General features: G+C 53.8%; 85 protein-coding genes and 12 pseudogenes (1 of these 97 only partly in view). 49 read left to right on the top strand and 48 right to left on the bottom strand.

The features are described from left to right. From RHM59_RS04885 to RHM59_RS04865, 5 genes and pseudogenes are all read right to left on the bottom strand, one after another. Positions 1–856, bottom strand: partial view of an FAD/NAD(P)-binding oxidoreductase gene (locus RHM59_RS04885; protein ID WP_322286666.1) — the 5' portion only. Its footprint begins 416 nt before the window's first position; the window shows 856 of its 1,272 coding nt (coding positions 1–856); its start codon is at positions 854–856; the stop codon falls past the left edge of the window. Between the two features lie 336 nt (positions 857–1,192). Next, a pseudogene (locus tag RHM59_RS04880) lies at positions 1,193–1,774 on the bottom strand (MBL fold metallo-hydrolase); the annotation flags it as partial. Between the two features lie 419 nt (positions 1,775–2,193). Beyond that, positions 2,194–3,177 carry an aldo/keto reductase gene (locus RHM59_RS04875; protein WP_322170141.1) on the bottom strand — a complete coding sequence of 328 codons (984 nt, stop codon included), beginning with the start codon at positions 3,175–3,177 and terminating at the stop codon, positions 2,194–2,196. 154 nt (positions 3,178–3,331) lie between these two features. Then, a complete protein-coding gene (locus RHM59_RS04870; RefSeq protein ID WP_416195053.1) occupies positions 3,332–4,015 on the bottom strand; it encodes an RES family NAD+ phosphorylase in 684 nt (227 codons plus the stop codon). Beyond that, entirely contained in the window at positions 4,012–4,419 is a 408-nt protein-coding gene (locus RHM59_RS04865) for an MbcA/ParS/Xre antitoxin family protein (protein WP_322170142.1), read from the bottom strand. The genes RHM59_RS04870 and RHM59_RS04865 overlap by 4 nt, the downstream gene beginning before the upstream one ends. A gap of 552 nt (positions 4,420–4,971) precedes the next feature. Here RHM59_RS04865 and RHM59_RS04860 point away from each other — a divergent pair. Both RHM59_RS04860 and RHM59_RS04855 read left to right on the top strand, forming a co-directional pair. After that, positions 4,972–7,380, top strand: coding sequence for an autotransporter outer membrane beta-barrel domain-containing protein (locus RHM59_RS04860; protein ID WP_322286073.1), 2,409 nt, complete (start codon positions 4,972–4,974; stop codon positions 7,378–7,380). Positions 7,381–7,502: 122 nt separating this feature from the next. Then, positions 7,503–8,069, top strand: a complete 567-nt coding sequence (locus RHM59_RS04855) for a TetR/AcrR family transcriptional regulator (protein WP_322286072.1) — start codon at positions 7,503–7,505, stop codon at positions 8,067–8,069. Here RHM59_RS04855 and RHM59_RS04850 read toward each other — a convergent pair. Continuing rightward, positions 8,070–8,907 (bottom strand): annotated as a pseudogene (locus RHM59_RS04850) (MFS transporter). A gap of 295 nt (positions 8,908–9,202) precedes the next feature. Between RHM59_RS04850 and RHM59_RS04845 the strand changes: the two are divergent. From RHM59_RS04845 to RHM59_RS04840, 3 genes and pseudogenes are all read left to right on the top strand, one after another. Beyond that, complete coding sequence (locus RHM59_RS04845) at positions 9,203–9,601, top strand: hypothetical protein (protein WP_322170149.1); 399 nt, start codon at positions 9,203–9,205, stop codon at positions 9,599–9,601. Positions 9,602–9,726: 125 nt separating this feature from the next. Continuing rightward, positions 9,727–10,218: pseudogene (locus tag RHM59_RS25365) on the top strand (MCP four helix bundle domain-containing protein); the annotation flags it as partial. Beyond that, the gene (locus RHM59_RS04840; protein ID WP_416195079.1) at positions 10,198–11,349 is read left to right on the top strand and encodes a methyl-accepting chemotaxis protein; all 1,152 of its coding nucleotides are present in this window, start codon (positions 10,198–10,200) and stop codon (positions 11,347–11,349) included. The pseudogene RHM59_RS25365 and the gene RHM59_RS04840, both read left to right, overlap by 21 nt. Before the next feature lie 15 nt (positions 11,350–11,364). Here the strand turns inward: RHM59_RS04840 and RHM59_RS04835 are convergent, their stop codons facing one another. Further along, positions 11,365–11,970, bottom strand: coding sequence for an FMN-dependent NADH-azoreductase (locus RHM59_RS04835; RefSeq protein ID WP_416194798.1), 606 nt, complete (start codon positions 11,968–11,970; stop codon positions 11,365–11,367). A gap of 301 nt (positions 11,971–12,271) precedes the next feature. On the opposite strand from RHM59_RS04835, the gene RHM59_RS04830 reads away from it, so the two are divergent. The 9 genes and pseudogenes from RHM59_RS04830 to RHM59_RS04790 all read left to right on the top strand — a co-directional run bounded on the left by RHM59_RS04830 (position 12,272) and on the right by RHM59_RS04790 (position 23,123). Next, positions 12,272–13,630, top strand: a complete 1,359-nt coding sequence (locus RHM59_RS04830) for a carbohydrate porin (protein ID WP_416195052.1) — start codon at positions 12,272–12,274, stop codon at positions 13,628–13,630. Positions 13,631–14,262: 632 nt separating this feature from the next. Further along, the gene (locus RHM59_RS04825) at positions 14,263–15,804 is read left to right on the top strand and encodes a sugar ABC transporter ATP-binding protein (protein ID WP_322170154.1); all 1,542 of its coding nucleotides are present in this window, start codon (positions 14,263–14,265) and stop codon (positions 15,802–15,804) included. A 70-nt stretch (positions 15,805–15,874) separates the two neighbouring features. Next, positions 15,875–16,867 carry an ABC transporter permease subunit gene (locus RHM59_RS04820; protein ID WP_322286663.1) on the top strand — a complete coding sequence of 331 codons (993 nt, stop codon included), beginning with the start codon at positions 15,875–15,877 and terminating at the stop codon, positions 16,865–16,867. Positions 16,868–16,912: 45 nt separating this feature from the next. Next, on the top strand, positions 16,913–17,854 hold the full coding sequence (locus RHM59_RS04815) for an ABC transporter substrate-binding protein (RefSeq protein WP_322170157.1): 942 nt from the start codon (positions 16,913–16,915) through the stop codon (positions 17,852–17,854). Positions 17,855–17,913: 59 nt separating this feature from the next. Then, positions 17,914–18,915, top strand: coding sequence for a LacI family DNA-binding transcriptional regulator (locus RHM59_RS04810; RefSeq protein WP_322286071.1), 1,002 nt, complete (start codon positions 17,914–17,916; stop codon positions 18,913–18,915). Between the two features lie 7 nt (positions 18,916–18,922). Continuing rightward, positions 18,923–20,407, top strand: a complete 1,485-nt coding sequence (xylB, locus tag RHM59_RS04805) for a xylulokinase (RefSeq protein ID WP_322286070.1) — start codon at positions 18,923–18,925, stop codon at positions 20,405–20,407. A 126-nt stretch (positions 20,408–20,533) separates the two neighbouring features. Continuing rightward, a pseudogene (locus RHM59_RS04800) lies at positions 20,534–21,508 on the top strand (TolC family protein); the annotation flags it as partial. Positions 21,509–21,625: 117 nt separating this feature from the next. Beyond that, a complete protein-coding gene (locus RHM59_RS04795; protein WP_322170179.1) occupies positions 21,626–21,922 on the top strand; it encodes a LysR family transcriptional regulator in 297 nt (98 codons plus the stop codon). A 136-nt stretch (positions 21,923–22,058) separates the two neighbouring features. Continuing rightward, positions 22,059–23,123 (top strand): phytoene/squalene synthase family protein, encoded by a 1,065-nt coding sequence (locus RHM59_RS04790; protein WP_322286069.1) that lies wholly within the window; start codon positions 22,059–22,061, stop codon positions 23,121–23,123. A gap of 164 nt (positions 23,124–23,287) precedes the next feature. On the opposite strand, the gene RHM59_RS04785 is transcribed toward RHM59_RS04790, so the two are convergent. Then, positions 23,288–24,772 (bottom strand): helicase HerA-like domain-containing protein, encoded by a 1,485-nt coding sequence (locus RHM59_RS04785; RefSeq protein WP_322286068.1) that lies wholly within the window; start codon positions 24,770–24,772, stop codon positions 23,288–23,290. A 164-nt stretch (positions 24,773–24,936) separates the two neighbouring features. Here RHM59_RS04785 and RHM59_RS04780 point away from each other — a divergent pair, with 164 nt between their 5' ends. After that, positions 24,937–25,866 (top strand): AEC family transporter, encoded by a 930-nt coding sequence (locus tag RHM59_RS04780; protein WP_322170189.1) that lies wholly within the window; start codon positions 24,937–24,939, stop codon positions 25,864–25,866. Between the two features lie 28 nt (positions 25,867–25,894). Here the strand turns inward: RHM59_RS04780 and RHM59_RS04775 are convergent, their stop codons facing one another. The 4 genes from RHM59_RS04775 to RHM59_RS04760 all read right to left on the bottom strand — a co-directional run bounded on the left by RHM59_RS04775 (position 25,895) and on the right by RHM59_RS04760 (position 28,488). Next, positions 25,895–26,068 (bottom strand): hypothetical protein, encoded by a 174-nt coding sequence (locus RHM59_RS04775; RefSeq protein WP_322286067.1) that lies wholly within the window; start codon positions 26,066–26,068, stop codon positions 25,895–25,897. A 188-nt stretch (positions 26,069–26,256) separates the two neighbouring features. After that, the gene (locus RHM59_RS04770) at positions 26,257–27,381 is read right to left on the bottom strand and encodes a CaiB/BaiF CoA-transferase family protein (protein WP_322286066.1); all 1,125 of its coding nucleotides are present in this window, start codon (positions 27,379–27,381) and stop codon (positions 26,257–26,259) included. Positions 27,382–27,471: 90 nt separating this feature from the next. Next, positions 27,472–27,867 (bottom strand): hypothetical protein, encoded by a 396-nt coding sequence (locus RHM59_RS04765; protein WP_322286065.1) that lies wholly within the window; start codon positions 27,865–27,867, stop codon positions 27,472–27,474. A 60-nt stretch (positions 27,868–27,927) separates the two neighbouring features. Next, on the bottom strand, positions 27,928–28,488 hold the full coding sequence (locus tag RHM59_RS04760) for an Rrf2 family transcriptional regulator (RefSeq protein ID WP_322286064.1): 561 nt from the start codon (positions 28,486–28,488) through the stop codon (positions 27,928–27,930). A gap of 294 nt (positions 28,489–28,782) precedes the next feature. On the opposite strand from RHM59_RS04760, the gene RHM59_RS04755 reads away from it, so the two are divergent. After that, positions 28,783–29,985, top strand: coding sequence for an NAD(P)/FAD-dependent oxidoreductase (locus RHM59_RS04755; RefSeq protein ID WP_322286063.1), 1,203 nt, complete (start codon positions 28,783–28,785; stop codon positions 29,983–29,985). Positions 29,986–30,007: 22 nt separating this feature from the next. Continuing rightward, a pseudogene (locus tag RHM59_RS04750) lies at positions 30,008–30,142 on the top strand (acyl-CoA dehydrogenase family protein); the annotation flags it as partial. A gap of 36 nt (positions 30,143–30,178) precedes the next feature. Here the strand turns inward: RHM59_RS04750 and RHM59_RS04745 are convergent. Next, positions 30,179–31,135 carry a GlxA family transcriptional regulator gene (locus RHM59_RS04745; protein ID WP_322170206.1) on the bottom strand — a complete coding sequence of 319 codons (957 nt, stop codon included), beginning with the start codon at positions 31,133–31,135 and terminating at the stop codon, positions 30,179–30,181. A 230-nt stretch (positions 31,136–31,365) separates the two neighbouring features. On the opposite strand from RHM59_RS04745, the gene RHM59_RS04740 reads away from it, so the two are divergent. From RHM59_RS04740 to RHM59_RS04730, 3 genes are all read left to right on the top strand, one after another. Next, the gene (locus tag RHM59_RS04740) at positions 31,366–31,968 is read left to right on the top strand and encodes a TetR/AcrR family transcriptional regulator (protein ID WP_322170209.1); all 603 of its coding nucleotides are present in this window, start codon (positions 31,366–31,368) and stop codon (positions 31,966–31,968) included. A 26-nt stretch (positions 31,969–31,994) separates the two neighbouring features. After that, positions 31,995–32,672, top strand: coding sequence for a type 1 glutamine amidotransferase domain-containing protein (locus RHM59_RS04735; protein ID WP_322286062.1), 678 nt, complete (start codon positions 31,995–31,997; stop codon positions 32,670–32,672). Between the two features lie 184 nt (positions 32,673–32,856). Further along, on the top strand, positions 32,857–33,981 hold the full coding sequence (locus tag RHM59_RS04730) for an alkene reductase (RefSeq protein ID WP_322286061.1): 1,125 nt from the start codon (positions 32,857–32,859) through the stop codon (positions 33,979–33,981). A gap of 17 nt (positions 33,982–33,998) precedes the next feature. Here RHM59_RS04730 and RHM59_RS04725 read toward each other — a convergent pair whose 3' ends face one another. Next, positions 33,999–34,769, bottom strand: a complete 771-nt coding sequence (locus RHM59_RS04725) for a class I SAM-dependent methyltransferase (RefSeq protein WP_322286060.1) — start codon at positions 34,767–34,769, stop codon at positions 33,999–34,001. Between the two features lie 391 nt (positions 34,770–35,160). On the opposite strand from RHM59_RS04725, the gene RHM59_RS04720 reads away from it, so the two are divergent. Beyond that, positions 35,161–36,135, top strand: a complete 975-nt coding sequence (locus RHM59_RS04720) for a quinone oxidoreductase (RefSeq protein ID WP_322286059.1) — start codon at positions 35,161–35,163, stop codon at positions 36,133–36,135. A 72-nt stretch (positions 36,136–36,207) separates the two neighbouring features. Here the strand turns inward: RHM59_RS04720 and RHM59_RS04715 are convergent, their stop codons facing one another. After that, complete coding sequence (locus tag RHM59_RS04715; protein ID WP_322286058.1) at positions 36,208–37,830, bottom strand: MFS transporter; 1,623 nt, start codon at positions 37,828–37,830, stop codon at positions 36,208–36,210. 1,380 nt (positions 37,831–39,210) lie between these two features. Between RHM59_RS04715 and RHM59_RS04710 the strand changes: the two genes are divergently transcribed. Then, positions 39,211–40,572 (top strand): hypothetical protein, encoded by a 1,362-nt coding sequence (locus RHM59_RS04710; RefSeq protein ID WP_322170221.1) that lies wholly within the window; start codon positions 39,211–39,213, stop codon positions 40,570–40,572. 379 nt (positions 40,573–40,951) lie between these two features. Here the strand turns inward: RHM59_RS04710 and RHM59_RS04705 are convergent, their stop codons facing one another. Beyond that, complete coding sequence (locus RHM59_RS04705; protein ID WP_322170222.1) at positions 40,952–41,446, bottom strand: hypothetical protein; 495 nt, start codon at positions 41,444–41,446, stop codon at positions 40,952–40,954. 118 nt (positions 41,447–41,564) lie between these two features. On the opposite strand from RHM59_RS04705, the gene RHM59_RS04700 reads away from it, so the two are divergent. The 5 genes from RHM59_RS04700 to RHM59_RS04680 all read left to right on the top strand — a co-directional run bounded on the left by RHM59_RS04700 (position 41,565) and on the right by RHM59_RS04680 (position 47,586). Next, positions 41,565–42,650, top strand: coding sequence for a hypothetical protein (locus tag RHM59_RS04700; protein WP_322183888.1), 1,086 nt, complete (start codon positions 41,565–41,567; stop codon positions 42,648–42,650). Between the two features lie 594 nt (positions 42,651–43,244). Then, entirely contained in the window at positions 43,245–44,441 is a 1,197-nt protein-coding gene (locus tag RHM59_RS04695) for a hypothetical protein (RefSeq protein ID WP_322183886.1), read from the top strand. A gap of 167 nt (positions 44,442–44,608) precedes the next feature. Next, positions 44,609–45,874 carry an ImmA/IrrE family metallo-endopeptidase gene (locus tag RHM59_RS04690; protein ID WP_322170228.1) on the top strand — a complete coding sequence of 422 codons (1,266 nt, stop codon included), beginning with the start codon at positions 44,609–44,611 and terminating at the stop codon, positions 45,872–45,874. Positions 45,875–46,114: 240 nt separating this feature from the next. Then, entirely contained in the window at positions 46,115–46,861 is a 747-nt protein-coding gene (locus RHM59_RS04685) for a hypothetical protein (RefSeq protein ID WP_322203570.1), read from the top strand. Further along, positions 46,861–47,586, top strand: coding sequence for a DUF2971 domain-containing protein (locus tag RHM59_RS04680; protein ID WP_322183884.1), 726 nt, complete (start codon positions 46,861–46,863; stop codon positions 47,584–47,586). The genes RHM59_RS04685 and RHM59_RS04680 overlap by 1 nt, the downstream gene beginning before the upstream one ends. Positions 47,587–47,655: 69 nt before the next feature. On the opposite strand, the pseudogene RHM59_RS04675 reads toward RHM59_RS04680, so the two are convergent. Next, positions 47,656–48,167 (bottom strand): annotated as a pseudogene (locus RHM59_RS04675) (AAA family ATPase). 390 nt (positions 48,168–48,557) lie between these two features. Here RHM59_RS04675 and RHM59_RS04670 point away from each other — a divergent pair. Together RHM59_RS04670 and tnpC are read left to right on the top strand one after the other, a co-directional pair. Beyond that, positions 48,558–51,575: a Tn3 family transposase gene (locus RHM59_RS04670; RefSeq protein WP_322183882.1), complete on the top strand. Its 3,018-nt coding sequence runs from the start codon at positions 48,558–48,560 to the stop codon at positions 51,573–51,575. After that, a complete protein-coding gene (gene tnpC / locus RHM59_RS04665) occupies positions 51,575–51,931 on the top strand; it encodes a Tn3 family transposase post-transcriptional regulator TnpC (RefSeq protein WP_407074095.1) in 357 nt (118 codons plus the stop codon). The genes RHM59_RS04670 and tnpC overlap by 1 nt, the downstream gene beginning before the upstream one ends. A gap of 34 nt (positions 51,932–51,965) precedes the next feature. On the opposite strand, the gene RHM59_RS04660 is transcribed toward tnpC, so the two are convergent. From RHM59_RS04660 to RHM59_RS04635, 6 genes and pseudogenes are all read right to left on the bottom strand, one after another. Continuing rightward, positions 51,966–52,160, bottom strand: coding sequence for a hypothetical protein (locus tag RHM59_RS04660; RefSeq protein WP_322170234.1), 195 nt, complete (start codon positions 52,158–52,160; stop codon positions 51,966–51,968). 102 nt (positions 52,161–52,262) lie between these two features. Continuing rightward, the gene (locus RHM59_RS25360; RefSeq protein ID WP_416195078.1) at positions 52,263–52,406 is read right to left on the bottom strand and encodes a YkvA family protein; all 144 of its coding nucleotides are present in this window, start codon (positions 52,404–52,406) and stop codon (positions 52,263–52,265) included. A 170-nt stretch (positions 52,407–52,576) separates the two neighbouring features. Continuing rightward, complete coding sequence (locus RHM59_RS04650; protein ID WP_322170236.1) at positions 52,577–53,266, bottom strand: SOS response-associated peptidase family protein; 690 nt, start codon at positions 53,264–53,266, stop codon at positions 52,577–52,579. A 291-nt stretch (positions 53,267–53,557) separates the two neighbouring features. Further along, positions 53,558–55,198 (bottom strand): Nramp family divalent metal transporter, encoded by a 1,641-nt coding sequence (locus tag RHM59_RS04645; RefSeq protein WP_322170239.1) that lies wholly within the window; start codon positions 55,196–55,198, stop codon positions 53,558–53,560. A 789-nt stretch (positions 55,199–55,987) separates the two neighbouring features. Then, positions 55,988–56,645, bottom strand: a pseudogene (locus RHM59_RS04640) (HAD-IB family phosphatase). A 256-nt stretch (positions 56,646–56,901) separates the two neighbouring features. After that, entirely contained in the window at positions 56,902–57,954 is a 1,053-nt protein-coding gene (locus RHM59_RS04635; RefSeq protein ID WP_322170242.1) for a DNA-binding protein, read from the bottom strand. A 190-nt stretch (positions 57,955–58,144) separates the two neighbouring features. Between RHM59_RS04635 and RHM59_RS04630 the strand changes: the two genes are divergently transcribed. The 6 genes from RHM59_RS04630 (at position 58,145) to RHM59_RS04605 (ending at position 70,510) form a co-directional block, all read left to right on the top strand. After that, positions 58,145–59,155, top strand: a complete 1,011-nt coding sequence (locus RHM59_RS04630; protein ID WP_322170245.1) for a site-specific integrase — start codon at positions 58,145–58,147, stop codon at positions 59,153–59,155. A 159-nt stretch (positions 59,156–59,314) separates the two neighbouring features. Beyond that, positions 59,315–62,104, top strand: a complete 2,790-nt coding sequence (locus RHM59_RS04625; protein ID WP_322286057.1) for a hypothetical protein — start codon at positions 59,315–59,317, stop codon at positions 62,102–62,104. A gap of 2 nt (positions 62,105–62,106) precedes the next feature. Then, a complete protein-coding gene (locus RHM59_RS04620) occupies positions 62,107–63,642 on the top strand; it encodes a hypothetical protein (RefSeq protein WP_322286056.1) in 1,536 nt (511 codons plus the stop codon). An 87-nt stretch (positions 63,643–63,729) separates the two neighbouring features. Next, on the top strand, positions 63,730–64,890 hold the full coding sequence (locus tag RHM59_RS04615) for a hypothetical protein (protein WP_322203560.1): 1,161 nt from the start codon (positions 63,730–63,732) through the stop codon (positions 64,888–64,890). Between the two features lie 9 nt (positions 64,891–64,899). Next, the gene (locus tag RHM59_RS04610) at positions 64,900–68,460 is read left to right on the top strand and encodes a DEAD/DEAH box helicase family protein (RefSeq protein WP_322203558.1); all 3,561 of its coding nucleotides are present in this window, start codon (positions 64,900–64,902) and stop codon (positions 68,458–68,460) included. Positions 68,461–68,470: 10 nt separating this feature from the next. Next, on the top strand, positions 68,471–70,510 hold the full coding sequence (locus RHM59_RS04605; RefSeq protein WP_322170259.1) for a hypothetical protein: 2,040 nt from the start codon (positions 68,471–68,473) through the stop codon (positions 70,508–70,510). Between the two features lie 591 nt (positions 70,511–71,101). Here the strand turns inward: RHM59_RS04605 and RHM59_RS04600 are convergent. Further along, positions 71,102–71,311, bottom strand: a pseudogene (locus RHM59_RS04600) (IS66 family transposase); the annotation flags it as partial. Positions 71,312–71,686: 375 nt separating this feature from the next. Further along, on the bottom strand, positions 71,687–72,262 hold the full coding sequence (locus RHM59_RS04595) for a hypothetical protein (RefSeq protein ID WP_322170262.1): 576 nt from the start codon (positions 72,260–72,262) through the stop codon (positions 71,687–71,689). A 407-nt stretch (positions 72,263–72,669) separates the two neighbouring features. Between RHM59_RS04595 and RHM59_RS25355 the strand changes: the two genes are divergently transcribed. The 5 genes and pseudogenes from RHM59_RS25355 (at position 72,670) to RHM59_RS04575 (ending at position 78,696) form a co-directional block, all read left to right on the top strand. Further along, positions 72,670–72,792, top strand: coding sequence for an antitoxin Xre/MbcA/ParS toxin-binding domain-containing protein (locus tag RHM59_RS25355; RefSeq protein WP_322170265.1), 123 nt, complete (start codon positions 72,670–72,672; stop codon positions 72,790–72,792). 456 nt (positions 72,793–73,248) lie between these two features. Next, a pseudogene (locus RHM59_RS25350) lies at positions 73,249–73,941 on the top strand (hypothetical protein); the annotation flags it as partial. A gap of 201 nt (positions 73,942–74,142) precedes the next feature. Then, entirely contained in the window at positions 74,143–74,847 is a 705-nt protein-coding gene (locus tag RHM59_RS25345; protein WP_416194845.1) for a methyl-accepting chemotaxis protein, read from the top strand. Positions 74,848–74,967: 120 nt separating this feature from the next. Continuing rightward, positions 74,968–75,747, top strand: a complete 780-nt coding sequence (locus RHM59_RS04580; RefSeq protein WP_322170271.1) for an EAL domain-containing protein — start codon at positions 74,968–74,970, stop codon at positions 75,745–75,747. A 375-nt stretch (positions 75,748–76,122) separates the two neighbouring features. Next, positions 76,123–78,696, top strand: coding sequence for an EAL domain-containing protein (locus tag RHM59_RS04575; protein ID WP_322203555.1), 2,574 nt, complete (start codon positions 76,123–76,125; stop codon positions 78,694–78,696). Positions 78,697–79,017: 321 nt separating this feature from the next. Here the strand turns inward: RHM59_RS04575 and RHM59_RS04570 are convergent. The 9 genes and pseudogenes from RHM59_RS04570 to pyp form a co-directional block, all read right to left on the bottom strand. Further along, positions 79,018–79,452 (bottom strand): annotated as a pseudogene (locus tag RHM59_RS04570) (ATP-binding protein); the annotation flags it as partial. Positions 79,453–79,467: 15 nt separating this feature from the next. Next, a pseudogene (locus RHM59_RS04565) lies at positions 79,468–79,757 on the bottom strand (IS21 family transposase); the annotation flags it as partial. Between the two features lie 341 nt (positions 79,758–80,098). Further along, positions 80,099–81,157 (bottom strand): HD domain-containing phosphohydrolase, encoded by a 1,059-nt coding sequence (locus tag RHM59_RS04560; RefSeq protein WP_322183874.1) that lies wholly within the window; start codon positions 81,155–81,157, stop codon positions 80,099–80,101. Next, positions 81,154–84,621, bottom strand: coding sequence for a PAS domain S-box protein (locus RHM59_RS04555; protein WP_322183872.1), 3,468 nt, complete (start codon positions 84,619–84,621; stop codon positions 81,154–81,156). The genes RHM59_RS04560 and RHM59_RS04555 overlap by 4 nt, the downstream gene beginning before the upstream one ends. A gap of 213 nt (positions 84,622–84,834) precedes the next feature. Beyond that, positions 84,835–86,382, bottom strand: a complete 1,548-nt coding sequence (locus RHM59_RS04550) for a methyl-accepting chemotaxis protein (RefSeq protein ID WP_416195077.1) — start codon at positions 86,380–86,382, stop codon at positions 84,835–84,837. A 227-nt stretch (positions 86,383–86,609) separates the two neighbouring features. Then, positions 86,610–87,323, bottom strand: coding sequence for a methyl-accepting chemotaxis protein (locus RHM59_RS25340; RefSeq protein ID WP_407074082.1), 714 nt, complete (start codon positions 87,321–87,323; stop codon positions 86,610–86,612). Between the two features lie 147 nt (positions 87,324–87,470). After that, a complete protein-coding gene (locus RHM59_RS25335) occupies positions 87,471–88,070 on the bottom strand; it encodes a PAS domain-containing protein (protein ID WP_416195076.1) in 600 nt (199 codons plus the stop codon). Between the two features lie 690 nt (positions 88,071–88,760). Beyond that, on the bottom strand, positions 88,761–90,053 hold the full coding sequence (locus tag RHM59_RS04540) for an AMP-binding protein (protein WP_322286055.1): 1,293 nt from the start codon (positions 90,051–90,053) through the stop codon (positions 88,761–88,763). A gap of 36 nt (positions 90,054–90,089) precedes the next feature. Then, positions 90,090–90,467, bottom strand: coding sequence for a photoactive yellow protein (gene pyp, locus RHM59_RS04535; RefSeq protein ID WP_322170296.1), 378 nt, complete (start codon positions 90,465–90,467; stop codon positions 90,090–90,092). Between the two features lie 355 nt (positions 90,468–90,822). Between pyp and RHM59_RS04525 the strand changes: the two genes are divergently transcribed. Continuing rightward, on the top strand, positions 90,823–91,455 hold the full coding sequence (locus RHM59_RS04525) for a hypothetical protein (RefSeq protein ID WP_322183866.1): 633 nt from the start codon (positions 90,823–90,825) through the stop codon (positions 91,453–91,455). Positions 91,456–91,739: 284 nt separating this feature from the next. Here RHM59_RS04525 and RHM59_RS04520 read toward each other — a convergent pair whose 3' ends face one another. The 4 genes from RHM59_RS04520 to RHM59_RS04505 all read right to left on the bottom strand — a co-directional run bounded on the left by RHM59_RS04520 (position 91,740) and on the right by RHM59_RS04505 (position 94,723). Next, the gene (locus tag RHM59_RS04520) at positions 91,740–92,144 is read right to left on the bottom strand and encodes a hypothetical protein (protein WP_322170299.1); all 405 of its coding nucleotides are present in this window, start codon (positions 92,142–92,144) and stop codon (positions 91,740–91,742) included. After that, a complete protein-coding gene (locus tag RHM59_RS04515) occupies positions 92,137–92,616 on the bottom strand; it encodes a DUF6957 family protein (protein ID WP_322170301.1) in 480 nt (159 codons plus the stop codon). Before RHM59_RS04515 ends, RHM59_RS04520 begins: the two co-directional genes overlap by 8 nt. Next, complete coding sequence (locus RHM59_RS04510) at positions 92,613–93,017, bottom strand: DUF6957 family protein (RefSeq protein WP_322170304.1); 405 nt, start codon at positions 93,015–93,017, stop codon at positions 92,613–92,615. Before RHM59_RS04510 ends, RHM59_RS04515 begins: the two co-directional genes overlap by 4 nt. Before the next feature lie 974 nt (positions 93,018–93,991). After that, positions 93,992–94,723 (bottom strand): metallophosphoesterase, encoded by a 732-nt coding sequence (locus tag RHM59_RS04505; protein ID WP_322170306.1) that lies wholly within the window; start codon positions 94,721–94,723, stop codon positions 93,992–93,994. Positions 94,724–95,022: 299 nt separating this feature from the next. Here RHM59_RS04505 and RHM59_RS04500 point away from each other — a divergent pair, with 299 nt between their 5' ends. Further along, positions 95,023–95,484: a helix-turn-helix domain-containing protein gene (locus tag RHM59_RS04500; RefSeq protein WP_322170308.1), complete on the top strand. Its 462-nt coding sequence runs from the start codon at positions 95,023–95,025 to the stop codon at positions 95,482–95,484. A gap of 320 nt (positions 95,485–95,804) precedes the next feature. On the opposite strand, the gene RHM59_RS04495 is transcribed toward RHM59_RS04500, so the two are convergent. Beyond that, a complete protein-coding gene (locus RHM59_RS04495) occupies positions 95,805–96,293 on the bottom strand; it encodes a hypothetical protein (RefSeq protein WP_322170311.1) in 489 nt (162 codons plus the stop codon). 122 nt (positions 96,294–96,415) lie between these two features. Here RHM59_RS04495 and RHM59_RS04490 point away from each other — a divergent pair, with 122 nt between their 5' ends. Then, a complete protein-coding gene (locus tag RHM59_RS04490; protein WP_322170314.1) occupies positions 96,416–96,721 on the top strand; it encodes a helix-turn-helix transcriptional regulator in 306 nt (101 codons plus the stop codon). A 130-nt stretch (positions 96,722–96,851) separates the two neighbouring features. Here RHM59_RS04490 and RHM59_RS04485 read toward each other — a convergent pair whose 3' ends face one another. Continuing rightward, positions 96,852–97,127 (bottom strand): hypothetical protein, encoded by a 276-nt coding sequence (locus RHM59_RS04485; RefSeq protein ID WP_322170316.1) that lies wholly within the window; start codon positions 97,125–97,127, stop codon positions 96,852–96,854. 754 nt (positions 97,128–97,881) lie between these two features. Here RHM59_RS04485 and RHM59_RS04480 point away from each other — a divergent pair. Further along, entirely contained in the window at positions 97,882–98,085 is a 204-nt protein-coding gene (locus RHM59_RS04480) for a transposase (protein WP_322170943.1), read from the top strand. Between the two features lie 85 nt (positions 98,086–98,170). After that, a complete protein-coding gene (locus RHM59_RS04475) occupies positions 98,171–99,160 on the top strand; it encodes a hypothetical protein (protein ID WP_322170318.1) in 990 nt (329 codons plus the stop codon). Positions 99,161–100,049: 889 nt separating this feature from the next. On the opposite strand, the gene RHM59_RS04470 is transcribed toward RHM59_RS04475, so the two are convergent. Both RHM59_RS04470 and RHM59_RS04465 read right to left on the bottom strand, forming a co-directional pair. Further along, positions 100,050–100,469, bottom strand: coding sequence for a hypothetical protein (locus RHM59_RS04470; protein ID WP_322170321.1), 420 nt, complete (start codon positions 100,467–100,469; stop codon positions 100,050–100,052). Positions 100,470–100,740: 271 nt separating this feature from the next. Then, a complete protein-coding gene (locus tag RHM59_RS04465) occupies positions 100,741–101,115 on the bottom strand; it encodes a hypothetical protein (protein WP_322170324.1) in 375 nt (124 codons plus the stop codon). A gap of 834 nt (positions 101,116–101,949) precedes the next feature. On the opposite strand from RHM59_RS04465, the gene RHM59_RS04460 reads away from it, so the two are divergent. Further along, positions 101,950–102,213: a type B 50S ribosomal protein L31 gene (locus tag RHM59_RS04460; RefSeq protein ID WP_322170327.1), complete on the top strand. Its 264-nt coding sequence runs from the start codon at positions 101,950–101,952 to the stop codon at positions 102,211–102,213. Between the two features lie 893 nt (positions 102,214–103,106). On the opposite strand, the gene RHM59_RS04455 is transcribed toward RHM59_RS04460, so the two are convergent. The 4 genes from RHM59_RS04455 to RHM59_RS04440 all read right to left on the bottom strand — a co-directional run bounded on the left by RHM59_RS04455 (position 103,107) and on the right by RHM59_RS04440 (position 110,171). Then, positions 103,107–103,490, bottom strand: coding sequence for a histone-like nucleoid-structuring protein, MvaT/MvaU family (locus tag RHM59_RS04455; protein WP_322170330.1), 384 nt, complete (start codon positions 103,488–103,490; stop codon positions 103,107–103,109). 1,316 nt (positions 103,491–104,806) lie between these two features. After that, entirely contained in the window at positions 104,807–107,470 is a 2,664-nt protein-coding gene (locus tag RHM59_RS04450) for a TniQ family protein (protein ID WP_322170335.1), read from the bottom strand. An 8-nt stretch (positions 107,471–107,478) separates the two neighbouring features. After that, the gene (locus RHM59_RS04445) at positions 107,479–108,342 is read right to left on the bottom strand and encodes an ATP-binding protein (RefSeq protein ID WP_322170338.1); all 864 of its coding nucleotides are present in this window, start codon (positions 108,340–108,342) and stop codon (positions 107,479–107,481) included. Between the two features lie 2 nt (positions 108,343–108,344). After that, positions 108,345–110,171, bottom strand: coding sequence for a Mu transposase C-terminal domain-containing protein (locus tag RHM59_RS04440; RefSeq protein WP_322170341.1), 1,827 nt, complete (start codon positions 110,169–110,171; stop codon positions 108,345–108,347). A 1,236-nt stretch (positions 110,172–111,407) separates the two neighbouring features. Between RHM59_RS04440 and RHM59_RS04435 the strand changes: the two genes are divergently transcribed. The 3 genes from RHM59_RS04435 to RHM59_RS04425 are packed head-to-tail and all read left to right on the top strand — an operon-like array spanning position 111,408 to position 113,748. Then, positions 111,408–112,217, top strand: coding sequence for a hypothetical protein (locus RHM59_RS04435; RefSeq protein ID WP_322286054.1), 810 nt, complete (start codon positions 111,408–111,410; stop codon positions 112,215–112,217). Positions 112,218–112,228: 11 nt separating this feature from the next. Next, positions 112,229–113,170 carry a hypothetical protein gene (locus tag RHM59_RS04430; RefSeq protein ID WP_322286053.1) on the top strand — a complete coding sequence of 314 codons (942 nt, stop codon included), beginning with the start codon at positions 112,229–112,231 and terminating at the stop codon, positions 113,168–113,170. After that, entirely contained in the window at positions 113,119–113,748 is a 630-nt protein-coding gene (locus RHM59_RS04425; protein WP_322286052.1) for a hypothetical protein, read from the top strand. Before RHM59_RS04430 ends, RHM59_RS04425 begins: the two co-directional genes overlap by 52 nt. Positions 113,749–113,798: 50 nt before the next feature. On the opposite strand, the pseudogene RHM59_RS04420 reads toward RHM59_RS04425, so the two are convergent. Continuing rightward, a pseudogene (locus tag RHM59_RS04420) lies at positions 113,799–114,248 on the bottom strand (IS21 family transposase); the annotation flags it as partial. A 92-nt stretch (positions 114,249–114,340) separates the two neighbouring features. Further along, complete coding sequence (locus RHM59_RS04415) at positions 114,341–115,090, bottom strand: pentapeptide repeat-containing protein (RefSeq protein ID WP_322286051.1); 750 nt, start codon at positions 115,088–115,090, stop codon at positions 114,341–114,343. Positions 115,091–115,343 lie beyond the last annotated feature (253 nt).

The raw sequence follows: 115,343 nt of genomic DNA, 5'->3' as shown, positions 1-115,343 counted from the left end.
AGCCAGCCTTATCGGCGAGTGGGCTGTTACGAATGAAGTCCGGCGCGATTTGGGGTGGAACAACATGCAGCAGGTCAAACGGCTCAACCACCGTGTCCGTGACGCCATCTGAAGAGGTGCGTTTAAACGTCGCCAGCTTGCCTGGCCCGTCCACCGCGACCAGGGTGTGCGTGAACTTCAGATCTACGGCGTATTTCTGGATGTACGCCATGAGCGCGGGTACATAATCTGCGACCCCGAAGAGGGTCGCGCCGGCCGAATAAAACTGGGTCTTGATCTGTGATTGACGGTCGTTTTTTTGCCAGTAATCGCAGGATAAGTACAAGGCTTTTTGCGGCGCGCCAGCACACTTGATCGGCATCGGCGGCTGGGTAAACAGTGCCCGGCCATGTTTGAGTGCCTTCACCAACTGCCAAGTGTACGACGCTAAATCGTAGCGGTAATTGGAGGTTACGCCGTTCGAGCCCAAGGTTTCGGTCAATCCCCGTATCGCCTCCCAATCGAGCTTCAACCCAGGGCAGACGATCAGTTGTTCGTAGCCGATGATCTGACCGTTTCCCAGGACGACGGTATTGGTTTGCGGTTCAAAGGCGACCACTGCCGCTTTGATCCACTGCACGTTGTCGGGGATCACCGAGGCCATGGCCCGAACGGTGGATTTTCCAGCAAAAACGCCACCGCCCACCAGTGTCCAGCCTGGCTGGTAATAATGGACCTCGGCAGGGTCGATGATCGCGATGTCGAGGGTCCGGTCCCTCGCTTTCAAGCTTGACGCCGTGGCGATACCTGCCGAGCCCGCGCCGATGATAAGGATTTGGTGATGCGCATCGGCGTGGCGAGAGGGCGATTGGGTCACGGTGTCGCTGGCGGTAATTGCCGGTTTTCCAAGGGTGTTGATCGGGATTTTCAAGTACTGAATGCCGTTCGCTTCTGGCTCAGGCAGATGGCCGCTGCGCATGTTGACCTGCACCGACGGCAGGATCAAAACCGGCATCTCCAGCGTGGCATCTCGCGCTTCGCGCATGTTCACGAAGTCGTCTTCAGTGATGCCTTCCCGGACATGGATATTGCTTGAGCGCTGATCCGCCACGGTGGTCATGAAAGCGATGGGCCGGCCGTTCGGGCAATAGTCGTGGCACATGAAAATTCGGGTGTCGGCGGGAAGTTGGAGAATTTTTTTAATCGAGCGAAACAGCGTTCTAGCGTCGCCGTCGGGAAAATCGCAGCGAGCGGTGCCGTAGTCGGGCATGAACAAGGTGTCACCGACAAACGCGAGGGAGTCGCCTTCGTTTCGGACCACATAGGTCATGCAGGCGGGCGTATGGCCGGGGGTGTGCATTGCTGTCGCGTCTAGCGTGCCAATCCTGAAGGTGTCGCCGTCATTGAGCAGTACATCAAATTGGCTGCCGTCGTGGCTGAAAGTGGCACCGCAATTGAACAGCTCGCCAAATACCTGCTGAACCCGTTTGATATGACTGCCAATGGAGATTTTTCCACCGAGCTTCTCTTTCAGGTAGGTCGCAGCAGACAGGTGGTCCGCGTGCACATGGGTCTCGAGAATCCATTCCACTGAAGCCCCCAACTCAAGCACCCGTGCTATCAGGCGATCAGCCGCGTGGGTATCGGTATGGCCGGATTTTGGGTCGTAGCCCAGAACGCTGTCGATCAGCGCGCAATGTTGGGTAGACCGATCAAGCAGCAGGTAGCTCAAAGTTGAGGTTGTTTCGTCCAAAAAAGCTTCGACATGGATCTTCTCACCAATAATCACGTGCATCTCCGAAGGCGTAATGCCAGCCGCAAGGCTGACAGTCTGGATGTTGCTTTGATGACTGCATTGGGTTTTGCCATTGCGCCGCTACGTTATCTGACAGCTCATACCCTGCGGCGTCTGGACGACGGGCTTCCTCTTATCACACTACTTTTAAGCTTTTACAAACGAAGGTTGGCGCTGATCCTGGCAGGTATATCCCGCCTTTATGGGGTTGCGGGCGGGCAGCCCTCCGCAGGAGCCAACTTGTTGGCGAAGGCCCTTCGGACTTATCGTAGCCTTTGGCTCTTACAGAAAATGTGCACATCACCAGAGTCTGTGGGACCGAATTTATTCGGGAAGGCTTCAGTCCTGACACTCTGCACCTTCAAGCCACACAATGCGCAACACGTTTACTGCGCAACAGCGCGGCGTCAACGACGGGGCTATTCAAACCCCGACACGGCGTGGGGTATGTACGGGGCTTCCAGACGGTGGATCTCATTCGGGTCGAGCTTCAAGGTCAACGCAGCCATGGCATCGTCGAGGTGCTGAGGTTTGCTGGCGCCCACCAGTGGCGCTGTTACCCCCGCTGACTGTACGACCCACGCCAAGGCAACTTGCGCACGGGGTACGCCACGCTCGGCGGCGATGGTGGCCACGGCTTCCACCACCTTTCTATCCGCATCGGCAGTCTGCTCGGTGTACAGGCTTTTGCCGAAGTCATCGGAATCGGCGCGGGTACTGCTTTGATTCCAGTCGCGGGTCAGGCGGCCACGGGCCAGTGGGCTCCAGGGCAATACAGCAATTGCGTGATCACGGCACAATGGCAGCATCTCACGCTCTTCCTCCCGGTTGAGCAAATTAAGGTGGTCTTGCATCGACACAAAGGGCGTCCAGCCATTGCGTTGCGAGGTATGCAACGCTTTTGCGAACTGCCAGGCGTACATCGACGAAGCGCCGATGTGCAGGGCTTTACCGGCCTTGACTACATCGTGCAGCGCTTCGAGGGTTTCTTCGATGGGCGTGTTGTAGTCCCAGCGGTGGATTTGATACAGGTCGACGTAGTCAGTACCCAGTCGGCGCAGGCTGTTGTCGATTTCATTGAAGATCGCCTTGCGCGACAGGCCGCCAACGTTTGGCGCTTCCCGCGAAGAGAAAAACACTTTGGTAGCAATAACAATCTCATCGCGCCGGGCAAAATCGCGCAGGGCTCGACCGACGATCTCTTCAGAGGTGCCGTCCGAGTAGCTGTTAGCGGTGTCGAAGAAATTGATCCCCAGCTCCAGGGCCTTTTGGATCAACGGGCGACTGCTCTGCTCGTCAAGCGTCCAAGGGTGTTTGCCGCGCTCAGGTATGCCGTAGGTCATGCAGCCTAACGCGATGGGCGAAACCTTCAGGCCGGTATTGCCCAATGAGACGTAATTCATGGGTGTTCTCCACGTTCAATGAGTGTGCGAACGGCGCAACGTTATTCGAGCATTGCGCAGGTTGGGCCCTCGCTTGGGCTGATCGTTCAACTCTGCAGACGTGGGCGACCCTACCTACACCCTTCACCGTCCTGACCCTCGGGGCGCAGACGCCTTAAATCACCGGAGTGATTTCAAAGAAACAGCCGATCTTTTGGCTCTTGGCGTCCCACACGTAACGCATATGTTTGCCTTGCACCGGAATTGACACCGCTGTCGGGCGAAACGCTGCAATGCATTCATGGCCCGTGGCGCGGACGCTGTTGTACAAAATCCCCCAGGATTTTGCCGCGCGAAGCTTTTTCGCGAACGCCTGTGCAACCCCATAGTGGGCGGGGTCGGGGTCATGCAAATGGCCGAAATCAGCACGAATGTCGTGCATCGGCTTCACCACTTTATTGACGTAGGTGCGCATGGTCAGCTCAACGTCAGGCTCTTGGGTGGCGGCAAGAAATCGTTCCTGATGAAAGCTTGTTTCTGCGATGGCGGCGGTCTGGCTGTTGGCGGCGTAATAAATGCCAAACGTCCCATCGGTAAACCGGCTGACCCTGCCAATGTGAGTAAAAGCTGCCATCACCGGTGTAGAACCGGGGCCTGACACACAATCTTCCGGGCTAACCCGACTGATGACACCTGCTTGTTCAGCCAATCGATCATTGGTCAGCGATTCCAGGGCGTAGGCCACCTGCAATTCTGACGGGTCCAGAATGTCTTCGAACAGGGTGATCGGCGGGAACGAGCTGCTGATGATTCGATAGGCGTTGTCCCACGCGGGTATCTCCTGTTTCGGCAGCATCATCCGCGTACCCCATCCAGATAACGGCGCACATCGGCAATATCAACAACGCGACCGGCCAGCATGTACTTAAGCGCCGTTTGACCATTAAACGGCGCGGCAGTGTTGGGGCTGCTGACCCAGGCGTACACCCGATCATGGTTGTTGCTGAAAATAATGCTCAGTGCCTTGTGAATACCCATCAGGTACGAGATCCGCTCCAAGGTGTCATGGGGCAGTCGAACACTGGGCAGCCGTTTGTATTTATAAAAAGTGGTGGTGCTGATCGAACCCAAGAGCGCTCGCTGCTGATCCGCCGAACAGCCCCATTGCTCCATCAGACCGAAGAAGAATTTCAACGCCACCCGACCCGCCTCCGGGGTGTCTACGCTGTGAACGGCGGGGTGGACGGTGCTTGCGTTTGCCATGGCCAACGCTCCTTGACGGTGGGTAACGGATTGTCAGTCTAGTACGCATGCGTAATAAATCAATGAATAAATGCGGATGCGCATGCTTTTTGCTCGGGTATTAACCGGAAGTGGCGATATTTCAAGGGTGCGACTAGGGTCAATAGTGAACCCAAGGATCGGGTTGGCTTAGAACAAGCCTCTCCCGCTTAACCCTTGAAATAAAGGAGGGTACTTACCGCGACGTTTAGGTGTAAGTGCCCAGTTAGGAGAACAGGGATGTTTACCGTTAACCAAGCCATGCGATTTGTTAAATACAATACCGTGTCGAAGCATGGACCTGCTCGGGCAGTAGGGTCCGTAACCTTAGTGCGCGCGATCAGTCTAACGGGGGTGGCAAAGGCGGACTGTACGTTAATTGCATCGGCAGGCAACGACGTCTATAGCTGCAGCAGTGGTAGCAGCACGGGGTTGACCGATTTGTCGGGTGCTAACAGTCTGGTATTTCCCGCCGGCGGTACCGGCACGGTTAATGGGAACATTGTTTTTGGCCCTCAGAATGATGTCATTCAAATGGATTCGGGAAAAATCCTCGGGTTAGTTGATCAAGGCGATGGCGCCAACGTATTTAAAATAAGCGCCGGAACCGTGAGTGGTGACGTTTCACAGGGCAGCGGTGTTGATAATTTTCAAATGACCGGGGGCACTATTGCATCGCTGACCCAGGGGGACAGTCGCGATGTTTTTGTCATGACGGGAGGTACCATCGTCGGCGGTTTTGATGATGGTGATATCGCCAAGATGACCGGTGGCACTATCGGCCGCGTCAACATGAAGCTGGACGACAACCTCTTTGATATGTCGGGCGGCACTATCTTGGGTAACCTGGTGACGGGCTTTGGTGACGACACGATTATTGTGTCCGGGGGCACTATAGGCGGCAATATCAGCGTCAGTGGCGGCGACGACCGTATTACCGTTACCGGCGGTGTTATAAACGGTGAAATACGCGCCAGTAGCGGTAATGACAGGTTTATTTGGAACGCCGGAGGTTTGATCAAGTCGTCTATTTTGATGGGGGACGGTAATGACACGGCGCTTATTAGTCATTTGACCGAAGACACGCTGTCTCTAACCCCCTCGGTGGACGGCGGACTGGGTAATGACACCTTGACCTTTGACAACAGCTCATCTGCTGGTGCCGCCCGGTACATCGGATGGGAGTCAGTCAACCTCACCAATAACAGCCGGTTTAACTTGGCCGGAGATTTCTTTCTGGGTGACAGTTCCAGTGGCACCGGCAGTTTCACTATCGACAGCACCAGCGCATTGCAGGTGACCCATGGAGCGGTCAGGCCCTACACCTCTGGGCAACTCACGACCCTGACCAACGCTGGCGTTATAGACATGACCAGCGCAAGTTCGAGTGCTGCGGATACGCTGTCGGTGTACGGCAACTATGTCGGCCGTGGCGGGCAGTTGCTACTTCAAACAGTGTTAGGCGACGACAGCTCTGCCAGCGACAAGTTAATCGTCTCCCAAGGTGCAATCAGTGGAAATACCCAAGTAGGGATTTCTAACCTCGGCGGTCAAGGTGCCTTGACCCTTCAAAACGGTATCGAGGTCGTGCAGGCACAAAACGGTGCAACCAGCAGCGCCGATGCGTTTGCACTGAAGAACTCGGTGTCAGCCGGTGCTTATCAATATTATTTGTTTAAAGGCGGCGTTACTGCGGGCTCCGAGAACAACTGGTACTTGCGCTCTTCTGTTATCGCAATCGCCCCTCGGGCTGCGCCGCCAGCCGCGCCGCCGCTGATTATCCGGCCGCCATCTGCACCGCCCGTAGCACCCGCAGCGCCTATCGTTGCGGCGGACGAGCCGCCAGTAGAACCACCGACTGCCGCACCCGTGGCGCCCGCTGATCCGCCATCGACAGTTCCTGCTGACTCCCCAGCCGACGCTTCACCGACACCGGCAGCCACCACGCCAGCGCTGCCTGCTGCCGTTGCGGGGGCGGCGCCGATTCCGCTGTTCAGGTTGGAAGTCCCGGTCTATTCGGTGGTTGTCCCGGCCGCGCAAACCCTGATGCTCAACGCTCTGGGTACATTTCACGATCGTCAGGGTGATCAAAGCCTGCTGACCGAAACCGGTCTCGCGTCTGCAGGATGGGGGCGCTTCTATAACAACGACTTCAAGAAAAGCTGGTCTGGAACCGTATCACCCAGCCTTGATGGCTCGCTGGAGGGCTTCCAGATCGGGAATGACCTTTACTCATCCGAAATAAGTGAAGGACGCTATCAACGCTTTGGTTTTTTTGTGGGGCAAACCCACCTCCGCGGCAGCGTAAAAGGATTTGCCGAAGGCTTTCAGGGGCGCCAGGCGGGTCAGACCAAGCTCGATGGCGATAATGTCGGGCTTTATTGGACCCTGTCGGACCGATCAGGCTGGTATGTGGACGCGGTGGCCATGGCCACTCGTTTAGATGGAAACAGTCAGTCGGACAGAGGGGTGAAGCTGGAGACCCACGGCCACGGGCTGACGCTTTCTCTGGAAGGTGGCTACCCGGTTGCGCTGTCCGATCACTGGAGTGTTGAGCCGCAAGCGCAGTTGATCAGTCAGCACATTAGCCTCGACGATCAAAACGACGGAATTTCCGAGGTTTCATTTGATTCCCAGAACTACACCACCGGGCGTTTGGGCGCGCGTTTGAATGGGCGCTATCGGGTCAGCAATACGCCGGTCGAACCTTATCTGCGTGCCAACGTATGGCGGACATTTGGCGGCTCGGACACGGTGACCTACGACGACGTGGACCGGATAAAAACTCAGCATAAAGCCTCGTCCGCCGATGTCGGCATGGGAGTTGTGGCGCAGCTATCGCCGACGGTCGCGGTTTACCTCGGGGCTGACTACGACGCCAACCTGGACAGCAACGACCTGAAAGGCATCAGTGGCAACGTTGGGATTCGTATGAGCTGGTGAAGGGTTTGCCAACGACTCTCGGCAGGATAATTTTTACGGCGGCACTGTTCTACCTTTCACTAGATAGGTAGAATGCCGAGCAACGTATTCTTATCAGGTCTTTGTCAGTAGGGAGTTTCTTAATGACAACCTCAAGTACCAAAGAAACCATCCTGGGCATTGCCCGCGCCAGGGTGCAAGCCCTCGGCTATAACGCGCTGAGCTTTCGCGAGATCGCCAAGGAAGTCGGAATCAAAAGCGCCAGCATTCACCATCACTTCCCCACCAAGGGCGATTTGGGGGCTGCGCTCGCACGGCGGTATACGGAGGACGGGGTCAAATACCTGACAGGTTTGTCTGAGCAGTCCCAAGATCCGCGCTTCTTGATAAACGGCTACACCGCTATTTTTCGCTCGGCACTGGTCAACGACAATCGCATGTGCCTGTGCGGGATAATGGCCGCCGAGTATCAGGACCTGCCCCTTGAAGTCCGAACCGAAGTGGATGCGTTCACTGAAGCGAACGTTAACTGGCTGGTAACCGTGCTGTGCCTGCAACAGGGTGATGCCCCGTTAAAAACGTTGCAGCAAAAGGCACTGGCTATCTATTCGGCCGTTGAAGGCGCTCAACTGGTGTCGCGAGGCCGCAATGACATCGCGGCGTTCGACGAGACAGTCGAAGTTTACCGAGCGGCGGGGCTGTTGCCCTAGTCATCGGGCGACCCCGGAAGCGCTCAGGTCGACAGTACTGGACCGATCTGACTGGCGAAGGGTTTCCGGCATCGCCCACCACAATAAAACAAACGCGACGCTGGCTATTGCGGCCAGCGTCAGAAACGCCGCGCTGTAGCCCGCCTGTTGAACCACAAGCCCAGCGAGGCTGTTACTCAGCGCTGCGCCGAAACCGAACACCGTAGACAGCGCGCCGAGGCTTACATTGAATCGGCCAGTGCCGTGGGTCAGGTCCTTCACCACCAACGGAAACAGCGCACCAAATAACCCGGCACCAACCCCGTCCAGCATTTGGATGGCGACCAGCCAATAGGGGTCATCGGACAGGGTGTAAAGCACTCCACGCAAGGGCAGGATCAAGAATCCGGCGAGCAACAGCGGCTTGCGTCCCCATTGATCGGCCTTGGTCCCGACAATCCAGGCGGCAGGCACCATGACCAGTTGCGCGGCGATGGCGGCAATGCCAGGCGCGAACACCGACGCGGCAGCGGCGCTGATCGATTGCGTCAGCGCCACCAGACTGAATGAAGTAATGAACGGCAAACAGCAGACAACTCATCGTCACCACCAATGCGCCGACGGCAATCACCGCGCGTTTACTGCGCATGCCGTCGATCATCGCACCCGCCGGCGCTTGTGTGATCAACGCAGCAATTCCCGCCACGGTCATGACCACGCCGATGCTGGCCGGGTCCCAGTGATGAACCGCTAGCAGATAAATGGCCAGATAAGGTCCAAGCCCATCGCGGACATCAGCCAGAAAAAAAATGAGCGCGTCCAGTGAAAGGGTATTGCGTCGATCGGATGCTTTGTCCAAAGACAAACTCCCTTGGGCGGCGATGGAAACAGGAGCGCAGTGTGGCTGACAGACGACGGGGAAGTCAGGTTTTCGATTGATCATGGCAGCGGTTAAGCGATCAATTTGAGCTTCGTGCCACTATTCGCAGCGTTTTTGTCGGGGTTGTCCGTTGGGGAGAGATTTTAATTGTAGTTCTGAGTTGTACTATATTGAACGTTTGAACGTATTTCAAAGCTCCGGAATTTTGCAGTTCCTTCGTTATAGGTGCGTGCATTACGCCCGCACCAAACCCATCACTCAAGGATGAGGACGTATGAAATCCATGTTGTTGTCAGGACGGTCCATGTTGGCGTTGTTTGTGACCGTAAGTGCTATTGGCGCTTTGATCAGCTTCGCCTTTGTCGCCTGCTGGATTAAATTTTTACTGGGCACTGAGCCTGTAACGCTTCGTATCGAGAGCGAAGGCGTAGCGCCGGTAGCGTTACGCGTCGAGGACAAAATAGGTGAGTTCGCACGCCTCGAAAGTTTGACCAGCGTTCAGCGCTTGGCGGACGCTAGCCGCCAAACTCGCGTCACCCTTTTTGATGTGAACAACCTACCAAGCAAGTTCAGCGGGAGTGTGCAACCGATTCGTGAAATAGCCCTTCAAACTAACCTGCTTGCGCTAACGGCTGCCATTGACACCGCCAGGGCCAGGGCCATGACCCGCTGAGTGAGTCAGGAGGTCACGCTGGCTTTTGCGCTTGCCGAAATGTTCACACCGTCCATGCCCTCGGTGGCACTATGCAAAACAGCACACCGTCGCCCGACCGTGAACAATAATAAAGGCAGTAGCTCATGACGATTCGAGGTTTAAAGATTGGGACTCGTGCGGGGCTTTTTTTTCTGGTCGTTATTGTATTGATGACGGTTTCCAGCGGCATATCGATGTGGAATATGCGGGAAATGCAGGCGTTAACCGTCGATATCCAGGAAAACTCAATGCCCAGTGTCAGGCAAGCCGGAATTATTGCAACCTCGCTGTTAAGAATGCGCCTGGAAACGTTCAAGCTGATCACCGCCAGCGATTCGGAAAAGAAAGGCTCCGCCATCAGCCTCGGAAAGTATCAAGACATCATGAAGGCCGACATCGGGAACTACGAAAAACTGGTTTCCGGTGAAAGCGAACGCAAGGTTTATCAATTGCTGGTCAACGACGTCGCCCCTTATAACGAGCAACTCAAAACTGTCATCAATGCGGGGGATGCGCTTTCGTTGACCGAAACCCTTAACTATATAAACCTCCACATCGTCCCGCTTTCCAAGGAAATGCAGGCATACGCCGATGAGCTGATCAAGATCAACGAGCAGCAGGCGGCTCAATCGAGCATTAAATCCAAAGCCGCCTACGACAATGGAGTGACCTATGCGTTGCTGCTGTTGGTGTGCTCGATTTTGGCCACCATCGTGCTTGCGATCGTCTTCACAAAAAGTATTTCGGTTCCCTTGATGGCCTTGGTCGGCGCCAGTAAGGAGATGTCCAACAATGATCTGCGTCGAGACATCCGAATCGATGGGAGCGACGAAATTACTGAATTGCAGACGGCCACTGCGTTGATGCTGGGGAATTTGCGAAACACTGTCAGGCTGATTGGCAGTTCCTCTACGCAATTGGCGAGCGCAGCGCAGCAGATGAATCAAGTGACGCAGGCGTCCAACCAAGGTCTGCAGCGGCAAAGTCTGGAAACTGACCAGGCCGCCACAGCGGTCAATCAGATGACTGCGGCGGTTGAAGAAGTGGCCAGAAACGCCTCGGCAGCATCGGTCTCCACCCAGGATTCGGAGCGTTCTACCAAACGCGGTAGCGAGCGGGTGGCAAAAACCATTACCTCCATTGAAGGCTTGAACGCGACGGTCAACGCCACCAGTCAGCAAGTCGAGAAGCTGGCGCAGTCGGCCCAAAGCATCAGCAAGGTGTTGGAGGTTATTCGGTCAATCGCCGAGCAAACCAATTTGCTGGCGCTGAACGCGGCTATCGAGGCCGCGAGGGCGGGTGATCAGGGCAGGGGCTTCGCGGTCGTCGCCGATGAAGTGCGTGCCTTGGCCCACCGCACCCAGCAATCAACCCTGGAAATAGAACAGATCATCCGGGGCGTTCAGGAAGGCTCGGAGCACGCCGTTTCATCGATGATACTGACCAGCACCGAGGCTGAGAAAACATTGTTGATCGCCCACGAGGCCGGCGCCGCCCTGGTGGAAATCGCCGCCGCCATCGTGAACATCACTGAGCGCAATATGCTGATTGCCACCGCCTCGGAACAGCAAGCTCAAGTGGCCAGGTCCGTGGACCAAAACCTCATCAGTATTCGAGACCTTTCTGTTGAGTCCTCAACCGCGGCCGAGCAAACGTCAACAGCGAGCCATGAACTGTCACGGCTCGCCACTGAGTTGAACGGCCTGGTGATGAAATTTACCGTTTGAGTTGAGCGTCTGGTATCAAATCGTTGAAGCCAGTGCCACGGCTTCTGCTTTGGCGGCGTTCCGGCCCTGGGTATCAACCTCTGGGCCATACAGGGTTTTTTCGACAATGACCGTGTGTTGTTCGTCGATGCCGACCATCTCTGACCAACTGGCCATATAGGACACTTGGTGCTCCGTACGGTCCAGTTGTGCGCCGCGTGCCGCGATAACCACCACCTTGCGACCGTTTAGCAAACCATTCAGGCCTCGGTCATCAAATGTGAACAACAGGTCTTTCTGACTGACCACATCGATCAGGTGCTTGAGCCGGTAGGGAATGCCGAAGTTCCACATGGGCACGCTGAATACAATCACGTCCGCACGCTTGAAACGTTCCGCCAGCGCTTCTATTTCCGTCCAGACCTGCCGCTCGGCCGGGGTCCGTTCGCGACCCTCAATGCCAGCGTACTTGGCGCCCAACGCCTCGCCATCAAATTCCGGTAACGCGGTATTCCACACGTCGAGAGTGTCAACTGTGGCCCCCGAGTGCTTACTTTTCCAGGCGTCGATAAATGCATGGGCGATTTCAATCGACGCTGAACGTTGCTTGCGTGGCGAACTTTCAACATGCAGTAAATGCAGCATGGGTGGATTCCTCGATGGTGGGTTATTCGAGCTTAGAGGGCAGCGGCAGCGAAAAGGTGCTGATTGCACTGGGTGTTTTAGCGGTAAAAACGCCTGATCAGACGGCATGTTTGATAACAGCGGATACGACGTTAGTACAAACAAGAAATATTCTTATTTGAAATATTTGGACTTGTCTATACCATGGCGCGTGTCGGCGCTGCCCCGTTTCAATAAATCGGTAACGCAACCCCATGGAAAACAACGACTGCAAAGACCTTTCTGTCGTCGTTGTGTCATAGAGAACAGGAAAAAACAGATGCCTCGTTTGACTCCCCGCCACCTGCGCTTGACGCAGGTTCTTGGCTTGCTAATGTCGGTCTGCGCCGCCTTCAGTTGGGCCGTCAGCGCTCAAGCGCAGGATGCTTTCTCAGCGGATTCACAGTGGATGACCGGCGACTGGGGCGGACTGCGCACCGAATGGCTGGAAAAGGGCATCGACGTTCAGATGGGCTACACCGGCGAATCGGCCTCAAACCTGCGCGGCGGTTACGACAAGCATCACACTACACGCTATGCCGACCAGTTCACCTTGGGCGCGGCCATCGACTTGCAAAAGTTGATGGGTTGGGATGACACGCAGTTCATGGTTCAGCTCACCAATCGCAATGGCGACAACCTGAACACCGACAACCTCAATGACCCCCGCGCCAGCAGTTTTTCTGCCACCCAAGAAGTGCAGGGGACCGGCAGCGTTACCCGCCTTAGCGAATTGTGGCTGAGCAAAGGCTTTTTCGATGGCGCATTGAATATCAAAGCCGGTCGTTTTGCGTTCAGTGATGATTTTGGGGTTGAAGACTGCCTGTTCCAGAACCTGGCGTTCTGTGGTTCGCAGCCCGGCAACTATGTCGACAGCATCTACAACAATCCAATCAGCCAATGGGCCGCACGGATCAAATACAGACTGACTGATTCGGTCTACGCCCAAGTCGGCGTGTTCGACGTCAATCCGTCTAACCTCGAAAACGACAGCGGCTTCAAACTCAATGGCGCGGGTACCACCGGTGCACTGATTCCCGTCGAACTGGTGTGGGCGCCCACGCTTAACAGCCTGCCGGGCGAATACCACGTTGGTTATTACTACAGCTCCGCCAACGCCAGCGATGTTTATAAAGACGCCAACAACCAACCGGCCGCTTTATCGGGTGAAGACTATCGCAGCGATAGCAGTCGCCATGGCTGGTGGTTGACCGGCAAGCAACAACTCACCACGGTGAACGGCGACGCTTCACGCGGTTTGACCCTCTCGGCCAACGCCAGCTTCTACGACCGCGCCACCACCCCGATCGACAGCTATCAGAAGGTCACGCTGGTGTACAAAGGGCCGTTTGACGCGCGTCCGTCCGACACGCTGGGCCTGGGCATCGCTCGCCTGTATGCCAGTAACTTGTACCTGCGCAACGCCAAAACCGCCAACGATGTTAGCGGCCTTAGTTATGCCGACGCGGACTACGTGCCAGAGCAACACACGGAGTACAACGTCGAACTCAACTACGGCGTACAAGTCACCCAGTGGCTAAACGTCCGGCCCAACCTGCAATACATCGCCCACCCAGGCGGCGTACGCGAAGTGCAAAACGGCGTAGTGGCGGGCTTGCAGGTTCAGTCCACCTTCTGATGGGCACAAGCCACCCCAAACCTGTAGGAGACAACTTGTTGGCGAGAGGCCTGACGCGCGGTATCAGATCCAACGCTTCGCCAACAAGTTGGCTCCTACAGAGGTCGCGATTTTGGGTTTTCTGTGGGACCGAATTCATTCGGGAAGGCATCGTGTCAGACGCGGACGAGGTCGGATTTGAAATCCATTCCCGAATAAATTCGGTCCCACCGTGCGCGGGTAAACGACACCAAACCTGTAGGCGCCAACGGTTTCATTGATACGGTTGTAGCAAGCAGCCACAACTCCTGTGGGAGTAGGCTTGCCTGCGAAGAGGCCGATAATCGCGCCGCTGATATCGACTTGAAACCTGGGTCGCTTGCAATGACGCTTTCGTTGGCAAGCCACACAGAGACATCAGCAGACACGGAATAGTAGGCACTGAACATCTGATCGCAGCCTTCGGCAGCTCCTACAAAAATCTATGCATCACAAAAATCTGTGGGGCGGAATTCATGCAAGCACCACGCAAGTGCTTGCGCAAGCGCTTGCGTAACTGGATTTATCGACTAGAGTCGTTCTCAAACAGGTCGCAACAGGTTGTAAAACCTATGCAGGCCCACGTACAAAAATAAAAAATTTGAGGGCGCGTCATGAGTCTCTCTTTACCTTTACCCCTGCTCGAAATGCGCGGCATCTCCAAGACCTTTAACGGCCTGCGGGTGCTGAAAAGCGTGGATCTGAAAGTCTACCCCGGCGAAGTTCACGCATTAATGGGCGAGAACGGCGCGGGCAAGTCCACGTTGATGAAAATCCTGTCCGGCGCCTATCAGGCTGACGCAGGCGGCGAGATTCGAATCGATGGCCAACCGGTTGCCACCTATAACCCACGTACGGCCAAAGCCCATGGCATTGCGGTCATTTACCAAGAGTTGAGCCTCTGTCCGAACCTGAGCGTGGCCGAGAATATCTACCTCGGGCGCGAGTTGCGTTCCGGCTTGACGGTCAACCGCAAGGCGATGCAAGCCGGCTGTGTCGAAGTGCTGAATCGACTCGGCGCTGACTTCACGCCGCTGACCAAAGTCAGCACGCTGTCGATTGCCGAGCGGCAATTGGTGGAAATCGCCCGCGCGCTGCACGCCGATGCAAAAATCCTGGTGATGGATGAACCCACCACGCCGCTGTCTTCCCGTGAGACCGACCGTTTATTTGCGCTGATCAAGCAATTGCGCAGTCAAGGGCTGGCAATCATCTACATCAGCCACCGTATGGCTGAAATCTACGAGTTATCTGACCGGGTTTCAGTGCTTCGCGATGGCGAACACGTCGGCATGCTGGAGCGCGAAGCCCTGTCAGCTGAGGTGTTGGTGAAAATGATGGTGGGGCGCGACCTGTCTGGTTTCTATAAAAAGGAACATGCGCCGTACGATCCCGGCGCGGTGGTCATGCGTGTGCGGGACATGGCCGATGGCGCACGGGTACGCGGTTGCAGTTTTGACGTGCACGCTGGCGAAGTACTGGGCATCGCCGGTTTGGTGGGCGCGGGCCGAACTGAATTGGCCCGCTTGATTTTCGCCGCCAACCCACGCACTTCCGGCACGCTAGAGGTCGCAGGCCAAGCCATCACTCAGCTGCGTGACCCCGCCGATGCGATTCGCGCCGGAGTGGTGTACCTCACCGAGGACCGAAAAGCCCAAGGGTTGTTTCTCGACATGAGCGTTCGCGACAACATCAACGTCTGTGCATGTGTGCCCGATGCCCATTACGGTGTGCTTGACCTTGGCCATGGCGCCCAACGCGCCAGCGCTGCCATTCGCTCGCTGTCGATCCGGGTCGGCTCGGGCAAAGTCAACGTCGGCGCCTTGTCCGGGGGGAATCAGCAGAAGGTCTTGCTGGCACGCTTGCTCGAAGTCAAACCCCATGTGCTGATCCTGGATGAACCTACCCGTGGCGTGGACATTGGCTCGAAATCGGAAATCTATCGGATCATCAACGAGCTGGCCAAAGCCGGGGTCGGGATCGTGCTGATTTCCAGTGAGCTGCCGGAAATCATCGGCACGTCCGATCGGGTCTTGATCATGCGCGAGGGCCAATTGGTGGCTGAGTTGGGTGGCACTTCCGGGCAGGACATCACCCAGGAAACCATCATCGATTTGGCCACTGGCGCGGCGCAAGTCGCGGTCCACGCAGCCTGACCACTACAACAAAAATAAAGCCGCCGAAGGTGGAACCGTCATGAATCAAAACACCGAAAAAACCAACGCCATGGGCGTGCCTGTGAACGAAAACCGTGGCGCAGTCGCCGTTAGCACGGGCGAGAAAATTCGAGGCTTGCTGCGTACGGTAGGCATGCTGCCGGTGCTGATCCTGCTGCTGGTGGGTTTCGCGCTGATGAGCGAAAACTTCTTTACCGTGCAGAACCTGTCGATCATCAGCCAACAGGCGTCGGTCAATGTGGTGCTGGCCGCCGGCATGACCTTTGTGATCCTTACCGCCGGGATTGACCTGTCAGTCGGGGCGATTCTGGCGGCCTCGGCAGTGGTCGCAATGCTGGTCTCGACGTCCCCTCAATTTGGCATGTTGGGCATCGTCGCGGGGATCGGCTTCGGGTTGCTGTTGGGGTTGGTGAACGGAGGGCTGATTGCGTTCATGCGGCTGCCGCCGTTTATCGTGACCCTCGGCGCCCTGACCGCGATGCGCGGTTTGGCGCGGTTGATGGCTGACGATAAAACCGTGTTCAACCCGGACTTGCCGTTCGCCTTTATTGGTAACGATTCGGTATTGGGGGTGCCGTGGTTGGTGATCATTGCGCTGTGTGTGGTGGTGCTGTCGTGGTTCATTTTGCGGCGCACGGTCATGGGCGTGCACATTTACTCCGTGGGCGGCAACCCGGAAGCGGCGCGCTTGTCAGGGATTAAAGTCTGGAAAGTGCTGTTGTTTGTGTATGCGGTGTCCGGGGCGTTGGCCGGGCTGGGGGCGGTGATGACTGCCTCGCGGTTGTCGGCGGCCAACGGGTTACAGCTGGGTCAATCCTATGAACTCGATGCGATTGCGGCGGTGATTCTCGGCGGCACCAGCTTTACCGGCGGTGTCGGTACCATTGGTGGCACGCTGATCGGGGCCTTGATTATCGCGGTATTGACCAATGGACTGGTGCTGATGGGCGTGTCCGACATCTGGCAATACATCATCAAAGGCATCGTTATCATCGGCGCAGTGGCACTCGACCGTTATCGCCAGTCCGGCGCGCGAACCTGATTTTTACACCTCTAGCGTTATCACAATAATCACAAGAGATAAGCCATGAACTTCAAACTCACGTTTCCTGCCGTTGCTTCTTTATTGCTGGCCGCGACCTTGTCCGCAGGCGTCCAGGCCCGGGATTTGAATGCGGTTGGCATCACCGTTGGCTCGTTGGGTAATCCTTATTTTGTCGCGCTGGTCGAGGGTGCCAAGGCCAAGGCCATGGAGATCAACCCCAAAGCCAAAGTCACAGCAGTGTCGGCGGATTACGACCTCAGCAAACAGTTCACCCAAATTGATAACTTCATTTCGGCGGGGGTTGATCTGATCCTGTTGAACGCAACGGATCCGGCGGCCATCGAGCCTGCCATCCGCAAAGCCCGTAAGGCCGGAATCGTGGTCGTCGCCGTAGACGTAGACGCCAAGGGCGTTGATGCCACGGTGCAGACCGATAACGATTTGGCCGGTCGTCTGGCGTGCCAGTACATCGTCGACAAACTGTCCGGCAAGGGCAACGTGATCATCCAGAATGGGCCGCAAGTGACTGCGGTCACCGACCGAGTTCATGGCTGTAAAACCGTGTTCGCGGCAGCACCGGGGATCAAGGTCTTGTCTGACGATCAAGACGGCAAAGGCTCGCGGGAAGGTGGGTTGAATGCCATGCAGGGTTATCTGGTGCGCTTCCCTAAAATCGATGGGCTGTTCACCATCAATGACCCACAGGCCATCGGCAGCGACCTGGCCGCCAAACAGCTGAAACGCAGCGGCATCATCATCACCTCGGTGGATGGCGCACCGGATATCGAAGGGGCACTGAAGTCCAGCGATTCGTCGATCCAGGCCTCCGCCAGCCAGGATCCGTGGGCCCAGGCCCAGGACGCGGTGACCATCGGTTACGACCTGCTCAATGGCAAGCCACCGGCGGACAAGATCAAACTGCTAGCGCCGACCCTGATTACCCGGGACAACATTGCCTCGTATACCGGTTGGTCCAAGCACTAACAGCTGGGCCTTCCCACAGAAGGCCCATTTAATGTGATGGAAAGGGCGGAGTAATCGCTGTGGTAACGATGGATGATGTAGCGAAACTTGCCAAGGTATCGACATCAACGGTGTCGCACGTGCTCAACGGCACGCGCAAGGTTAGCCCGATCACCGCGCGTGCGGTGGAGTCGGCCGTTCAGTACCTTGATTACATTCCCAATACCCTGGCGCGCTCGTTGGCCCGTTCGACCACCAACACCATTGGTGTGGCGATCTCCGCGCTGTCTAACCACTATTTCAGCGAGACGGTGCACGCCATCGAAACCGAATCGGCCAAGCACGGAATCATGATGTTATTTGTGGACACCCACGATGATCCCGAACAGGAGTTGCGGGTGGTGAAAGCGCTGCACCATCGACGTGTCGACGGGATCTTGCTGGCGCCGTCCATGGACACTAAAGACCACCGGACGTTGGCGTATTTGCAAGCCAACGAGATTCCCACGGTGCTGGTGGACCGGCTCGCTGCGAAAGGCTTCGATCAAGTGGGCGTGGAGAACAAGCGCTCGTCTCAGGCCTTGGTCGCGCATCTGATTGAACACGGTCATCGACGCATTGCCTGTGTCGCCGGCCGTCGCGGGTTTAGTACCACCGAGGAACGCATCGACGGCTACCGGGCAGCGTTGAGCGCGGCAGGTTTGCCGTTTGATCCGGCGTTACTGGTCAATGGCGAGTCCAGCAGTGAGCCCGCGCGGCTGGCCACGGGGCATCTACTTGCGCTGGCTTCGCCGCCCACGGCAATCATGGCCGCCAACAACATGATGACCATCGGCGCCATGCATGCCCTGCGGGACGCTGGCATCGCCGTGCCCGAGCAGATGGCGCTGGTGGGGTTCGATGATTTCGACTGGGCTGATTTTTTTGTCCCGCGCCTGACGGTGGTCGCGCAACCCGTTGAGACGCTGGGGGCACGGGCGGTGAAGCTGCTGCTGAAACGAATCGAATCACCCGAAGGCAGGCGACAAACCGTTCGGCTCCCGCCCACATTGCGGATTCGAAATTCATGTGGATGCCGTTGAAATGGTGATGAACAATCCTGTTTCGCTCGGGATCGATCTCGGTACGTCCGAACTCAAGGCGGTGCTGCTGGACGAGGGCGGAATCGTGCTGGGCCATGCCAGCGCCAAACTGACGATTTCCCGCCCACATCCGGGAAGGTCAGAACAGCGTCCAGAAGACTGGTGGCAAGCGTGTCTCAGTGCTCTGGACCAATTGCGCCAGGATCAACCGCAGGCCTATGCGCGCATTGCCTGCATTGGCTTGTCGGGGCAAATGCACGGCGCAGTGCTATTGGGCGATGACAACCGCGTGGTGTCCCCTGCCATCCTGTGGGATGACTCACGGGCTACCGGCCAAGCGGAACAACTGGCCCGGGATTACCCTGAGTTTGCCGAGATCACTGGCAGCCTGCCCATGGCCGGACTGACTGCACCCAAACTGCTGTGGCTGAAGCACCATGAACCGCAGGTATTTAACGAGATTGACTGTGTGCTGTCGCCCAAGGATTACCTGCGCTTACGGCTGAGCGGCGAGCGGGTCACCGACGTTTCGGACGCTGCCGGCACCCTGTGGCTGGACGTGGTCAAGCGTGATTGGTTTGAACCGATCGTTCGCGCGACCGGGCTGGAACTTCGCCAACTGCCTCGGCTGGTGGAAGGGCGCGCAGCGTCCACCGTGCTCAACACCTCAGCGGCGCAACGCTTGGGTTTGCCGGTTGGAGTGGTCATCGCCGGGGGCGGCGGGGACAACCCGGTCTCTGCAGTGGGTATCGGCGCCATCCATGCCGGGGACGCGTTTATCACCTTGGGCACCAGCGCTGCGATTGTTGCGATCACCGATCACATGGCCGGCCATCCAGCCCACGCGGTGCACAGCTTTTGTCACGCCATACCGCAGCGCTGGTACACCATGGGCGCCCTGTTGGCGGGCGCCAGTTGCTTGCGCTGGGTGACGCAATTATTGGGCTTTCCCGACGAGCAAACACTGTTGGAGCGGGTGCAGACGGCATTGCCCATTGATCAACCGGTGGCGGTTTCCAATCCGCTTTTTCTGCCTTACCTCGCAGGCGAACGTACGCCGCATAACGACCCGTTATTGCGCGGTGGATTCATGAGCCTGGGCTACGACTGTTCACCTGCGATGCTGGGTTACGCGGTGCTGGAGGGGGTGGGGTTTGGCTTGTTAGACGCGATGAACGCGGTTCAATCGGCAGGTGCCGCCGTGCATGCCTGTGCACTGGTGGGCGGCGGGGCACGCAGTGAATATTGGGCGCAGTTGTTGGCGAATATCCTCGACCGGGAAATCTACACGCTATACGGCAGTGAACTCAGCGCCTGCATCGGCGCGGCCACGCTGGGCTTTTTAGCGAACGGGCAGGGCGACGCACTGCTACAGGCGGGGATGCCGGTCAAAGCGCGGTATTTCCCACGGGTTGAGCAACAGCCTGCCTTGAATCAGCGCTATGAGAAATTTCGCGGATTATTGTCGGCGGCGAAGGCATTGCATGGTTGATTGGATTCTTATTTTGCTCGCGTCAACGCGGTTTTCGACCACCTACGGGTCCGCAACAATGTCTGATGCACCGCAGATCATCTGTAGATAGCCAACGTGTTGGCGAAGGTTCTCTCTCCTACAACGGCCAATGCCGATCAGCAAGCCAGCGAAGCCGATCTGTTCCAGTTGCAGATCAGCATCACCGCCGAACTGGTGGATGCCTACGGCCAGCTGCGCGGCGCGCAACTGCGTGAGCGAATTGCTCGGGACAACCTGAAAAACCAGCAGGAATCGCGCACTGTCACCGTCAGCATGCGTGACGCCGGGGTCGGTAACGAACTCGACGTGGTGCGTGCTGATGCCCGTCTGGCGGCGGTTGAAGCCACCGTGCCGCAGTTGCAAGCTGAACAGGTGCGGGAAAAAAACCGCATCGCGACCTTGATGGGTGAGCGTCCGGAATCGATGAAAGTCGACCTGAGCCCAGCGCAGTTGCCAGCGATTGCCAAGGCCTTGCCGATTGGCGATCCCACCGAACTGCTGCGTCACCGTCCTGATGTGCGTGCCGCTGAGCGCCAATTGGCCTCGGCCACCGCGCAAATCGGGGTGAACACGGCGGACCTGTTCCCACGGGTCAGCCTCACCGGTTTTCTCGGTTACACCGCCGCCCGTGGTTCGCAGATCGGTTCTTCGGCTGCTGCTGCCTGGTCGCTTGGCCCAAGCATCACTTGGCCGGCGCTGGATTTACGCAGCGTGCGAGCGCGGATTCGCGGGGCCAATGCCGATGCTGACGGTGCGCTGGCCAACTACGAGCAGCACGTGTTGCTGGCGTTGGAGGAGTCGGAAAACGCCTTCAGCGATTACAACAAGCGTCAGGAACGTTTGATCTCGTTGATCCGTCAAAGTGAATCGAGCCGTAAAGCGGCAGATTTGGCCTCGATTCAGTACCGCGAAGGCACCGCTGACTTCCTGGTGTTGCTGGATGCCGAACGTGAACGCCTGGCAGCCGAAGATTCTCAGGCCCTGGGTGAGATCGACACCTACCGTGGGATTGTTGCCATTTACAAGGCATTGGGTGGCGGCTGGAATAACAAGGTTGAGGGCGTGGTCATAAATAACTGAGCCGGTCATGGGCTGCTCTGTGTAATATGCATAGCAGCCTATCGATTTGCGCAGGTCCAGTTAGTGGCGATTACCAACAATCATTCTTCATTTTTTTAAACATTCCGGGGTTCCGTAATGAATATCGACGAACATAAATTTGCAGGTATTGATCTAAATTTATTAGTGGTTTTCATGGTGATGTTCCGCGAACAAAGCGTCTCAAAATCGGCTGAATATCTGCATGTCCAACAACCGGCGGTGAGCGGGTCACTGGTCAGATTGCGTCATTGCTTCGATGACCCGTTGTTTTTACGCGCGGGAAGAGGGATGCGGCCTACCAGCCGGGCGATTGAGATTGCCACGGCGCTACTGCCGGCGATGAGCATCATAGGCGCGGTCATCAGCGGCGACATGCCCAACGGATTTTCCTGACAGGTTGTGAAAACTTTACGCTGAGGGCCGTGTGGCGAATCCACGCCAAGCCCCCCATTAGCGATTACACTGCCGCACTCGGAGCCTGTATGCACCGGTATGCATGACCCTATGGTGAGGTAGAAATCGCTTGTCCATGTTCGAGTCACCCTCAGCTTTTGACCTCGGCGCACGCGAAGCTGAGGCCTATCAAAATCTGATCCTGCCCCATGTATCCAGAACCTTTGCGCTCACTATTCCGCAGTTGCCGCCGCCCCTGCGGCTGGCGGTAACCAACGCTTATTTGCTCTGTCGCATCGCCGATACCATTGAAGACGAACCGACCTTTAGCCTGGAGCAGAAGCGTCGTTATGGGGCGGCGTTCATTGCCGCCGTCACGGGTCATATCGATTCGAAACAGTTCTCGGTCGAGTTGGCTCCGCTGTTTTCACAGGCAACCTTGCCCGCCGAGCGCGAACTGGTCAGCCAGTTAGTGCTGGTTTTACAGATCACCCGCAGCCTGATGCCCTCCCAACGAACGGCAATCATTAACTGCCTGACGGTGATGTCCAAAGGGATGTTTGATTTTCAGCGCACCGTCAGTCGACATGGACTGGAAACGTTGCGCGACATGGATCGCTACTGTTACTGCGTAGCGGGGGTGGTGGGCGAAATGCTGACCGAGCTGCTCATCGATTTTGACCCTGCGTTGGCCAGCCAGCGCGGGCTGCTCTTGCCGCTGGCCGTGTCCTTCGGCCAAGGCCTGCAGATGACCAATGTGCTGAAAGACCAGTGGGAGGATTACAGCCACGGCGTTTGCTGGTTGCCGCAAGACCTGTTCGCCCGCCACGGCGTTGACCTCTCGGGATTACAAGCCGGTGGGCAAAGCGCGAATCATGGCCGTGCACTGACCGAGATGATCGGCATCGCCCACGCGCACTTGAAACTGGCGTTGGAATACACACTGACGATTCCGCTCAAGCACTCTGGGTTTCGACGTTTCTGCATGATGAATATCGCCTTCGCGGTCCTGACACTCCGTAAATTACAGCGACACCTGGACTTCTGCTCCGGTGATCAAGTCAAAATCACTCACCGGGCCGTGGCCTACGCGATGGCGCTTACCCGGCTCAGTGCACACTCCAACAGCGGATTACGCTGGCTGTTCAAAATAGCCACCCGCAGGCTGCCGTTGAGACCGCTTTCGGCAGAGTGGGATTAAAATCAATCCCCCGCAGACCTGTAGGAGGGTCCGCCACGTCTTCGACGCCGCGCTGTCGCGCAGCAAACTGTGGGGCACTTCGTTGAGCTTGAGGTTGCAGCGTGTCAGGAGAAAAGCCTTCCCGAATAATTCGGTCCCACGGTGGTTTGAATCGTTAAACCGAATTACTTCTTTTTATTGCTCCCACCCAACAATGAGCCCATCAAACCGCGCACCAACTCTCGCCCGATTTGATTCGCGGCGGTGCGCATCGCGTTTTTCATTGCCTGGCCCGCGAGACCGCTAAAAAAACCTCCTGCCCTCTCGGCCAATCCGCCGGGTATGTCCTTCGCCGGCTGTACGCCTACGTCAGGCGGGGCGATCTTGCGCGCCATTAACATTTCATACGCAGACTCACGGTCCACCGGTTTGTCGTAACGTCCAGCCAAAGGCGACTGAGCAATCAACACCGCGCGCTCGGTTTCACTCAATGGCCCGATTCGCGATTGCGGGGGCGCGATCAGTACACGCTGGACCAATTCGGGGGTGCCTTTTTCCTGCAACGTACCGACCAGCGCTTCACCAATGCCCAGCTCAGTGAGTACCGCGAGGGTATCGAACGCCGGATTAGGACGAAAACCATCGGCCACGGCGCGCAAGGACCTTTGTTCTTTGCTGGTGAATGCCCGCAGCCCATGCTGAATCCGCAAACCCAGCTGCGCGAGGATGGTATCGGGCAAGTCGCTGGGCGATTGGGTGACGAAATACACACCAACGCCCTTGGAGCGGATCAACCGAACCACCTGCTCAAGACGTTCTTGCAACGCCTTTGGGGTGTTAGCGAACAACAAATGCGCCTCATCGAAAAATAGCGCCAGCAGCGGTTTGTCAGCGTCGCCACGTTCAGGCAATTGCTCAAACAGTTCAGCCAGCAACCACAGCAGGAACGTCGCGTAGACCTTGGGCGCTTCATGCACCAAACGGCGGGCATCCAACACGTGGATGCGTCCCCGGCCATCACTGGCGGGTTGCAAAATATCTTCGAGCTGCAAGGCCGGTTCGCCGAACAACGCTTCGGCGCCTTGTTGCTCCAGCACCGCCAAACGACGGAGCAATGCCTGACTGGACCCGGTGGTCATCAAGGCGCTGTCTTCACCCAGCAGTTCTGGATGGTCGCGAAGGTGATTGAGCAGGGCTTTGAGGTCTTTAATGTCCAGCAGCAACAATCCTTCACGGTCCGCAACCTTGAACGCTGCGTACAACGTCGATTGTTGGCTGTCGGTCAACTCCAGCAAACTTCCCAACAGCAGTGGGCCCATTTCCAACAACGTGGTGCGCAAGGGATGACCCGATTGGCCGTGCACATCCCAAAGGATGACCGGATTAGCCTGGGGGCGATAATTCAGCCACGGCATACCGGCGATTCGTTCAGCGACTTTGCCTTGGGGGTTACCTGCCGCGCCCAGCCCGCACAGGTCACCCTTGATATCCGCCGCGAAAACTGCGACGCCAGCGTCGCTGAATACTTCAGCCAGACGCTGGAGTGTCACGGTCTTGCCGGTACCGGTCGCTCCCGCAATCAGGCCATGACGATTCGCCAACCGCAGCGCTTGCCCAACCGGCTGCCCGTCAAGGCTTGCGCCAAATAGAATTGAGTCAGAGTCAGACATGTAAAATCCGTCCAATAAAGGTGTTAATCCATAAATGTCCGCGCCAATACTGCTTTTAAAAGAGCTAAAAGCAATCGCTTTATATTTACCTTAGTCGAGCCCTAGACAGCAGGGAGTGGCAACTTTAGGCTCATCGCCTTTGTCCGGTTCTGGCGTCACTCTTCATGAACTCAGTTGTTACCGTCGTTTTGCCGATTTTTGCGCTGATCCTGGTCGGGTTTATCTGTCGAAAAGCCAATTGTCTCGGACCCACTGCGGCTTCAGAAATCAATCGCCTAGTGGTATGGCTGTGCTTGCCAGCGCTGTTATTTAAAACCACAGCGACCGCCACCTGGGCGGAGATTTGGCAGCCGGGCTTCGTTCTCGCCTTTAGCGGTGGAGCGTTGTTGGTGTTTTTCGCGACCCTGATCTGGCGCATGGCCAACAAACACTCGTTGGTCGAGGCGAGCATCGACGGGCTAAGCGCTTCGTATGCCAATACCGGTTACATCGGTATTCCACTGTGCCTGTTGGTTCTCGGCCCCGCAGGTCTTCAACCGGCGTTGATATCCTCGCTGATCGTCGTCTGCGTGCTGTTCTCTATTTCAGTGGTCTGCATTGAGATCGGGCTTCAACAGGAAAAACACCTAGGCCGGGCCATTGCGACCGTATTACGTGCGCTGGCAAAAAACCCACTGGTCGTCTCGCCAATAGCCGGGGGGTTGTGGGCTGCGACGGGGTTGGGACTCACTGTGCCGGTTCTCCACTTCCTGGACATGCTCGCGAGTGCGACGACCCCGTGTGCGCTGATCTCCTTGGGTTTGTTTCTCGCACACAAGCAGGAAGGACGAGTGACCGGTGCCTGGCCGCTGGTGCTTATAAAGCTGATCGTCCAGCCGTTAATAACGGCGTATTTGGCGTTCAAGGTGTTTCATCTTCCGCCGTTATGGGCGCAGGCGGCGCTGCTGTTAAGCGCGCTGCCTACCGGCACTGGGCCTTTCATGCTTGCGGAATACTATCGCCGTGAAGCAGGGGTGATCTCTCGCACTATCTTGCTTTCGACGCTGGGGTCGTTAGCATCCATATCCATTATTCTTTGGTTGTTTTCGGTCTGAAAAATCGATCCAAGCGTAACGCTGCTGTCTAGTGACCATCAGCCACTTTACGTTCTATCTCTGCTGTTTTCCGGCTGAGCTCATCGGCAGCGCTTTCTTCATCGGTGTCGGTGGTTGATGTTTCATCGGCACCTTCTAGGTCCTCATTGTCGTCCTCGATATTCTGCTCAACGACGTTAATGGGTTTTTCCGAGTTGCTCATGTTGTTGTCTCCTGCGGTGGAGATTTTAGCGTAGACCAACCCACGAGGCCCTCTGTCGTCAAACCCCGATTTTGAATGCCGTTTATCATCTGGCAATGGTGGGAGCGGGCTTGCTCGGGGTGGATCGGGGTCGCGCTCAATCGCGCTCCTACACACTCATTTCTTCATTAGGTTATGAAAGTGCTGCGCTAAATCAACCGGTTAATCTCGTCCGTACTCAAACCTGCGGCCCTGAGAATTGCGACGCTGTGTTCGCCACGGCTGGGCACGCTGCCAATGTCACACGAGGGCGTCGCGCAGAAGCGGGGCGCCGGTGCAGCTTGCAGCACGCCGTCATGAATGGCATACACCCCGCGAGCGGCCATGTGCGGGTGGGCCAAAGCTTCAACTGGGGTCAAGACCGGCGCGAAACAGGCATCGCTGCCTTCTAGCAGGTCGATCCAGTATTGGCGTGGTTCACTGGCGAACAGCCCGGTCAAGCGTTCGCGCAACGGGCCCCAGAAGCTAGGGTCGTAGGGATTCTTGAATTCCGGGTCGTCGCCCAGCCCGAGTGTGTTGAACAGTTGGGCATTGAATTGCGGCTCTAGCGCTTGAATGCTGATGAAGTGGCCATCGGCGCATGCATAAGTACGCGCCCAGTGCGGACCGTCGAGTAACCCCGTACCACGCGCCATAGGCTGGTGGCCGGCGGCGTGCGCGGACAGCATCAGGTTCATCAGGTTGGCGCTGCCATCGACGATCGCAGCGTCCACCACTTGCCCCACGCCACGGGTGCTGGCATTGAGGATGCCGGCCAGAATTCCCATTGCCAAATACAGCGCACCGCCGCCCAGATCACCCACTAAGGTCGGTGGCGACAGCGGTGGTGAGCCAGGTTCCCCGGAAAACCACAAGGCGCCGGAAAGGGCGATGTAATTAAGGTCATGGCCGGCGAACTGAGCCAGCGGCCCGTGTTGACCCCAGCCAGTCATGCGTCCGTAGATTAGGCGCGGATTGCGCGCCAGGCACACGTCCGGTCCCAGCCCCAGGCGTTCCATGACGCCTGGGCGCATGCCTTCGATGAGGGCGTCCGAGCCTTCGATCAGGCGCAGCACGGCTTCGATGGCGGCAGGGTCTTTGAGGTCCAGCGCGACCGAGCGTTTTCCGCGATTAACGATGGCGTGCTTGCCCAGGTCGAATGTGTCGCCGCCTTTGGCACTGCTGCGCTCAACCAGAATGACCTCGGCGCCCATGTCAGCCAACAACATGCCGCAAAACGGTCCCGGCCCGATGCCAGCGATCTCGACAATCCGTACGCCGTCCAATACTCCCATGGGAGATGCTCCTTTGAATGAGGGTGGTCGGGACATTGGTATTGATTCCGGCGCTGTCGCATTTCCTCTTCAAAAACCCTCGATAACGCACTACTGGCCCATGCGCGACAACGTGTCGCGCATGGGTGCCACTGACACGCCGACCCATCCGTCCAGTGGCCGGCTCAGTTCTTCAATCAGATAGATCGCCCCGGAGGTGGAGAGGGCGCACATCAGCAGCGCCACGATAATCGTGCCGTTGCGCGGTGCGAACAAGCCGAACGTGCCAAAGATGATGGACAGCCAGGTAACGAGAACGAGCAATAGGGCCAGCGGTACCGAGCCGTTCGCTAACTTGACCACGCCAATGGACTCATCACTCAGGTGGTGAGCGGGCAGACGCTCTCGCACGTATAACCCCAACAAGGCGCTGCCGAATACGCAGACAAATACACCCAGTGCGAGCAAAAGATGATTCAAGCTATCGGCCTCGGTTTTGGTATTCATCGGGTCTGAGCATAGCTGTGATGGTGGTAACCGCTTTAAGTGACGGCTACCGCCAATAATTCAGTCGGAAATATCCACCACTGAAAGGGTGTCGTCCCGAGTAGGCGTAGCCCTTTTTTTCTCGCGCCGATCATTGATCCATTGATCCACTTGCACGGGAAAATTCGCGGGCGCTTTTCGTCCCAGTTTTCGTGCGAGGTCAAGAATGGTCTGCTGCGCAAGGGCTTCTTCCATACGGTTCTGTGCCACCGACATCGCGGCATGAACGGCGCAACTGCCTTCCAGTGCCCACGAGGGCGGGGACCCTTCGAACAGCGCACATCGACCCCGAATTTCGCGGCAGTCGAAAATCAGCTTGCGGCCGTCGATGGCGTTGACGATGTCGAGAATACTGATCTCGTCCGAGGGTTTGGCCAGCTTGAAACCACCCCGCACGCCTTCAGTGGCCACGACCAAATTCGCCTTGGCCAGCTTGGTGAAGATTTTGGCCAGATAGTCCAGAGGCACACCTTGCAGCTCGGCCAGCTCGCGGACGCTGGCTTCCCGGCTCTCGCCACGCTCACCCACCAAAAAAATCAGGCAATGAATGCCGTACTCAACGCCTGCGCTGTAAAGAGACATAGGTATCTCCGACTAATATGGTCGCCATATTATCAGTGAGCCGCAATGCCGGCAACGCGGCTGACGCAGTGAAGGTATTTCTGTTTCAAACCCAGGTGCACCGGTTCTCAAGCAGTTAGTGGTTTGCAGGAATCTGGTGAAGGGTCCAAAAAAAACAGCTGGAGCTAATCCTAAATAACGGTTGTATTTTTTAATGGCGACCAATAGAGTCGTAGTTAATGGCGTTCAGGCGCTACCGATGAGCGCAACATCCACCGTGTTCCGCGCTCCCGGTTTACCCTTTTGGAGTTAACAATGAAACAGCATATCTTGGTCATCGGCGCAGGGTTTGGTGGTATGTGGACCGCATTGAGCGCCACCCGGCTGCTCAACATACATGACCGCCACAACGTTGAAGTTACGGTGTTGGCCCCACAGGCCGAGCTGCGCGTACGTCCGCGCCTCTACGAGCCTGACGCCCATCACTTGTTCGCGCCGATTGGCGAGCTGTTCGATGCGGTAGGTGTGAAGTTCATCAAGGGTGCAGCGCAGACCATCGATGTGCACTTAAAGCAGGTTGGCTACAGCGATGCGTCAGGTGCCAAACACGTGCTCAGCTACGACAAACTCGTTCTGGCTAGCGGCAGCCGGCTCGCCGCCTCCAACACTCAAGGCGTGGCCGAATACGCCTTTGACGTCGACCAGATCGAAACTGCGGTGCGCCTTGAAGACCATCTCAAATCTTTGGCTAACGTGCCAGAAAGCAAAGCACGCAACACCGTAGTGGTGGCCGGCGGTGGCTTTACCGGGATTGAAACTGCGACTGAAATGCCAGCGCGTCTGCGGGCCATCTTGGGTGAGGGCGCAGACATCGAAGTGATCATCGTCGATCGAGGAGAAAAAATCGGCACGTCCATGGGCGTTGAAATCAGCGAGTCGATTGCCGAAGCCAGCGCTGAACTGGGCGTGAAATGGAGCTTGAAATCGTCGGTAGTTGTTGTCGATGAAAACGGCGTGACCCTGTCTGATGGTCGGCACATCGACGCCAAGACCGTGGTCTGGACCACCGGCGTTCGCGCCAGCTCACTGACAGAACAGATCCCCGGCGAACGTGATGCCCTTGGCCGCTTGCACGTGGATGGCCAGCTCAAGGTCATTGGCCAAGAAGACATTTTTGCCACCGGCGATGTGGCCTACGCTGCCACCGATGACATTGGCAATCATGCACTGATGACCTGCCAGCACGCCATCGTATTAGGTCGCCATGCGGGCAATAACGTTGCTGCGCAGATACTCGGCGTGACGCCGACCCCGTACAGCCAACCTAAATACGTCACCTGCCTGGATTTGGGTGCCTGGGGTGCGGTGTATACCGAAGGTTGGGATCGTCAGGTCAAACTGATCAAACAGGAAGGCAAGTCACTCAAGACCCAGATCAATACCGTGTGGATTTACCCCCCGGCGGCTAACCGCGAAACCGCATGGGCCGCCGCGGACCCTTTGATTCCGATTGCCTGATTCGTCCTGGCGGTGATCGCCTGTGCCCACGCCAGACATCGCCGCCATAGCCAAACTGCTGGGCTCAGAGATGCAAGGCATGCTGCTGGATGAGTTCCTGCAACTGCATGGCGGTTATGGGTTCATGAGCGAATATAAGATCAGCCGGGCATGGGCGCACGTTGTAGGGCTTGTGAGCAGCGCGAAGGCGTCTTCAGCTCATGGTTACGCCGGCCGCTGCGTTGAACAGTGGCTTGTGCATGGCTTGCGGCGGTTGACCGAACGCACGCAGGAACGCTTGGCGCATCCGTTCCCGATCACCGAACCCGGTCTCAGTGGCGACCACTTCTATCGGATGGCGGCTGGTCTCCATCATCGTCCTCGCCGCTTCGACACGCAGGCGCTCAATGGCCTTGGCCGGGGTTTGCCCGGTTTCCTCGCGAAACACTCGGCTGAATTGACGCGGACTTAGCCTTGCAACCGCCGCGAGCGCTTCGACCGATAGGTCGTAGGTCAAATTCTCTCGCGCATAGGCTAACGCCAACTGCACACGATCAGATTTAGGGTCCAGTTCCAGCAGCGCCGACAACTGCGATTGTTCGCTGCCGCGCCGTTGGTAGATGACCAGTTTTCGGGCGATTCTGCGGGCCAAGTCGCTGCCCAAATCGTTTTCGACCATTGCCAGTGCAAGGTCAACGCCGGCGCTCATCCCTGCGCCGGTCCAGACGTGGCCGTCGACCACGAACAATCGATCTTCCTCAAGGCGAATGCCCGGATAGCGCTTTTTAAACGCCGGTGCGTGAAGCCAATGCGTGGTTGCGCGCTTGCCCTCGAGCAAACCGGCCTCGGCGAGGACAAACACGCCCATGCACAACGAAACGATCCGCCGCGACTGCGCAGACGCGGCCCTGACGAAATCGAGCAGGTTTTTTTCCGGCAAGCGGAATTCCAGGTAACCGCTAACGATCAGCGTGTCATAGCCCTCTGCGCGCATGGGCTCGCTGTTCACCGAGTAGCCTGCTGAGGTCATGACGGCGCCGCCGGTTTCTGACACCAGGTGAAACTCATAGGCCTGCTCGCCACGGAGCAAGTTCGCACACTCGAACACCGAGCCCAACGAGAGACTAAGCGATTGAAAATTGGGGTAAATAATCAGCGCGACGCTATGCATTCAACCGCTCCGGGGAATTTGTCATAGGGCGTGATTGTCAGTGCCTGCCGTGCAACTGGCAACTTACTTCTGATCATTGAAACGTTATTCCCATCAGCACCTCGCTGACCTTCAATCACGTCAGCCCGATGTCCGGAATCCTTGCGGATACGACATTGCGCAGGTTTTTGTCGGCCTCTAACATTCACCTCAACGGCGTAGACGACTGGTCTACTTAGCGGCGGTGATTGATGACGACGAGCGCAAGCAAACCGGTGAAACAGAGCATCCTTGATGCCGCGCAGTTGATTGTGAGCAAGAAAGGCTTTTCAGCAGTAGGCCTGAACGAGGTGCTTAAAGCCGCTAACGTTCCGAAAGGCTCGTTTTACCATTACTTTGGTTCCAAGGACGTGTTCGGTGTTGCGCTGTTGGATGACTATTTCGAGACTTATTTGAAAGGGGTCGAAGCGCTTTTCCAGCGGTCCGATGTACCTGAAGGTCACAAGTTAATGCTGTATTGGCAACGATGGATTGAAAACCAAACCAAGGGGACTGATTCAGGCAAGTGCCTGGCAGTCAAGTTGGGCGCTGAGGTCGCCGATCTTTCCGAACCCATGAGGTCGGCACTTGATCGGGGCACTTCGCGGATCATCAAGTGCCTGGAGGGCGCCGTGTCTCGTGGCGTTGAACAAGGCTCACTGACGATTGATCAAGCACCCGCAGCGCTGGCATCACGCTTGTATTCGTTATGGCTGGGGGCGAGCGTGATGGCCAAGATCACCCGTACCTCCGATCCATTTGACCAAGCGCTGTTGATGACTCGACAGCTTTTGGGCTGCACCGAACCCTATTGAAATCTATCCACCCCGAGGAAGCAGACATGAAAATATTGATGGTATTGACCTCGCACGACACGTTGGGCAGCACCGGGAAAAAAACCGGATTCTGGCTCGAAGAGTTCGCCTCGCCTTATTACACCTTCAAGGACGCTGGGGCCCAAGTGCTGCTGGCATCGCCAGCCGGCGGCCAACCACCGCTAGACCCGAAGAGTGATGACGCCGACGCTCAGACTGAAATGACCGAACGTTTCAAGGCGGACCCCGCAGCGCAACAGGCCTTGGCCAGCACCGTGAAGTTGGAAACAGTCAACGCCGCAGATTTTGATACGGTGTTTTACCCAGGTGGTCACGGGCCTTTGTGGGACTTGGCAGAGTCGAGCACCTCAATCGCCTTGATCGAAGCGTTCGAGCGCGCCGGTAAGCCTATCGGCTTTGTCTGCCATGCTCCCGGCGCTTTGCGTCACGTCAAGGCGGCTAATGGTCAACCCTTGGTGAAAGGCCGTCGGGTTACCGGCTTTACCAACGCGGAAGAAGCGGCGGTCGGGCTCACTGAGGTGGTGCCGTTCCTGATTGAGGACGAATTCCAGGCACTGGGTGCTGATTACCAGAAAGGCGCCGATTGGCAGCCGTTTATCATCGAAGACGGCCAATTGATAACCGGGCAGAACCCTGCAAGTTCCGAGGGTGTTGCCAAAGCACTGTTAAATCGGTTGGCTTGAACCCGCTGATTTAAACCCAGTGGCTTAGTTGTACCGCATGAGTGTGTGCAAACACATGACCTCAACCCAGTAGATGCGCAGTTTCCACTGCGCATCGAAGCGTGTCACAGGATTAGACGCACGGCCGACTTGATTTCAACCTAATAAGGCCAGGTGTTTAATTTCTTAATCCGGAATACCCAGCATGAACAATGACGCTCTATTTACCCACGTTAAGTTGGGTCGCCTTACCCTGAAAAACCGTATCGTTTTCCCGCCACTGACCCGCCAGAGAAGCGCCCAGCCCGGTGACATCGCCACCGACTTGATGTCGCTGTACTACCGGCAGCGTGCAACGGCAGGCTTTATGGTTAGCGAAGGCACCCAGATCGAGCCGCGCGGGCAAGGTTATGCCTGGACACCCGGCATCTACACCCAGGCGCAAATCGATGGCTGGAAGAAAGTGACCGAGGCGGTGCATGCCGACGGCGGCGTGATCTTCGCGCAACTCTGGCACGTTGGGCGGGTTTCGCATAATGCCTTGCAGCCCGACGGTGAATCTCCGGTGGCGCCGTCGGCTATTCAGGCGCAGAAAGTCAAGGCGTTCATCGAAACCGCTCCAGGCACTGGCGACCTGGTAGAGCCGTCCATGCCGCGTGCATTAAGCACGGGTGAGGTTAAAGCGCTGGTGGGTCTCTACGCACAAGCGGCAAGCAATGCCTTGGCGGCAGGTTTCGACGGTGTCGAAATCCATTCGGCAAACGGCTATTTGGTCAACCAGTTCATCTCTGAGCACGCCAACCAGCGTGATGATGAATACGGCGGCTCACTGGAGAATCGGCTACGTTTCCTGCGGGAGATTGTCCAGGCCGTGGTCGAGGTGGTTGGTCCTGACCGTCTGGGCGTGCGTTTCTCCCCGTTGTTCACCAGTACCGACGAGGACCGTGTGTATATCGGGCTCGTCGAAGAGGACCCGCATCACACCTACATTGAAGCGATCAAGGTGCTGGAGAACGCGGGTATTGCCTACGTCTCCATCGCCGAAGCTGACTGGGACAACGCACCCGATTTGCCCGAGCAATTCCGCCGCGATGTTCGCCGTGCATTCAGCGGCCGTATCATCTATGCCGGGCGTTATACCGCCGAACGCGGCGCGCGGCTCATTGACGCGGGTCTGGCTGATCTCATCGCTTTTGGCCGGCCCTACATTGCCAACCCCGACTTGCCAGAACGGATGATCAACGGCTGGCCTCTCAACCCACTGAATCACAGTGGTCTCTACGGCGGAACCGAGGTCGGTTTCACCGATTATCCGGTGTACCCTGGGTAGACGCCTGGCTGTTTTTTTCAATCCAGTCGCTGGCAGCGATAGGCCTGGGTTTGATAGGGGAACTCAATGGTGTCGCGTCCGCGCAGCGCCGGATGGGTTGCAATCAAGCTTCGCAATTGCTCTGCCACCCGTGCTTTCTCTTGGGAAGGTAGGGCCGCGATGAAACTCACTGACAGGAAGCGGTCCATGATTACCGTCTCAGCGGTGCCCGTGTGGGAGTAGTTTAGGCAGGTCACTTCAGGCACCGAAAAATAGCGGCCGTTGAACGGTAGTCGCCAATTCCCCATGTGAAAGCGCGGTGTATCAGATTCGTAGGGCGTAATGATGTCGGTGATGGCCGCCACCCAGTCCACCGACTCGTCGCGCACATTCCAGACTAGCCCAAGTCGACCGTTCGGCTTAAGCACTCGGTGAATCTCGGCCAGCGCTGTTTCGTTTGCAAACCAGTGGAAAGCTTGGGCGCAGACTAAAGCGTCGGCCGCTCCACCAACCAAGGGCAGAGATTCTGCAGTTCCTTCCAAAATTTTTACTTCTGGTAGCTGCTTTGCAAATTCGAGTCGCATGGCCTCGACCGGTTCGATGGCGATAACATTTTTTGCTATGGGCGTTAGTAATCGAGTGAATTTACCGGTACCGGCCCCTAAATCAATGACCATCGATTCAGCATTGATTTCCAGCGCGTCGGTGAGCCACGGCTGTATTGCGCTTGGATAGCCCGGACGTCCGAGGGCGTAAGTACCCGCTTCCTTGGAAAAACCTAACTGAGCAGCTTTGTGAACGACCGTCATTTTCAGCAAGCCTCGATAGGGATGGCGGTTAATACCGGGTAACGATCTCAGAGCTGAACGCATCGTCCGTTTGACATCGTTATTCGTGGATGGCTGCTCAGTCGGCGCCCTCGATAATCATCCGCGAGCATGCGCTTTGCATCCATATTTTTGAAGCTTTCGGTTGCCCCGAGGGCGTAGATTGCACAGGGATCAGGAGTTCTCACTTCAACATGGGTACCCGATAAGCTTCAGGCATGAGAGATGTTTGCGCAATCGTTCGCCAAGCCAGATTTCCAAGCATCCACTGCACCTGAAAACCCTTGATAGTCATGTCATTTCTCGTCTCGCCAGTTAAACACTGGATACCGCCCGCAGTTTGCTGCGCGCAGTGCACAACAAGGAGCACTTTATGGTTTCTGTCGTCAAGTTCACTCATGCAGGTGCACCCGAAGTCTTGCAGGTCGAAGAGGTCGGTCAGTCCGCTCCTGGTGCAGGCGAGGTATGGTTGGAACAGGAGGCGATTGGCGTCAACTTCCTCGATATCACCCAACGCAATGGCGCGGTGCCGGTGACATTACCCAGCGGCTTAGGTCTGGAGGGTGCGGGCCGTGTAGCAGCAGTGGGTGAGGGCGTAAACAACGTCAATGTGGGTGACCGCGTGGCGTACGCGACTGGGCCACTGGGAAGTTATGCGAGTGGGCGCCTATATCCCGCAAATAAACTGGTAAGAATTCCGGACTCGATGACGTTCGAAGAAGCGGCCGCCGTTCTATTTAAGGGCATCACCGCACAGTACCTCCTCAAGTCGACCTATCCCGTCGGGCCTGGCACTGTCATGGTGCTCTACGGCGTTGCAGGCGGTCTCGGCGAGATCATGGCACCTTGGGCCAAACACCTTGGCGCATTCGTGATAGGCATCGTTTCTCGTGAGCAGAGCGTTGATAAGGCTAAAGCACTGGGGTGCGACGCGGTACTGGTTTTCAACCCGCAGACACTTGCAGCCGATGTTGCGCGAATCACTGATGGCAAGAAAGCGGACGTCGTCTACGATCCAATCGGACGCGTGTCATTCGAAGCCTCGCTGAACTCCCTAAAACCTCGAGGTTTGATGGTTTCGTTCGGTGCATCATCCGGTGCGCCTGCGCCTTTGGAAATAAGCACGTTGAACGCGAAAGGGTCGCTGTTTCTGACTCGACCCTCCATCGTCGCGCACACCACCGATATCGCCGAATATCAACACCGCGCTAAAGATGTACTGGCCGCGGTCGAGGCCAGCATCATCAAACCCATGATCCGAGGCCGCTACGCCTTGTCCGATGTGGCCCAGGCCCATGCCGCCCTTGAAAGCGGCACGTCGTCGGGTACCCTCGTTCTCATACCGTGACTTCACCTTGGAACGTGCTGGGTAGCTAGGCGCGGGCCAGCACTACGATTCGTTGCTCAAAACGGGTGTTATTTAAACGTGGTCCAAGTCAACGTCTTTGGTTTCCTTGAGGCAGAAGATACCGACCACCAAGCTAACTCCCGTCACTAGCACCGGATACCACAGGCCGTAAAAAATATCCCCGGTGTACACCACCAAGGCAAACGATACCGTTGGAAGAAACCCGCCAAACCAACCATTACCAATGTGGTAGGGCAGGGACATGGAGGTATAGCGAATGCGGGTCGGGAACAACTCGACCATGACGGCCGCCAACGGGCCATACGTCATGCAGGCGATGAGAATCAGGGCAACAATTATCACCACCACCATGGGTTGATTGACCTTGCTGCTATCAGCCTTGGCGGGGTAACCGGCGTCCATGACGGCTTTGTGAACGACTGCTTCATCGAAGCCCTGGATATGCTGTTCACCAATACTGATCACCACCGGGCTGCCAGTCGGGGCGTTTTGCGAGCTGTAAGGCAAGCCCAACTTTGCAAGATAGGTTTTGGTTTTGTCGCACGGACTGTCAAATTTGGCCTTTCCCACCGGATCGAATTGGAAAGTACAGGATGCAGGATCCGCCAAGACGGTGATCGGCGCCTGATGGCTGGCCCGGTCAATTTCAGGGTTGCCGTAATGACTCAGTGCTTTGAACAGCGGGAAGTACAGCACCGTGGCCAGCAGCAGGCCGGCCATAATGATGGGTTTGCGCCCGATCTTGTCCGACAGTGCGCCAAAGATCACGAAAAATGGCGCGCCAATTACCACGCTGATGATGAGCAGCATGTTGGCCTGCGAAGGGTCCATCTTCAAGAATTGAGTCATGAAAAACAGCACGTAGAATTGTGCGGTATAGAAGGTCACCGCTTGCCCGGCATTGATGCTGAACAGCGCGATGAGCACGATTTTGAGGTTTTCCCAAGAACCGAACGATTCACGGATCGGCGATTTGCTCGCCTTGCCCTCGGCCTTTATTTTCACGAAGGCGGGCGACTCATGCATGCTCATGCGGATCCAGGTCGAAACCACCACCATGATGATCGAAAGCAGGAACGGAATGCGCCAGCCCCAGACCTCAAACTGGTCGCCAGTGATGTACCGGCAGGCCAAGATCACTAGCAGTGACAGCAGCAGCCCGAGGGTGGCGGTTGACTGAATCCATCCGGTATATCTTCCGCGCTTACCCATAGGCGCATGTTCCGCTACATAAGTTGCGGCGCCACCGTACTCACCACCAAGGGCCAGACCCTGAAGCATGCGCAGGACTACAAGAGTAATCGGTGCGGCGATGCCCCAGCTGGCGAAGGCAGGCAGCAGACCGACCAGGAAGGTCGACAAACCCATCAGGATAATGGTCATCAGAAACGTATACTTTCGGCCGATCATGTCGCCCAGGCGGCCGAACACCAATGCGCCGAATGGCCTAACCAGAAAGCCCGCAGCAAAGGTCATCAAGGCGAAGATAAAGGCGGTGGTGTCGTTGACACCTGCGAAGAATTGTTTGCCGATGATGGCGGCGAGGGCACCGTACAAGAAGAAGTCATACCATTCAAAAATCGTCCCGAGGGACGACGCGAAAATGATCTTTCTCGCTCCGTGATCAGAAACGTGCGACCCCACAATTGCTGTTTTTGGCATTGTATTAGACATGTCTCGAGATCCTTGGCCCATGGGGCACAATGGCTATTATTTTTGTTGTTCCTCTAAGGTCTGCCGATGACCGAGCTATACGACAACCATCCCAGCAAGCCTTGCCTATTTGTACCAAGGTCCGGCCGGAGACTCTATTAAATTCTATGAATAGTGAGGAGGTTGAGGAGGGTGATAGTGCAGCGGGCGCAAATGGCCTTACTTGTTGAAGCCATTCAGACCTTGCGTGAAGCGGGCTGTGCCAGCCCCAAGCTGCTGACCACTGATGCAAATTCGCAAGGTAAATACGCTTTATACGCATTTTAATTAACTAAACTAAATGGTCATTTAGTTTAGTTATAGCTTAAAGAATCAAAAAGCAGCTTAGTTGAATCTTTAATAGTCTGCCAAATATAATGATAAGGCACATCGGGCGGAGCTTATACGCCTGACCCAACAATGCTTGCCAAGGTTCTCAAGCAACTGCTGATACACCAATAAAACCAAGCGCAGCAATCCTGGTAAGCATGATCTACTGGCGCCTTTGATGCCGTCCCTAAGCAGATCCGTTGCAGCCAAAATCTAGACGGTCAGGACGATTGTTTAGCGAGATATCGCAATGTGTTCACCACAGCCGGTGTCCGTATAGTTTAACTGCATGAGAATTTATGATCCGATTCTGATGGATGCAATCTGTGGACGTTGGCCAGCGTGGTGATTATCACAAAGCGTGCGGACCGCAGGATGTACTCACTGTGCATACATCGTCAGACAGAAAGCTTGATCAGGTGATGCGTAAGAGACAAGCGCTGCAGTTTGGCAAGTTTGACAGCCAACGAACTGATTGGTCGTTGCGCATAATGTATATTATGTTAAATGACAGGTCATGTCATAGATGTTCACAAGTGTCACCAGTCGGTAAAAACCGGACTTTGCCTCGAATTATAAGAATCCAACCAAATCAACAGCTTCTGAGCCCTACCTTCTAGCCTTTCGAGATTGCGAGATTTGATTTATCGAATCCTAAGATTTGAAAACAAGACGGCGAATCTCAACTCCAAAGCCACCAACTATTTTTGCTTAAGCCTAGTCAGACACTCGCCAATGTGATCTTTGTCGTGCTTCTCACTTGAGTGTACGCTGTCTATGAAGAACCGATTGACCGTTCAGCGCTTGCGATTTCCATGAGTAACCTTGGCCACTCATTGCGCCTATTCGCTGCAGCTTGTGTCTTGGGCATCCACTCCGTCATGAGTCCCCAAAAGGAATCCTTCCATGACGTTTACGCACGGTGCGCTGATCTACATGCTGTGACTTGTTTACTTGGTAAACCAAGCTGAACCAGTCACTCAGTTCCCGCTTACTTCAGGCGGTCACCGTGTTCGCATAGGACTTATATCTATGGCTGAGCCCACAGTTCCTTATCCTCTGTTCCCACCCCTAGGTCTGCTTAACGACCATGCTCACGTTGAACAACCGATAAACCTGGAAGTCCGGCGCCGCTTAAAGACAATTCCCGAGCACCTGAATGCGCTCAACGCCTGGCGAACGGGCATGTCCTTTCTCATCTCACAATCTCGACGGCCTGGATTCCAAGACCGGCACTACAAAGTGCTTTGCCCGATCCTAGAGTCGATGATGCACTGGAGTTGGTCAATCCGAGGGAAAGCCTTGGATGATTGGAACGGCACCGACGCAAAAACTTTTATAGAGTTCATCATGAGACCGCCGGTTGCGTGGGTAGCGACACCGGGTTGTAGCCGGTACTCCAAAAAGACCCGCGGGAATTTCGCAGAGAAGCCTCTCGATCCGCTATGGCGTCCGATCATCCGACAGACCTTCTCGGGCGATGATCCAGGTCTGAGTTCTAAACACCATCGGAACTGGTTCATAACGCATGGACGGGAGTATTTCGCCTTCACCGATTCTCTGCCAAGCCCCAAGTCGCTCGCCGATGCCTACGATAACACTGCCGCAGGTACCGAGACTGAAAATCCCTTTAGGGACTTATTGCCGAAAGACTTCGAAGCCCGTACAGAAAATCGGCGGACAATCTTCACATTGGAACAACTCTCTGACCTGATGGGTATTGCGGAGTCGCTCACAAACTATAGTGAGAAATCGGAACCGTTTTTGTTCGTCGTCGCAGCGGCCCTCCATTCGGACATTCCCATGAAGGCGCTTGGTGCCACACAGACCATCAAGCCAACGTTCTCTTACTTCAAACCCCGAGACTTCGAAGTATCCGATCCAGTACAAAACCAGCCCAAAACTGAATTTGCGAGCTTTTACCTGGCTTCACAGCTGGGGATTGCCAAGGGGCCAGGGATTTTCGAAAGTCCGCTTTACCTTGGTCGACGCTTCCGCCTTTCTGCTCAATTCCAGCCCTACTTCCAGCGTTATGCGCAATTCAGGCACCAGCATGACCAATTGCTGAGTCCTCATAGCTACCTGCTTCCTTTGATGCGTGGCGTCGATGCTTATGGGTACGGCAGCCTCATTGAAAAGCTCAGCGACTTTACCACCAGCATCTTACAAGTCCTTCGCGACAGGCCTGCATCGGCTCGGATGCACTGGAAAGGCTCGGACAAGCTTGAGCCCAGTGCCTCGCTTACATTTGCCGAGCTGCGTGAATCGGCAAAGCGCGCAGGCTGGATTCCGAAGAGTTTCGTCTCCCAGGATGTTGGGGCTAAAGCAGACATCTGGCCAGATATTGGCATTCGACCAGATATATCGAAATCCCAGTGGTTTCAGACCCACTGAGGGTAGAAAGTTAACTGTGGGAGCTTGGCCACTGAAGGGCCTGGTTTGCCTCAGCCCCCGTAATATCTACATCTAGGAGCTAGCGCCCTCCTCTCTACGACGCACGCGGCGAGAGATCATTAAGGGCGCGCCCCGTAGGGTCGGCTGTAGGCTTTGCAATCACAGGGCCGCCAGTGAAGACGTTGATCGAACTAGTAGGACGGCTTAATGAGTCTCCTGCTCCGCACGACCGACCACCCGGCGTCCACAACCCTGGGCTAACGCCGACTAGGGTGATCCTTATGGTTGATTGGTCTCTCTTCAGAGCGTCGTTGATACTCCGTTGTAGGTGGCGGCGCAGGCGTTTTGTTTTCCTGATTCTTAGGTTTTTGATCGTTGCTCATGAATATAACTCCCTGCCAATGCTGATTACTGCCAACAGCGACAACGCCCATGCGGCGTAGACCATTTCGCTGTAGGCAAAGTCTAAGGGTTTGGATTTTTCGTCGATAGCTGACTTCAATTTTTCTAAGGTGTCTATGTAGCAGTTAAAGAGGTGCTGTTTATAAGCATTAGGGGCAGCGTTTTTCATCCATTCTGCGGTCTCACGGCTTGAGGGCAGCGATGGGCAGTCCCGTATTCTGAGCGCATTCAAGGCGTGGCCCCAAGAGCACACGACGCAGAACGCGGCGGCGATGAACGACCCAAAAGCCAAGACATCCAGGGGGCCATGGAGAGCGAAAATCACCTTCCCCTTTGCGCTCACGAGAGCGGTCAGAGCTACGATCACAATCGACACAGCAGTGAGGAACTTAGCGCATTTGTTCTCGAAATGGTCGAATCGCGCCTGCTCGTCTTTATAGCGATCTTTCAGGTAGGTCAGGGTTTCGTCCATGAGAGCGTCCGTCTGTCTGCGCTTGGTTAGAAGCCGCCGTATATGAAAACTAATGCTCAAGCGAAGCGTCTATGAGTGGTGCGCCAGTACAGAATGCCAGGAAGCCAAGGGGTGAATTATGAGCTCAAATCACTATCGCGGTTTGGTACGTTCCCATCAACAGCGCATTGCTCGCCTGAGGGAATCTCACGCCCGTAAACTCCACGAGGCGGCAAAGCATGGAGAAGCCAGCCGTAAAGCCGAGACGGAGGCGACCCGTGCCCAGTCTGCGTCGACTGTCAGAACAAAGCAACAACAAGCGCAGCGGTATGACGGCCAGAGAACCAAAGCTGAGGTAGACGCGGCGAAGATCGTCGCCGACATCAACCGTGAAATGGCTCGGCTTCTAGCAGACCAGCAGCATCTCGACAAAGCCTTGGAACGGGAGCTAAAGGAAGCAGCCCGCAAGCGACAAACTGAACAGCAACGGCTAAATCAGCAGGTCGACCGAGACATCCAGTCACGCAACCGCCAACTTAACGTCCTACAATCTGGCCTAGCTAATCAAATGGCCCGAGCGGACGATCTAGAGCGTGAAGTGGCCAAGCTTCAGCAACTCCCTGAACAAATTTTGATTTTATTTTTCGGTGCTGATCCCGGTCGCAAATCTGAAAAAGCACTGGATCTCCAAAACGAGATCCGTGGGGTGAACGCCCACATCCGCGCTTCTAAGCATCGTGACGCTCTGAAGGTAAACTCACACTGGGCTGTTCGTGCGGAGGATCTACTCCAAGCGCTTGATGAAAATGAGCCGGCCGTCATGCACTTCAGTGGGCATGGAACAAGTGCCGGACATTTGGTGTTAGAGAGCCCAAATGGTGAGCCCCACCTGGTACCTCTGGAAGGAATGCTGCGTGCAATAGCCGGGAGCGCCCGCTATCTGAAGCTAGCCGTTTTCAATTGCTGCCATTCCTTGGAGCTGGCAGAACGTTGTTCTGTGCATGTTCACGCGGCCATTGGCATGGACGGCGCCATAGCAGATGAGGCAGCTAAAGACTTCGCCGCCCGGTTTTACGCGTCAATTGGCTTTGGGCAGGATATTCGTGAAGCCTTTAATCGGGCGACCACTCAACTTGCTATGACATATCCTGGTGAGTCGCACATCCCTCAGCTGTTCATAAACGCACTCGCAACTGAAGCTGACCTTACCTTGGTCAAGGCGTAGAAGTTTCAATGTGCTGGTACCTAGTGCTATAGCCCTCTCCTACGAACGCAGTTTATTGGAGGCTAATCAGCCGTACGCCAAGGGAAACTGCCGGGCCTATGGCAGCCCTCTTTCCCGTTTAACCAACGCCGCCGGGGTAACGGCGCAACCCCTCATCCTTTTTTGATGGTCAAACAGAACGAACGTTTGTCTATCCTTAGTCGGGCTGTTTGCCGTCACGCAGCACGGGAGGACAATTCGGCAGTTCCAGAGAGCGTGGGGAGCGTGCGCCCAAGCGCCAGTGTTCCAGCTGGAAGTCGCCCTTATTCGGGTGGGCATCCTTGCATCCACTAAGCAGCATTTTCCACGAAGCCGATAAGGACGTAGCTGCCCTCTTCTTCCTTCTGGTGCCCGCCACGACTACCGTCGGGCTGAAATCTTGCCACACTGCCATTGGTGCCTCCCTCCACGCGAAGAGTAATATTGCCACCGGCGCAGGCTTGGCTGACGGCCCATCACAGGCTGTCACAAAATTCAAACAATCATGGGAGGGTGGCCGGTGAGCACCATCTACTATTCGGTGCGAATCGGAGCATTCATCATTGAGGAGCAAGGATGTATTTCACCTTCACGAGACCGGATCTGTTTGGGCCAATGCGCACATTCGGCCGCGGCATCGCCGTCGCGCCTGAAAATCATCTAACGGAACAACGGGCCGTACTCCTAGTAAAGACGTCGAAGGAGATCATACTGACGGCTCGCTCCCGAAAAGGGCTGAAGTGGTACCTGGCTCCCGTTGAGATGAAGGGTACGCACGGCCTGGCTCTGATATCTGCATTTTTTGACGATCTGGACAATCCCCTCGCTATCACTACACCGTTAGTGCCCAGTGATTCCCTGTGCTCAGCGTTGGCTGACCTACCGGACGAATTCGATGTCTGCTTTCTCGATGAACACAACAGGGAGCAGCTCAGCTGTCGAGCATCCGCATCACTCGCATATTTGCGGGCCAAAATTCGAGACCTACCGGTGCTATGTGACCCCGATTCTCACATGATGATTGATCAAGCGGAGCAATGGTTCTCTATACGTACTGATTCAGATGACCGCGAAGCGTTTCCCGTTCTGCTTGGTGAGGAGCTGTTCCCTAGCGATTTCGTATATTTCGATCTGCGTGAAGATCAACACGCATTCCATGGATCATCCGGATTTTCGACCAGCACGTTGGTTCGCCCTGAGCCAGGCCGTTACCAGGAACAGGATATCGTGTTTCTCTTGCAACGGGTGTTCTCAGCCAACGAAATCATTCACGGCCCGATCAAGCCTAGTGACAACGAAGAGCTTGTCGACGTCGCCGTTCTGGGCGGCGAAATAAATCTCTTCCTGCAGGCCAAGGACAGTCCCAACACGGAAGCGATGATCAATAGATCAATGGACAGAAAACGCCGGGTATCGCTCAACCAGCTCGTTGGAGGGTTATCCCAGCTTGGCGGCGCGTTCTCGACGGCTCTGCGGGCACCGGTTCAGCAACTGAGACTGCCATCCGGTGAAAGTATCCAAGTCGATTTTTCTGACAAGCCAATGGTGGGCATAGTGATCGTGAAGGAGCTCTTCACAGACATGTATGAGGAGTACAGTGAGCGGGCTCTGGCTTTCATGGATAAACATCAGGTTCCTGTGGTGTTCTTCGACTACCCCGAGCTGGAGGTACTAACACGTCGGTGCGAGACTGAAGCAGCCTTCCTTTCTGCATGCCATGCCGTATTTCGGTTCGCTGTCGAAAACGGCGAATATCCAAAACTGCGCTTCTAGGAGAGCCTCCAATGGACGTTCTCCCCTTCCCTTCGCCTGTAAACTGGAGTCATAGCTAGGGTGATCACGGGGCGTTCGATAAAGCCGAGGGGTCAACTGCGTCCATGGGCTCGCGCCGCAGCTAATCCAAGAATATCAGGATCGCTATTACCAAGATGGAACCACTAGTGCTCAGTACTTTCGCCAAAGGTGATCTCTTCGAGGAGCAGGTTTTCCAATTCCTGAATCGCGAGATCGATGAGGGGCGGTTTTTTTGCCGACCTGAGCATTGCCGGATTTTCAGGAAGCGGCGCTATTACTCTCGCGATCGAGAAGACGACATCGTTTTTGACATCGCCATAGAGATCTTCCTTCCTGGCCAACCTAAGCCGTCAATGATCGTTCTTGTCGAATGTAAGAATTATGCGGGCACCGTTCCGGTTGGAGATATCGAGGAGTTTGGGACCAAGATCCGCCAAGTCACAGGATTCAATGCAAAAGGGATATTCGTATCGGCAAGCGCCTTCCAGTCCGGCACGATCAACATCGCCAGGAATCAGGGTTTCGGTGTTATTCGGTATTTTCCGGACGAAGGCTTCCAATGGGAGCTGGCTCGCGCCCTCCTCACGGGAGTGAGAAATGCGTCGTCGCGAAAGCGTGCTGAAATTGAGTACGCTCTGACCCAGCCTGGCTTCCGGCCGACTCTCACGGGAGCTTATGCTGTTACCCCTGGGGGCTACACTAATGCTTGGGGGGGGATCTGGACAGGGCTTGATCTGGCTGGCAGTTTCGATCCAGCCATATTGGAAATCATTCGGCCTCCTCACCTGCCAGTCCTCAGAATTGGCTATATCTCTAAGGGAGCAATTGAAAATCTGTCAGAGCAGGTTTTGCGATCTGCCGGTTATACAAGGGGGGTAGTAGATCTGGAAGCCGTAGTCGCTGGTGCGACCACGTCGAGTGCCTTGACCGTTAGCTACGTAGATGAGCCAGACGGTGCTTTAGGTAGGATCACATTTGCCCCCTTGGAGATAAAAATCAATTCTCGCGACAAAACAGCCCCGATGACCCGGTTCACGCTTGCTCACGAGCTGGGGCACTATTATCTCAATCACGGCCGCTACATTGCACGGGAGAGCCTACGTTCGAAGGACATTGATCAGCTTGAGCGCATCGCTGTCCCCAAAAGCGAATTGGAACGCCTCGAATGGCAAGCGAATACATTTGCGTCTTACCTACTGATGCCTGAACGGCATTTTCTCGAAGCTTTCTCGCTTCTGGTTGAGCACCACGATATTCGCAACCGAGGACATGGCGCCCTTTTTCTCGATGACCAGCGGGACAACATCAGAAATTACCACCTGGTGCTCGACGCACTGAGCCGATATTTTGCTGTTTCTAAAAGCGCCGCGGCCATCCGTTTGCGTGGTCTTGGAGTCTTAGTCGAAACCTGATCCAGCGTAGGTTATTCAGTGGCGCGGAACGCTTGTGGCGAACGAGGAGCCATCTCCGCGGGCGAAAGTGACTTGCATAGCCCGCTTCTTCAGCAGCGCCCTAACCCAGATAGGATGCAGCATCGGGCATTTTTATGGGCAGGCTGCCGATCTGGTGGGCTACAGTCCCGAGTGCCCGGCCCGCTGTTAAAGACCAAGACATGCCAGCGATTTTTCCCAGCCACCTATCGACGAGCCTATATGGAACGACACCTGTACCGCTTCCGGACAGCGGAGCGCTTATTGGGGAATGAGGCTACTGACATCAAGAAAGGCCTCCCCGGCGAGCTAGAAAATCTTGAGATTTATTTTGCGCCACCTGAACAACTCAATGATCCTCTAGAAGGCTACAAAGAAATCTACTGGGCAGGCGATGAGATCATATGGAGAAACTTCTTCAGGCACTACCTCCTGGTGCTGGCGCTCAGAAGTTGGGAGTTGGATGAAGCGGTGCGACTCGGAACGCCCCTGCCAAAAAATCTTCCCATAGAGCAGTACCCCTCCAACCTACGTGGAGCTTTCCAAGCCGGGTACCAAGAGATGGATGCGCTGATCGGTGGCTGCGATGTCATCCAAGGCTATGTGCGCGCTCTTTCAAAGAATGAAGCGAGGCACTACAGGCCAGAGCTGTCGTTCTATCTTGCGACCTTGCACACTCGCTTGTTGTCCACCGTGCTGCTCGTCAACTTCAAGCACGGACTGTCTGGTGTGTACCCCGACCAGACGTCCGAGGATCCGCTAGGTGATCGCGACCTACACCTTCAGGCCATCTCTAACATCGAAGCTCAGGATGGCACGCTTCGAGACGCTGGCTCGTATGAAAAAATGGCGTTACTCAATGCGACATACGCCATTAGAACCGCGCACGTTATGCCAGGTGGTCACATCGGGGCACGTGAATTAATCACCGCTTTCGTGTCCCACTACCTGATCAGATCGAACGACTGATGCACCCGCAATGGTATGTCGCCTGCTTCATGAAAGAGTGCAATAACTCGGCGATTTGGGGTAGCTATGGTGATAATCATAGGGGAATCTGTTTGAGATATCGCGTTCTCGGCGACGCGCCCTCAATGACAATGGAAATGAATAAGCCAGACGGCAGAGGATACAACGGTATCTCTCACAGCTTCCAAAACATGAGCTTTAAAGAGGTGTTTTATGATCGAGAATTTTCAGAGATGGACTTCTTCAGATTCCTCGGTAACGTTTCGAATGAAGCCCTGAGTGGCTTCTGGTACAGCGATGCCCAAGGAAATCTCAGCAGCAAAAGCGAGTGGTTGAGATCCCACTCGAATGAGCTTTGGATGGAGCACCACAAAAATGTCGATTTCGCGCTGACGTCCAAGCTTCCTCAATGGGGATCAGAAAAAGAGTATCGCCTGGTGCTGAGTTCCTACCTCGATATTTCCGACGAAAAGCACCGGATCCTCAAGTACCGTTTTACAAGCCTGGATGGCCTGATTTTTGGCATCAAGACTCCGCTGGAAGACAAGCTGAAATGCATCCGAATCATCAGAGCCCACTGCGAGCGGGAAGACATTCAGTCGTTCAATTTCTATCAGGCTTACTACGATCCGCAGACTAAATCCATCGAGCATGGATTGCTACCGATCACCCTCTATGAAGCTGATCCTGAGTCCGAAGAGCCGTCAGACCGCGAAGTTTTTTAACGTTGCAGTACCTATGAACACTGTAAGCGTCTGCTAATCACACCTTGCGACCCTGGCTTTTAGCTGGCGCTACTCCTTGGATAAAAATCGTTCGGTGATCATCGCCACCGCCACCGCCTGCGCCGGAGACGTCAGGGCTGTGTCTATCTTAAACGGAGCGCTTCCCACGCCTCGTATTCATGATCCAGTACAGACTGCCAGGTTGGTGGAGTCAGTCCAGGAATATCAATCTTTCTGGTTTCTACCCGGCGCTGGTGTTCATATTTATCAGAGCAGATCACTTGGATGTTCACTAATGGAGCACCAGAGCGTGTGGCGATATCACTCCACGTCTTTCGGCTTTCGATTACTGGGTTAACACAGTCAACTATAACAGTGCTGCCAAAACGAAGATTGCTCAGAGCAAGCTCATTGGCGACCATGTAACCGCTCCGCCCTACGTCTTTTGCAGGAGCACCGGAGTCACGAATAGCCTGTTCAATCGTATCGACCCGCAGATACACGGCACTCGTTCTGCTAGCAAGGTCACTTGCGATAGTCGTTTTTCCGGTACCTGGAAGTCCGCTGAAGACAATGAGCATTCTATCCCCTTAGGTTAGTGAGTTAACCCAGTTTAGGTAGCTGCCAGTTATGCGGCAGCAACTAATCGAGTTCACTAGCCCGCTGCATCGGCAGCGCGCGTTAGAACATCCGAAGCGTCCGGCGAAGTCAACTATCCGATTCCCCATGACGATGCTGTCCAGGGATTTTCAAGCGGGCGTGCGGCACCCACCGCTTTTTGTGAGGCATCTTAAGATGATCCGCATCAACTCGGGGTCATGCCGAGATAAAGGAAAATTAGGACACTCTTAATGTAACCGTATGATATATATATATATATATATATTAAATTTTTTACTGTGTTGCTTTTCCTCGTCCCGAGTTTAGCCGTCTATGCTGAAGCTTTTGCTTTTTCTTGAGGGAAGAACTCCATGGCCTCTCTGGAGCGGACAGCCTATCCGAAGCTGCCGACGAATCTGTCGTCGAAAGAACTTCATCAGAGCTATTCGCTCTCAGAATCGGAGCTCGAATGGCTCTCTAGAACGGCTAAAAGCCCTGCTCTTACCATTGGGTTAGCCGTTCTGCTTAAAGCATTCCAACAGCTTCATTACTTCCCTGTTTTCGAGGAAATTCCAGCTGAAATCGTCAACCATGTCAGGTCTTGCCTGAGTTACGGGGCGCGCATAGTTCCTCGTTATGCAACCCCCCGAACCCTGTATCGTCATCAAACAGCTATCCGCCAATACCTACAGATCACTCCATTTTATGGGACCGATGCCCTAAAAATTGCGCAGGAAGCTGCCCACGAAGCGGTAGTGATCCTTGATCAGCGTGTTGACGTCATCAATGTCCTGATTGGCGAGCTGCTTGAGCGAGGCTACGAACTCCCGGCCTACTCGACGCTCAATGACGCGGCTGAAGACGCCCAAGTTGTTCTCCAGGAAAAGATTTTCAATCGAGTCGTCGATAGAGCTCCGATAGATGTGATCTACCGTCTCAGAGAGCTTCTTGACACCGATTTCGGTCGTCGCCAAAGCGACTTCAATGCCCTGAAGCATGTCCCCAAAAAGCCCTCTCGCAAACACTTGGAGATACTGATCGATCACTTAAGTTGGTTGGAGGGATTCGGTGATCTCGACTCCATCTTTGAAGGGATCGTTGATACTAAGATTTGGTTTTTTGCGAATCAAGCGGAGAAAGCGGATGTTTCTGAACTTAAGGATTGTTCGCTTCCAAAGCGCTACACTTTGATGCTGGCTCTGATCTACCTCATGCGTGTACGAGCACGGGATCACCTTGCTGAGATGTTCATCAAGCGTATCGCGACTATTCACAAGCGAGCCAAGGATGAGTTGGAGCAAATCCAGCAGCGTCAGCGCAAAAAACTAGAGCTGCTCGTGGCCACTTTGGATGGTGTGATTCAGATTCTCAGCCAAGAACCAAGCGATCAGGAAGCTGGCAGTTTGATTCGCGAGTATCTGTCCCCCGAAGGGAATCTTGATCACCTTCGCGAGGCCTGCGCCGAAGTCCAGGCCACAGGCGGCAGTAACTATCTCCCGCTACTCTGGAAGCACTTCAAATCCCATCGATCATTGCTGTTCCGCCTGAGTCATCTGCTGCAACTGGAGCCAACAACCCAGGATCGCTCGCTGATCGAGGCTCTGCACTTGGTCCAGGCCAACGAGATCCTGCATAGGGAATGGATCGACGAGCATGTGGACCTGTCATTCGCCTCGGATCGCTGGATCAAAGTTGTCCGTCGTGCCCCCAGCGAAGGGCCACCGACCAATCGGCGCTTCCTGGAAGTCTGCGTTTTTTCCCATCTGGCCAATGAGCTTCGCTCTGGCGATATCTGTGTGCTTGGCTCGGAGTCGTTTGCTGACTACCGCAAACAGTTACTGCCTTGGGATGAGTGTCTGGCTCGTCTGCCGGAGTACTGCGAAAAGGTCGGCCTGCCGAGTACGGCCACAGAGTTTGTCGCCAGCTTGAAGGAGCAACTTGAGAGTACTGCTCAGCAGTTGGATGACAAGTTTCCCAGTTGCCGCGGTGATGTGTCGATTAATGAGGCCGGTGATCCTGTGTTGCGCCGAGTGGTCGCCCGTGACATCCCGCCTTCAGCAATCTCGTTACAAACGGCTATCACACAGCGTATGCCTGCCAGGCATGTGCTCGACATCATGGCCAACATCGAACACTGGATTCAGTTCACCCGTCATTTCGGGCCGATGTCCGGCAGCGATCCCAAACTGAAGGAGCCGGCCGAGCGCTACCTGATGACGATCTTCGCCATGGGCTGCAACCTAGGGCCGAACCAGGCTGCTCGCCATCTGGCGGGTAACGTGACCCCACACATGCTGTCTTACACCAATCGTCGGCACCTGCCACTCGACAAGCTGGATAAGGCTAACCGGGAGTTGGTCGAGCTTTATCTCCAGCTTGATCTGCCCAAGCTCTGGGGCGACGGTAAGGCGGTAGCGGCCGACGGGACACAATTTGACTTTTACGATGAAAACTTGCTCGCAGGCTACCATTTCCGATATCGCAAGATGGGCGCGGTCGCCTACCGACATGTGGCAAATAACTACATCGCAGTCTTTCAGCACTTCATCCCTCCAGGCATCTGGGAGGCTATCTATGTCATTGAGGGCCTGCTGAAAGCGGATCATAGCGTTGAAGTCAATACGGTTTATTCAGACACTCAAGGCCAGTCCGCAACAGTGTTTGCATTCACCCATTTGCTGGGCATCAATCTAATGCCTCGCATTCGCAACTGGCGCAACCTAGTAATGTATCGGCCCGATCGCTCGGTCAAGTACAAGCATATCAACAGCCTCTTTACTGATACCGTCAACTGGAGCCAGATAGAAACCCATTGGCAGGATCTGATGCAGGTGGCGCTGTCGATTCAGGCCGGCAAAATATCCTCGCCAATGCTGCTGCGTAAACTCGGTTCTTACAGTAGGCGCAACAAGCTCTACCATGCAGCGCAGGAGTTGGGATGTGTGATCCGGACCATTTTCCTACTCAAATGGATTGGCAACCGTGAGTTGCGCCAAGAAGTAACCGCCAATACCAACAAGATCGAGTCCTACAACGGTTTCTCGAAGTGGCTGTCCTTCGGCGGCGATGTCATCGCCGAGAACGATCCAGATGAGCAACAGAAGCGCTTGCGTTACAACGACATGATTGCTTCCTCAGTGATCTTGCAGAACACCGTTGACATGATGCGCATCCTGCAGAAGCTCGCCCGTGACGGCTGGCAGTTTACCGATGAAGATGTATCGTTTCTCAGCCCCTACCTGACCAGCAACGTCAAACGCTTTGGAGAATTCAATCTCAGCCTCAAGCGCCCCCCTGAGCCCTGGATCAAAGACTCCATTTTCCAGCAGGCTGCGGGTTCGATTCGTGGGCAACAGATGTCCCATAGCAAAGTTGAGGAGACGAACTGATGCACATCCCACCCGCTTCGTTTCGAGTGACACCCTATGGGGAAGTTGATGCCAAGGCACTCGATTCCCTACGCGTGAGCTACGACACCTCTCAATTGCTTAATTTGGTGGACCGGCTAGATGCCTGTCTTGCTGAAATTGGTGGGATCGGCGGCATTCGGGACAACTTCTTACGTCTGCATGCCATGGCCATGACGATATTGGAAGATTCTCCTCTCGCCGTAGCTATCACTGATGTTGACAGTATTTGGGAACAGGCGGTGGTCCTTCAAGAGGATATTTCTACCCTGTGTTCTTGCTTGCAAACAGGCTCTAAACATCTGGCTCCTTTGGCAGCACTTGCTCCTGACTTTTAGGACTGGACCTCAACGATGGTCACGGTAAGAGAACTCACGTATCGAGGTTCTGCGCTAGAAAGTCCACTAGCTCGAGCGGGCTTCGGCTATTAATCACCGTGTAAATGAGATCACGTTTGCCGCGCGGCAACTTCTTTACACAGCTCTTCGCAGAGGCCCTGACAGCCTCATCTGTCCCATGAATGCGCGCCGCCAAGAGCAACACGAGAGTAGCGTCAGTGAGTGTCATAGTAGTGCTCACGAGGTTTCTCACACAGTATATCGACTTTTTCTAACCCGGCTCTAACTCGCTCTCGGCGCTTCACCTGATCTTGTTCCCACGCACTCGCTTTTAGCTGGCACTCCTCGAGAACCAAGGGGGCATAAATCGAATCGCCAGCAGAATACCGAGTGGCAGAATGATTACATCGTCCAGATACCCCAACTTCGGGATGAAATCAGGAATGAGGTCGATGGGACTTAGCGCATAGGTCATCACGAAACCGAAATCCATTTTGGTAGCCAAGGCGTTTGAGGGTGGTGGTAGCAAAACCATAGAATCATGGTCTGCCGTTTCAGGTTTTTTGCCCAACGCCGCAGATGCTCAAGAAGACCTTTCATTTCTACATTGAAAGCCCAAATAGCTGGACAGGCCAGCGAGGCGGCTTATGACAGGCTGGTCAAAGGCTTGATCAAGCCTGCGCCCTGATTTCGCACGTTGCCAACACCGGGGTTGACCCTAAACCACTCAAAGGCCTCGGTCGGATCGCCATGGCGCAGCACCATCTGCTCTGCGCGCTCCTTTGACGTGGTCGGGTCCAGCCATTCCCGAGCTAACTTTGGCTCCAGAACCACCGGGCGCCGGTCGTGAATGTCGATCATGCCACCGGCGCTGTCGGCGGTGATGATCACAAATCCATCATGCTCCCCTGGGCCTTCATTTGTGTCAGGGAACTGGCCGATGGTCGCACACAGGATGGGCGATCTGTCTCGGTGCCGGATGAGATAGGGTTGTTTTTTTATTCCGTTCTCAACAACCCATTCGAACCAGTTGTCGATCGGCACGATGGCGCGGTGAGGCCAGATCGCCCGGAAGAAGAGGCCATGTGCGACTTTCTCGGCGCGGGCATTGATCGGCGGCAGACGATCGGTAGCCCAATGAGGGTGCCACCCCCAGCGTACCAGGTCGGCACGAAGTGTTTCATCTTCAAGATGAAGCAGGGCAACTTGAGTCGATGGCGCCACGTTGTACCGTTCCAGCGGTGCTTCTCCGACTGAGTTGACCACGGGGTTTGGCATGCTCAGCGCGGCGACGAAATCGTGAATACCGTGGTACTGGGACAGTCTTCCACACATCAGGACATCCTCCAAAAGGAGAGTTCTAAGCATAACTGGCCGAAGAAACCCGAACGCGCTGCTGGATTACGCGAGGAGTGACATCCGGGTGAAGTTGTAATTACTGGAGAAGGACGCTCTGTCGAAGCGCTGTTTCATTGTAACCGTCCTGCCAACACACCTTCATGATCTCAGCGCTTGGGGTGATGGTGTCCACCTAATGTGTGATCTGACCCCGAAGGTTGGGCATCGCTTTCGGGGGGCAAATCAATTTAGTTGGACACCATGTCCGGGCTTTACCGACGCTTACATTTAAGCGAGTGCCAGCTGAATGACCTTGTAAATCACCATGACCATTGCCACCACCAGATAGCCGCGCAGCACGCCCATCCAGATACGGTTACGTTGCGACAGTACCATCGGCTTCAGTTGTGCCAGTGGAGGCATCCGCCAGGCGTGCATCATTTGTTGGGTGAAGGTAACGGTGTTCTCAGGCAGCGCCCCGTTGTCGACTTCTTTGCGAGCGTGCAGCACATTTACCGCAATGGCGATGACGAGTCCCACCAAGCCGCCACCGATGAGGATGTTGGTGATGGTTTCACCGGACATATCCGGGAAGGCCACCGCAGCTGTCAAGACGATCGACAGCAGTACGAGTACCGCGACAATGACCGCAGTAATGAGGTTGGTGAAGCGCTTGTTCGTCCATGGGCCCAGCACTTCCTTGTCGTTGCACAGCAGCAACAGGAACACGGTGGCGCTTGGCAGCAGTACACCCGCCAGCGTCTGTACTGCGTTGGTCAGCAGACCGAGCGGCACACCCGGAATCAACACCAGCGCCGCAGCGAGGGCGATCAAGCCGCAGTACATCAGGTAAAAGCCCTTGGCATCGCTTGGTTTACGATGCAGCGAGTGTTTCAGGTTCAGTACATCGCCCAGTGCGTAGGCGGTCGACAGCGACACCGCCATTGCACCGATGATGCTGGCGTCGATCAATGCGATGGCAAACAATACGCCCGGCAGGCGCCCGTGATATTTGGCGATACCTGTGGCGATGGCGCCGGCATCGGTGAACTGGCCGAACTCAGGGTGACCGACAAACACTTGCGCGGTGAAGGCGATCATGGCCACTGCACCAATCACCACCATCGCAATGCCCAGCCATAGATCGGCGCGTTCGTACTTGATGAAGCGCGGGGTGATACGTTTGTCGATCACGTAGCTTTGCTGGAAGAACAGCTGCCATGGTGCGACGGTGGTACCCACGATGCCGATGATCAGCAGCAACACCTCCGACAATTTGCCATCAGTCGGCAGTTGCGGGATGAAAAAATCGTGAGCGACTTGTGCCATCGGTGGATGGATCATCACGAAAATGGGTACCAAGAGCAGGCTGCCAATCACCAGGATCAATGCGAAGCGTTCGAAGCGCCGGAAGTCGCCGGTACAGGCTGCGAGCATGATGAACACCGCTGCCACGCACACACCGGCCACCTTGGGCACACCGAGAAACTCCATCCCGAGGCTGATGCCGATGAACTCGGTGACGATGGTCAGCGCGTTGAGGATGAACAGGTCGATCGCACTAAACGCACCCCAGAACTTGCCGAAGCGTTCGATGATCAGCCGGGCGTGGCCGACACCCGTCACAGCACCCAGACGCAGCACCATTTCCTGGTTGACATACAGCACCGGGATCAACAGTGCCATGGTCCACAGCAGCATGGTTCCGTAGTTCTGGCCGGCCTGGCCGTAGGTGCTGAATGCGCCGGCGTCATTATCGCCGACCATCACGATCAACCCGGGGCCGAGGATGGCCATCAGTGTTTTGAAGCGTTGCCACCAACTATTGCGCGGGGCGATGTCGTCATGACGGATGGTGCCGAATGCTCCTCGGATGTCTCCGACGTGGGCACTGTCAAGAACAGCAATTTCAATCTTCAAGTTGGACATAACGAAATCTCTCCAAAGCGTAACGCTGGATGCCGCTTTCGATTCCCGCCGGACAGGTGCGCAGGTGCTTTCCCTCTGCAAACCAAAGCCTAAAGCTGGATCAGAGTGGAAAATCAGCCATCCTGGCGCTGAGGGGCGCGAAATAAACGGGCACTAAACCGTCGACCAAAAGTGGTCAGGGTCGTGAAGAGGTCACGCGGAGAGAAATGCGGGGGGAAGTACAGGGAGGAGATCAGCCAGTGATGGTTGTACTGCTACCCGCTAGACGCCGCCCTTTCAATCAGAGTGACCGGACTACTACTACTACTACTGGGGTCCATAAGAGGTCTCTCCTTCATGTTTTTCGTGGAGGCACAGCTTCAAATATTGAGATGGCCTTGGATTATTTTCGGGTGGCATGACGCCCTCCTTTACGTACCCGGTGGTACGAACACGTTAAAACAATCGCTGCTGCACAAACGGAGGCAGACGATGGGTGCACAAACCTGCGATCGTAGCGAGCGCAAGACGCAAGCGACGATCAGGGCGAGTACAGAAAAATCTGCTCGCTCAGGCTTGATGTTTTAGTTACGCGAAGGAGTTTGATACTGATGCGCGCAACGCCTGCACTTGGCAAGACGTTGGCTAAGGGAATCTAGCTGAGGTCGTGCCAAGCTTGTGCGGAGAATTTCTCCGAGTGACGACAATGACTGTCCAATACAATACGACCTCAATTGTTACAATATGTGAATTCTAAGCGTGCCGCGTTACGAAAGTCAACGCAGCTCAGCTCATTCCGCCGCCAGCCGGCTATCTGATGGCCGGCAGGTGCAGTTGTCCACGGCGCCGTGCCGGATGAAAATTCCGCCAATGGGCGTCTTGCGGGGCGGCCAGCAGTTCTCGATCACCCGGGTATCGCCCCAAGCTCTGAGTCGGACTGACTCAGAGGACCATAGACAGCCTCAAGGCGAAGAACTTTATTCTCGCACCGACAGTTGTTGCCGGTGATATGTCCTATCAGCAATCCTTCGATGACCTCCAGTTCGGTGCCAATCAGCTTGATGCCGAGGCCATCGGCGAAAGGTTGCAACACCAAGGTTGGAAAAGCAGAACAGAGCGTTACTACCGCCCCGGACTCGACTTCGGTCGCGACTGATCGTAAACCTGCTTATCGCATCAGCCTAGTCCAAAACACCCTCCTGGAATCCTCAGCTTTCTGCTTGACCCATTCCTTTCCCCCTTCAGGAATGTGCTGATCAGATGAGCCTTGAGTTCATCACGGTTGAGCCGACGTGTGAGGAATCGCAGGCTAGGCACCGCCAGTCTTGCATTCTCCGGCTGAACTCTCGCCTCCCAAAAGCAAACCTCAGGAATGGAAAAAGCTGTTGTGCCTGGTCAGGTGCCCAAAGTCAAAGACCGACAGCACCTTGACTCCCGGCCGATCGGATTCGAGTATCCGCTGGCTCACCGGCTGGCCTCGACCATGTGAAACGGTTTTTCACAGCCCTCAGACTGGGGTTCATGCGCAGGATTCAGACAGGAGGCGGTCACCAGATTTAGATTCTCTAACATTACAGGTCAGTCTGAGCAGCACGGAGAGAGAACCAGCGTCCACTTGAGTTTCCGGATTGCGAACGGTGGATAGCGCTTGAACGCGCACGGTTCACATGTGCGGCGCGCGCTTTCTGTTATATCGATGAATGCATCACCCGGATCTTGGGGCGTTAGGATGACGGGGTCGGTTCCATCCTCCTGAACTCCGCGAGCTGACTGGATAGCACTGCTTTTTCTTGCAGGAGTAGCTGCTTTTCTGTGGCCAGCTCAGTCAATTGCGTTTCGGCCTGAGTTAAACGTTCCGCCACAAAGCTCCGTTCTCTCTCGATCACGGCCAGGCGCGTCAGTGTCTCGACCAAACACTGCTCGCCCTGGGCATGGTGCTGTTGCAGAGTCATATGGCCCTGTTTCAGTTCGGTGAGTTGATATGTCAGGTGCTCCTGCGCACTGCGGCTCTGAGTGAGCGCCTCCTCGGCCGTGAGCAGGGCGTCCTTGAGCAGATCATTGTCCTGCGCCCGGCGTTGTTCCTGTGCCTGCAGCTCACCCAGGCGGGTTTGCTGCGCGAGCCGGAGCTGGCGGAGTTCTGTCAGCTCCTGTTCCAGGCGATGGTGGCGTTGTTCAGCGCTCTGGCGCTCGTCGGCGCGTTGTTGCGCGACCGATGCCTGGTAGTGCTCGAACTGCACCCGCGAGTGTTGCAATTGCTGGGTCAGCGAGGCGACTTCGGCGGCGCGGTCAGCCAGGCGCTGTTCGAGCCCGAGCTTTTCACTGCCTAGACCGGCCAAGACGATCTCCTGACGCTGCACGGTGTCAGCCAGCTCTTGGCTGCGGGTAGTGGCTGCGGCCAGTGCATGGGTCTGCTGCTTCTGAACGTTGAGTGACGCGTCGCGCTCGACAAACGCTTGCTGCAACTGCTCCTGCAACGCGGCGGTCTCTGACTGGTGAGCCTCTACGGCCTGCTGGAGTTGAATGGCCGCCTCCGCCTGAACTTTTTCGTACAGTCCCTTCAGCGCCAGGACGAGCTCCGCGGGCAACCCCAGTTCGGCCTGCGCCAGCGTGCCGGGATGCGCGGCTTTCCAACGTTTTAACAACGGGGCAATCGTGCTTTTGCTGCCCGTCTCGCCTAGGGCGGCGCGGATGCTGTCAATCGTCGGATTGCGGCCGTCTGCGACGAGCTGGGCCGCCGCATGGGCGACATGCACATAAAGGACGCCGGAACGGGCCATGAACGAACACCTCAGATTTTTTCGTACCGTATTATGGGAAACGTAATACATCGATTTAAGTAAAGAATAGTTAAGCTCGTCGAGAGCGCCAATTAACCCACGATAAGCTTGGTTATCGTGAGTTAGGTGCACAGGTTTGGCATGCGCTTCTATAATCCGCAGTACACACGGCCTAAACAGGCGTTTTGGGATGACAGCCAGCCATCACGACGAAAATCTCCCCGCCAGGTGGCTCGACACACCCGCGGTGCCCCCGCGTACCCCCGGTACGCTGGCCACGCCCGCGCAGTTGGCCGAGCAACACCAACGTTTTCTGGCGGCGGCCACCGCCGACAACACCCGGCGCACCTACCGCTCGGCCATTCGCCACTTTCTCGCCTGGGGCGGCGTGCTGCCGTGCGATGAAGCCGCGCTGATTCGCTACCTGCTGGCCTTCGCGGAAGTGCTGAACCCACGCACTTTGGCCCTGCGCCTGACCGCGCTGTCGCAATGGCATCGCTATCAGGGCTTTCCCGACCCAGGCGCCAGCGCCACCGTACGCAAAACCTTGCGTGGGATTGAGCGAGTGCACGGACGCCCTCGACAAAAAGCCAAGGCCCTGCTGCTGGAGGATCTAGAACGCATCGTGGCGCACCTGGACACGCTTGAAGGGCTCACCGCGCTTCGTGACAGCGCATTGTTACAAGTGGGGTACTTCGGGGCGTTCCGACGCAGCGAGCTAGTCATGTTGGAAGTGCAATATTTACAGTGGGAGCGGGAAGGACTGCGGATCACACTGCCTCGCTCCAAGACCGATCAGGAGGGCGAGGGACTGGACAAAGCGATCCCGTTCGGCGACAGCATATGCTGCCCAGCGAAGGCACTACGGGGCTGGTTGGATACGGCGCAGATCGAGCAAGGTCCACTGTTCCGGCGCATCAGTCGCTGGGGAGTACTCGGCGAGGTTGGACTGCACGAAGGTAGCGTTAATGCCATCCTGTCGGCACGTGCCGAAGCAGCAGGGCTGTCGTATGTGCCCGAGATGAGCAGCCATAGTCTACGCCGTGGACTGGCCACAAGCGCCCATCGGGCTGGGGCGGGCTTTCTCGAGATCAAACGTCAGGGTGGCTGGCGGCATGACGGCACCGTACACGGTTATATCGAAGAGGCTAGAGCCTTCGAGGAGAACGCTGCGGGCTCTTTACTGCGGCGCAAGCCATAGCTAGATACGGGATGACAGCCTCTTGGGTATTGGCTTAAGCCACAACGAGAATAAATAAAAAACAACGTAATTACAGTCAGTTACAGAACGAATGTCCTAAATTTCCTTTATCTCGGCACAACCCCTCGATATCTCGCAGCTCAGGAAATTGAGGGGTTGTTGCTCGACCCACTCCCCTCCTATTTTAAACGCGCAATTGAAGACCTGGTGGGCTTACGTGGACGCCTAAAATCCCTGGATAAATTGTCCTATGATCAGCTTGTGCATGTGCTCCATACGCTAGGGTTGGAGGCTGTTTATCCGGTGTTCGACACCACCATGCCCCATAAGACAGGGTTCACCGCACATAACAAGTTTTGCCGACTCACTATGTCTGTGCGGCGACGAGAGACTGGGCGAGGCATCGTCTTCTTCAACCAGAAATCTGAAGAGCAGGCTATAAACGTATTGGTCGCGACCGGGGAATGGACGGTTGCTGAACTCCGTACAGTTCTGAATGAACAAACCCAGTTTTTACACGATCGAATGATCCTGATTTCAGGACGAGATCTGTCAAACGACGAGCGTAACGACCTCGCAAGCTTCTCCAAACGAGAACGACATACGCTATTGCATGTCGACCCGATTTTGCTCACCGTCCTTGCAGGTTTGAACGTCCAGGAAACCTCGCGCCTTAAGACCTTTTTGCAGCTGAGTCTACCGTGGACGTTCTTTAATCCGTACACGGGTAACCAGATGCAGCCGGCGCCCCCTGAGATGCGCTACGGTCGAGAGAACGACATCAAAATGCTGACAACGATGCGCAATGGCGCAGCGATGATCTTTGGCGGCCGGCAATTGGGTAAGACGACACTACTCAATGAGACACAGCGTCGCTTTCATAATCCTGAGCAACGATCCCACGCCTTCCTGCACCAGATGGATGGCAATCTTGACCGAGCCAACCTGTCGGGTAACGAACTCGATAAGCATCGCGCTTTCGTCTGGAAGACTATTTATAACTATGCCGTGACCAGCAAACTGATCAATGAAACCTATGGGATCGATACAGCCGGTCAGGTTGCGGCTTTGCAGGACTATTTCCGCCGAGAGAACCCGGATGCGTTCATGGTGTGTCTCGACGAAATCGATCCGATCCTTGGTTTGGACGCTGCTAACGGTTTCCGGATCTTCCGCGAACTAAGCGGTCTGGTTAACAATAGTAACGGGCGCTTCAAGGTAGTCATCGCAGGCTTGGAAAACGTACGTCGCTTCGCTGACGCCCCAAACTATCCGCTACATCAGCTCGGGAGCGCGATCCAGGTGTCCATTATGACTCCTACCGAAGCTCTTCAGTTAATTCGCGAGCCTTTGGGTCATCTGGGCTACGAGTTCGAAACACCGCTTCTCATGAACCGTATCCTGGTAGAGACCAACCGCCACCCAGGTCTGATTCATATCGTTTGCCATGAACTTATCCAGACCTTGAGTGCTCGCCATCAAAACAAAGTTGGCAGCCTCGTCATCACAACGGATGACATTGAGCAGATCCGGCGTGACCACAACATTAACCAGCTGATTTGTGATCGGTTCGACATCACGCTCAACCTTGACCTGCGCTACAAGCTGATCGCCTACAGCCTGATCGCGCAGAGCAAACGAACCTTCTCGCCAAGCCGAGCCAAGGCGATTGTCGAAGAGTGGGCTCCCGATATTTTTGAACCAATGACCGTCGCACTGTTTGAAGCATTTCTGGATGAGTTGTGCGGGTTAGGGGTGCTGCAATGCACGCGGCGCAACGAAGGTGGCAAAGAATACTCCCTGCGCAACGCCAACATCATGAACCTGGTCGGCGGCCCGCAGAAAAAAGTCGAGGACAAACTCCTCGAAGCCATTGATGCGATTAACGAAAATGATCCACTTTCCGCACACGCCTTCCCTGAAAAAGCGGTTCGCCCGTCACCTCTCACCTTACGGGACGAAAAGCTCCTCATCAGCGAAGAAAAAAACGAAAAAACTCAAGAAAGCACGGTAGAGGCTAGATCGTCCAACTACTCGGTCGGTGTCATCACCGGGTCAGAGGCACTCGGTTTGAATCCCCTCTGGATGGTGGAGTCTCTTCTTGCGATCGGAGAAGAAGAACCGGTTCTCAACGGCAATCCATTTGGTCGCTATCAATCCGCTCACAAAAAAGACACAGACCTTGGCTCGGCGGGCGACTTCAAAAAGCTTCTCAACGAAAGCGTTCTGGGTGTCCAAGCACTTAAAAAACATATCATGCTGTTCGTGGAACTGACCGGTGATCAACCTATTAGCAAAACGCTGGACTTGCTTGATATCGCCCACGAAGCACGACTTAACATCAACGCTAAGCGCAACCGCGTGCGGGTCATCTTCCTCATGACACCGAAGGCGCTGTGGCAGTGGGAAAGTCATACCGAGCTTACGGCAGGACGTGAATCCATGCAGCCGTTCGTGGCGCTGGACGTTTGGAAAACAACCGCACTCGCTCATCTCCTCAACAAGCTGGAACTGGAGAACACCTCAACGTCCGTCACCACCCTCGAAAAATTCAGTCAGGGCTGGTACTTCTCGTTGGATAGGCTGTTTGAGGCCAAAAAGAAAAAGCCTGACGTAGTGCGCGTCAGCGCCTTCGGGCAAAACTACCAGTCGCTACTGCAAGCGAAGCCGAAGAGCATGGATGAATTTCTCGTCAAGGCCGGCGTTTCCGCTGTTCCTTGGGCGACATCTGTGCTGAGCGCGGTATGCGAAGAGGAAAAGTTTGATGAAGACGACATCGCACTTCAGCTCATGGACGTCTACCCCGATGTGAATCCGCAAGACGCGCTTCGCTGGTTGTCTCGTCTGCGGTTGATCGCACCCGTGAAGAGCAAGAAAAACTTCTACAAAGTACCGGAAAGCATCAAGGCGGCGCTGCTGTCTAAATCTACCCAAGAAGCCAAGGCCTAATCATGGCCATGGAAATCGCAGTCCCTGCTCAGTGGCTTACGCAAATGCGGGAGTCTTGGGGCGCTGTACCCGCTGGCGACTTGCTGAACCCCTCCTCCACCGCGTGGGGCACCTTAGGCTTGTTGCCATCCGACTCTGCGGAAGCAGCAAGCTTCGCCGTGGCCGGGCGCGCGCTGAAGTATGGGCAATCGATCGCCATCGCATTGCCCGTATTGAGTGGCGAAGGCATTACACGGCTAATGGTGTATTTGCATCGCATTCGGATGGATGCGCTTCAAGGCGGGATTCGGGCTCCATGGCTCAATCCCGGAAACGTGGAACAGTATCCAGACATAGTATTTATATCTAGGCCTCGTCTTGGGGCCCAAGATCTTTCACGAGTTGCTGCCTTGCATACTCGCGTTCTTCGCCCCGCAAACCTAAAGGAACACAAAACCTCGCACACATCTCAGACGTTGGTGGTGGATGGATCCGCTGATCTGATGGAGCTCACTGACCTTATCAGTCGAGGCTCTCGCCCTTTTGTCATCGTGGTCGATGGTACGCGCGGCGGTAATGACAACGCTTGGGCGGTAGACAGTGCGCTTGACGAGTGTTTCCCACAGACTCCCCGAATAGTATTGCTATCCTTGGGCGACAGCGACGCAATCGCCAAAATGCGAACGAATCGAACTCGCACCCATCTGTGGATCATGCGTCTTTCAGATAAGGCATCGCTAGACTCCGTGACGCCTCCCCAGCTGGATTTCCAGCAGGCGTCCATCAGCGACGACATCGCAAATGCAGCTCTCGCAGATATCGCTACCCGTTTTTTCCAGCTGCGACGCGAACTTGAACGCTCCAAAGATCCTGCCCTCAAAGATCGGCTGGCCATTATCGGAAAGCTGTTTCGCGGACTAAACGAGCTGATTGTCCCTCTGGCGCGCCTTGAAGCAGTCCTTCAGGCAGCGACGCGCCCTGGCCTGTTTCCTGTGCGATCGCTGTATCGCTGGCTGGAAATGGCGGAGAAAGGAACATGTCACTATGGCGAGACCGAAATGGCATCGCGCTATTTGATCAGGCAAATTTCTGAGTTACATGGCTTGCTGATGCAATCCGTCTCAGGCAAGGCCGGGTGGCTAAAGCAGCACCTCATCAGAGCCCGGGCTGGCAAGGTGAAAACGCTCGTCTTATGTGGCAGCCCACACGAGGCTTTGGCCTTAGGCAATTGGCTGGATGACATACTCGATGCTGAGTGGATCGAAATAATACAGCTAACGGCTATGGATGGTGTGAAAGCTTATCGGCAATACCACGGCATGCTCGATGAAGTCATCATTACCGGCATGCTGTGGCCGACGCGGCAACACTGGGTCGCTATCCCGTGCAAAAAAATGATAATACCCGTGTATGCCTATGAGGCAGACCAGATAGTGCGCGTGCTGCAGCGCTGGTGGTTGGAACATGGTACGGCTAGCGCAGACCGAGGCGACAAGTTAAGACATTGGCAGCTAGATTGGGGTGGCATTCGCTGCAAGGACGGTGAAACAATGCCCTAATCTCTGGCACTCACCGTTGTCACTGAATCTGATCACAGCGAATATCCGCCACGCAAACATCACGCGGTAATCCCGCTCGAAATGGAAATGGATAACTGGCTGGAGCTGTTACTGGAGCAGCCGGCTGAGCCCGTGACTGAAGTCCAGGATGGTGATGTTTTAAGCCCGGAGCTTGTCTGGATTACGATTGATGAATCGCCTACCCCCCTGCCGTGGAGTAAGACACGCCCAGTGTTGGTTCTCCAAAACGAGGACATTCACCCTACTCCGGCGGAACAACTGGAGGCCGGTGATCAGATCATCCTGCTCAAGTACACCAATGAGCGCTTGGCAACTCAGGAAAAACTCTTCGAGATGGTGGCCCTTTCGGAAGGCATGCAGCAAATGATTCGGGCGGCCGATCGATGGAAATTAATGGTCGACGCCGTCTCAGCCCGTTTCAAGCCATCTCAGGTGCAAGTTCACTTGAAGAAGGAAAATGTAAGCGTCAGCGATGCAACTGTTTCGAACTGGTACAGGCATAACGTGTATGGCCCACGAGATCGTACCGCTGTGCTGGTATTTGCGCGTCTTGCAGGCGTCAAGCAGCCGGAAAATGCTGCAGTCTACGTTTCAAATGCTATCGAGCAAGTACGTTGCGCTCATCAGCAGGTGGGTAAACAGCTTAGAAAAGCCCTCCTTGATCGAAGCAAGGGTGCCACTACCATCACCATCGGCACCCTCACATTAGATGGGCATGCGTTTGATGACATGATTGAAATTGCCACCGTGAGATCAATCCGGCTGCCGGTTACTCAGGCTGTCGCCGTAAAGGATGAAGGTCTGTCGGATGTAGTGAACAGCATCCTGGCGATGCACCCGGAACGCATCCATTTGACGATCCCAGCCCTGAAATCGATGCGTGATTCGGTCTATCGTGATACCGCCAAGTTTCGGGCATGTCTATTGCTCATGGCCACCAAGCTTTACGAGCACTATCGGAATAAAACCGAGCGTCTTCACGACGTCCTCGAAAACTTCACACAGGAAAGCATCGACTTTCAACCCAAGATGTCCACCGTGACGATGGGGCAGCACTCCGACAACCGAAAATATAAAGGCAAGCCAGCCGATATCAACAGGCACTTTTGTCTGGGCAACGCACGCGATCCTTCACGCACGTTACGCATCCATTTCGACTGGGATGAGGACGATCAGCTGCTCGTCATTCATCAAGCTGGCAAACACCTGGAAACCACACAGACTTAAGGAAGCTCCATGACGCTCAATTATCGAGAGGAAATGGGACTGACAGCCGCATTTCTCAGTGAGATGCGCCTGCGACTCAGTGACAAGGATGCGGACGTACTGCCTCCTGAAGGCAAATTGTATGACGGCACTGAGCCTAATCGGCTTAGCTTGGTGGGCTGCATTGGCCCCGCACCGGACATTGACTACACCGGGCCGCAGCCCCCTAACTCGGTGGGAATTGTGCTGCTGGTCTCGCCGGACGCTGAAGGGCTAATCCAGTGCGAACTAAGCGGGCAATTTGATCTGGTGCACAGATACATACCGGACATCCGCAGCATGGCGCGAGACGTCATTCTCGACGGTGCAACGCCGCGCAGAAGCCAAACCATTTCGGTAACGTTCAAACGATACACGGTCTGTTTTTCGGAAATCACACTCGCGTTTGATCCAGCTAAGCCAAACGAGTGGATGTCCGCCAAGTCGGTGGTCACCGCTACCCTCAACATAGAGAAAAATCGGTGGTTGGACGACCCCCGAATCATGCGCCGCTGCCGCCTGAACCCCAACGGGGGGGCCAGACTCAGTTTCGAATGGAGTGAAGCTGCGTTAGCTGATCAGCGAGGGCTGAACTACGCCGTATATGAACAAATTATCTCTGACCCCAATGAGATTCTCAGCTATGAGATCAACCTCCGCGGTCGTTTGCGCCCTGCGCCAACTGCCTTTGGGGCGAACATGGAAGGCCGCTTTTTGCTTGAGCTGTTTTTGGAGAACCAGACCACCACCGCAAATGCCCGTGCTTTCGGTATCGAGTTTCCATACCTCCTCGATGCTCGCCTGGTGGCACAGCTGGCTGCCGGGACAAGCCACAAAGTTCCTCACCGCCTGCAGCCCGAGGACTATCGGTACAGGGATGATGACGGTCTGCCGGGTTATGGGGTCAGTTGCGGTGTTATTCAGCTCGACGACAATAAGTTCATGACCGATGGCATGCCCACTTCAGCCCAGGCCCGGGTTGACGCACCCCGGCCAGGCGATGTGGGCATGACGCACGCTCCTGATTATAAACGACTCGCGCACGACCCTTTGGTCGTCTGTGAAAGTTTCCTCAACGCCCAGGAACAATACTTGGGGCTGTGGGCCTCTAGAATTCATTCTCTGGAGTCAGCAGGGCTCATGGCAGATCGTGATATAGCCATTGCAGACCGGGACTCCTTCCAATTTGAAATCAGCAGGATCCGAGACGGTGTAGACCTGTTGCGAGAGCATGACGATCTGCGCCAGTGCTTCCAGTGGATGAACGAGGCCATGGCCCGGGCCATCAAAATGCAGGGTAAGAAGTTTGCCGGCTGGCATCTGTTTCAGCTCGGCTTCATCCTGACCCAAATACGCTCGATCTACGAACGCCATGCTCCTGTAACAGAACTTCGGGGCAGCATGGAAACCGCAGACGTTCTATGGTTTGCCACCGGCGGCGGTAAGACAGAGGCGTACTTGGGCATCATCAGCATGGCGATGCTATTCGCACGGATGAGAGGCCGGGATCACGGTACCACCGCATGGATACGGTTCCCTTTACGCATGTTGTCGGTGCAACAATTCCAACGACTTTCCTTCGTGCTAGCCCAAACCAATAAGATCCGCCAGCGTGAAAACCTCGGCGGCTGGCCGCTGACGATTGGCTACTACACCGGTGACGGAACGCCCAGTCGCATTAGCAGCACATTTGGGGACGACGTACAAAAAGGCTTTTTACCTGCTATTAGCGAAGAACGGCTGAAGGCCTATCAATTCATCAGTGACTGTCCCTACTGCGGTTCATCGGGCTCTGTAAGCATCGAGAAAGATCTGGTTCGCGCACGCATCAAGCATGTGTGTACCAACGAGGGATGTTGGTCAAACACCGAAGCGGACGCCGGGATCCACGGCGAGGGGATCAGGGGTGAAATCGGCATCTACGTATCAGATGAAGAATGCTACCGATATCTGCCCTCGGTTCTGGTTGGCACCGTGGATAAGCTCGCGGTGATTGGCCACAACAAAAGGTTCGCGAATTATTTCGGCGGCGCGCGCTATTTTTGTCCCGAGCATGGATTTACGCAGGCATCCAAATGCGAGCATCGTCGGATCGTAAAGAAAAACGACGCTTGGGAAGGTGTCCAGTGCGGCAATAACACCAGGACAAGCGAACTGAAAGTGGTCGCCGTACCGCCAATGAAAGACCCTGGGTTTGCCCTGCTCGTGCAGGACGAATTGCACTTGTTGCGCGAGTCGCTGGGAAATTTCGACGCGCACTATGAAACGCTGTTGAGCACCCTCCAGATCAGCCACCATGGTCGGGCCCCCAAAGTGCTGGCGGCCACGGCTACGATCAAGGATTTCGAAGACCATATCCATCATTTGTACCTGCGAAAGGCGGTAAGATTCCCAGCCCCTGGGGTACATCAGGGTGAGTCTTTCTATGCGCGTAAAGTTCAGGATACTGAAACCGAAGTACCACTGATTCGTCGGTGGTTTGCTGGCATTCTTCCTATTGGCCGAGGAAGAATTGCGATGCAGGCGGTGGCTGAAGTCAGCTCTCGGTTTCTGGATCAGGTGGATCAATGGCGGATCCGCCTCGCCGCCGGCGATCCCTCCCTACTCACGCAGTTGGAACTCACCGCGGCACAAGCTGGTGACGCATTGCGCTACATTGAGAAAAATCTCAACACTGATCTGGTGTATGCGAACAGCAAGCGCAATATCACGGAAATCATGCGCTACATGGAAGAGGTCAACAACAAAACAGGGGTAGAGCGTAACGCCCGCTTGTTAGGCGGTGAGACCCGTTTGGACATGATCCTCGATGCCATCCGCCATGTCGAAACGAAAGCCCCGGACGATAACTGCCGGCACATTATTGCCACCAGCGTGGTATCACACAGGGTGGATATCGCTGAACTGAATTTTATGATCATGGCCGGATGGCCAAAATCCACAGCTGAATATATCCAGGCATCTGCACGGAGTGGGCGCGTACATCCGGGAATCGTATTTTGCGTGCTTTCTTCGCACCAACTTTTCGAGTCCGGCGTATTCATGAACTTTGGGGACTACCACACCTTCCTTGATCGCCTCGTCGACTCGGTTCCGATCAACCGGTTTGCACCCAATATCATCGACCGTACACTGCCGGGAATCCTCTCATCAATCATCCTGAACTGGGCACGGCAACAACCGTGGGGATCAGATATCTCAAACTATGTAAGCCCACTGGTCTCTTTATTACGCGGCAGCAGTGGCAAAGCGATCGCTGAGCAAATCAAAACCGTGGTCATCAATTCCCTACGTATCCCCGCATCGCTGCAGGGAAAGTTCGATCAGCGCGTCATATCCGGATTCAATACCGCCCTCAAGGAGCGCGTAGACAATGCGTTTTTTGAACTGGAAAACTGGCCCGGGAGTAAAAATGCTCAAACGATAAGCGAAGCGCTAGGTGACATATTTGGCTATGCGCCCTTCCGTTCGTTTCGCGATATTGAGAACCAGATTTTGATCAAACCGGTCAACAGCGCTGCTGACCAGGTTCTTATGGCCCTAGCCAGGTAAGGATACGAATATGGATAAGGAATATGTGAGCCGCAGCCGTCTCTTCAGAGAGTCCTTTCTCCCTGGTGCCTACACGCGACTACGAAACCAAGCTTATGGCCGTGTGGTTGGAGTGCTTAGCAGTGGTTCCTCGTTGGATGGTGTAGACAAAGAGCAACTGCGTGAAGCCGTGCTCAACTTCGTGAACGACTGGGTTAGATTAGGCGGCGTTGTAGACCCTACTTTCATGACAGCGGCTGAAAAGAAGCGACTTGAAATTCAGTCGCCTTCGGAAATCTCGGTCACTCCCGCGCCGTTGATGCTTACTTGCAAAAAATGCAAGGTCATCGACTTTCACGACTCTTGGTTAACCGAAGACCAGGCGCTCTCTAAGATGGAATCTCGGATCAAGAATCGAGCCGGGCGAAGCTATATATCCTGCAAGCGCGCTGGATGCTCCGGAGAGATGATCCAGATTCCGTATCTGGCAGTACATCGATGCGGCTACGGCAGCCCGATCTACATACATCATTCGGCGCGGCGCAACAGGAATATTGGGTATCGAGATGCTGGCTCGTTCATTCACTCCTCTTTTTTTGACGTCGAAACTAACGACAAGCTGGCAGGTTCGCTTCAAGACAACTGCCCTGCCTGCAACGACCGCTACCAACAAGAAATCAACAAGCGGGGCACCCCGCTCACGAGCGGAGAATCGTTTTACGCCCAAAGCACCCAATACATCGCACTGAGCGAGGATCGAGGCAAGCTCATTGCGAAATTGCTGCAGTGTCTGCATGACGAGCAGCCCGCAGGAACCGGGCCCGCGCAAGACATTGCGCAGGGTGTAGCGCTCGCCCTGCTACGCAAAATCACCGGACGCGAGCTGGAACAAAAACTTTCACAACTGTTGTCCTCCAGTGTTGCAGATGAGGCCGAACAAGAGGCGCTTCGGGCCATTAGAGCCAAAAAATACGAAAGCGTCCTCAGGTTCACCCAACTGGCCAAAGCCGATGAGTTCATGGCCGAGATGCTGAAGTCCACCAATAAAGAAATTGCGGAAATTGACGCCAAGCTTGCTAGCTCATCAGGTTGCTTTAAGGAGGTGCGCTCCCTCGTTCCAGACGAGAGCACGCTGATTGGATTGATGCAGCACCGCCGATCACTTGAGGCCGTTTTCCTTCAGCATGACGTTACCGGCATATCGGTTGAGCAACAAATCGCAGCGACTACTGACCCGTTGGAGCGCGCGGCCCTTAGCGAGCAATGGAGCAGCGTACAAGCGCGTTACGCAATTGAATCGATCTCTCACATTCCGGACTTGCGAGTTGTTTTGGCTACACTTGGGTATACACGTGAAAAAAGCAGCCCATCCGGCACTGAAGGAGTGCCGCCAGTCGTACTCAACGCGTTTGCTGATCGGATAGACGAGGCCATGAGAGGCAAAACGTCGGTGTATGCCATGTCAGCAAAAACTGAAGCGCTCTGGATCCGGCTAGATCCTTGCAGGGTGTTGCGATGGTGTATCGACTCTGCGCACCTGGAAACACCAGGCGATGATGTACTTGTAGACAGGTCTAAGAGCCATGCCTATATCCTGAGCCATTACCCGACGCTGTCGCTGCATCCGGGCATGGTTGCGAAAGCGATCCCTCAGGCCCATCCGGAGAAAGGTGCTCCTTTTCATCTGTTGCACTCAATCAGCCATTCCCTGATGCTCACGGCGCGCCGCCACACGGGGTACGACTCCAAGAGTATTCAGGAATACCTGCTGCCGATGGATTTGTCAGTGATCTTGTACGTCTCATCAGTCCAGAACTATACCGCAGGGGGTCTGCTGACTCTTTTTCAGCATTACCTGAAGCGTTGGTTCGACGATGCCAGTATGTTTGCCTTCAGCTGTGCTTTCGACCCGGTGTGCACGGACATGGGGAGCTCCTGCAGCGGCTGCGTGCAGGTTGAGATCGGATGCGAAACCTTTAATCAAGGGTTGTCCCGTGCATACATTCATGGAGGGCCAGCAAACAGGGAAGCGTCGCTGACGATTCGGAAGGGGTTCTGGAGCGGCTCATAGAGCAAACGCTGGCCTAGGGACGTTGATTGAACTGTCTTCGCTCCTAGGGCGTTAGTTTTTCGCCGGGTGGTGTTGCTTAATTTGCGTCTTTGTTAAAGTATAAGGGCGCAGGTTTACAAATTCACTAGCAAAAGCATCTCCTCGAAGACGTCTGCACCCATGCCTCTCTACTACCGCCCGCCCTGCAGCCGGACAGACCATTGGAATATCAAAGGATTGTTCGGGTATTTTCACTTTGAGCCAAAATTAAGTGAGTGACCATCCGGATTGACAAATACTCAGCATGCCACCTGAGCGGGTACTATATACGATAGGCAGATACCAAAACTTCCGATATCAATACTGATTTTATCCTCCACTCGGATTCTGCAGACTTCAAAAACTCCTTTCTCACTTGTTCTCCCGTCTTTGATGTTTTTCAGCTCTATCTATACCTCGGCATCGCTCTAGCGCATGCGTATTTAGGCGGCAGACTAGTGCCTTAGCCACTGAAAATATCAGAGCAGAGAAGCGTACTCCAGCCTGCCCTAAGTTAGCATTGCCAAAAAAACGGTAAGTTCCTGGGTATCCGACTTTCATAACTACCGGTCGCCACCTGTGCGGCACCGATTCAGAAATAACACTTGCACGCTGCGCTGGCGGACGCGTGAAAACGTCCATCACATAGGAGTATGTATCATACCCGTTCAACCTTCCCGATTGGATCAAATTCATAATCGCAGCCGCCCGTTTTCCGCTACGTAGTGAAACAGTAAATAACCAGTATTTACGACCCAGAGCCCACGGCCGACCTTGGTTGTCGGATAGTCAGACGCGGGCGAATAGAGCGATAATCAACCCTGTTAGTCACGACTGCTTGCAAAGCAGGCAAGTACCCTCATCATCCAAAACGTTCGCGCCACAATTAGCAGGGCACGGCTTCCGCCTCACTTTGTGCTCGGAATCACATACAGGGCAATACAATTTTCTTGTCTTAGCCCCCTTAGGATTCAACACTGCCAAAGGGTATTCAAAACTATCGTCGGAACTAGCGTCTTGTATACACTGTGGGCAAAAAAAGCGATGTTGCTTCTTATCGATGCCAAAATACCGAGACACCGAAGCCGGAGGAAGTTTGTCGATCGCGATCTTTGCTTCCCAACAAACTCGGTTAGTCGCAAATTCGCCGCTACCAAGCTAAGATGCTGGCCCCGTTTTCAAAAAATCTCTACGAATACCTAACCAGGATTCGTTCGGGCAAAGTTCAGAGTAAGAAAACAGGATCACCTCAACGATTTCAGTAGCCTGGATGCGAAAGTCTTTACCCGTCGAATGCATAATAGCGTTACGTTGTTCACGTTGCGAGCGGAAAGCTTCCGCGAACTTCTTAGATAAGGGAGAACTGGAGAAAGTATCATATATTCTGGGCAAGTCTTGAGCATCAGGCATCCTGAAGGTATTGAAGCTTATAGACTTCCCTCCGTAAGGTGATGGCCATTTTGCAGGGGGTTCACTGATTAAAAGGAATGGGGAAATTTCGCATATTTTTCCCTTCAACAATTGTTCAACACCCTGCTGGGCAACAGCAAGAGAGGTGCTCAGTCGGCGTTTAGCTGCAATCCAATACGGCTCAGACATCTCCGCCTGATCATAGCCAAAATACTCCGCTTGATCTAAATCAGTGAAAAGATCAAAAAGTGTACCCCAAGCAAAGTCCAGCAACTCTTTACCTGCGGAAAAAAACTCATCTGACGTCGGAAGATCATTAATCAATTGCTAATTCTCTTAAATTCCATATATAAAAAAACTGACACATCTCCGATCAGCTCTATTATGTACCTCAGTATAGTCTGGGTCGGTACCCAGGTAGCAAGCCAAATTCCCGACATCCTTTACCGCCTTGGTAAAATGCTTCTAGAGATACTCTGCCGACGCACGCGCATTGACTGCCCAGCCTGCAGTAGTCGGTACGGCCTTGTGATCGGCGGCTGCCAGGGAGAGAGTAAAGTGACATAAACGCCCCATCATCAAAATCGAAGCTGCTTGAGCAATCGCTTAATCGTCTGCGAACCTCGCGCCTACCAATAAGCGCCCATCCCACGGAAGTCAGAGATGAATTATCTAGAGCAGATAAAGCACCAAGCCGAACAGACTTTTGGCAACAAAGAAAAGGCAGATGCTTGGCTCAATCAGCCCAAAAAGCTTTCGGTGACCGAGCGCCTCTGGAGCTTGCACGCGAGGCTGAAGGATACCTACTGGTCAGGGATGAGCTTGAGCGAATGACCCACGGGTTCTTCGCTTAGCGGCCGCTCGGATTCAATCAAAATGATGCAAATTCCCTGCTTTAATATGTTGATTCATTTATGACTGGGGATCCCGGATGCTATCGCCTGAAGTTCGACCCGGTGGAGAACATCCAATACGTTGGAAACATTAGGATCTCCTGAGCTCGCGGCCTCACCTTGCCGAGGCTCATCATCTGAAGTCAATCGCAGCATGCAGGGCGGCAGGTGCCAAGCGCTGGTAAAGCTCAACACGCCTGAGGGAATCATCGAGATAATGGAGCGGTTACAAACAGATAGAGTCGACGGTGAGGGAAACCACGCTTCTGATCCCTATGCACAAGTGATACCCATGTATAGCTATTGTACAAGTATGTGCAAGTTCGTATCATCAGTCATGGCCTCGTGCTGGCATGGTTCTAGCGCTCTTGGGCTCACAGTTTAAGGCCACCTCCAAACCGCTCTGAAGGACGATTAATGAACCTCAATATTGCACGCCTAATGTTTGGCAGCGCGACCACAATGGTTCTTGTGGCGTTAGGTCTTTCTTTATGGACGTCTTCGCAGGTTGAGAGGATGGATGAGCTTGGCTATCAATCAGAGAAAATCAGCGAGGCGCGCGAAGTCGTTCAAGAGCTTCGTTATCACGCTGCACAAGTCCAGCAGTTCTACACGGATGCCAGTTTGACCAGTGAGCGAGACTCTGTTGTTCAAGGTCATCAAAATTCTCTACAGGCAGTTGAAAAACTGAATGAGCTAAAAACGTTGATACCCGAACTGGGCCGTGAGCTGGAAATTTCTCGTGGGCCTATAGAGGCGCTTGATCGCATCGGCGACCGCATGTTTCAGGCCTACAGCGCCTCAGGCAAAGCCGCTGGCGATAAGGTGATGGAGGATTTTGACAAGCGCTCGGAAGAGGTAATAGAAAATTTCTCTGCCCTTCATGAGCCTTTGGTCAAAAAATATCAGGCGAACCAGGACGTCACAGCAGCAGTACGTAAGTCTCTCAAACTTAATAATTTGCTGGCGTGGGGGCTTGTACTGGTATTCATGCTCATCACGCTGTGGCTGATCAACCGAAGAGTGTTGCCGCCGCTAAATCACTTGTCGGGTTCATTGCGAAAGTTGAGTGCTGGCAGCGGTGACCTACGCGTCGTCTTGCATCAGGAGAATGATGATGAAATTGGTGTGGTGGTCGCCGATTTTAATCAGTTCATCGCTGGGCTACGTGGGCAAATCGCAACAGTTGCCGAAGTGGGTAATACCTTGGGGCAATCGTCCGGCTATCTGGTCTCGGATGCATTGGCGGCTGAGCAAAGCGCCGAAGTACTGCGGGTCGAAATTGAACAGGTCGCCACCGCCATCAACCAAATGGCCGCCACCGTTCAAGGTGTCGCCTCCAATGCCCGAGCTAGCGCAGCTCAAACAGAAGATGCTGATCGTGAGGCGAAAACCGCAATCGGTGTGGTTAATCAAACAATTGATGATATACGCACTTTGGCCGAAGAAATGCGTGAAGCCGCCGAGGTTATTCAAGCACTGCAGACGCATTCGCAGTCCATCGGCGGTGTACTTGAAGTTATTCGCAACATTGCTGACCAGACAAATCTACTTGCACTCAATGCTGCCATCGAAGCCGCGCGTGCGGGTGAACAGGGGCGCGGATTCGCTGTGGTGGCCGATGAGGTGCGGACACTGGCCAGCCGCACGCAAGCCTCAACACAAGAAATCCAAAGCATGATTGAGCGACTACAAAGTGTCTCGCAACACGCTGTAAAAGTGATGCAGGAAAGCCGTGAGCACGCCGAAAATGGCGTAGCTAGAGTTGAAACAGCAGGTCAGGCCCTTATCAATATTAGCGTGTTAGTGGCTTCCATATCGAAAATGAGCCTGCACATTGCGGAAGCTGCCCGCGAGCAATCGACGGTAAGTGACGAAATCAACCAGCGGATAACCAATGTAGCCAACGTTGCTGGACACACCGCCAAGCTGTCGGAAAGCACCTTGGCACGTGGTCGCGCGGCAGGAGAAGATGCGCAACGTCTTGGGCATATTGTGAGTCTGTTTCAGCATTGAGTAGCGCTTCATAATCTCCGACGCCCCACCATAAATGCTCGCCACGCGTGTATCAACCCACGCAGATACCAACCATTCGAGAACGATTATATCGAGTGTCGATTTATCAAGGGACTAGCAATGACGCAACTTATACCTCTGGCTGTCGGATGCGCGGAATGTCGAAATCTTGAAGGTCTGGGCTTCGAATTCACCATGGCTTTTCAACCCATCTACAATGTCCGCACAGGGGCACCTTACGCCTACGAAGCATTAGTACGTGGTGTCAATGGTGAATCAGCCGCACACATCCTCGGCTTGGTGAATGACACCAATCGCTATCGGTTTGATCAGGCCTGCAGAGTTAGGGCAATTGAACTCGCCGCCCGCCTTGGCCTGCCTGCCATCCCCGAATGCAAGCTAAGTATCAATTTTCTACCCAATGCCGTGTACAGGGCTGAGACGTGCATCCGCGCAACCCTGGAAGCAGCTCGCATATTCGACTTTCCGGTCAATCGCCTTATGTTTGAGGTGACAGAGGGCGAACGCGTGGATGATCCGGATCATTTGAAATCCATTTTCCAAGAGTACGAGCGCCAAGGCTTCACCACGGCTATCGACGACTTCGGATCTGGCTATTCTGGCCTCAACTTTCTGGCGATGTTCCAGCCGCAAGTCATAAAGATCGATATGGCGCTCACGCGCGGAATCGACAAAGACCGAGCGCGGCGCGCCATAGTCGAAAGCATCGCTTTGCTTTCAAACCGGCTGAACATCACCGTTGTTGCTGAGGGAATTGAGACTAGCGAGGAGCGCGATGCCCTACTGGAGTTGGGAGTTGAACTCATGCAGGGTTATTTATTCGCCAGGCCAGTGATTGGGGCGCTGCAATCGATGCCGCTGGAGCTGGTCTGCCCATAGACATCTCGTGTCCCTGGCCCCACATAGCGCAGATGCCTGACCTTGCCCCTCAAGTCCACTGTGCAACGGCTTGAGGGGCAGCTGTTACAGCAGGCCGAATAGTGCTTGTCGGTCAGCGATGGCAAGTCAGCGGATGGCGTGTACACTCTCATGCAATCGCGACTTCGCCCTTACGCCAAATCCTTCAAAATTCAGGTCACCCAGGAGTACGACCGCCCGGCACTTCGACTGCCAGCGTCGTACTTAGCCACAACATCTGATAGCCAACACACGGCGGGCCTGTAGAGAACGTCTGACCAGTCGCTCAAAAAATTATAACCACTGCCGATACATCGATGATAGAGGCACGCCTCCCCTTTCATTGCTTGGTACGATATGTCACAGCCTAACTTTCCCAAGGGATCCCATAGGAGCCCGACTCTTACAAGCGTGGCGCTTGTCAGAAGATCTCTGGTCAATTTCGCGAGGCTGTTGGCTTTTGTTTTTGTTCTTGCAAGCTGTCTGCTTATCTACGTAGCGCAAAATCTCGACAGCACAGAAGAACAAGAAAGCGCGTTTTACGCTAAGAAAGCGGTGCAAACTCTCCAGAAAAACCTAGTAATGACTGTCAAGGATTACGCTTTTTGGGGCGATGCCTACAAACATTTGCATACAGCCATAGACACCGACTGGGCCTTCCGTAGGCAAAACCTTGGATCGACGCTCTACTCTGACTTTGGCGTCCAAGGCGTGTTCGTTGTGAACGCGTTGGATCGCACCGTCTATTCGGTGGTAAGAGGAAAGCTAGTTGCAACCAAGGCTGCCGATTGGCTTGGACAGCCCGTCGGAGCCCTTCTTGATCGGGCTAGGGCAGGCGCGAGAAGTGAGACCCCGGTGGCAACATTTGTCGATGTTGGTGGTGTGCCTGCTTTGGTTGTGGCGGCCGCTTTAACGCCAGGGGCTGATCCGACTGTTGAGAGGGATGATGGGCCAGCCTCGGTTTTGTTCTTCGTTGAAACGCTGGATAGCAGTAGATTGGAGACGATAGGCAAAGAGTACGGGGTTGAAGAGTTGCACTTGTCCACGTCCGATGAGATTGAGGGGGCGTCTATTCTGCCTCTGGGTAAGGACGGGGCCGCTGGCCGACTTCACTGGAACCCTGCGAAGCCTGGCCGCCACCTGCTTAGTTTCATGCTGCCGCTTGTCGCCGTTGCCGCCTTTCTAGCTTGGCTCATGACGTGGGCGATACTTCGCCGAACAACAGTTGCTGCCCTCGCCTTGGACTTGAGCTTTGAGTCCCTGAAGCAAAGTCAGGCGGCGCTTGCAACCAGCGAAGCACGTTTTCGCGATGTCGTTGGGGCTAGCTCGGACTGGATATGGGAAATCGACAGAGACTGGCGATTTACTTACCTTTCCGAGCGGTTTGAAAGTGTGACAGGGCTGCGCAGAGACGATTGGATCGGTGCAACCATTGATGACCTGCTCCATACCGACCTCGGCGCGATATCTCAATGGCTAAGCATCCCAAACCGTCGACACAACATCAGCGTGCAATGTAGCTACGTTGACATTAGAGACAACGCCCGAATTACTCGACTATCGGCACGCGGATTAATCCGTGAGGGATTTCGAGGCACCGCAACGGACGTAACCGACGAAGTTGAAGCGCGTCGGCGTATTGAATACCTGTCGCAACACGACGCTCTGACCGGACTGCCAAACAGGACTCGGCTACAAGAGTTCCTCGACGGGAAACTTAAGTCTGCGCCCTCCCAAGAACAGCCTTTGGTGATGCTCAGTCTCGACCTTGACCGCTTTAAGCCTGTAAATGATCTGCTCGGCCATGCCGCCGGTGATCAAGTTCTTAACGAAGTCTCTCGTCGGTTGGGCGACTGCGTCCGCAGCGGTGACCTGGTTGCGAGAATTGGTGGTGATGAGTTTGTATTGATTCTTAATGATGTCAGCTCCCCAGACGAGGTGGAGGCGGCGTGTCGGCGCTTGATCGATTCTATTGAACAGCCAATAGCGATTGAGGATCAGGAGGTTTTTGTGAGTGCGAGCGTTGGCATTGCCATGGCCCCCCACGACGCTATTCAGGCAGCGGAGCTGCTGCGGTATGCCGACATTGCGTTGTATGAGGCTAAAGCCGGAGGGCGCAATACATGGCGATTCTATGCCAGCGACATGAATACAAAAATCATCGAACGCCGCCAGCTCGAAAACGACCTTCGTTACGGGATAAAACATGGAGAGTTGCGCCTGCATTTCCAACCCCGCTTCCGCATTAATAATGGAGAACTGGTTGGAGCGGAAGCTTTAGTGCGCTGGCAGCACCCCAAGCGAGGCCTGATTTCGCCGGATACATTTATACCTATCGCTGAAGAAACCGGACTCATCCTCCCACTTAGCAACTGGGTGCTAACAACGGCCTGCGCAACCGCAGCTCGCTGGCCAGAAAACCTCTTTGTGTCGGTTAACTTATCTTCCACCGAATTCCAACGCGGTAATTTGGTTGAGCGAATCGGCAAAGCAATCGAGGACACTGGACTCGAAGCGAAGCGCTTGGAGTTAGAGGTAACCGAAAGCGTTATGCTTGAAGACGCTTCTGGAGCTCTTGAAGTGATGCGAGTTCTGAAAGATTTAGGCGTGCGCATATCCATGGATGACTTTGGAACCGGCTACTCATCCCTCAGCTACCTACGTTCGTTTCCGTTCGACGGGCTCAAAATAGACCGCAGTTTCGTCAGCCGACTGGGTGAAAGCGAAGACGATAGATCGATCATTCAAGCCATTGTAGGCCTGGGCCGCGCATTGTCTTTGACTGTAACTGCGGAAGGTATTGAAACCATCGAGCATCTTGATTTACTCAAAGCAGTCTGTTGCGATGAGGGCCAAGGGTATTTCTTGAGCCGACCTTTAGAGAGCGATGCTTTCGACTCCTTACTAATGGCGAAGATACCGGTGGGTTAGATTTAACACTCTAGTTGTTTGTCTCGCGAACACCTATCACTGTGGGAAAGGTAATAGGTGACGGTTCGCCAACCATTGCCGCACCAGTTACCCCCCGTATAACTCAGCCTGAGGCGCGCGGGTGAGCATGCGCGCAACTTGAACGGCAAGGTGGTTTTCGATGGTTTTACGGGCTACAAAACAGGCTTGGAGAAAGGCATGACCGAAATCGAGCCTCATCCGGTTACTGTCAGCAAGTTTTTCTGGGCGTTGTCAGTTAGCCTACGGATTCCACGCCATTCGGCCACTCATTCCACTAACATCGGGCCACCTGTTCCACGCTTATCCGGCCGGGCAGTCGGAGCGCAGCGACGCAGATTTGCATTGTTTACCCGCTGTCGTCAATTTCGTTGAGCGCCTGCGCATCGATTCGCCCTTCAGTTCGAGGCGGTAAGCGTTGTGTACTACCCGGTCGAGGATCGCGTCGGCCAAGGTCGGCTGCCGATCAGCTCGTGCCATTTGTCCACCGGCATCTGGCTGGTCACCAGTGTTGAGCGATGGCCGTAAAGGTCGTCCAGCAGTTCCAGCATGTTGCGCCGTTGCGCAGCGGTAAACGGAGCCAAGCCCCAGTCATCCAGGATCAGCAGATCTGTCTTGGCGTATCCGGCCGTAACCAGGGGCCGCTGCCCAGTTGCAGGATCAGTGACTGTCCGGGCCACGGGGACTGCGGTAATCGATGTCCTCTAGGCAAGCGTTATGACGCAGTCGGGCCGCTTTAGACGACTACTCATGGCTGAGGCGGTACTCTTGCCAGAGCAGAGCCAGCATGACACCGGGGTGGCGCAGTTCAGCGTGAGCCTTGGTATCGGACGTTGATCCCTGGGAACCGCAGGCGGTGGTGGGAAAAGACGTCGTTGCAGCTCGGTATCGGTCACAGCCGAGGGCCAAATCAGCCCGCTGGCAGCAAAGCGATTGAGATAGTCACCGACGCTGGCTCGACTCACTTGCAAGCTGACGGCGATCTGGCGAGCAGACAGGCCGACCTCGAATTTGAGACGTAATACTTCTCTAATCTTACGCATGGATAAGCTTTCCACGACGACCTCTTTGCTTCGATAAAAGAGGTCGATAGTAGTGGATTAATCCTGCTTCGCTGCCTGCCTTAGGGGTGGCCAAATGGCCGTGGAATCCCCTCCCCGCGCGTCTATCGCAAGCGTCGCGTGGGCCACCGCATCCACGCCAATCTTGTGCGAAAAGGGAAACCGAATTTCCGCAACGTGGACGATAAAAACCTGCGATTTGCGTATCTTTAAAAAACTAGAGCCGGACGTCCCCAAGCTTACCGAGTCGTGCTGGCGGCAAAAGGACAAAAGGCCCGGTTGGACGCTAAGCAAGGTATTTTGAAAAACGCCGACACGTCGATTTATAACTCCATATATCGATCACGAATTTTAAGTATTTCGTCCAGATGCTCCAAGAAAATGGCCACAACAGCAGGGTCAAAGTGTACGCCAGCCCCGTCATTTATATGTTGGACAGCATCATCGATTGACCAGGCCACTTTATAGGGGCGGTTTGAAGTCAGCGCATCGAATACATCCGCAACCGCAACAATACGCCCCTCCAGAGGTATTGCGGCTCTCGACAACCCCTGTGGATAGCCACTGCCATCCCACTTCTCATGATGTGTCAGCGCAATGCTGCGAGCCATACAAATGAGTGGAGCGTCGCCTTGCTCAAGAATTTTCGCGCCGATACGCGAATGGGTTTTCATAATCTCCCATTCATCGTCATTGAAATTTCCAGGTTTGAGCAAAATTCGGTCAGGAATACCAATTTTTCCAATATCGTGCATCTGGCTAGCGTATTGCAAAAGCTCGCATTGTTTGTCAGAACAGCCTAAATATTTAGCTAGCAAGGCGCTGTACTGACTCATGCGCAGAATATGAAAACCTGTTTCGTTGTCTCTATACTCGGCAGCACGTCCCAAACACTGCACAGCCTGAATTCGAGCATTATTGAGTTCCTGCGTCCGCGTCTGAACCAATTGCTCTAATAGCGTGTGGTTGTCGTGCAAAAGCCGATGAGCTATTTGCGCATCTAGCAAATTTCGCACCCGCATCAAGAACTCTACACGGGAGAATGGTTTGCTGACGAAGTCGCGGGCGCCCGCAGCAAGCGCTTTCAACAGCTCATCCTTACCATTCTGTGCGGTCAGGATGATCACAGGAGGCAGCAGTGGGTCATCCAGTGCCTGTAACTGCTCCAACACCTTGTACCCGTCAAGATACGGCATGTTGATATCAAGCAAAATGAGGTCTGGACGTGCCTCTAGGTAATGCGCAATAACCTGCCGGGAGTCTTGGATTAGGACAGGGGCTGGATAGCCCTGACGGACGAGCATTTTTTCCAGTAGCTTAAGATTACTGGGTTCGTCGTCTACGGCAAATATACGGGCCTGCATAACAGGTGGGTGACTCATGCCAACTCCTCGACGCCCAGATTAAGGTGCCGGTTCAATATTTCAAGTAACTGATGAAAGTTTATCGGCTTGGTTAGATAACTATCGAATCCGGCTTGCTGTGCTCGCTCAACATCAGATGGCATGGCATTGGCCGTGACGGCAATGACTGGCACTACGCGAGTGCGGGGATCTGACTGAAGAATGGCTAGTAATTGGTAGCCGTCCATTTCCGGCATGTTGATGTCGAGCAAAATCAGATCGGGTGTCTGGGTGAGGGCAATTTCGAGTCCCTGCGCCGGGGAGCTAGCAGTGAGGACTTGAATATGAGGGTGCTTTTTAAAATACGTGCTGATCAGTTTCAGATTGATCGGATTGTCGTCCACGCACAGCACGCGCTGAGCTGCAAAGTTGTTGCCAGCCTGCCGAATGCGGATGCAGTCAGGCTCAATGGTGGTGCTTTGAGTGAGTGCTTCGTCAGCATATAGTTCAAGCCAGAACGTACTGCCCTGACCTTCAATGCTATTGACGCCAATGCTACCCCCCATGAGTTTCACCAGACGTTTGGCAATGCTCAAGCCAATGCCAGTCCCTTCTATTTCGCTGTATTCCGCATCAAGTCGACTGAATGGCTGAAATAACTCATCGATACGAGTTGCGGGAATCCCCATCCCAGTGTCAGAGACTTCAATACGCAACATGCCCACATCGCAAGGGGTCGCTTTTAGCGTTATCTGACCACCAACTCGATTGTATTTCACTGCATTTGAGAGCAAGTTCAGTAGCACTTGTTTCAAGCGCATGCGATCAGCTTTTACAATGATTTCCTCGGAAATGAAAAAATGGGTCGATAGGTCGCGAGCATCTGCTAAAGGCTGAATAAGGCTCCAACACTCAGCCACAATACAGTGAAGTGCTACAGGCTCTATAGACAGGGTGAGGCTGCTGGATTCAATTTTGGCTAAGTCTAAAATTTCATTGATCAACGCCAACAGATGATCACCGCCGTTGAGAATCTCCCGGACGCTATCAAGTTGATCGGCACCCAGACTATCGTCGCACTCAAGCATTTGGGCGAAGCCGAGAATAGCATTCATCGGCGTACGCAATTCATGACTCATGCTCGATAGAAAATCAGTTTTAGCCTGATTAGCTGCATTGGCAGCCACCTTGGCTTGGCCAAGTTCTCTATGGCGTGCAATTTCTTCGCTAAAGTCAGTAAAAATATTAAATCCGTACTGGAACTGACCTTGTTCATCCTTAACAAGACCTACACAACTATTAGAGATGAATTCAGAACCATTTTTTCGTCTAAGAGGTAACTGTCCTTGCCAATTGCGTCCTTCTGAAATGCTTCTCAGCAATTTTTTTGACGACGGCGACTCTTTGTCGACGATGAAATTCTTGAAATTTTGCCCAAGGAGATCAACATCTTCGTATCCTAACTCGATACGTAGCGCTCGGTTTTGATAGAACATATGACACCTATCATCGAAAATGCCGATGCACTGCTCGCTAGACTCAAAAATCTGCCCGAATAGGGTAAGTCGGTGCTCTGCTGCTTTGCGCTGGGTAATGTCTTGAACTTGGCAAACAAAATGCAGCGGCTGCTGATCGGCATTGCGAACCAAAGAAATATTAAGCTCGGCGATGACCGTCCGTCCGCCCTTGGTGAAGTACCGATTCTCAAATTGTTGAGGCACACAGTCATTACAAATAAAACGATTAAGAACCTCTTGATAATGGTTTAAATCATCAGGGTGGATAATTGCTTGAGGGAAGCTTTTCAACAACTCATCGTTGCTAAAATCAAACATCGCACAGAGCGTTTGATTTAACTGCAACCAGCGGCCATCCAAACCGATCAATGCCATGCCTATGCCAGAGGAGTCGAAGGCGCTGCGAAAGCGCAATTCGCTCTCCTGAAGGGTCTGCTCTACGATTTTTAATGCATGTATATCCTGAGTGACGCCAAAAAGCCGAATTGCTCGCCCATTGGCATCGAACTCCGCCTCTCCACGCTGAAGTAACCAGTGCCACGACCCATCAGGCCAAATCGCTCGATGCTCGACTTCGTATGTGTCGATATTCGAAAGCATGCGATTAATACTGTTGAGTACATGCGGAAGATCATCCGTATGAATAAGGCTCAAAAATGTTTCGTAGCTGACTTCTGCAAATTCCTCTGTGCGCCCAAACAGACCTATCATCGAAGAGGATAGCTGGAAGGCGCGCGACCTCATGTCAAACTCCCATGTGCCGACTCGACCCGCAATCTGGCTGCGCTGAAGACATTCATGGCTGACTCGGAGGGCCGTCTCATTCGCTTTGTGCTGAGTCATGTCAGTGCGTATGGAAATGTACTGTATGGGTTTCCCCTGCTCGTTGAGGAACGGTACGATGGTGGTCTCAACCCAATACAGTTGCCCGTCCTTACGTCGGTTACAGACTTCGCCATGCCAGATTTTACCGCAGCGAATAGTCATCCACATATCCTGGTAAAACTCGTGAGGGTGTATACCCGACTTTACAATGCGATGAGTTTTCCCAATAAGTTCTGCGCGGCTATAACCGCTTATTTCACAAAAACTATGGCTTACATGAAGAATGCGCCCTTGGGTGTCAGCCAAACTGACAGTCGAGTGTTGGTCGATCGCGTGGCGAAAGTTTTTCAAGCGCGCTCGGGCCCTCTCGGCGTCCTTAACACATGTTTGATGACTCCTCCTACGATTTTGCGCTGCCCCTGCGCGTTGTTTGGCAATGTCGGCTAGCAGTCCGGGGGCAATCTGCTTAGCATGCCAGTCGAGTAGAACGAGCGCTTTGGCCTGACGAAGTTGGAATATGCAGTCCTCACTGAACAACGCAATTACCGGTAAGTCATCAGTTTCCGGCCATTGTTTTGCGATCTCCGCTATCTCCAACACATGGGAGCATGCATCGGTCAGATCAATAATAAGAACGTCCGGTCGCACCTGCCCTAGGGTTTGCAGCGCATGATCTACCTCGCGATTTAAAATGATCTCTAGACCCTCTTCATTTAATGCATCGACGAGCAGATCAGCATGCACATCATCAGATAGAAGTAATATCTTTGGCAGTGCAGATTTTTCTGGCTGATTGAGGTTGAGGCGGCCGATCAATTGCTCAAGCGAACTACGCTGATGTATTAAATGGTGGGCGCCCATGCCAATCCAATAGCGTTGTTGCACTACGGTGCTGTGATCATCGGTGATCACGATCCACTCATTACAGTTACGCGTTTTGTCCAATAGCAATGTGTGTTGCAAATCTTCAAGTGATTCAAGCCAAGTCAGCTCGGACAGCAGGCAATCGCTATTTCTCAATAAGGGTAGGCACTCAACATCAGTGCAGGTTATGAGCGTGGAGCCTTGAGCGTTTAATTCCTCAGCGAGGGGCGCCAAACTCAGTAAAAACGTGCCTAATGTATAGACGCCCAACAATGGTGGCTGATTACCCTTCTTCATGCTGAAATCCGTCATGGTAATAACAGTCTTAAATTATCGTGAGCCAGTCGGCTCTCTTGATTTTTCGTTCAGACGGAGTGCAAAATCACGGCTTCAATGCCGAGTTTCTCGTGATTTCAAAAGCCTGCATGCCGCGTTGGTCAATCTGGAAATAGACATCGCGGTGCCCAAGTTCGAATCAGAACAATCAGTGGTAGGCCCTCGTAACCAGGTCTACACCGAAAAACTTGCCACCAATCGATTCAGGTCAACGGCAAGTAAGGAAAGTTCATAGCTGGCCGCTGATGTTTGACTGGCGGCAGACGAGCTTTGTATGGATAAGTCTCGAATACTGATAAGGTTCTCATCTACGGATCGAGCGACCTGCGCTTGCTGCTCAGAAGCAGCAGCAATCATCAGATTTCGATCATTGATTTCGGAGATAGCGACCGCTATTTGCTCAATCGCAACCCCCGCCTCACGGGCGATCAGCAGGGTCGACTCAGCTTCTTCGCTGCTTTGCTTCATTGACTGTACGGCCGTAGAGGAATCTTTCTGGATACTTTGGATCATCTGCTCTATTTCTTGGGTCGATGACTGGGTACGGTGCGCCAGCGCCCTGACTTCATCGGCGACCACTGCGAATCCACGTCCCTGCTCTCCCGCACGTGCCGCTTCGATGGCAGCGTTCAAAGCCAAGAGGTTAGTCTGCTCGGCAATTGAGCGAATCACATCAAGAACCTTAGCGATGTTCTGTGTTTGATTTGCCAAACCTTCGACTTCCACGCCGGTCTGCCCAACGGTGCTACTTAGCTTTTGAAGCGAAGCAATCGTCCGGCCGACACGCTCCTGGCCAGTATGGGCAGAACGTTCGGAGGCTTGGGTGGATTTGGAGGCCGAGACAGCGTTGCGTGCGACTTCCTCGACGGCAGCAGTCATCTCATTGACCGCTGTAGCAGCCTGGTCGGTTTCCAGGCTTTGGCGTTGTATTCCAACGTTCGACTCGTTGGTAATCGCGCTCATCTGTTCGGCGGCTGAAGCCAATTGGCTGGAGGATTCAGAGATATGTTGGATCGTATTCTTGAGACTTAAACGCATCGCTGCGGTTGCGTTTTGTAGGTCAGTTATCTCGTCGGCACCATCAACCTCCACGGGAGTGCGCAAGTCGCCGTTAGCTATTTTGCGAGTGCTGAGCAGCAGTGCCAAGATCGGTTGGCTGATACTTCGAGTAAACACGACCGCAACTACGATGGTGAAAAAAATAGCGAGGACGCTCAGGACAATGGTAATCATCAATCCACTTTTGAAGCTGTCGTCAGCAATTTTGCCTGACTGCTCAGCACCTTTCTCATTGAGAGCAATCAATTCCTCAATAGAGGCTTGCAATGCGACAGCTTGAGGTTTGGTAGTATTTTTGACAAAAGCTGCCATCTCTGGATATGACGCTATTTTGCTTAGTTGTACAAGTTCGTCGACCTTGGCTTGATACGCGACTACATTTACCTTCACTTGATTGAATAATTCTTGTTCGGCAACACTAGAAACCAAATGTGTATACGCTTCAGCCGTTTGGGTTAATGCGCGCTTCGTGAGATCAATTTTTTGCAGAGAGCCTTCGCTCAATCTGTCATCGTCCATCACGTAGCGCCTACTATCCACGCGGTAAAGCAGTGCTGCCGTTTCTATTTTTCCAGCCTGTAAAACACTGGGAAGCCAATCGGTCTGCAGCTGGGACGCAGACTTGTGCACGTCGTTAAGCTTAGAGAGAACAGTTACGGCCAGTGCGATCAAGATAGAACAAATAACGCCGAAACTGAGAAGGGCTCTCGCGGCTAGTCTTACGTTACGTATTTTCATATCATAATTCTTGAAACATTACACTGCGGTGAATGGCGCTCAATGTGCCATAGTTGGTCAGTATGTATTGATTAGATTAGCACCTGCGGATTTAGACCTTCCCTCCTCGAGCTAACGTTATCGACGACCGCAGCGATATTGACTGAATAGAATCAATGACGTTTCTCCCAAAACTGTTTGGCCAGTTCGCTCATTGTCGAAGATAACTGTGCAACAGCTGCTGCGCTTTCGAAATTGCTCAGTACTGTCTGGACGTTAGCATTAGCGGTATCTCGAATGCTGTTGATACTGCGGTTAATGTCCTCACTAACCCCGCCTTGCTGCTCGACAGCTGCCGCTATCTGCGCATTCATATCGGTGATTTCATTTACTCGCTTCCCGATACCGTTAAGTGCGGTGGCGGCGTCTTGGGCATGACTGACACTGGAGTGTGCTTGCTGGCTGCTCTGCTCCATCACAGTCACGGCAGCGCGGGCCCTTTCTTGCAAAGCGCTGATCATGCCTTGGATATCTGTCGTTGACTGCTGAGTACGGGCCGCAAGGTTGCGTACTTCATCCGCCACCACGGCAAACCCTCGCCCCTGCTCTCCGGCGCGAGCAGCCTCAATCGCAGCATTCAGGGCTAGTAAGTTGGTCTGATCGGCAATACTGCGAATTACGTCCAACACCTTCGAGATTTCATTGCTTTGACCCTCAAGCTCATGAATAACTTGTGCGGCCTGCTGAATCTCACCTTCCAGTTCGGTAATAGACTGACTGGTATGAGCAACCAAGCGTTGTCCCGACGAGGTTTCGCTGTAAGCCCTTCCCGCTCTATCGGCAGCATGTTGAGCGTTGGCGGCCACTTCCTGAATACTAGCAGCCATCTGATTAACAGCCGTCGCAATTTGGTCTGTCTCTGCGTGTTGCTCGGCGGTCAATAAGTTGCTTATCTCGATCTCACTAAGAAGCCGGTTGGCGTGCTCCCCCAGTCGATTGGACGCATCGCCAATGCGTCCAATAATAGATCCTGTTTAAGACTCCATCATGTGTAAGGCGAAGTCTATTTGGCCGAACTCATCGCTACGTCCTGTGTAGAGCAACTGGCTAAGGGGATTATCTGCAATAGCCAGGGCCCTTAGAGTGAGGCGATTCAGAGGAGACAACAAGGCCACGATAGCGACTGAGCTCAAGCCGCCAGCTAAGAGCATCGCAAGCATCGTGCCGCTGAAAGTCATAGGCATCATAAAATTTGCCACTGCCACGCTGACCAGATTGCCCATCCAAACAAGCAAAGCCAATTTAATCCCAAGACCCGGCGACCACTTTCCTGGTAGTGATTTACCCTCTCTCAAATGCGCGTATAACTTTTTCGCAGCCAGAATCTGCGCAGGTTTTGGCTTGGTTCTTATGGACTGGCATTCAACAACTTTACCATTCTTGCTGATAGGTGTGACAAAGGCGCTGACCCAGTAATGGTCACCGTTTTTGCAACGGTTTTTCACTAAACCCATCCATGAGCGACCTGCTTTCAGCGTAGCCCACATGTGCGTAAAAGCGGCAGGGGGCATGTCCGGGTGTCTTACGATGTTATGTGATTGTCCCAATAGCTCCGCTTCGGTGAAACCACTGATATTGATGAAGTCATGGTTAACGTATGAGATATGGCCTTCAGGATCGGTCGTCCCGGGACAGTTCCAGATTACGTCCCGTCACAGGGAGGTTTTGGCGCATAAATAGTCCTGTAAATATTAGAGTTCACAACGGGTGGCACCACGATATAAGACCAATTAACTATGTCTCCATTTGGATAAGTGAGTTTCCGACCTTAAATAAGTCTAGAATTGGCGCCCTTAAACTGACGCCAATATTACTCCCTTGTCTATTAAGAACACTGCCGAACTAGAATCATATCCTAAATACCTCTATTTTCTGATTCGGATAATGTCATAGGAATAAAACTCTGCGCAATGCTCTTAGGAGTATATATGTATATAGATACCATTCATCCGAGTGAATTTTGAAATAGTATTGCGAAAGAAAACAGAAAGCCTTCATGCCGAAGAAGTCGGCGCCGCGCAATCCGTAGGTCACTAACAAGTACGAGCCTAAATACAATGAGCTTCAACTTCAGGTAATAGGCCAACCGGTTTTCTTGGCCGGACTAGAGTGACCATTGCAGTCGGCATGTTGCTCAGACCGCTTTTAAAAGTATTCAGATTTTTATCAACATAAATCAAGACTGCACAAAGCGGCCACTTGTCTAAAGGTAAACTGTCTTCAGTTGCCTCTACAAGTTCTGTTAATAATTCAAAAATAGCTTTTCACTCTATCATTTCCATGAGTAAAGCTTCAGCCGAAATACCCGCCTTTATCGGCCAGTCGCTTTGTTTACCCATTAGGTTATGTGGCAGCGTCAGGCCAAAAGTGAACGCTTTAGGGCGTTCAACTGCCATGAGATTACGTATGCACCAGGCATGTAGGAACGCCTCTAGAGCCTCATGGTCAACATAACCTTCGACAGGCACGATGAAGGCTTTCAGGCGTTCACCTTCGAGCGCAGACATAAGCCGAACAGCCGCAGCCGCAACCTCGGGGAGACTCTGCAAACGCTCGGTAATGCGGGACGGAAACACATTGATCCCACCCACCTGTACACACTCATCGCGGCGACCTTCAGGCAGAAAATGTGTCTGACCCAGCCACTTCAGTTCATCGTCCAATTCATATTCAGTGCCAGTTTCACACTCTGCCAAGGTGGTGGCATTATTACCGCGTTGCCATCGAGGAAGTAATTGGAAGGGTGAGTCGGGATTGCTTCGAACACCAATTCCAGCTGTCTCACTTGAGCCATATACCTCGACCATGCAATCAATGCCTTGATTTTGCAACTCGCGAATTATCGTAGGGTCGCATGGGCCAGTAGAGGTGATGGCTTTAGTCCCCGCCGGAAAGCTGGTGCCCTGACGACTTAGTTGTCGCCAGATAAACGGAAAACCAATCATCAAGTCGCCTGCCCGCAGTTTGCGCTGGTGGATCATCGCGAGTGCTTTCGGCGCGCGTATTACGGCTGGTAATTGCAGCTGTAGCGGCAACAGTATGCTGAAAATAAAGCCATAAATATGGTGGCATGGACTGAGTGCGATGATTCGTTGCGTCGGCAGGTTAGAGCTGGAGCCAAAGTACTCAGCAAAAAAAGATGTCTCCGTGACTAGGGCATCCCACTGCTGCAAGCATTGCTTAGGTGTACCCGTGCTTCCGGACGTAGCAAACGTAACGTTCTCAGTTCCTCGACGGCGGGCAGTTGCAACCAAATCTGCCCACTCCCCTAGGGTCTTAAAGCGCAGCAGATAGTCTTCAAGACCACTCTCATAGATGTTGAAGAACATTGCGACACACGTCGCTAGACTCAGGAGCTCCAGTGAGTCGGCGCCGATTGCTATCTCGTCTTGGTCGAGCCTGGATGTTTCCTGCATTTCACCTATCAGGGTCGACGCGCTCCAGCGCTCGCTACCCGTCTGGTGTGAAGATAGGTGACGCAGGGCTTTGAGCTCGTCAGCCAGTAGCGAGATTATGACAGCCAGGATGCTGGCTTTATCCAGTTCAAGTCGGTTCAAGATGATCCCTGCTGGCTGATTAACGTAAAAGAAGGGTCAGAGACGCTTGACGAAAACCCAATAGGTTTCGCCGGTTAAGGCCTTCTTCATGTGCACTTTTACTTTGGTGGGCTTCATTTGATAGTCGAAGACATATTCGAACATCGTATTGAGGTTGCCATTCTTGACGCCGTCGGCAAAGCGGCCTTGGAACTCGGGTCGATTGGTGCAAGGTGCTACATCACGGAAAAAGTTTTTACCTATTACTTCGCCCGGCTTGCGGCCGGTAATGTCCCCTTCCGCAGCGTTGTACTGCAAGATTTTACCGGATGCGTCGAGCTGAATAGCGCCAAATGCAACCTTGTCGAGCTGTCCAGCCGACATCTTGGCGAGAGTATTCTCGATGTCATTAGATCCAAAGCTTATCAATTGCATGGGTAACTCCTGCTGCTTAACTGCAGCGACATTGTTCAAAATCGTACAAATCTGTACAAACAATATCTTATGTACAGGGGTTGTACAACTCCGGTTTTAAGCAGTTGGTCATTTGTGAATGTGCTCAGGATTAGCGTCCCCGGCCAAGACTGGTCGTGCTCGGCGCGGTTTCAATCATCAGATTATTGGGGGGCTGAGTCGCCTCAGCGAGAGGGAAATGCTAGGTCGCTTACCTGCATTGAGTCCACTGGACGCTACGGCATGGAAATGGGTTGTCACGTCACACTTGTGAAAGACGCCGCCGCCGCGTTCAGTGCAGAATCCAAGCGTGCTGGGTATCACATGGCATCCCTCTATGTGGATCTATGCCCCCACAGGCCTGGCGGCGGAAACTTGCTCACGATTCTTCGAAGGGTTGGTGACACTCCTTAGCCAAGCCTTGGCGGACTTTCCCAATCAACCATTGAAGAATTTGCGCCCGGTATTAGAGGCTGGCATTAGAATCAAGCATGGACTGAAAAAATCTCCGAAGATTGCTCTCTTGGCATTCATCTACCTGAAGCATTACTACCTCGGTTGCGAACAAGGTGAGTCGTCACTGAAGAAGGGTGATGTCGAGCTTCTCAACCAGCCTAGCCTGGAGTCGCTGATTGCTCAGGCCATAGCGGGTTCCGATACAGAGTGGCCACCTTCTGAACACCTAAAGCACCTGAACGGCTACTACGGTCAATGCTTCAAGCCCACAGGAATCAAGGTGCCACTGCAGGTCGAAGCTTGTATGGCCCTCGCGCTGGTAGAGCGGTACCGAGTAGCAGGTCAATTCCAATATGCGAAGGAAGCATTGGCCGCCGCCGCAGTAGATTTCCCGCGACTACCTTACATGAGGGAGGTTCAGCTTGACCCAGACACCGCTATTCGCTGGCTTGACATCATCTATCCGAAACGTGCGCCAGGAAAAATCTCGACACTTGAATGTTACGGTCTGTAGAAGATCGACGGGTTTGGTAAGGTGGTAGGTGTGATCGAATTGCCATTCGCAAAGGATGTCTGCTAATGACCCGAATTCTGCCTCATCTGATCGGCAGCTATGGGTCGCTTTCTGCCGGTCTTAACTCCGGTGTGCTGGTCAAGTCGAATGCGAACACACCGATACTAAGACTAGCAGCAACCATAACCTCTAGCGGTAGATCGACAATGGGGTCAACACTTCCATCTCCTGCGTCACGGCATGTCGCTGTTCAACATTGACTGTTCGCACTCACGTCTGTGCGATCATTCGTCATCTCTGCCCTCCTTGGTTTCCGCTGCGGTAGGGACAGGTGAACATGAGATATGGACAGCACAGCGAACCCCAAACCAACGATCGCCAATCAACTCTCCTGTGGCACTGCATACCTCGCAGACAGTCAACGACGCCTCTACCGCCCTCCTCACCATTTCTCGGCAGACCTCGTCACCGCCATGGTAAATGAATCGCAGCTCGCCCCATTTTTCTTTGATCCGCACTACGGTAATTGCTGGAACTTCGGAATGCGCATCTAGATAAATTTTGAGTTTTGCGCACAGGTCATCCAAAAGCGTCAGCCAGCCTGGGAAACATCCAATTTCACAGAGATTTGGATCGCCCAGCAGCGAGGGATAGCGTTCGCGCAGAATCGGCAGAAGATCGCTAGTCATGGTTCCTCCGGAAGTCACGACCGCATTTTTCTGCCAAGGCAAAAACAGTGGGAACGCCGGCGCTTTTCCGCGCCCCACGTCCCGCGAGTACATAAATCATGTCTTCTGTCTCGAAAAAACAATCTTGGTATTTTCTCTGAAAACCCGAGAGAACCCCATGTGATGTATCGCTCTGCGCATCGGCCGCGTAGGTAGTCGAATTGGCATAAAGCACTGTTGGGCTCAAATCATCTTTTTCAAGCAGACGGACGAGGCGTGGAGTGAATTCAACATCGATGAGCATCCAGATTCTTACAATACAAAAAGACCGTGCGGGAAAAGTCTCAGATGTAATGCGCGCGAGCTCTGCATCGTTGAGCTCTGAACCGTGCCGCATCAATGCAGGCCCAAAGAGCAGCTCCCCCAGTAACTCATCATCCGAAACCGGCATTTTAGATTGCAGTTGTTTCTTATCGTCGGCGGCTGGGTTCATTCGAGGATCGCCAGGATAGTCTTGGCGCTGACGTTTTTCCTGACCCCCGGGCCGAGCAAAACGTAGGTCGTATTCTTGGTTTTAAACAAGTGCACTTCGCTATTAGAACGCTGAAAAGTACTGCGCACCCAATCGCCCCCGCGCCGCTTGCCAGCACTATGAAGTACAACATTAAAAGCATAGATGACATTCGGTTCCAAACCATCGGCAGAGAGCGAAGCACGATAGTCGTCAGGCACTTCAACGTGCGCGATTATCCACTCACGCACCACACAATACTGGCGGCCTGAACAATTCAAAATCGCTTCGGCTTCAGCCTGGGCATCATCCCCCTCAAAGCCAAGAAGTGGCTCGCCGTTGCCATGAAGAAATCCGGCAACGGCATTCAGTGAGTCAGACATTAAGTAACTCTCAAAATTAATACGTTTAGGTTATTCGCCCGCTCGGCTGTAACTCATTTCTGCTTGCTTGTTTAGCTGCAAGGCTTTGAGCAGCAAGTGCCCGACACTGCGATCCAACCTCATCCGATCCATTCGCTGAGTCGTTGGCACCCGCCTGATCGTTGTCAATTATTTGAGCAATCGACAGCGGGATCTAAGTAGCAAAATGGATCAAGAAGCTCATGGAGTGAGATCGACTCTTCCGTCTCCAAGGGGTACGTCAGTGCGTAGCCCCCAAGAACCGTGGCCCAAATTCCTCGGTGGCCCAAGTGCAAATGACGTAACGACTATTGAATGTTTCAATGACGCTATAGCCGCTGATCATGGTTCTGCTCAAGACGCTTGAAGTATGGATAGCGTTGCCGTCGGCAAACCTTCCAAAGCGATCTCCAAAAACCAGGCCTACCGCGCAATATCCGTGAAGTCGGGCATGGCAAAGGTATGCCGTAATAGGCTCGCCGAAATTGATCCTCATGGCTGCTGCGACTACGCGTGGTACTACTGGCGCGTCGGCCTGGGTGAGTATCCGAGAGGCAAGAGCCTCTTTTCTTGTCTTCATATTCATTGGACTGAGTGAAACGGCCCGAGAGCACCATTCTCAAACCACCAATGTGCGACCACATATAGCCCTCCTCCCTCCACTTGGACGACCATGTATCCGTCGCGGTGCGATCTTTTTTCAATCGGAGGTGTATGCACAGGCAGTCCTTCGGGAAATCGATTGCAATGATCACAAAACATCAGCCCAGTCATCCTCGGCGGCCGCTCAAGTGCACAAGCCAAAAATCCAACAACGTCATAATCAGGAATTGCCTCCCGAGCTCTTTGAACGACGGTAGGCAGACGCGAAAACCTGAAGTCAGCCATGGTCGCTCCAAAAGTTTTGATCCGGTACCGGCTATACCTTGGGTCATTCCGATCCTGCAAAATAAAGGTCATTGAATATGCACCTCCAAGCCCTCTTTAAACCCAGTGCTCTCTCCTGGGTAACCTCGTGGATTCGAGATGATCCGGCAGCCCACAAGCTCAATATCAACAGCTTGATGCGTGTGTCCGAACACCCACACATCCGCCTTTTCAATTAACTCAGGCCAGTGGTTTGTGTACGCGGCAGTCAAATGTCCATCATGCTTGTCGCCGACAACCGCAGGCGTTGGAGAGTGGTGAGTCACGACAACAGTCGGGCCAGAAAATGGTTTTTCCAGTTCTTGAGTTAGCCAGGCGCGAGACTTTTTGTTTCGGGTGACAAGGTCATCCGGGTGCAAGCGTCGAAAGGTAGAATCTGCCCGAATCAATCTGAAATCATTCATCCACTCCCACGCCAAATTGCTGGCTGCGACTGCATCGCCGGTCGATGAAAAATCAGTCCAGGCTGTTGTTCCAAGAAAACGAATTTGCTGCCAAACAAATACTTCGTTTTCGAGTACGTGGACATGGGGCGCGGCTGCGTCTTTCATTTTTTTCAGCGTTTTGTCGATGTGACCTTTGTAATATTCATGGTTACCGCAAACATAAATCACGGGGCACGAAAACGTCTCGTTGGCCCAGGTCACGCCTCGGGCAAGGACGTCGATGTCACCCGCCAAAATGACAGCATCTGCATTTACGTTGGGCGGTTGAAACTCGCAAAATTCAAGATGAAGGTCTGAGTAGATCTGGATTTTCATTACGTCACGCAACTCGATTTAGCGGGATATAGGACAGTTTTGTAAGGGGAACCGGAGAGCCGAAATAGATCGACTAAACCCGGCGATTTCTCGATTTACATATATATTGATAGATATCTAATTCCTTAACGGGCAACCAATGGCGAGCCTCATGGATTCGGCCAATCCATCGATGTTCGCCGTCGCGGGCTACCGAGCAACTCGCTCGACGACGCAATCGTTGTCGTCGAATGACTATAAGCATTTGTGCGCAACGATGCAATCGCGGCATACCGTTTTGTTTTACAGGAACGTCTAAAATGTCGCTTCGCAACGCCTTTGCAGCAGCGCTGCAATTCCTGCGGGCCCACCAGCGATTATCTCAACTGGACATCTCCAAGCAGACCGACCCATCCCACGTGAGCAGATTAGAGTCAGCACAAAGATCTGTTTCTCTTGAGAAAAGCAAAGAGCTCGCCCAAGCACTGAATCTGGAGCCTCTCTCTTTCTTAGCGCTTGTGTATGCGTCTGAGAATAGGGAGTCGCCGCGTTCTGTTCTCCAGCGTGCTCACGATGACCTCGAATCGTTTGGCTTGTTGGATTCAGAAATCCCGGCGCAGCCGAGCAAGACGGATCATCCGCGAGTAGTTGAGTCAGCTGATTTGAAGCAAAAAATCGTCAAGCTTTTGGAGGAAGGGAATTCTCAGGCGCAGGTCGCCCGGATCCTTGGTGTGGCTAAGTCGACAGTTACCCGGCGCTTGCAGAAGAAAGAAGACAACTGACACCAAATGGAATCAACTTTATAGGTGCCATTGGCTGAGCCTTTTGATGATATTTGGCAGACAGGAAGCGAGTTCTGTTGGCAACGTTTTCGGCGCGGCCCCTTCACTCGCGTATACGTGTTAAACCTTATAGCGCATCGGCATGTGTTCTAGCAGAAGGTCGACAAGCGCTTTCGTTTTGGCGGCAGTAGCTGCGTTTTGGGTAAATCAGCACCGCCGCGCCTGTGAAATAGTTAGGAACGATAAGAATTGAGTCAGCACTTCAGCCAGAGCTCCCGATCCGGGCTGGCGCTGTCAAAGCGAGTCTTTGTTTCGGATATTCAGTTAGCAAATCCAAGCTGATTCAACTGCCCTTTCAGAAAGCTTTCTTTCAACACTTTCGGAAATGAGAACGCCAGCTTCCACATCACGTAGATAAAGCCGATCGGTACGACCAATCCCATCCATCCGCCCATCAACAGTCCAACGAAGCTGAGCGGAATGAAAAGCAACGCAAGCACGCCGGCGCTCAATCGCATCTTGCTGATCCACGTCTTGAATCCATTTTCTTCATAGATTTTCTGGCCGTCAGACTTTTTGATTGCAAACAAAATGTAGCCAAGTCGCCCCAGCTTCACGAAGTAAAATTCACCTTCGATGCCTGGCCGCACGTAGGACTGAACGAGCTGCCCTACCCCTACCTTTTTCACAAGTTTCGTGCTTCCGTCGTTCTGGGCAATGCGAAGGTAGGTGTATTCACTACCGTCTGGTTTGTCCTGAGATGGCCCAACCACTTCCAGCTTTCCGCTGACAACTGTTACTTCTGACATCACACGCATCCTTGGCCATTAATTTTTTGACATCAAAACGCCATTACGGCGAAATCCTAAGTAAGTCTTAGCACGACGTAAATTCAAATCTAAGAATCTCTTAGCTTTTGGGCAAAAGAGAAATGACGATTTTTGGTAAGCGTCTTAATCAGGCCAGGAAGGCGGTGGGTCTCTTTCAGGAAAGGCTGGGGATTCTCGCAGGGATCGAAGAGGCTTCTGCCAGCGCAAGGATGAACCAATATGAGAAAGGTGTTCACGAGCCTGGCGTGGGGACGGTCAAACAGATCGCTGAGGCCTGTGGTTACCCAGTGGCTTTCTTTTACTGCGAGCAGGATGATGAGGCTGAGCTGGTTGCCTTATTTCATAAATTGAAGAAGGGGCAGCGGGGGGAAGTGTTGGCTGCGGCCAAGAAATTAATTGATGGCTGACTTCAGACGAGACCGGACTGCTTTGGGGGTGATGTTGGGTAATACCAAAGCAACAAACAGCCTCTGGTAATTGGCTTCGCGTTGCGTGACGACCTCGGCGAAGCATCGCCGAGATCTTGCCGCACGGCAGTTAAAGACGGATCAGTGGATACTGCTGCTTCAAATTTCGTATTACTCTTCGGGCAAAACGAGTAACAACAACCACAGTTAAACATCCGAACGCAAAAGGCCAAGCTTTCCATCCTTGCTCACGCAATAAATCGAGAGTGGCAAGGCAAACTTGCCGCGAAGAATTGGCAATCCCGACCATGACCAACGGCAGAAGTACCCACGCGGCTATTTTACGTGCCAATGGCGATTCTACACGCAGCTTTGCCTGTTCTAGCAGTCGTTTAAGTTGATGCATTACGTCCATCCTGTTGTATTTCGCTGGTGGTGGTAGCTGGAGGTTTTATCATGGCATCGAGCGGGTTAGGCGCCTAACCAAACTAGGCCTTTAAAATTCACTGACGCTCCGAAAGTTGCTGACTCCGCCCCCCTACAGTTAGAAATAGATGTGGGGTTGTCTGGGCATAGATGCAAAACAGTTTTGAACCCGATGGGATCTGAGAAGGCTGTGCTTGGGCATGAAAAAACTGAGTAAAACGCTGACGAACTTCGCCTCATGTTCGAACAAAAAGACTTATGCTGACGATAGAGGCTGATGCGCCCCTCATTCTTAAGTTCCCCCACTCGCTTACGGTCTTGATGGCACCCTTCAGGCTCTATACTTGAAAATAACGAGCACAAAATTCACTACAGATGTGCCTTCGTCTTTGGACGATAGCGTGAGCAAGACGGCCTCCCGGTTGCGATGGAGCGCTTACGAGAGCCTGATATCCGGGAGAGAGCTTTTGGCCCAGTGGTCAGGTGCTTCGCCGCTCAGGTAGGGTAAAACCTCGCGGGGCGTATCTGCGAAACGAGTAGTACTGTTACCTTTATCGTCATACCTGAACCGGTGATTGCCTCCGATGACCGCCCCCAAGGAAGCACGCTTGTTCGGATGCAAATCTCCCGCGGTCACTTTTGCAGGAAGGATCCTGAACTGGCCTAATGATTCTGGACACCTTCATCGGGCGCTATGATGGCGCCCAAATCAGAGGTGTAAATTGACTAAAGCCATGCGGGTTTCCTGCTCCACCGAGGTCAAGCTCAAGGCTGCCGCCTTGGTGTTGGACGAGAATAAGTCTGTCCAAGATGTCTGCGCCAACATGAATATCGGCCTGACCGCACTGCGTCGGTGGGTGGATCAGTTGCCCTATACACCCATCCGACCTCCGTACCTTTCACGTATGATCCTCAGAGGATGCGCAGTATGGCTCTAGAAGCCGGTTAGCCCGGCCCGAGGGATACGCCGGCTGGCCACATTGTTCGCAAAGTCGTTTGATTGGTCAACGGGTGGGACGAAGGATGAAATGGAAGACCAAAACTTTGGAGCAGATCGCAGTGATGATCTGCGGCGACAACACTGAAAGCTATTTTCAGTACCTCAGCGGCCCCAACCTGACACGCTTCTTCAAGGATGCGGACACCGACCTCGTCCATGATGGCGGAACTCGTCGATTCTGGGTGGCCAACGCCCTGGAAAAACTCCTCGACTTCCCTTCAACAAACGCCCAGATGCCGCCGGATGCCATGTTGCGTGTAATCCGCCTGCTGATGGACGCCGAGGATGCCCACAACGAGAAGCCACCCCGCCTGCTGGCTCTCAAGGCACTCAACGGCGCGATCAAGCGTGAAGGGTTTGAAGCCTTCTACGGTGACGATGACCAATGCTATGTCCGACATGTCGGAAGCGGCACGGTAGCGAGCGAATCGGCAAGCCCCCACCGGCCTCTCACGGCGGCAGAAACGGAGAAGAAGAACCGGCTAATCGAGTACCTCGACCAATGCTCCGAAGACGACCTTATCGAGCACGTCCTGCTTCCCCTCTTCCGTCAGCTTGGCTTTGCCCGGATAACCTCAGCCGGGCACAAGGACAAAGCCCTGGAATACGGGAAAGACATCTGGATGAAATTCGTCCTGCCTACCCAACATGTCCTGTACTTCGGAATTCAGGTAAAAAAAGGGAAGCTGGACTCTTCAAGTGTGACCAAGGGCAGCCAGGCCAACGTCGCTGAAATACACAACCAAGTACTCATGATGCTGGGCCATGAGATCTTCGACTCGGAGCTCAGTAGACGAGTCCTCGTCGATCACGCCTTCATCGTTGCCGGGGGTGAAATCACCAAAGCGGCTCGCAACTGGATCGGTAACAAGCTCGATCAATCCAAGCGGAGCCAGATTCTTTTCATGGACAGAGAAGACATCGTCAACCTCTTCGTGGTGTCGCCATTACCCGCCCCTCAAATGCCCAGAGCATCATACGACCCGGTGTTCGATGACCCGATCCCCTTCTGACGGCATATCTGATCTCCCAAGGCTGACATCGCGCTGAAAGCCTACCTGATAACGCAAGTTGTCCGGGATCGAAGAGGCTCGGGGCTTTTGATTCACAAGGAAGATATGACTCAAAAGGGAAGGCGCCCGGGAGGCATAGACTCATAGCGAATTGCGGCCCTCGCCCACTGGTCGCCCTTACCCGCTGCCCTTTGAATGGACGAAGGCGTGGTAACAAGCCACTTCCCAATCTTGGGCTTAACCAGTGGCTTGGACATCCGGGCGTGGCATGCGGCAAGAAAGGGCTCCATTTTCTCAACAATATGCGGCTCAAGATGAGCCGTTTCTGTCGATTCATAACGAGCTACTGCGCGATATACCAACCCTCTAGGCAGTTCATAACCGGTATCCCAGAACACTGCTGGAACCTCCGAAGCAGGAAAGCTCGACTCCACAGGCAAGTAGTAAGGGCCAAGGTCAATGATGAAGCCGTTGAGCTCAACCCAATAGTGGGAATGCTCTCCAGCGTCGGATGCGTACCCTTGGATCGAGGCGCTACGTTCGTCTCGCGATACAAGAAAGGCTCCGAAGTTTCCGCCCACGACGGCAGGACTGTGCCCCAACGCCTTGAGAAGCCTGTGAATCCCGAAAGACGCGTACATGCACCGCTTATGGTAGTCGTCAGGAAACTGGCCTCTCAGGCACCTGTCGACCACACAGAGAATTCGCTCAATCATCACAGCGTCAACCAAAACGACCTCCTGTATGGAAAATGCAGCTCGGTCAGAGAGCAGATGTACCGAACCAGTTCGCTGATTTACCCGGCTTATGAAGCGATCGCCCAAAGGCCTTTCTGGACATGAGCCAGTTTTTGAAGATGTAGCTACCTGAGAGCAGATCATCCCCGATGCTAAGACCTCAGGTACGCGAAGAATCCGGCCCAGTCATGGGCCTGATACTTTTCCAGCATCCGCTTGGGAAGCTTGATTTGGGAAATGCTGTAGTCAATGGACTTTTGCCATTCAGCCTCATCTAGAATCTGCCGGCCTGTGAAATATCGAACCTCGTCCTCGAGAGTGTTATAGATCAAGAAAATACGATCAGGATTCACGCTGACGGCAGCACGACTAAGCCCTCGCTGATTATTCCAGTTTTCCCCACTCTTGATTTGGACTTCGAAATAGCGACCTTCATGCCCGACGATCCCATCGATGCCCTTGTCGTCAACCAGCGATGGGAACACGTCAAATACTTCCCCGAGCAAGTATCCCCAGATGGCAAATTCGTTCCGCTTGCCGATCGCGAGCTTGTTTTTGATCTCTGCTTTCACTGACCTACCCTACCCTACCCTACGCCAACTCAATTGAAGCCTTAGGCTACCACTGCCGGCGGATCCAGGACGTGTCTTGGTCAAGATGGGGCTTCGGTCACCCCGCACCAGCCTTATGATCATGGTCTAGCTGTCTGGGGAGGACTGGGTCACTCACATACAGTCAAGCCAGGCGGTCGGTCGATCGGTCGGTCGGTCGGTGGCCAGCTTGAGCAAAGCCCAGATAGCTCGCCACCACCAGAGCCACGTTGTTAATTCCAGGCGTTTACGATCAAACCCGGAAGCTCATTTTCGCCTCAAAGATCATCAGATCGCTGACTTCGTCTCTCACCATTTTTCTGACGATGCGCGAGTCGACGTGGACTTCGCCATCCGATCCGATCCAGACCATTTCTGCATAATCTGCGAGCATGAGGTCGGCCAGGCCACGGCTGAAGCCGTCCCGAATCGGCTTGATCCTGAGATCATCGTCGGTACCGTATTTGATCCGCTTATAGAAGCCAGCCTCCAAAGCACCGACACCGTTGAGCACTTCCACGAACTTGAAGATTCGGTTGTCGAAGAAATCCTCCTCGTTCTTCAAATGCACGATAGCCAGGGGTTGACGTACCTCACCGGGATAAATACAGACATGCACGGCTTGCATTCGTCAGTGCGATCGATACCTGTACTGCTATGACGCCGAAGCCGCAACCAACGCTGACTTGATGACGTCGGCATACAACGCCAGCTTGGATCTGGTCAAAAAATATGACGGGATCCATGGAAAGCAATGTGGAGCCGCACCAACAGCACCGTTGTTGAGCAAGGCAGAATGATCCGCTGATCTTCAAATAGCCAAAAATCGACCACTCGAACCAATGCTGGCCTCCCTGATTTTTCCATCACCTAGGCCAGTGTCGTGCCCGCTCCCCCGAAGACCCGCACTCTAATCGCCCGGCCAACCCGGCGCAGCTCTGATCGATACCGCGACAGCCACAGGGCTGATTCGCCCCGCATCGCCACCAACAGATTGGCTGCGGCAGCAAGCTTAGGCCTCTACTGTCGATTTTTAAAAAACGTGATTGCGCCGCAGGCTCGACACGTTGCCAAAACAAACCGCGTGCTAGATCCTGAAGCTGCTCAAAATCCATTTTATCTCACGACTTGCCGAATGTATGGCCAGGCAACTTGCCTAGCTCCAGCGGCGTTCCGTCTGCTAGACACCAATCCATCATGCACAGGAGGCCATCCGCCGGCGCCCCTAGATAAATTAGTCACCAGCTTTGGCCTTCTTTACTCAAGCAAGCCGAACTGTCCCTTATTAAGACTTTGAGCTAACCCGCATATTGCCCCTTGAGATTATCTCCATCATCTGAATCGATTCTACATGACGCCAGAGATGCACGATGATTTGAATCAAGCAGTCAACGGACGCTTTCAATTGCGGCGCTGATACCGGCATCGAATTGACATAGTTATCTGGAAAACGGAGAGCATCATGAAATCCAATACGAATTCGAATTATCGAGAAGTGCTGTTTCACGATACTGCTGCCGATGCCTTCTTTCTTATCGGCTCTACCGCCAACACCAACAGGGTGCAAAAGCACAGTGACGGGAATACCTACCCCTACGTTGCGTTGGATGTATCGAGCGCCTCGCATCCCATCTACACAGGTCAGCAGCGTACGGCTACCCATGAAGGCCGCATTGCTGGTTTCAACCAACGCTTCGCTGGATTTAGCTCGCGCGACCAGCTGTGATTCATTATCTACTAGCTCATCCGCTTCCCAAACCAGCGACCCCGAGCAGCCCCTTAACCCAAGGGGCTGCTTTCGTTTGGTCGCAAACAAGTGGTCTAGATTCGTTGTTGCATCACAGAGGTGCGGGCCGTGCCTGGACAGATCCAAATTGCTTTGGGTTTTGTGATTGATTCCAGGAAACATAAGTGAGGCGACGCCTGCCCTACTCTCGTCCGTCTTATCGTCTACGCCATCGCCCCCTTCATCAGCCCCTGCCAGAATGCTGTACGAGCCATCATTCAACCGGTTCCTTCCGCCGTTATATTGCCGGTCAATCGCGCCCATATCTATCCAACTCGCTTCGCTCTACGACTGCGGTCACGTAACCGTGCTCCAGTGTCCAGAAACACATCTGAATATTTTTGCTTTCAAAAGAGCCATGCCGGGTTTGGGCTGGTTGAGTTCGAAGATCGTCAGCCGTGATTGGCGGAGCTTCTGGTTAAACAGCAATGCAGTCTTGGAGCCCTCCCTCGTTGTCTTATGGTCGATGCCGAACTGTGCGGCATCCGCATCCGCATCAGCTTCCGACTCTGGCACGTAGAACCTATCGGGGAGTAATGCCAGATGTCGAAAACTGCTTCGCATCCCATCTACACAGGGAAGATTCTAGCCGTTGCAAAAAGCCCGCCCTGACCGCCGGGCCATCTTATTAGCCGTGTAGGTAGGCCGCCCCCTCGGTAGAGGGGCCCGTATTGAGGAGAACGTCGAGAAGGCAATACGTGACGTTATGTAGAGCCTCAGCGGCGCTTCGGGCCATAAAGCTGGTTTAAAGATCAGCAAATATGAACCATAGGAGAAGCCCAGCCGGGGTGCTATGACGCGAAGGGTGACTAGAGGAGACTCTACTTGGACAATTATAACTCTCTCCAACTAGGCAGCACATCTGCACCATATTGCGTTTTCCACTCTTTAAGGCGGCCATGATTTGAGCCCCGGGTTTCCACGACTTCTCCGGTGTGAGGGTTTCGATACCGGCGCAACGGTTTTGTAGTTGAATTCGCAGCGGCCTTCAACTTCTCTTCTGATAAGAGTGCTTCGAACAGATCTTCAACCAGTGAGGGCGCAGAGACCGACGCCGCTGGCCTCAATAATCTGAGAACATCTGTAGCACTAAAACTGTATCGGGCTTTCAACGCTACAAATTCCTGATAGAATCGGGCGTCCCTATCTAGAGAAGTGTCATCTTCGATTTTCTTTAGCTTCCCCATAAGCGCTAAGTAATCCATGATCGCAGTCATCACCTATCCCCCCTATAATAAACACCGACTCGTTGATTATCCTCGCCCGCGCGATCGTATAGCCCACAAGTGGCAACTGCGAAACCTGACAGGACGGCAGGCGTGCCATTGAGAGTTACATACCTCACGCCTCATCACCTGCGCTAGTGTCAATGCCCGGAGAGATGCGATCTATCAGCACTTTTATACCATCACTGCCGTGAGTTTCATGAGCCTCAACGAGCTCTACCAGCTCCACTACTTCCTGATCCGTGTACCCGTATCGGCTTATTAGCTCATCAAGCTCGGCACTGAATGCCCGATCCAGTTGATAGTTGACATCGCTGGTCTCAAGCGCATGCATGTCGCTGTCAATTCGTGCCAGCAAACTCTTAATTTGTAGGTGCCTTACAAACGTATGGGGTCGATTCATAGCTGCCTGCCCGCTCGGACTTGACTTGAGTGTAGCGCATGAAATGCACCGCTCAAAGCCGACAGTAGCGTTTAGCATGCGTGTCGCAAAACATAAAAGCCTGTATAATCAAGTAATTAACTTTTCCCGTGGAAAGACCAAAGACTTCCTGACGCGACGGACGGACGTTTTGCTATTCATTGGCCATCCCACAACAGATGATCATAGACGCCCATCTAAATTTATCTTTCTAAAACAGATAGTTAAAGCGATTGCATCACCAAACCGTAACAATCGATCGAACCGTTTTCCGATGAGAAATACAGTGCCATCATAGGCGGGCCAGCTATGCGTGAATGGCATATTATCAATTTATGCTTAAAGACGCTTAAAGCGAGCGCTAAATTTAACATTTTTGAGAATATCGGCCTTGCGGTTTTTTTCGATAGCAGCGCCTAGCCCCCTGTTCCGTCGCTCCCCGAAGCATAAATGCTCTATCTCGGTGGTGTCAGAGCTTCTCGAATATAGACATTTTCTCATATATTGACAGTTGGGTCGTGCATTCTTGGACGGCGGATGTGCACGATCACGCTAAATTTTACGGTGACAAAGAGGGAAATAGCGACTCAACCCGATCGGCGCTCGGCGTCCTTTAACCCTCCGTGCTTCCATGTCTCCGTGGGAACGGTGCAACCTATGGGTGTATCCCATCGCCTAGCTCCTCACGCCTACACTGCCTCCGTGAGGATTGAACGCGCTTGCATGGTCAGGTAGCTGTTTGTTTTTGATTCTAAGTAGTACCAACTTGGGTACCTTGACCACTATCAGAAGATCTACCTTTCTAACGAGCCACTGCTGCACTTCGATGTTCCATAATTTTTGAAGGTAACAGATTTTCTCCGCCGCTTGTTCATATTTAGAGTCATTAACGATCCCTTAGCAACCAAGCCAGTCGAACGAGATCGTCGATGGGTAGATTCTGAAGTGCGCTGCTCCAGATGGCATCGAGGTGATAAGACTGGAAGCACCGTGTTAGTAATTTAAGCTCGTCGCGCGTCACCGGAAAAGAACTGGCAGTGAATATTAAAGTTTGGCGTATAAACCACACCTCTTCTTTGGAGATAAGATCAAATGCCGAACCCAGAAGTAAGTAAGCAATCGCTAACGAGCGTGGCGGGGCCGACTCGATATTTTTAACCATCTGCGCAACGGTTGGTTTGTCATACTCATGCGAATTTAACTTCGAACCTCGGGCAGCTACCAGGAACCAACGGGCGGCGCCGCCATCGCTAACAAGGTTACCCTGGTACAAGAAGATGCCAAGCAAGAAGTACAGCGAATATTTGGATGGGCGCATATACGCAGGTACCACAGGCGCATATTCCACCCAAACCTGAATCCGCAAAACTATTCGACAAATTCTAGTTTCGGCTGATGCAGTTTGGTATCCCCAACGGTCGCGAGAAACCAGCCCTACCCCATGATCGAAGTACCCTCGCGTTGTTTGCTGCATATACGCTTGCCAGCCTCCCGTGAAGTTGCTCAGGTGCCCTTTTTCCAACTGCTGTAGCAATACTGGCTGGCGATGTGCGGCACAGAGAGCTGAGCCTCTGTTACGCCATGCACGCCGCAACGCAGGAGCTCTCATCGCGGCCACATCTTCCTCTAGGCATTGGGCGCAGAAGCGGCGGTTATCATTTTGATCCACTGCATTGATCGGCAGACGAAAGCGCTCCGTCACATGGGTGCTTGTCGGGTCAGGGAACGCCTTCAGGAAGACCTCAGACCTGTAGAGGTCATCGCACTCAAGGTCTCTCGCATCCTGGCCATGATCTTGGGAGCGAGGGCTGCCAAGCAGCACCTCCGGATTCCAGGGTTTGTGTTCATCTGCATAGTCGACCTGCTCCGCAGCATTCTTGGTGCTGGAGAGCTGACTGAGATCGTGAGCGGTAGCTAGCGCAAACGGGGTGGCCGTAGGCTGCAGCAGCGCGGTGCACCATTCCAGAAATCCATCGTGAATGACAGTGACCGCGCTCGACGCCGCATTCCGTGATAACCATGAGCCCAAGGTTTCGTCATGAAGTGGCGTCAAGTAACCTGAGAATGCCCCGCGTTGCTTGCGGCTGCCGCTAGTAAGCGAATCGATTGAAGCTGAGCGCTGGTTATAAAGACAGCTTGAGCTGCCCGACACAGTACTCAATGAAAGACCTTTTTCTGTAGCTCCTCCAGGAGCGACAAACGGCGCAGCGACTGGCCGATCTGTCCGTGTGATAGGGATGACAAGGTTAAGCTCCAACTGTACCTCTATCTGCCGATCCTCGCCCAATACGAAAGGCAGTAGGATTTGCATGCCGCGTAGAGTGTCAGATGCGTCGGGTTGGCGCCTAAATAAGTCATCGCACCCAAGTTCGCTTTCAGGGCTTAAAAGATCTTCTGATCCTGCTGGTTGATCAAGTGCTGCGTCGCTTGAGTGACTGAGTTCGTCGGCGATTGAGCCGATTGATGAAATGGCGGCCTCTGCTTCTTTAGCTTGTTTGGTTTCTTCAGTGCCTTCTGCTCCTTTTGTTTCCTGTGCCACCTTCTGCTGTTTCGCTCGTTCAAAGCGGGCAGGTGAGCTCGGAAACGCATCATTTGGTGGCAGCGGGTAGGAGTCAAACGTGTCAAAGTAGGTGGAAGCCTTAGTTGCCACTGAGGCTGCCATAAGCCCCCTGACCACCGTCACGGTGTTCCCGACCAACCCCTTTGTGTGTGCGTGCAGAATGCCAACGTCGAGCCCACAGAAGGTCAAGGGGCAAGGATAAAGCGCTAGAAAGGATGACGCACCCAGGTGAGTCTGCTCAGTCGCGAGATCGGAATCTGCTCCGACGGAGGCCAGCGTAGATTGTCGAACCAGCACCTCCCGTGGCTCGCTGGCTGGTAGCGGTAAGAGCGCCCGTCCCTTCGCTCTGAGAGAGAGTAGGAATGTGTTAACACGGTTGCCGGGATTGCCCATCCGCATGACCGTCGCAATGTCACGGACGAAGTCCAGGTAGTGCGGGTCGCAAGGCATTGGCTCCAGATCGACGTACTCGACATCAATCTTCATCGCTTGCGCAACGTGCCCCACTTCAGTCAATGGATCGCGTAGTCCACAAAGCACAACGCAGTGGCCGTAAGGTGGTTGGGTCAGTTGCTGGATGGATCCATAGATGTTTTGGACTTTCATCTGGCGCTTATGAAAAAAATCGTGAGCATCTTCGCAGATAACAGCCTGATAACGACGCAGATGGATTGCTGCCTCGTAATGCAGCCTGACTTTCTGGCCTGAGATCATGTCAACAGAAGAGCTGGGTAAGCCCAGTGACTTCAAGAAGTGGGAAGAAAAAACAAAGTCTGCGTTAAAGGGGGCTCGGGGGACGAAAACGGCTCGGATGTTTTTGCGCAACAGCATTGAATGGAGACGTGAAGCGAAAGCGCTAGCTCCCGCTCCAGCCTCTCCTCTAACGATAATCAGCTTGCCATGAGTATTCCCTCCATACTCGCCGATCGACTCAAGTACGCTTTCAAGCGGCGCTTGGTTTGCAGAGCTCCCAATCCAGCGCCGCCCCATGTTGAAGGCTACTCCAGGAAAGCTGGAAGCCGGGCCTCAAAACAGGCATCCAGCAGCGCTTCGTCGATGCATTCATGCCCGGTCTCGATGGCCAGCTTGGCGGAGGTGATCAAGACCCAAACGATATCGCGAGTGCTACCACGGCAGTTCGATACCAGGCTTTCTTGGATTTCACAGGTATCCAGGGTTGATGGCTTGCGCAACGGCATGAACCGAACGAACGCCTTCAGGAAGCGAGACAAGTCTTCCCCAGCTGCATGCCACTGGCGGATTTCCCACACGCCGAAACGCGATCGCAGTTGAGAATCAATGCCCAAGAAGACCTTCAAATCTTCTGTACCCGCAACCACTAAGCTGACCCCAAAATCACGATTCGCCATCGCACGCAGGTATGTGTAATTGGGCTGGATCAGCATGCTTTTCACGCCAGCGAGCGCATTGCCTTCATCGAGAATGCAGACAGCCAGCTTCATCTCTTTGATACGCTCGGAAATGCGTTTGATGCCGGACGCGGTGCAAAGGGATTTTACCGACTGCGTGAACCCCAGATGGCTGAGGAAAACCTGCTGCAAGTCAATGTGCCGGCCGTAGTCAGACAGATCGATGGTGAGAATCGATGTGGCGTCGGGAGTATTGAGCCGCGTTACAGCATGCTCAATCATTTTCGTCTTTCCGATACCACTGATGCCTATGAGCCCCATACAGGATCGGCTACCAATTCGCGTCGCGTGGATCATTCGCTCGATCCCCGTGATGAATGTTTCGCTAGTGTTAGTCTTGATCCAGAGCGGGTTATCGCAATACATGATGCGCTCAGGGCCATCGAGCATTGCTACCTGCTGAAGCTTCTGAGCGAGATGCGGAAAGTCCATAGCTATTCCCCCTCGAAAGGTTCGACATCAAGAGCAAAGTTGCGGGTAGCCTGCTTGCTTTTTTTGCCAGGCCGCTGGTGATGGGTCACCAGCCCAACTTCCTTATCAGCGTCATTGATCTCAAGCTGCTTACGCATGGCGGGAGTATCAAGCAGGATCGACTGGCGAAGCTGATCTGCGCGGGCGAGGAACGCCTTTACGGCGCGCTCACCCAGCTTGCCAGCGCGTTTGAGGTACTTCTGCAGGATCGCCTTCGCGGTGAGCGTACCGGTGGTTTTCTCGCAGCAAGGTACTTCAATCCACTGCCCTTCGAACCGAGCCAACACCATCGACAGGTTGGCCGAATCATATTTCACTCGAATTGGCTTCCCGATCATGTGGCGAAGCACATCGTTTGAGTAGCGGAAGCCGTTCACCTTGAGGCCGGTTTTCGACATCTTAGGGTGCTTCTCTGGCAGCACCTCGATGATGAAATTCTTCACATCGTGCACGCGACGAGGCGCCAAAGGACGGCCTTTCGCATCCCGAAGCGCTTCCCGCCAGCGATCACGTGGAGTCTTGCCATCCTCTCCAGCGGTGTCGTGGTATTCACACACGGCCAAGGTGAAGTACCGGGTGAACTCTTCCAGCGTCATTACAGCGTGCTTTTGCGGATTGAAATCGCGATCCTTGCGCGGCCGCGATCCTGTTCCTCCGGGAAGCATATGGACAAACCCAACGTTCAAGGTACCGAGGACGCGCTCGCAGATACCCCCGTCTTGCTTCTGGTGGCGATGTCGTAGCTTGATCCCCTCCAAGGCGCAGGCAGCGACGAGGTTGCCCGAACGGAACTCACGAGCATTGTCGGTTAACAGTTCATCGAACACGCCGTAGAACTCGTACTCATGATCCTTCAGGCCAACGCTCTTCATGAACGTTTCTTTACTCATCACTGCATGCTTCAAGGTGTGAGCAACACTGGCCAAGCTGGGATACCGAAAGCTGATATAGAAGCCGAGGATGACTTTCGTTTTCGCGCAAACGGCTATTGTGATCCAGGGGCGCCCAACAGGGTCTTTTCGGTCATACCGACTCGCGAGGAAAACGTCGGCTATGGTGTGATCCATTTGTACCTGTTCGAGCGCGCGACTGAGCTCGCGGAAGCCGTCCCGAAGCTTGAAAGCGTCGTCAGCATGATTCTTCCCGTTTACCTGACGATCTTTCATGTGCTCAGGCAGGTTATTCATCCGATCGCATACAGTTTCATACGAGGGCACGTTGTCGATTTTCAATTCAAAGCAGGCTGCTTGGACGCCCTTCCAAACTGTCCGATAAGATGCACCCTCCCCCCGAAAAAGCCATACATGCTCAGCGATGATCTTTTCGACTTCAGGGGAGATGGCCTTAGTTCCTTTCTTGCGCCCGCGCTTTTTACCGAGCAAGCTGATAGGGCCTACTTCAATATTAAAACGCTTACGCACTTCGTAGTAGCGCTGGACACTCAAACCGCATTCCTTGGCGGCTTCATCGACTGACAAGTTATCGGCAAACTGCTTTTCTATGATTTCAAAGCGATGGCGCGCCTGCTCTTTCTGCTCTGGTGTGAAATCATCACCCAGGATTAAGGCTCGCTTCGCGGTTTTGTCTGCAATCTTCGCAACAGCCGCCTGAAGTAACGTCTCGTGATCGACGGACTCTACCTGGGCGGAGCTCACAAGACGCAGTGTGTCGTTACGGATGCTTTTAAGATGCAGCTTTCGGGTGGTCTCGTCGATGCCCTCGACGACCCAGATATCCCCTTCAAAATTTACAAGCTGTTTGCTGCCGTCTGGATTGGTGTATGTGCCCATGGCACACCTCCACGCGACCAGCCGGCGCCGCTGAGGCGCAAGCACCGCGCTGGTCAATAGTCCTTGAGACACCGATGATACCGGCGCTTCCAAGGATATAAGTTTTGGGCTATTCCGAAGGGTAGCCCCCTGGCTTTTCCGTAAACGCCTCGCGATTCAGCGGGTGGAAGCGCAGCACCTCATGAGAAAACAGTCGATCAATTTCTGTAGCCACCGTCTTGTAGGATGGCGACTTGATGCCCGCTTCTTGGCACCTGGCCCTGACGTCGTTCCACACAGCTCGCTTAGTGCTGCATGCCTCGAGCCACCCGGCTCGGATAGCATGCTCGACGATCTCTGCAGTTCTCGCAGGAAGCGCTGACGGCTCTTGCGCCAGTTCTGCGATTCCGCGCAGCGACCGGGCGTCAAGGGACTGAGGGTCGAACGGACTTTTATGAGGCCAACTTTCGCTGGCCTTAAACTCATCAGCACCCATAGGAAGTTTCTAGGAAGTTTCACTGCCGCAGGCGCGATAATCACCTTCGCAGGAAGGTGAGTGAACGACACCGGTTTGAACTCATGCTTTCCTGGATGCTGAACGCAAAGCATCAGTGAAGCATCGGCTCTCATGAATCGGAGCTTAGGCAGCAACTGACACGATCCCGGTATTGCCGGGAAAAACCCATTGCCTTGAATCAAAGTGCGAGGGCTGTACGTGGTCGGGATAGCACCGGTTTTGATGAGCCTTAACTTGGGTGATTTAGCATGAGCCATGAAGAGCCTCGCTTAGTAAGTTCTGCTAGCACGTGAAGAAGGTTCTGCCTACTTGGCATCCGACACTTTTCGACTTAGGCAACACTTCCTGAGTAGGTTGTGTATGCATGACCATTAATGGCGTTAAGCCATAAATTTTCAAAACAACACAGCCTTGTTTGAGGTCTAGCAGGCAAACCGACTACGTCAAATTCTATAAATTTGTTTTTTTAATTAGTTCAATTAGTTCAATAGGTTGAATGTAAAATCTTTACGCTGTCAAAAAACTGAAATGAAGAAAATCCAGGGTGGATTTTATTTTTTTTAACCCTGCAGAGGGCGTGAGGGAGGAAACGCGAGGGTTGCGAGGGGATCGGTTTTTAGCGGCTGGTCACAACAAGCTACCTAAGGTACTGATTCGACAAACTCACTTCAGAAGTCGATTCTCTCAACGGGCCATGTCCTCAATGTTCATGGCCCTGTCATCGAATGAGGTGGCTACCGATGAAACTGATTCAGTGCCGTTTCTCTTCAGGTCAGCGTTTACCGTTACTCGTGCAGGTAGGTAACGCGGCGCCGTTGCCCATGCTCATTCCGTTCATATACGTTCAGCTCAAGCTCAGGCATCGTGCATACAACACGGCCGCAGCGCACTTGCGTGCTATCCAGGCTTTCTACACCTATGCCCAAAGCCGAGATATTGATATCGACGAGACCATCTTGGCCTGCCACTTTGAGGCTATGCTGGCTTTATTGGACGGTTACGCGATCTGGCTTCAAAGCGGCCGTCAGGCTGATAACCTGGTTGGCCGAATTGGCATAACTGACATGGCGACTTTTCAGCAGATCGATCCGCGTACTCGTGACCAGTACCAGCGGTTGCTGAAGCAGTACCTGTCCTGGTGTGTCACCCGATACATCCCGCGCGCTCGTCAAAACTCAACCACCCTGGCTAACATCGAGGTGGTATTTGCAGATTTGTTCATCTCTGACCGAGGCCGTCCGCTGTCGATCCGCGCGTTGTCTAACGTCCTTGATCGGCTGTTTCTGACCATTGAACTGGCTCATCCGAGACTATTGCCTACACTTTCCGCTCATGACTTTCGCCACACTTTTGCCGACCGCTTTTTGGCTTACCTGGTGGAGAAGCGTGGGCATGACCTGGAGCGGGCCACGGACGAACTCCGACAAGTCTGCGGCTGGTCTGACACTTCGACGATGCCACGCCGTTATGCAAGTCGTTATTTAGCCGAGTCGGCCAACCTCCACAACGCCCAGCGTGCGTCGGCAGCCTGGAGCCGACTTGACAGTTAAGGAGGTTCGCCGTGACCAAATCAGCCGATCAAGAACACGCTTCACCCTCCTCCTCTTTTCCGGCCTACGTGTTCCATGGCCCGAGTCAGGTTGCGATTCGAACACGCACCAGTGACCAGCCACGGTACGTCGATACTCGATCAAACGTGTGGACGTGGTACGACGGTGGTCGGGCCATGAAAATCGATTGGATTGCACTTCAGCTGAGTTCGGAGCTTATTGAAATAGGCAAGGGCTTTATCGCCTATGCGCTTGAGAAATATGCGCCTCGAACGGCATTCATGTTCGCAAACTCCCTTCGATTTTTATCTAGTACGGTTTTAGCGGATGGACTTCCTTGGGATTTGCATAAGCTGACCATCGCCCTTGAAGAGTTCAAAAAATCAGGAGCAGATCTTTTAGGGTTTCGAAGGCTTTACCGTTGGGCAATTGATAGAGGGATTAAGGGTTTTGACCCAAATATCTATCTGAAAATTAAAGATATAAAATCAGATCGTGTCGATCCCTACGCCCGCATTTACCTCTCCCAGTCCGGATTGGAACTGGATGAGGAGATCCGTCTATTAAAACGAATTGATCGAGAGGTTTCTTGGGTTGAATGGATAAGTTTTCAGTTCAATATAATGCTCCATCTGAGTTTCGAGTTGGGGCCGCGCTCGATTCAATTCCATTCGCTTGACATTACGGATTTCGAAGTCATTGAAATCTCTGATCAGGAGAAGTACTACACCCTCTGGCTACCCATGGCCAAGAAGGTTGGTCAACGTCGCCCTGATCGCAGGCCCCGCAAGATAACTGCCCGACTAGGTAAAAAAATTGAACAATATGTGCTATGGCATCAACGGCGCTTTGGAAATGCCTGCGAACCATTGTTTGTCAACCTGCCGGGAAGCGCCTATCAGTGCTTGAGATCGGCAATGCCCTCAAGCACGAGTTGCTTGAGGCAGGTATAAACAAGCCAAACCAAGTTTCCATGCTGCTACGTCATCACCTTGGGCAAGGGTTGGCGGACCAAGGAACGCCGGCAGACATGATTGCTGAACTACTCGGTTACAACAGCACGGTCGCGGCGCGGGCCTATGTCACGACGACCCCCAACATCGCCCGGATCAAAGAGAAAGCGCTTGGCAAGAGCCCTGCCTATCAACGCATCATGCGTAGTCTATTAACCGGAGAAATCGTGCAGCGTCGCAATACCGAGTCGGAAAGAGAGGTTCGCGGCATCGTCGACACTCAGTACATCGGGGATATTGGTGCCTGCGCCCTGCCTACCCACACGAACTGCCCCTATAATCCGGTCTACTCCTGTTACACCTGTAAAAAATTTCATCCCTTTGTTGACGGTCATCATGAGCAGGTAAAAGAGGCGCTGCAACGGGAGGCGCAACGGTTTATTGATACGGCAGAACAGGCCGGTGACCTTCTACACAATAGGCCGCTTGCCCAACATCAGACGACCATTCTGGCGGTAAGCGCGACTATTGAGCGCTGCCGACAGCATGCGGGGGTAACCGCAAATGACGTCGACTAGGGCCAGGCAAAACCTTGAAAATTTTATCAACCAGGAACGAACAATATTTTATGGGAGACCTGGATACGTCGAAACAGGCCACCGATCAGCAGACCCTCTTCGCTCCAGTCAAATTGAAAGGCCTCACCGAGGGCAAAAGTCAGCGGTACAAAAGCTCGTAAAGACTTGCCTTGCTCGCCTCGCCAACAGCGCACAAACGCCGTGAGCTGGCTATAGCCGCCGTCATAACCCTCGGCCTTGATCCGCTCAAACAGCGCTTTGGCGCTTCTACGGTTGTGCTTTGCCCGGAACGAATCGGCCTTGAGCGCCTGCTCCAGTGTCTCGTGGAATGGACTGAGTTTATTGAAGGTCGCGCACCGCTGGTACGCCGGCTGGGTTGCTTCGGGTGCTCTGACCCATTTTCGGATGGTGTTTCTCGACAGCCCGGTACGCTTGGCTATCTGATGCAGCGAGAGCTTGTCGCGGAAGTACATCCGCCGGATTTTTCCCAACATTTCCATGCTGATCACCCTGTGTTCTCCTGCTCGAAAAGTGAGCAGAAGCAGTTGAACACCTGGGTCAGTTTTCAGTCGGCAGATCAGCCTCTACTGGGTCAGTTTTCGGTCAGCAGCAACACTCCTTTGAGACCATGCGCGATTTCTGCCATTTCCAACTGGAAGAAATGCTGCTCTTCTTGAGGTGCCTGTAGCTGGCTGAAGGAAAGCCTCAGGTATCGGTAGGTTCTGATGTGGGAATCCTTTCCCGTTGCAGGAGGAAACGTTACATACTTGAACGACATGTCCTGATGTAGTGTGCAGCCAAAGAAAATTGGCGGTTTTTTGAAGGTGGCATTGTCAAAAAGGGCGGTATCTCGAAATTCCCGATTTTTGAAGCTCACAGAATCTTTGAATGTGCACCTTTCAAAGGATATCCGATTGAATGTCTTGCTTGTGGGATCGTAAGGTGTCCAGTCGACTGCTTCTTTTGTATTGTCCTGGATAGATTCGAAGCATACGGCTTGTCTGAATGTGCAATCGGCAAAGCTGATATCAGGACCGAATTTTACCCCGTTGAATCGAGTGCAGTGTCCAAATGAAGATCCTGAAAAGTCATTGTCTCCTTCAAACTCTGCGTAGTCAAAATCAATCCAGTCCTCAAGATAGATTGATTCTAGGTTCGTATACCTTGAGAATTTAGTGCTCTTAAAACTCGAGCGGGCATCAATTGTGACATTAGAAAAGTCAGATGACTCTCCGATGATTGCCCGGTCAAAGGATGTGTGGCGTGGGAGTTTTGCACTTTTAAAACTTGCACCCGGCCCGAATTTGAAATCGTCGAAATAGATTTCCCCGCCGAAATCCATTGTAGACCGCAGAAATCAGTGTCCGAGAAATCTGCAGTGTTTACATAGTCAAAGTGGCCGTAGAGCTCCGATGGGAACTTTTCTCGCCAGGCATTCCATGTGCCAGCCCCCATCTTGGCGAGCGCCATACAACCTACTTTGCTGATTCGATCTGGTGTGCCGTGTACTTTGTTCTCAAAGAAAACTGACAATCTCTCTTTGAAGTTTTCATCAACTTCATCGAGTTTTGTTCTGATATCAATATGTTCCTGAG

It is taken from the genome of Pseudomonas sp. MH10 (genome assembly GCF_034353045.1).
GTDB lineage: Bacteria > Pseudomonadota > Gammaproteobacteria > Pseudomonadales > Pseudomonadaceae > Aquipseudomonas.
This window is presented reverse-complemented; position numbering and strand designations above follow the sequence as displayed.

Coding starts and splice junctions, on each gene's coding strand:
- RHM59_RS04875 (WP_322170141.1), bottom strand. CDS start 3,177: ATGAATTACGTCTCATTGGGCAATACCGGCCTGAAGGTTTCGCCCATC.
- RHM59_RS04870 (WP_416195053.1), bottom strand. CDS start 4,015: ATGATGCTGCCGAAACAGGAGATACCCGCGTGGGACAACGCCTATCGA.
- RHM59_RS04865 (WP_322170142.1), bottom strand. CDS start 4,419: ATGGCAAACGCAAGCACCGTCCACCCCGCCGTTCACAGCGTAGACACC.
- RHM59_RS04860 (WP_322286073.1), top strand. CDS start 4,972: ATGGATTCGGGAAAAATCCTCGGGTTAGTTGATCAAGGCGATGGCGCC.
- RHM59_RS04855 (WP_322286072.1), top strand. CDS start 7,503: ATGACAACCTCAAGTACCAAAGAAACCATCCTGGGCATTGCCCGCGCC.
- RHM59_RS04845 (WP_322170149.1), top strand. CDS start 9,203: ATGAAATCCATGTTGTTGTCAGGACGGTCCATGTTGGCGTTGTTTGTG.
- RHM59_RS04840 (WP_416195079.1), top strand. CDS start 10,198: ATGCAGGCATACGCCGATGAGCTGATCAAGATCAACGAGCAGCAGGCG.
- RHM59_RS04830 (WP_416195052.1), top strand. CDS start 12,272: ATGCCTCGTTTGACTCCCCGCCACCTGCGCTTGACGCAGGTTCTTGGC.
- RHM59_RS04825 (WP_322170154.1), top strand. CDS start 14,263: ATGAGTCTCTCTTTACCTTTACCCCTGCTCGAAATGCGCGGCATCTCC.
- RHM59_RS04820 (WP_322286663.1), top strand. CDS start 15,875: ATGGGCGTGCCTGTGAACGAAAACCGTGGCGCAGTCGCCGTTAGCACG.
- RHM59_RS04815 (WP_322170157.1), top strand. CDS start 16,913: ATGAACTTCAAACTCACGTTTCCTGCCGTTGCTTCTTTATTGCTGGCC.
- xylB (WP_322286070.1), top strand. CDS start 18,923: ATGAACAATCCTGTTTCGCTCGGGATCGATCTCGGTACGTCCGAACTC.
- RHM59_RS04795 (WP_322170179.1), top strand. CDS start 21,626: ATGAATATCGACGAACATAAATTTGCAGGTATTGATCTAAATTTATTA.
- RHM59_RS04790 (WP_322286069.1), top strand. CDS start 22,059: ATGTTCGAGTCACCCTCAGCTTTTGACCTCGGCGCACGCGAAGCTGAG.
- RHM59_RS04785 (WP_322286068.1), bottom strand. CDS start 24,772: ATGTCTGACTCTGACTCAATTCTATTTGGCGCAAGCCTTGACGGGCAG.
- RHM59_RS04780 (WP_322170189.1), top strand. CDS start 24,937: ATGAACTCAGTTGTTACCGTCGTTTTGCCGATTTTTGCGCTGATCCTG.
- RHM59_RS04775 (WP_322286067.1), bottom strand. CDS start 26,068: ATGAGCAACTCGGAAAAACCCATTAACGTCGTTGAGCAGAATATCGAG.
- RHM59_RS04770 (WP_322286066.1), bottom strand. CDS start 27,381: ATGGGAGTATTGGACGGCGTACGGATTGTCGAGATCGCTGGCATCGGG.
- RHM59_RS04765 (WP_322286065.1), bottom strand. CDS start 27,867: ATGAATACCAAAACCGAGGCCGATAGCTTGAATCATCTTTTGCTCGCA.
- RHM59_RS04760 (WP_322286064.1), bottom strand. CDS start 28,488: ATGTCTCTTTACAGCGCAGGCGTTGAGTACGGCATTCATTGCCTGATT.
- RHM59_RS04755 (WP_322286063.1), top strand. CDS start 28,783: ATGAAACAGCATATCTTGGTCATCGGCGCAGGGTTTGGTGGTATGTGG.
- RHM59_RS04745 (WP_322170206.1), bottom strand. CDS start 31,135: ATGCATAGCGTCGCGCTGATTATTTACCCCAATTTTCAATCGCTTAGT.
- RHM59_RS04740 (WP_322170209.1), top strand. CDS start 31,366: ATGACGACGAGCGCAAGCAAACCGGTGAAACAGAGCATCCTTGATGCC.
- RHM59_RS04735 (WP_322286062.1), top strand. CDS start 31,995: ATGAAAATATTGATGGTATTGACCTCGCACGACACGTTGGGCAGCACC.
- RHM59_RS04730 (WP_322286061.1), top strand. CDS start 32,857: ATGAACAATGACGCTCTATTTACCCACGTTAAGTTGGGTCGCCTTACC.
- RHM59_RS04725 (WP_322286060.1), bottom strand. CDS start 34,769: ATGACGGTCGTTCACAAAGCTGCTCAGTTAGGTTTTTCCAAGGAAGCG.
- RHM59_RS04720 (WP_322286059.1), top strand. CDS start 35,161: ATGGTTTCTGTCGTCAAGTTCACTCATGCAGGTGCACCCGAAGTCTTG.
- RHM59_RS04715 (WP_322286058.1), bottom strand. CDS start 37,830: ATGTCTAATACAATGCCAAAAACAGCAATTGTGGGGTCGCACGTTTCT.
- RHM59_RS04710 (WP_322170221.1), top strand. CDS start 39,211: ATGGCTGAGCCCACAGTTCCTTATCCTCTGTTCCCACCCCTAGGTCTG.
- RHM59_RS04705 (WP_322170222.1), bottom strand. CDS start 41,446: ATGGACGAAACCCTGACCTACCTGAAAGATCGCTATAAAGACGAGCAG.
- RHM59_RS04700 (WP_322183888.1), top strand. CDS start 41,565: ATGAGCTCAAATCACTATCGCGGTTTGGTACGTTCCCATCAACAGCGC.
- RHM59_RS04695 (WP_322183886.1), top strand. CDS start 43,245: ATGTATTTCACCTTCACGAGACCGGATCTGTTTGGGCCAATGCGCACA.
- RHM59_RS04685 (WP_322203570.1), top strand. CDS start 46,115: ATGGAACGACACCTGTACCGCTTCCGGACAGCGGAGCGCTTATTGGGG.
- RHM59_RS04680 (WP_322183884.1), top strand. CDS start 46,861: ATGCACCCGCAATGGTATGTCGCCTGCTTCATGAAAGAGTGCAATAAC.
- RHM59_RS04670 (WP_322183882.1), top strand. CDS start 48,558: ATGGCCTCTCTGGAGCGGACAGCCTATCCGAAGCTGCCGACGAATCTG.
- tnpC (WP_407074095.1), top strand. CDS start 51,575: ATGCACATCCCACCCGCTTCGTTTCGAGTGACACCCTATGGGGAAGTT.
- RHM59_RS04660 (WP_322170234.1), bottom strand. CDS start 52,160: ATGACACTCACTGACGCTACTCTCGTGTTGCTCTTGGCGGCGCGCATT.
- RHM59_RS25360 (WP_416195078.1), bottom strand. CDS start 52,406: ATGACCTATGCGCTAAGTCCCATCGACCTCATTCCTGATTTCATCCCG.
- RHM59_RS04650 (WP_322170236.1), bottom strand. CDS start 53,266: ATGTGTGGAAGACTGTCCCAGTACCACGGTATTCACGATTTCGTCGCC.
- RHM59_RS04645 (WP_322170239.1), bottom strand. CDS start 55,198: ATGTCCAACTTGAAGATTGAAATTGCTGTTCTTGACAGTGCCCACGTC.
- RHM59_RS04635 (WP_322170242.1), bottom strand. CDS start 57,954: ATGGCCCGTTCCGGCGTCCTTTATGTGCATGTCGCCCATGCGGCGGCC.
- RHM59_RS04630 (WP_322170245.1), top strand. CDS start 58,145: ATGACAGCCAGCCATCACGACGAAAATCTCCCCGCCAGGTGGCTCGAC.
- RHM59_RS04620 (WP_322286056.1), top strand. CDS start 62,107: ATGGCCATGGAAATCGCAGTCCCTGCTCAGTGGCTTACGCAAATGCGG.
- RHM59_RS04615 (WP_322203560.1), top strand. CDS start 63,730: ATGGATAACTGGCTGGAGCTGTTACTGGAGCAGCCGGCTGAGCCCGTG.
- RHM59_RS04610 (WP_322203558.1), top strand. CDS start 64,900: ATGACGCTCAATTATCGAGAGGAAATGGGACTGACAGCCGCATTTCTC.
- RHM59_RS04605 (WP_322170259.1), top strand. CDS start 68,471: ATGGATAAGGAATATGTGAGCCGCAGCCGTCTCTTCAGAGAGTCCTTT.
- RHM59_RS25345 (WP_416194845.1), top strand. CDS start 74,143: ATGGCCGCCACCGTTCAAGGTGTCGCCTCCAATGCCCGAGCTAGCGCA.
- RHM59_RS04580 (WP_322170271.1), top strand. CDS start 74,968: ATGACGCAACTTATACCTCTGGCTGTCGGATGCGCGGAATGTCGAAAT.
- RHM59_RS04575 (WP_322203555.1), top strand. CDS start 76,123: ATGTCACAGCCTAACTTTCCCAAGGGATCCCATAGGAGCCCGACTCTT.
- RHM59_RS04560 (WP_322183874.1), bottom strand. CDS start 81,157: ATGAGTCACCCACCTGTTATGCAGGCCCGTATATTTGCCGTAGACGAC.
- RHM59_RS04555 (WP_322183872.1), bottom strand. CDS start 84,621: ATGAAGAAGGGTAATCAGCCACCATTGTTGGGCGTCTATACATTAGGC.
- RHM59_RS25340 (WP_407074082.1), bottom strand. CDS start 87,323: ATGGCTGCTAGTATTCAGGAAGTGGCCGCCAACGCTCAACATGCTGCC.
- pyp (WP_322170296.1), bottom strand. CDS start 90,467: ATGCAATTGATAAGCTTTGGATCTAATGACATCGAGAATACTCTCGCC.
- RHM59_RS04525 (WP_322183866.1), top strand. CDS start 90,823: ATGTGGATCTATGCCCCCACAGGCCTGGCGGCGGAAACTTGCTCACGA.
- RHM59_RS04520 (WP_322170299.1), bottom strand. CDS start 92,144: ATGACTAGCGATCTTCTGCCGATTCTGCGCGAACGCTATCCCTCGCTG.
- RHM59_RS04515 (WP_322170301.1), bottom strand. CDS start 92,616: ATGAACCCAGCCGCCGACGATAAGAAACAACTGCAATCTAAAATGCCG.
- RHM59_RS04510 (WP_322170304.1), bottom strand. CDS start 93,017: ATGTCTGACTCACTGAATGCCGTTGCCGGATTTCTTCATGGCAACGGC.
- RHM59_RS04505 (WP_322170306.1), bottom strand. CDS start 94,723: ATGAAAATCCAGATCTACTCAGACCTTCATCTTGAATTTTGCGAGTTT.
- RHM59_RS04500 (WP_322170308.1), top strand. CDS start 95,023: ATGTCGCTTCGCAACGCCTTTGCAGCAGCGCTGCAATTCCTGCGGGCC.
- RHM59_RS04495 (WP_322170311.1), bottom strand. CDS start 96,293: ATGTCAGAAGTAACAGTTGTCAGCGGAAAGCTGGAAGTGGTTGGGCCA.
- RHM59_RS04490 (WP_322170314.1), top strand. CDS start 96,416: ATGACGATTTTTGGTAAGCGTCTTAATCAGGCCAGGAAGGCGGTGGGT.
- RHM59_RS04485 (WP_322170316.1), bottom strand. CDS start 97,127: ATGCATCAACTTAAACGACTGCTAGAACAGGCAAAGCTGCGTGTAGAA.
- RHM59_RS04480 (WP_322170943.1), top strand. CDS start 97,882: ATGCGGGTTTCCTGCTCCACCGAGGTCAAGCTCAAGGCTGCCGCCTTG.
- RHM59_RS04475 (WP_322170318.1), top strand. CDS start 98,171: ATGAAATGGAAGACCAAAACTTTGGAGCAGATCGCAGTGATGATCTGC.
- RHM59_RS04465 (WP_322170324.1), bottom strand. CDS start 101,115: ATGCAAGCCGTGCATGTCTGTATTTATCCCGGTGAGGTACGTCAACCC.
- RHM59_RS04460 (WP_322170327.1), top strand. CDS start 101,950: ATGAAATCCAATACGAATTCGAATTATCGAGAAGTGCTGTTTCACGAT.
- RHM59_RS04455 (WP_322170330.1), bottom strand. CDS start 103,490: ATGACTGCGATCATGGATTACTTAGCGCTTATGGGGAAGCTAAAGAAA.
- RHM59_RS04450 (WP_322170335.1), bottom strand. CDS start 107,470: ATGGGGCGGCGCTGGATTGGGAGCTCTGCAAACCAAGCGCCGCTTGAA.
- RHM59_RS04445 (WP_322170338.1), bottom strand. CDS start 108,342: ATGGACTTTCCGCATCTCGCTCAGAAGCTTCAGCAGGTAGCAATGCTC.
- RHM59_RS04440 (WP_322170341.1), bottom strand. CDS start 110,171: ATGGGCACATACACCAATCCAGACGGCAGCAAACAGCTTGTAAATTTT.
- RHM59_RS04435 (WP_322286054.1), top strand. CDS start 111,408: ATGAAACTGATTCAGTGCCGTTTCTCTTCAGGTCAGCGTTTACCGTTA.
- RHM59_RS04415 (WP_322286051.1), bottom strand. CDS start 115,090: ATGGATTTCGGCGGGGAAATCTATTTCGACGATTTCAAATTCGGGCCG.